Here is an 82,900-nt window from a genome sequence, read left to right on the forward strand (position 1 = left end):
ACAGGTCCCGGGTGACGTCCCCGAGCAGTTCACCCAGGGACGCGTTGTCCGCTTTCACGTGCGCCGCGCTGGGCGGCGGCTCCGGAATCTGGCTACTCATCACAGACCACCCGTCTGGCCGCCCCGGGTGCGTTCCTGGTTAAGGGGATCATCCGCCAGGGGGTCTTCGGCGAGGGCACGGTCGCGCAGCGGGTCATCGGGCAGCTGGTTGCCGGACCAGGGTTCCTCCACCAGTTGCGGGCTGTCCAGGCCGCTGGCCGGGCCGGCCGCTTCCGGATAGCTGCTGCCGGGTGCACCGCCGTCGTAACCGGCGGTAGTGGTTGCCGGACCCGGCAGCTGGACCGGCGGTGGCGGAACCGTTCCACCGGCAACGGGATAGGACTGGTTGTACTGGTCGCCGTACGCAGTGCCGAAATACTGGCCGGACAGGCCGGCAGCGCCCGTGCCTGCCCCGCGGTTGGCGGAGGAATCGGGGGCGCCTGCGGTGAGGCCGCGGGTCAGGCGTCCGGCCAGGACGCCGGCGCCGGCCGCGAGGAGCAGGAAGGTTCCGGGGTTGTTGCGGGCGTACCGCTGGACCTCGGTCAGGAGATCGCCCGGCTGCCGGTTCTCCAGCCAGGACGCTACCGAGGAGGTGCGTTCTGCTGCCTGGCGGATCAGGTCGCTGGCCACGCCCTGCTGGTCCGGGGCGCTGGCCATGCTGTGCAGCTGGCTGGAAATGTTCCGGATGCCTTCGGCCGCCTTCTGCTGCTGCGTGCCGGCCTGGCTGGTCAGGCCCGACTTGGCCTGGTGCAGCAGGTCCTGGGCATTGGCCTTGGCCTCCTGCGCCACGTTCGCAGCCTCGCTCTTGGCGGTCTCCGCCACTCCCTGCGCCGCGGATGCAGCGTGTCCGGCAACATTGGAGGCCTCCTCCTTGGCTGCATCCGTGCGGGACGTACCCGACGTGTCCCCGGTCTGGACTCCGGTCGTCTGGGTGTAGCCTGGCTGGCTCTCGCCGGTGAGGGGAGTAGCGGCTGATGGGAAGGTGGCGGGTTCCCGCTCACCTGGAATTCCTGTATTGGCCGGAGGAGCGGTGTAAGCGGGGTCCTCGGGCCATTGGTTCTCTGTCATCTTCGCTCTCTTTCCAAGAAGGCCGGTTGTTGATCAAGAACCAGCAATACTGGCCGTAAAATAGTAAGCATGATTACCAATAAAAGGTAAGTACCCTTGCTAAGCGAGTTATAACGGTTCCAAAATGTCAGCCGGGAATGGCGAGGGCCTGCCCGGTCACAACGAAGTGGAAAGTGGTGGGAAACGTGGACACAGCTCCATGGGTATGGGTGTTGGTTGCCGTCGTCGTGGTGGTGCTGATTGTGGTGCTGCTCCTGGTCGGTGGAAGGCGCCGGAAGGCGATGCAGGAGAAGCGGGACCAGGAGCACCGGGAAAAGGCTGCCGAAATCCGGCGCGAGGCCCAAAATATGGAAATCGATGCCCGCGAACGGGAAGCGAAAGCTATTCGGGCCCGGGCTGACGCAGAGCAGGCCCAGGTGGATGCCGCGAGGCTGCGGCAGGAAGCCGAGAAGCGCAGCCAGGAAGCCCAGTCACTCCGCGGTGACGTTGCCAGCCATGCCCGGAAGGCTGACGAGCTCGATCCTGACGTCGGAACCGACGGCAGCGGGCGGGACCGCCGCGTGGAGCATGACGGCCGGGTGGCTGGCCGTACAGAGCACGATGGGGGACCGGTCCGTGACCAGGCTGCCGGCCGGGACGGGCACGGCCCGGACCTTGCGGGTCGTGACCGCGATGCCTACCGTCATGATGCAGTTCCAGCCAGCGACCCGGCCGGGCGGGGCGATATGAACGTCGAAGGTGTCGGGGCCGGTCGTGGCAGCGACCTGCAGGATGACTCTTTGGCCGACGTGGACCGCGCAGGCGCTCCGGGGGCTGAGCCGGGCCGGAGGCGGGAAGCCCGCGCTGCGGACGCTTCCGTCCCGCAGGATGTTCGGGAAGAAGAGGATCGCCGCACCGGCATCTAGCCCATGTCTGGCGGCCGGGCCGGCGCTCGCCCACCCCGTTCAACGGATCGGCGGCAGGCCTGCCCGCCTGGCCGCTTCGTCAGGCGCGGCTGCCCGGGCCGCTGCGTGGCTTGAGGACGGGGGAAGGGCTTACCCCTTCCCCCGTTCCCATGCCCGCAAGGACTTCCTGGACGGCGGCAATCGATGACACCTGCGGTTCCCAGCCGAGGATCCGCCTGGCGCGGCCGGTGTCCATGATGGGCGCCCCGGCCGCCATCTCCACCCAGCCTGAATCAGTGGGCTGGATCCGCGCCCGCCACGTGAGATCGACGACTGCGTGCAGCAGCCGCATGGGGATGGGAAGGATCCTTTTGGCCCCTAGGATCCTGGCAAGTTCGTGCGGATCCAGGACCGGCTCGGCCGCAATGTTGAACGCGCCGCTGGCGCGTTGGTCCACCACCCGCCAGTAGGCCTCGGCCACGTCGTCCGCATGGACCGCCTGGAATACCAGGTTGTCCGGGACCGGAAGTATCGGAATCCAGGGTTTCCGTGGCACGAACCGCGAAAGGAGCCGGCCCAGGAAGTACCTGCCGATTTCACTTCCCGCTTTTCCCTGGAAGATCAGGCCCGGCCGGAGCCTGGCAACGGCAATGCCTGGTTGGGCGGCGGCGAAGTCGTCCAGGAGCCGCTCCTGCTCGGCCTTGTGGCGGCTGTAATGCGAACCTTCCATCCCAGTGGCGGGCCACGACTCGTCCCGGCGCTGGTCCTTGCCTGCCTTGGCGTACGCGCCCACGGAGGATGCGCATACCACCTGCTTCACACCCGCTGCGGCTGCGGCTTCCAGGACGTTCCTGGTGCCGGTGACATTCGTCCGGTGCAGGAGGTCCAGGTTGTGGTTCGGTTGGATCTGCCACGCCAGGTGGACTACCGCATCAACCCCGGAAATCGCCTTCGCCAGCAGTGGCCTGTCCTGTTCCAGGCCCACGTCCAGGGTGTGCCAGTCGACGCCCTTGTAGGGTTGCCGGGAAGTGTCGGGCAGTCTGCGGCTGATTCCCACGAGCTGCAGGGTTCCGGGTTTCCGGGCTTCCTGGCGCTGCAGGTTGCGGAGCAGTGCTGTTCCGGCGTTTCCGCTGGCCCCGGTGATGGCAATGCGCATGGCAAGGACTCCTTGGCGGTTGGTTTGGGTGTCCCCTACATTCCGAGCGTACAGCGGAGGAGTGTTGTTTTATAAGCAACCTTATGATTTCCTACTTCTAAGTCTTGCCGCAGGCTTTCGGAACCAGACCGAGGGAAACCAAAATCCATGCCCGAATCCTTTGCCGCCCTGGCCGTGCCCGCTGCCTCTGCCCACCCCGGGCAGCAAGAGGCAGCGCAACAACAACACCTGCCAGCCGCCTCAGGACGGCTGCGCGAGACGTTCGAAAACGACCTTGTCCTGAGATATCTCGACCTCGCCGAAGCCCTTGCTGCACGGTTCGAGGCCCGCGGCCGCGAGCGCGCGGACCTGAACCAGGTGGCCTATCTGGGCCTGGTGAAGGCGGCACGCGGTTTCGACCAGGCCAAGGGTGAAAGTTTTCCGGCCTATGCCGCCCCCACCATCACCGGCGAACTCAAGAGGTACCTCCGCGACCGGACGTGGGTTGTCCGTCCACCACGGCACATCCAGGACCTGAGGACCCGGCTGTTCCGGGCGGAGCCGGAACTGACCCAGTCGCTGGGCCGGAATCCCAGCGTTGCCGAACTCGCCGGTGAGCTTGGGACTGATCCGGCTGAGGTGCAGGAGGCCATTTCGGCGTCCAGCAGCATGCACCCGGATTCCCTGGACGCCGTGAACCCAAACTCAGAGGCACCATCGATCGGGGAGGTGCTTGCCTGCCCGGAAACACCGCTGGAGCGGCTTGAAGAGTTGGCCTGCCTGCGGGAGGCGATGCAGGACCTTAGCGAGTCTGACCGGGAGCTTCTGTACCGCCGCTACTTCTGCGAGGAAACGCAGGTCCAGCTTGGAAAGCGGCTGGGCATGTCCCAGATGCAGGTGTCCCGCCGACTGGCCAAGGTGTTGGTGGAATTGCAGCGGCGACTGGAGTCAGGCACCCAGCCCTGCAGCCCCGAAACCGGCAACGGAACCAGGCCCCGCACGGCGACCGGCGACGCAGTTTCCGCCCACGGCACACCCTTCCGGCAGGTCCGCAGCGGCGGACACGCTGGCGCTGCCGGCAGCGGTGCCGGGCGCCGCCTCGGCGGAACATCCACAAGGTAGCCCGTTCCGCTAAACGGGTCAGGAAGCCCCTCCCGCCGCCGTCCGGCACGTCGTATGACGACGGCGGACCACGGCTTAACGGGCAGTCGTGCCCGCCTGCTTCGGGAGGCCGCGGGAAGTCCACGGAAGAGTGCCTGCCCCGACGAAATTCCTATCTTGCCTGTTCAGGGGGCCAAAAGAAGCTGCCCCGGCAGCCGAAAAAGAATGTGCCCGTGTTTAGGAGCAGCAGCAGGAGGGAACAGGTTCGTTATGGAAAGCTCTGAAACCTCCAAGCTCCGGGCTGTCCTGTTCGACAGGGACGGGACCCTTGTGGTCGATGTGCCCTACAACGGCGATCCGGGCAAGGTACGGCCCATGGCCGGCGCGAAGGAAGTGCTGGACAGCCTGCGCGCGAACGGCATTGCCACCGGAGTCATCAGCAACCAATCCGGCATAGCCCGGGGCCTGATCACTGAGGCGGACGTGGCAGCCGTTAATGCCCGGGTGGAGGAACTGCTGGGGCCTTTTGACGTGTGGGAAGTGTGTCCCCATGCGGAGCAGGACGGCTGTTCCTGCCGCAAGCCGGCTCCCGGAATGGTCCACAGCGCCTGCCGGAAGCTGGGGATCGAAGAATCGGAGGCTGCCCTGATCGGGGATATCGGTGCCGACGTGGGGGCGGCGGAAGCTGCCGGTGCCACGGGGGTGCTGGTGCCGACACCGGTGACGCGTGCCGAGGAGGTGGCCGCGGCGCGGCTGGTCGCCCCGGATCTGGCGTCGGCCGTAGGCCTGCTGCAGGAGACGCCCTGATGGGCCGCGTCCTGGTGGCACGGCTGGACAGCATGGGTGACGTCCTGCTGGCGGGTCCTGCCGTGCGCGCCGTGGCGAATGGCCGGCACCAGTATGGCGGCAGCTCGAACCATGTAGTGATGCTGTGCGGGCGCCAGGGTGAGGCTGCCGCCGGCATGCTCCCCGGCGTTGCTGAGGTATACAGCTGGGACAGCCCCTGGATCATGAATCCTGCGCCCAAAATGACCGGGCCGCACGCTGACAGGCTGATCGACTACGTCCGCAATTCACGCATCACCGAGGCCGTCATCCTCACGTCCTTCCACCAGTCACCGCTGCCGCTGGCCCTGCTGCTGCGGCTTGCTGGGGTGGAACGGATCACTGGCGCCTCAACGGACTTCGCCGGCTCGCTGCTGGATGTGCGCCTCAAACCGGGCGAGGACTTTCCCGAGGACCAGCCGGAGGCGGAAAGGGCCCTGGGTATCGCCGAGGCCGCCGGTTTCCGGCTGCCGGCTGGTGACGACGGAAAGCTGCGCGTCGGCTCCATCCCGGACGTGACGGATCTGGTGGGCGAGGAACCCTACATTGTTGTCCACCCGGGAGCCGCTGTCCCCGCCAGGGCCTGGCCCCCACTGCACCACGCCGCCGCCGTCGAACTCCTCCAAGGTGCCGGACACCGGGTGGTGGTGACTGGAGGGCCAGGCGAAAAGTCCCTGACGGCCACGGTGGCCGGGCCCTCGGCCCTGGACCTCGGCGGACGCACTGACCTCCCCACCATGGCCGGCGTCATGGCAGGCGCCGATGCCGTGGTGAGCGGCAACACCGGACCCGCCCACCTGGCCGCCGCGGTAGGCACACCCGTGGCGTGCCTGTTTTCCCCCGTGGTTCCCGCCATCCGCTGGGCACCCTACGGGGTATCCCTGGAACTGCTCGGTGACCAGAACGCGCCATGCCGGATGTCCCGCGCCCGGGTGTGCCCCGTCCCCGGCCACCCCTGCCTGGACTCGGTTTCGCCGGAGGAAGTGGTGGCGGCGGTGGAACGCCTCATCAGCGGAGTGAGCTCCTTCAGCACCCACGTCAGCACCCGTAGAAAGGCCCGCAACAGATGAGAATCCTGCTCTGGCATGTCCACGGTTCCTGGACGGACGCCTTTGTCCGCGGCCGTCATGAATACCTGCTTCCCGTCCTGCCTGAAGGCGGGCCCTGGGGGCTGGGCCGTGCCGGCAGGGACTGGCCGGAATCAGTGCGGGAGGTGGACCTGGCGGCGCTCGACGCCGAAGCCGTGGACGCCGTCGTCCTTCAACGGCCCGAAGAGATCGACGAAGTGGTGCGCACCCTGGGCCGGCTGCCCGGCGTCGACCTGCCGGCCGTCTTCGTGGAGCACAACACGCCCAAGGGCAACTTTCCCAACACCAGCCACCCGCTCGCGGAGCAAAGCAACATCCCCGTTGTCCATGTCACCCACTTCAACCGGCTTGCCTGGGACAACGGCTTTGCACCCACCACCGTCATCGAGCATGGAATCCCGGACCCGGGCCGGCTCTACACGGGTGAACTTCCCGAATTGGGCGTGGTGGTCAATGAACCCGTCCGCAGGGGCCGCGTCACGGGAACGGACCTGTTGCCGGCGTTCGCCTCCGTGGCGCCCCTGCAGGTCTTCGGGATGAAGACGGACGGGCTGGCAGCAGCCACCGGAATCGACGCTGCACGGCTGACGTCCAGGGGCGATCTCAAAACCCGGGACCTGCACCGGGAACTCGCGCGCTGCCGCGTCTATGTACACCCCATGCGCTGGACGTCGTTGGGGCTGTCCCTCCTGGAAGCCATGCACCTTGGCATGCCGGTGGTGGTGCTTGCCACCACGGAGGCCCCCAGGGCCGTGCCCCAGGAAGCCGGCATCGTCTCGGCCGATGTCGACGAACTGCTCCGTTGCGCGGAGCGCCTGATTGCCAATCCGGATGAAGCCCGCCGGCGGGGTCTCGCCGCCCGCGAGGCGGCGCTGGAGCGTTACGGCCTGGGCAAATTCCAGGACCGCTGGGATGAGCTGCTGGCGGACCTGCACACCCGGCCCCGGCACTCCATCAACCAACGGCCGGACGAGCGGATCCTTGTTCCGGCGCGGGAGAGGAAGACTCCATGAAAATCGCCATGATTTCTGAACACGCCAGTCCTCTGGCGGCACTCGGCGGGGTGGACGCCGGCGGGCAGAACGTGCACGTTGCCGCGCTCTCCGAGGCCCTGGCCAAGCGTGGCCACCACGTCACCGTCTACACCCGCAGGGACGCAACGGAGCTTCCCGAACGGGTCAGGGTGGGACGCCGCTTCGAGGTGGTCCATGTGGACGCCGGCCCCGCGCGGCATGTGCCCAAGGACGAGTTGCTGCCCTATATGGGAGAACTCGCCGACGGCGTGGCCAGGGACTGGGGACAGCAGCCCCCGGACGTGGTGCACGGCCACTTCTGGATGTCCGGCCTCGCTGCCCTGGACGCCGCCCGCCGCACCGACACCGGCTACCGGGTGCCCATGCTCCAGACGTTCCACGCTCTCGGGACGGTCAAGCGGAGGCACCAGGGCGCCGAAGACACCAGCCCGGAGGCCCGGCGCTGGCTGGAACCGGGCGTGGGACGCGCCGCCGACCGGATCATCGCCACCTGTTCCGACGAGGTCTTCGAACTCAAGGCCATGGGCATCGCCACCGGCAAGATCTCCATCGCGCCCTGCGGCGTGGACCTGGGCTTTTTCTCAACTGAGGGGCCAGTGGCCGCACGGAAGCGCCGCTACCGCATCCTCTCCGTGGGGCGCCTGGTCCCGCGCAAGGGCGTGGACCTGGTGATCCGGGCCCTCCCGTACCTCAAAGCGGCCGGGATCGACGACGTCGAACTCCTGATCGTGGGCGGCGGTGCTGACTCCGTCGGGATGCACGCCGATCCGGAAATCCGCCGCCTGCTGGGCCTTGCCGCGGAACTGGGGGTGGAAAGCCACGTGACTCTGCAGGGGCAGGTGTCCCGGGCCGAGATGCCCGGCATCTTCCGCAGCGCCGACGTGGTGGTGTGCGCACCCTGGTACGAGCCCTTCGGCATTGTGCCCCTGGAGGCCATGGCCTGCGGAGTGCCGGTGGTGGCAGCCGCCGTTGGCGGGCTGCGGGACACGGTGGTGGACCACGCCACCGGCCTGCACGTGCCACCCCGTGATCCGGAGGCCATTGCGTCCGCCCTGTCGCTGCTGCTCGAGAACCCCGCCTTGAAGAAGAAACTTGGCCAGGCCGGCGAGCGCCGGGCCCGCACCCGCTACTCCTGGGACCGGGTGGCAGCGGAAACCGAGAAGGCCTACCAGCTCGCCATCGCCGGCGTCCCGGCAGGTGTTGTACCCATGGAAGGAGCAGCACTGTGACTGCCGAATGGTCCCTGCGCGAAGCAGACCTGCGCACCCTGACCACGCCGCCGGCGCTGCCGGCCGTGCTCCCGGGCGCCACCTTCGTTGACCCGGCCAGTGCCGACGCCGTCCGGACCCACCTGGACAACGTGCTGCCGGCACTGGACTCGCTGCGCAGCCAGTCCGGCAGGCTCGCCGCCTGGGGCGTAGAGCTTGCGCAGCGCCTGCTGCGCGGACAGCGGCTCCTCGCTGCCGGCAACGGCGGGTCGGCCGCTGAGGCGCAGCATCTGACCGCTGAGCTGGTGGGCCGGTTCGATTCCGAGCGGGTCCCGTTCTCCGCCATCTCGCTGCACGCCGAGTCGTCCGCCGTGACAGCCATCGCCAATGACTACGGCTACGACGACGTCTTCGCCCGGCAGGTGCGTGCGCACGGCCGCTCGGGTGATGTGCTGATGCTGCTGTCCACCAGCGGCAGGAGCCCCAACCTGCTGCGCGCGGCGGAAGCGGCTGCCCGGCTCAACGTCACCACCTGGGCGCTCACCGGCAGCGGTCCAAATCCGCTGTCGGACGCCTGCGACGAGGCCGTGATGATCGACGCCCTGAACGCCAACGCCCAGGAGGGGCACCTGATCGCCCTGCATGCGGTGTGCCGGGCCTTCGACCTCGAGGTTGCCCGGCACACCCCGTCCCTTGTGCCGGGGCTCGCGAACGGGGGCCGGCCATGAGGATCGTTGTGGTGGGCGACGTGATGCTCGACGTCGACCTTTCCGGTGAAGCCACCCGGCTCAGCCCGGACGCCCCGGTTCCCGTGGTGGATATTTCCGGCGTCCGGCGCCGTGCCGGCGGCGCGGGCCTGGTGGCACGGATGCTGGCGCAGGACGGCTGGCCGGTCACGCTGGTGACAGTCATTGGGGATGACGACGCCGGCAGCCAGTTGCGCACGCACCTCGCCGGAGTGCGGCTTGTTGCAGGTACCAGCGGCTACCCCTCGCCGGTGAAGACACGCGTCCGCGCAGGCTCGCATCCGGTGGTCCGTTTCGACCAGGGATGCGAAAAGACGCCGGTCCCCGACGTGAGTCCCGCCATGCTTCGCGCTGTGGAGCAGGCCGGCGTGGTCATCGTTGCCGATTACGGTCGGGGCCTTGCAGCCAACCCGCAACTGCGGGACCTGCTGGCGCGGCTGGCCCGCCAGGTGCCCGTCATCTGGGACCCGCACCCCTCCGGCCCGGAACCCGTGCCCGGGGTGGCGGTGGTGACACCGAATATTTCCGAGGCCACGAAGGCCGTCCAGGCCGCCGGAAATGTTTCCCCCGCGGACCCCGCTGCCATTGCCGGCGTCCTGCTGGAGCGGTGGCGCAGCCAGGCCGTCATGGTGACCAGGGGCGAGGAGGGAGCCGTCCTGCTGCAACAGGACGGAGCCTCCGCGAAGGCCGTACCGGCTCCGCGGGTGGAGGCGGGGGACCCCTGCGGAGCCGGCGACCGGCTGGCAGCCAGCCTGGCCATTCACCTCCTCGCAGGACGCGACCTGCCTGAAGCGGCCGCCCTGGCGGTTCATGACGCCGCCGATTTCCTGGCCGCCGGGGGAGTCGCGGCCCTGCCTGATACCAGTGTGGAGGATGGGCCCGAAGGCCAGAGGCCTGAACCGGCCTCACGCCGGCGCACCACCGAACCGCTGCTGCTGGCCCGCTCCATACGCGAAAGCGGCGGAAAGGTGGTGGCCACCGGCGGCTGCTTCGACCTGATCCACGCCGGACACATCCGGTCCCTCACCGCGGCCCGGGAACTGGGCGACTGCCTCATCGTCTGCCTGAACTCAGACGATTCCGTGCGGCGCCTCAAAGGACCCGAGCGGCCTATCATCGGCCAGCACGACAGGGCGGAACTGCTCCTGGCGATGGAATGCGTGGACGCGGTCATGGTCTTCGACGAAGACACCCCCGAAGCCGCCCTGGCCCGCCTCCGCCCCGATATCTGGGTCAAGGGCGGGGACTACAAGGGCGCCCGCCTGCCCGAAGCAGAGCTCGTGGAAAGTTGGGGCGGCCGCTGCCTCACCGTCCCGTTCCATCCCGCCCGCTCCACCACCGGCCTGGCGGCTGCGCTCGCCAAGGTGAGCTGACCCAGCCTGGCCCTGACTTGTTCTCCCCACTGAAAGGAACACCATGACTGCAGAATCAACTGCACCTGCCTCCACCACGCCCGGCCGCGTCCTGGTGACGGGAGGCGCCTCCGGACTGGGCGCCGCCGTCGTCGAGGCCGTCCTCCGTTCCGGCGGCACCCCGGTGGTGCTGGACCGCGACATCAGCAGCGTCTCCGGCGTGAAGGCGTTCGAGGTGGACGTGGCGGACCGCGCAGCCGTGGAGCATGCGGTCCGCGAAGCCGCTGACACCCTGGGCGGCCTGGATGCCGTGGTCACCGCCGCCGGCATCGACCGCTGCGGCAAGTTGGCCGACGTCGAAGCCGCGGAGTGGGAAAAGGTCATCGGGGTCAACCTGATGGGCACGGTTTCCGTAGTGCGCGCAGCCCTGCCCTACCTCAAGGAAACCCACGGCCGCGTCGTGACTGTGGCCTCCACCCTGGGCAAGCGCGCCGTTGCCGACGCCACCGCCTACTGCGCTTCCAAGTTCGGTGTTGTGGGATTCAGCCACGCGCTGGCTGCGGAAACGGGCGGCGAAATCGGTGTGACCACCATGATCCCCGGCGGCATGAAGACCCGGTTCTTCGACGACCGCACCGAGCAGTACAAGCCACAGGACGATTCCAGGCTCAACGACCCCGCCAACACGGCGCAGGCAATCCTGTTCGCCCTGAACCAGCCCACCGGCTGCGAGGTCCGCGAAATGCTGATCTGCCACGAGGAAGAGGGCTCCTGGCCCTAAACCGGAAGCGCCATCCACTCCTGGTGGCCACAGCAGGCCCACCAGCTCTGACACACCAGCCCTGAAAGGCGGGAGGAACACCATGCCAACCACAGTCACCGAAACGGCCGCGGGCAGCGGGACAACCAACGGTTCCGGCATCACCATCCAGGACCCGCGAACCGGTGAAGTGCTTTGGACCGTGCCCGAAGCGGAGCCGGACGCCGTGCGGGATGCCGTGAACGTAGCCCGCAGCGCGGCACCCGGCTGGGCGGCAACTCCTCCCGCCGGGCGGGGCGCCGCACTCCGGGCGGCAGCCAAGGCCCTCGACGCTGCCGCCAGGGAGCTCGCCGGGCTGAACGCCAGCGAAACCGGCCGCCCAGAGGACGAGGCACTGGCAGGAATTGGTGCCGCCGTGTCCACGCTCGAGCAGTATGCCGAACTGGGGCCGGTCCACCGCGGCCACAGCCTCCGCGGCAACCGGCTCGCCACCGATTACACCCTTGCCGAGCCGCGGGGCGTCGCCGTCCTGCTGACCCCGTGGAACGATCCCGTGGCCGTGGCCTGCGGCTTGATCGGTGCGGCGCTGGTCACCGGCAACACCGTCATCCATAAGCCGAGCGAGCGCTGTCCGCGGCTGGGGGAGGCGCTTGGCGAGGTTCTGGCGGCGGCGTTCCCTGCGGGCGTCTTCCTGACCCTCTCGGGCGGCGCCGGGGTGGGTGCGGCACTGGCGCAGGCGGAGGTGGACGTCATTGCCCACGTGGGGTCCAGTGCCTCCGGTGCCCGGATTGCCGGCGCCGGGGCCCTGACCGGCGCCCATGTGATCAGGGAAAACGGCGGCAACGACCCCCTCCTGGTGGACCGGGACGTGCATCCGTCATGGGCTGCCGAACAGGCCGCCATTGGGGCCTTCAGCAACAGCGGCCAGATCTGCACCGCGGTGGAGCGCATCTACGTCCATAAGGATATTGCCGCCGAATTCTGCAAGGCGCTCGAAGCCGAGGCCGCCCTTCGGAACAGCAACGGCACAGTGGCCCCGCTGGTAGACCGGCGGATGCGCGACGCCGTGCACGCGCAGGTGGCGGAAGCCCTGGAGCAGGGGGCGCGGGCCGTAGAAGGGGGCACCCTCCCGGACGGGCCCGGCTCGTTCTACCCGGCCACCGTCCTGCTCGGCTGCACCGACGGGATGCAGGTCATGACAGAGGAAACCTTCGGCCCCGTTGCCCCGGTGCAGGTGGTGGACTCGTTCGACGACGGCCTGCGCCTGGCATGCAGCGGCAGGTACGGGCTTGCCGCCACAGTCCTGAGCAGCAACATCGCGCACATCCAGCAGGCCGTGGCCGCGCTGCCGGTGGGAACCGTCAAGGTCAACGCGGTCTTCGGGGGCGCCCCTGGAGGCGCAGCCCAGCCCCGCGGCGAAAGCGGTGCAGGTTTCGGCTACGGCCCCGAGCTGCTGGACGAGTTCACCCAGGTCAAGGTGGTGCACATCAGCGCACCACCAGCGCCAGCGGACCCCGGCACGGGATCCGTCATCGATGAACAGGACCTGCCATGAGCACGTCCCCGGACTCCATTGACCTCTCCACCCAGCGGGCGCTGTCCGACTGGCTGCCGGGCCGGTTGGCAGCGGAACAGCTGTCCGTCCTGGTGATCGGGGACGTGATGCTGGATGGCTGGTGGAGCGGCAGCATTGAGCGGCTGTGCCGGGAAGCCCCCGCGCCCGTGGTGGATATCCAGTCCCGCGAATCGGTCCCCGGCGGTGCGGCCAACACCGCCATGAACCTCGCCGCCCTGGGGGCCAAAGTGGCGGTGGCAGGAATCATCGGCTCCGACGACGCCGGCGAGGACCTGCGCAACCAGCTTGCTACCGCGGGCATCGACGTCCGGGACCTGCAGACCCACCCGGACATGATCACCACCACCAAGATCCGGATCAGCAGCGGCGGCCAGGTGATGCTGCGCCTCGATGACGCGGCCAGAACTGTGCCGGCCGACGCCCTCGAAGCGCTCGCCGCCTCGGTGCGTGCCGCCGTCGACGGCCGGGACGCCGTCCTGGTGTGCGACTACGGCACCGGCGTGCTGGCGGATCCCGTCCGGACGGCACTCGCCGAGGCCCTTGCAGGCAGCCGTGACGGTGGGGGGCGCCCGCTGGTGGTGGTTGACGCGCACGATCCACGGCCGTGGGCCGCCCTGCAGCCTGACCTGGTGACCCCGAACGCGCAGGAAGCCGCGCGGCTGCTGGACCGCAAACTCCCCGACGGCCAGGAACGGGTGGAGGCTGTGGGGGCGGAGTCGGCGGCGTTGCTGGCAAGCACGGCAGCACGCGCCGTGGTGGTCACCCTGGACCGGGACGGCACCGTGCTGCTGACGTCCGACGGGGTGCGGCACCGGACGTGGGCACGGCCGGCGGCCGAGAAACAGGCGTCGGGGGCAGGCGACACATTCGTGGCGGCCTTGACCCTGGCCCGTGCTGCCGGGTTGCCGCTGACTGCCAGCCTGGACCTGGCACAGTCGGCGGCAGATGTGGTGGTGCACCAGCCGGGCACGTCTGTCTGCAGTACAGCCCAGCTCAGCCGGTACCTGGAGGCCTTCGCGGACACCGCCCTCTCTGAAGAGGAACTGGAGCGGCAGATGCAAGTGCACCGCGCCCAGGGGCAGCGGATTGTGCTGACCAACGGCTGTTTCGACGTCCTGCACAGCGGCCACACCCGGTACCTCAACCAGGCCAAGCAACTCGGGGACATCCTGGTGGTGGCGCTGAACAGTGATGATTCGGTGCGCCGGCTCAAAGGCGCCGGCAGGCCCATCAACACCATGGCCGACCGGGCGGCGGTGGTGGCCGCGCTGAGCTGCGTGGATTACGTCACCGTGTTCGATACCCCCACGGCCACGCCACTGATCCGGCGGCTTCGTCCCGAGGTGTACGCCAAGGGCGGGGACTACACCCCTGAAATGCTGGCGGAAACCCCCGCGGTGGAGGAGTACGGGGGCCGCGTGGCCATCCTGGACTACGTGGCGGAACGGTCCACCACCGCCGTGGTCAACCGCATCCGGGACGGCGAAGGGGCAGTGCCCACCAACTGAAGGGGCAGTGCCAACCAACTAAGGTTGAAACATGACTGAGGCGTGGCACGGGTAATGGCAAAACGCGGAAGGTCGGGGGCCCGGAACAGCATCCGGGCGGCTGCAGGCGTGGTGGAGGTGCCCAAGGGGGCAGCTGTCGACGGCCCGGTGGAGGGTGTCTACTACGTCGACACCGGCGACTGTGAGCTGATCGCGGACCAGGACAACTCCACCGGCTGGCTCCTCAAAATCAACGGCGTGATGAGCTCGCACATCGACCTTGCCGATCCGCTGTTCCTGGACTTCGAGTACATGCGCTGGATGGCGGCACTCATTGAGTCCCGCTGGCCGCGGCAGGACGAATCCTCCGCGAAGCGCGGGGGGCAGGAACATCGGCTGCGGGGGCTGCATTTGGGTGGCGGGGCCTGCTCCATGGCCCGCTACTTCGCCGCCGCCTACCCCGATGCCCGCCAGGTGGTGGTGGAGCTGGACGGGAAGCTCGCCGAGTACGTGCGCGGCTGGTTTGACCTTCCCAAGGCGCCGCTGCTGCGCATCCGGGTGGGGGAGGCCCGGGCCGTGACGGAGACCCTTACCGCCCAGACCCGGGACTTCATCATCCGCGACGTCTTCGCCGGCGCCCTCACCCCGCGGCCGCTCACCACGGCGGAATTCAACCAGCACGTCAAACGGGTCCTGGCCCCGGGAGGCCTCTACGTGGCGAACTCCGGTGACGCCCCGGACCTAAAGAATGCCCGGGAAGATGCGGCCACCATCGCCGCCAGCTTCAAGCACACGGTCATCATCGCCGATCCCGCCATGCTCAAGGGCCGGCGGTACGGGAACATGGTGATGGCCGGCAGCGACGTGCCCTTTGGCGACGATCCGCAGCTCCGCCGCAGGCTCCTCGGCGGGGCCGTCCCGGCACACCTCTGGGACGACGCGCAGGTCCGGGCCTTCGCGGCCGGGACCCCCGTCCGCCACGATTCACCCCCATCGATTGCTGGGTAATCGTCGTTTTCAGCGGTCAAAACGGCAGTCACGGAGCAGTCGATGAACCTTGGGCCTTGCCCAGGAGTGCTTCGCGGTGTTCGGCCATCCGGTCCCGCAGGGCCTGCACGACGGCGGCCACGGCCGGGCGGCGCAGCGAGTCCGGGCGCAGGACCATCCAGTAGGGAAGCAGCTCACCGATCCTGTCGGGCAGCAGGCGCACCAGGTCGTCGTGGAGGTCGGCCATAAAGCACGGCAGGAACCCGACGCCCGCGCCGGCCCGGGTGGCCTCCACATGGACGAACACGTTGGTGGAGGTCAGGCCGTCCCGCATGGCAGGAACCAGCCGCCGTGGTGCGTCCAGGTCGTCCACCTGCAGCATCGAATCCACGAAGTAGACCAGCGGGTGGGCGTTGAGTTCGGCCACGGTGGCCGGTGTCCCGTGCTCCGCCAGGTAGGCGCGGGAGGCGTACATCCCCAGCCTGTAGTCGCCGAGCCGGATGGCTTCCGCCCGGTGCACCTGCGGCTCGCCCACCACCACCTCGATGTCCAGCCCGGACCGCTGCTGCAGCGCCCGCCGGGTCATGGTCACCACCTCGACGCTGAGGCCGGGATGCCCCCGCCGGAGACGCGCCACGGCGGGGGCAACAATGTAGGCGCTGAAGCCGTCTGTTGCGGTCATGCGGACCACGCCTGTTACGGGGTCCGGTGCCTGGCCGGCCGGCCCCAGGGTGCCCATCACGGCCTCCACCTGTTCGGCCGCCCGCACGGCCCGTGCACCCAGCTCGGTCAGCTCCCAGCCACCCGCGGCGCGGGACAGCACCCGGCCGCCCAGCGACTTCTCAAGCGCGGCGATCCTGCGTGAGACCGTGGTGTGGTTCAAGCCCAGGGCCTGTGCCGCCGTCGTGAATTTCGCCGAGCGGGACACTGCCAGAAGGACCAGCAGGTCATCAGGATTCGCATTCATATCTGCAATTGTGCACACCTTGACTGCCTCTTTGGCCATTGAAGTGCATCCTTTGTGCAGCAATACTCATCTGAGTCACTTGTGCTGGAGATCACAGCGCGTGTCAATGTGGACACTAGGAGAAGCAATGAGCGTAGAGCAGCGCCCGGCCAACAACGCCGGGCATGCACCCGAAGGATCAGGACTGAAGAGGATTGTTGCCGCCTCCATGGTGGGCACCGTTGTGGAATGGTACGAGTTCTTCCTCTACGCCACCGCCGCCACCCTGGTCTTCGGCAAGTACTTCTTTCCGTCAACGGGCAATGACCTGGACGGAATCATCCAGGCGTTCCTCACTTACGCCGTGGGCTTCATCGCCCGTCCCCTGGGCGGCATCGTGTTCGGCCAGATCGGTGACAAACTGGGCCGCAAGCCCACCCTGCAGCTCACCATCGTCATCATCGGCATCTCCACGTTCCTGATGGGCTGCCTGCCCGGCTTCGCCGACATCGGATACCTGGCCCCCGCGCTGCTGGTGGCCCTGCGCTTCATCCAGGGCTTCGCGCTGGGCGGCGAATGGGGCGGCGCCGTGCTCCTCGTGGCCGAACACAGCCCCAACAAGACCCGCGCCTTCTGGTCCAGCTGGCCCCAGGCCGCCGTCCCGGTGGGCAACCTCCTGGCCACCCTGGTGCTGTACATCATGTCCACCACCCTCAGCAGTGAGGCGTTCCTCGGCTGGGGCTGGCGGGTGGCGTTCTGGCTCTCCGCCGTCATCGTCTTCGTGGGCTACTACATCCGCACCAACGTCAGCGAGTCGCCCATCTTCCTCGAAGCCAAGGAACTGGTGGAGAAGGAACAGGCCGTCAGCTACGGCGTCTTCGAGGTCCTGCGTAAGTACCCCAAAGGCATCTTCCAGGCCATGGGCCTGCGGTTCGCGGAAAACATCATGTACTACCTGGTGGTCAGCTTCGCCATTGTGTACCTCAAGAGCGTGCACAAGTACGACACTTCATCGCTCCTGCTGGCGCTGCTGATCGCCCACGTCATCCACTTCGCCATCATTCCGCAGTACGGCCGCCTGGCGGACCGGATCGGCCGCAAGCCCGTCTACCTCGCGGGCGCCATCCTCGGTGCCACCTGGCCGTTCTTCGCCTTCCCGATGTTCGATACCCGGAACGCAGTGGTCATCGTCCTGGCAGTAACCATCGGCCTGTGCCTGCACGGCCTGATGTACGCGGGACAGCCGGCGATCATGGCCGAGATGTTCCCCACCCGCATGCGGTACTCGGGCGCATCCCTCGGCTCGCAGGTCACGTCCATCTTCGCCGGGTCCCTGGCTCCGTTGCTGGCCACCCAGTGGCTGAAGGACACCGGGTCGTGGGTGCCCACCGCCATTTACCTGGTAGTGGCCTGTGCCATCACCACCGTGGCCGTGCTAAGCCTGAAGGAAACCAAGGGCGTCGCCCTGGAGGATGTGGACCGGGAGGACGCCGCCCGCGAAGGTCTGCTGGCCGGGCACCGGTGACCAGTCAGCGCTGCAACCCTTGGACCTAGTAGGCATAGAAGGAGAACTGCAATGGACAACACGTTGAACGGACGCAAGGCGCTGGTCACCGGCGGCGCAAGCGGAATCGGCGCCGCGACCGTACGCGCACTTGCCGCACATGGGGCGAAAGTGGTGGTGGCCGACGTCGACGCCTCCGCCGCGGAGAAACTCGCCGATGAGGTGGGCGGAAGCGTCTGGGAAGTGGACCTGCTGGACACTGAGGCGCTGGCCGGGCTGGGCCTTGACTGCGACATCCTGGTCAACAACGCCGGGATCCAGCGCATCAGCCCCATCCAGGATTTCGATCCCGCGGATTTCCGCAGGATCATCACCTTGATGCTGGAGGCGCCATTCCTGCTGATCCGTGCCGCCCTGCCGCACATGTACGCCAACAAGTTTGGCCGCATCATCAACGTCTCCTCCGTGCACGGCCTCCGCGCATCCCCGTTCAAGAGCGCCTATGTTTCCGCCAAGCACGGCCTGGAAGGGCTGAGCAAGGTGACCGCGCTGGAGGGCGGGGAACACGGTGTCACCTCCAACTGCATCAACCCCGGCTACGTCCGGACGCCCCTGGTGGAAAAGCAGCTGGCGGACCAGGCCAAGGTGCACGGCATCCCCGAGTCCGAGGTCCTGGCCAAGGTGATGCTGACCGAATCGGCCATCAAGCGCCTGGTGGAACCGGAGGAGGTTGCGTCACTGGTGGCATGGCTGGCGTCCCCGGACGCCGGCATGGTTACCGGTGCCAGCTACACCATGGACGGCGGCTGGTCCGCGCGCTGAAGCCCGCCTGCCGGCCAGCCTTAGCGCTAGTCCAGGGGTTTGACCAGGCGGTGGTCGAAGAAGAAGATGCCGTAAGCAGTCTTCACGCCTACTGACCGCCGGTCCTGCCATACGACGACCCCTTCGCGCCTGCCGCTGAAGGGGTCGTCGCCTATGACGGTGTCACCCAGGCGGTAAGGGCAGCGGGGCCCTAAAGCCCCTGCCACCCCGACCCAGGCCTTGGCCAGGAAAGCGCCGAAGCTGATGGGCCGGCCCATCCCGGAAAAATCCTGTGCGTAGCCCTTGGCCATATGACCAACTCCTCCACGCGGCAGCCTGCCGCCTGCTAACGGTCCTGGTCGGCCGAACGCTCCCAGCGGAGGATCGTCCTCCCATTCCGGCCGCCACCGTACGCACACGGTAGGCGCTATTCACACCAGTCACACCAGTAACAGGTACTCGTCTTCCGGGAAGGGGCTACTTGCCGTTAATGCATGGGCTACTTGCCGTTAATGATGTCGTCCGCGTTTTCGAACGCCCAGGCGACCAGCGGCACCAGAAGCGCGCTCAATTCGTAGCCCCGGTCCGTGAGGCTGTAGTCCACGCGCGGCGGAATGACAGACTGGGCCTTCCTGCTCACCAGGCCGTCCCGCTCCAGTGTCTTCAGTGTTTGGGCCAGCATCTTTTCGCTGATGCCCTCCGCCCGCCGCCGCAGGTCGCTCCACCGCTGTTCACCTTCCGATAGTGAAAGCAGGATCAGGACCCCCCATTTGCTGGTGATGTGGTCAAGCAGCGTCCGGCTGGGGCACCCCGACGGGAACACGCCGTCGGCAAAGGCCTGGGGGAGGGGAACGGCATGAGCTGTGGCGTCCATGCCAACCAGCTTACCTATAGGTCAGTACCTTACTTCAAAGTGCGTACTAACTTTCGGGAAGCTTTCTTCCGGGCCCCGGGTTGTGACCCGTGACAGAGTAAAACCCCTGAAAGGAATCATCGTGAGCATTGTTGTTACGGGCGCCACCGGCCAGCTGGGCCGTCACGTCCTGGAAGCCCTCCTGGAGCGGGGCGTGCCCGCCGCGGAGATCGTGGCAGCCGGCCGGTCCGTTGAAAAGCTGGATGACTTCGCTGCACGCGGGGTCCATGTACAGCCCATGGACTATGCCGACGCCGGTTCAGTTGCCGCTGCCCTGAAGGGTGCCAAGCGTGTGCTGCTGATCTCCGGCAGCGAAGTTGGACAGCGGGTGGACCAGCACCGCACCGTCATCGAAGCCGCCAGGGCCGAGGGCGTGGAGCTGCTTGCCTATACCAGCATCGCCAACGCTGACACCACCGCCATGTTGCTGGCCGACGAGCACAAGGCCACCGAGGCCCTGCTGCGGGAATCGGGTGTTCCCTTCGTCCTGCTGCGCAACGGCTGGTACCTGGAAAACTACACGGAACAGCTTCCCGGAACCCTCGCGCAGGGCGCGGTGGCAGGAAGCGCGGGTGACGGCAAGGTCAGTGGTGCCTCACGGGCCGACTATGCCCATGCAGCTGCCGCGGTCCTGGTGGCCGACGACCAGGCCGGCAAAGTCTACGAACTGGGCGGCGACGACGCGTTCAGCATGGCCGACCTCGCGGCAGAAATCAGTGCAGCGACCGGCAGGACCATCAGCTACAACGACCTGCCGGCGGAGGAGTACGCGGGGCTGCTGACCGGGGTGGGCGTGCCGGGTGCTTTCGCGGAGATCCTGGCGGATTCGGACCTCGGCATTGCGCGCGGTGACCTGCTGGTCAGCAGCGGTGACCTCCGCCGGCTGATTGGACGGCCGACGACGTCCCTCGGCCAGGCGGTACGGTCAGCCGCTGCTGCGGCCTGACAGGGCGAAATGCCCGTAAGGTGCCCGGTCCCTGTGGGGCCGGGCACCTTATTTTGTTCAGCCGGCGTTTCAGGATTTTGATCCCGCCAGGGCCAGGGTTCCGCCGAGGCCGATCATCATCGCCCCGCCCACCGCCTCCACCGCCGGGACGCGCCGGGGTGAACGGACGAACCACACACGCGCCCATCCTGCCGCGATGGCCCACAGGCTGTCCGAGACCAGCGCGATCAACAGGAAGACTGCGCCGAGCAGGGCCAGCTGGAACGGAATGTTGCCGGCGGGGTAGTCCACGAACTGGGGCAGGATTGCCACGAAGAACACCACCGACTTGGGGTTGGTGGCGCCTACCAGTGCCCCTTGGCGTACCAATGTCCAGGGGCTGGAAGGCGGGGGCGGCGCGGGTCGCCGGGCAGGATGCCCCCGATGGCGGATGGTCCGGATCCCCAGGAACACCAGGTAGGCGGCACCTGCAAACTTGACGATGCTGAAAAGGACCACGGATTCGGCCACCACCAGGCCCACGCCGAGGGCCACCGCGATGACCTGGACCAACTGGCCGGTCGCATTTCCGAGGACAGTAAGGACGCCGCCCCGCCACCCCAGCGCAAGGGAACGCCCGATGACGAACAGCACGCTTGGGCCGGGGATGGCGATCAGGACTACGGATGCCACGGCGAATGCCACGAGGCTGGACACGGGAACCATGGCTGATTCTAGCCCCGGGGCCGGGATTCCGGCGCCGGTTGTTTCGGCTTAGCTGCCCGGGCCGGAGGCGACCACGGGCAGCGGCGACGTCTCGTCCTCAAGGTGGGCCCGCCGTCGTCCATCACCCGTGACCCACAGGCGGTAGGCCAACACCAGCAGGCCAAGCCACACTGCCCCGACGTACAGGGCTATCCGCGTGTCCTCGAAGGCACCCAGGACCGCGATCACCAGCGCCATGAAGGCGATGGTGAGGACGGACGCTGCAGGCCACCACGGAGACGGGAATTCCGACGCCGCCAGGCCCTTGCGGGCAATTTCCCGCTTCATTGCCACGTGGGAGGCCAGGATCATGACCCACACCCAGACCGTGGCAAAGGTGGCGATCGAGGCAATCACCAGGAACACGTCCTCCGGAATCACCGCGTTGAGGACCACGCCCACCAGCAGGATTCCGGCCATCATCACCACCGTCATCCACGGAACCCCGTGCCGGGAAACCTTACCGAAGACGGCGGGGGCGTGCCCCTGGTTGGACAGCCCGAAGAGGATCCGGCCCGCACCGAAGATGTCGCTGTTGATGGCTGAGAGCGCGGCCGTGATCACCACGGCGTTCAGGATGTGCGGTGCAGCCGGGATGCCGAGGCTGCTGAAGATCTGAACGAACGGGCTGCCGTTGCTGCCCACCTCGTTCCAGGGGAAGAGGCTCATGAGTACGCCCAGGGTGAGGACATAGAACAGCAGGACGCGGACGGGGACGGTGTTGACGGCTTTGGGGATGACCTTCTTGGGATCTGCCGCTTCGCCGGCCGTGATGCCCAGGGTTTCGATCCCGCCGAAGGCAAACATCACCACGGCAAAGGAGGCCAGGAGGCCTTCGAATCCGTTGGGGAACAGGCCGCCGTGCTCCACCAGGTTGCCCGGCCCGGGCGCTACGCCCGAGTCGCCGGCCTGGAAGCCGAAGGCAATGATGGCTGCGCCGCCGGCGATCATGGCCATGATGGCCGCGACCTTGATCAGCGAGAACCAGAACTCGAGCTCGCCGAAGACCTTGACGCTCAGGAGGTTCAGCGCGGCCAGGAAACAGATCACCGCGAGGACCCAGATCCAGCGGTCCACCTGGGGGAACCAGAAGCCCATGTAGATACTGAAGGCCGTGACGTCGGCAATGGCTACGATGGCCATCTCGAATACGTACGTCCAGCCTGTCACGAAGCCGGCGAGGGGGCCGAGGTAGCGGCCCGCGTATTGGCTGAAGGAACCGGAGACAGGATGCCGCACGGCCATCTCGCCGAGGGCCCGCATAACCATGAACACCGCGGCGCCGCCGATGATGTAAGCCACCAGGACGGCGGGTCCCGCCTTCTGGATGGCGGAAGCGGAGCCATAGAAGAGGCCCGTGCCGATGGCTGAGCCCAGGGCCATGAAGCGGATGTGCCGTACGTTCAGGCCGCGGTTGAGGACGCGTCCGACGGCGTCGGCCGGCTTCTGCCGGTCGGCCGGACTGTCGGTCCGGGTGGGGGTTGGAGCTGGTTGCATGGAAATACCTTCTCGTCATTGGGAGGGGAGCCGCTAACCAGCAGACCATTTTCCGCGCCGCCGTGATGAGGCTCACGGCGGCTTGGTGTCTTTCATCTCAGACTGTGCGCTTCGCCTTTTCGCGGTGGACAGGGGTATGGGTTCCGGACTACCCGCCGCATGTCTGGTATTTCAGACATTGCTCCCAACAGCGGGCTGCCAGGAAGGCCGGAGAGGGCGCAAGCTTTAAGTACGGGATACCGGACAGAGCTACCAAGAAAGACCCCTCCAGCCCATGAGCACTGCACTAAGCACTGAGACGCAGGCGCCCCGCGCGGCGGCCAAGGCGTCATCAAAAGTTCCGGCCGCTGAGAACACCCTGAGGATCCTCAAGCTGCTGGCTTCCCGGAGGGGGCCGATGGCGGCTTCGCAGATTGCCTCGAGCCTGGACCTGCCCCGGTCCAGCGTCTACCACCTGCTGGGCGTCATGGAGGCCAACGGTTTCGTCCTCCATCTGCACGAGGAGCAGCGCTACGGGCTGGGCATCAGCGCTTTCGAACTCAGTTCCGCCTACTCCCGGCAGGAACCACTGTCCCGGCTGGGCCGCCCACTGCTTGCCTCGCTCGTGGACGCGATCGGGGAGAGTGCGCACCTTGCCGTCCTGCACGGCCGGGATGTCCTGTACATCGTTGAGGAACGGGCGAAGAACCGCCCCTCGCTGGTGACCGACGTCGGCGTCCGGCTTCCCAGCCACCTCACCGCCAGCGGCCGCGCGATCCTTGCAGCCCTGCCCAAGTCCCAGGTACGGGCGCTGTACCCGAACGCCGCCGCCTTTACCGCCAGGCATGAGGTGGAGGGCGCGATCATGAAGTATTCCGCGCTGTCCTCACACCTGGACCAGGTGCGGCAGCGCGGGTACGCCACCGAACACGGCGAGGTGACCCCGGGCTTTGGTTCCATTGCCGCCGCTGTGACCGACCACCTGGGGTGGCCCACCGCCGCCGTGGCAGTGACCTTCCTGGAGGACAAACTGCCCGCGGAGGAGTGGCCTGTCCTGGCTGCCCGGGTCCAGAAGGTGGCCAATGAACTCTCCGTCCGCATCCACGGGCGTCCGGTCAAGTAAGCCTCTGGGCCCGGCCGGCCACGCGGCTCGGCGCGGCAGTCGGCAGGGCCTTGGCGGGCGTCTGGAATACCGGACAGTACCCCGCCGAAACCCCTGTGAAGCCCGTCGGCCAAGGGCTTTAGTTGATACAGAACTTCTTTCCCCCAACCGACACCACACGAAGGAGCCCATCATGGCACCCGCCGATTTCACCACCGGTGCCCGCCCGGTCAAAGCAGCCCGCGGCACCGAGCTCACCGCAAAGTCCTGGCAGACCGAAGCGCCGCTGCGCATGCTGATGAACAACCTGGACCCCGAGGTCGCAGAACGCCCGGACGACCTGGTGGTCTACGGCGGCACCGGCCGCGCCGTCCGCTCCTGGGCCGCGTTCGACGCCATCACCCGCACCCTGGAAACCATGGAAAAGGACGAAACCCTGCTGGTCCAGTCCGGCAAGCCGGTCGGCATCTTCCGCACCAACGAATGGGCACCCCGGGTACTGCTGGCCAACTCCAACCTCGTCGGCGACTGGGCAAACTGGCCCGAGTTCCGCCGCCTCGAGGCAGAGGGCCTGATGATGTACGGCCAGATGACCGCCGGCTCCTGGATCTACATCGGCACCCAGGGCATCCTGCAGGGCACCTTCGAAACCTTCGCCGCCATCGCCCGCAAGCTCACTGGCGACGAGAACGGAACCCTCGCCGGCACGCTGACCCTGACCGGCGGCTGCGGCGGCATGGGCGGCGCCCAGCCGCTCGCCGTCACCCTGAATGAAGGCGCCTGCCTGATTGTCGACGTCGACGAGACCCGCCTGCGCCGCCGCGCCGGCAAGCGCTACCTGGACGAGGTGGAAACGGATCTCGACGCCGCCATCGCCAAGGTGCTCAAGGCCAAGGAAGAGCGCCGCGGCTGGTCCGTGGGCTACGTGGGCAACGCCGCAGAAGTCTTCCCCGAGATCCTCCGCCGCCACCGGGCCGGCGAACTCACCGTGGACATCGTCACCGACCAGACGTCCGCCCACGACCCCCTGTCCTACCTGCCCGAGGGCATCTCCGTGGACGAGTGGCACCGTGAAGCCGAGGCCGATCCGGAAGGCTTCACCAAGAAGTCGCAGGCCTCCATGGCCCGGCACGTCCAGGCCATGGTGGAATTCCAGGACGCCGGCGCCGAAGTATTCGACTACGGCAACTCCATCCGCGACGAGGCCCGCAAGGGCGGCTACGAACGCGCCTTCGCGTTCCCCGGTTTCGTCCCTGCCTACATCCGGCCGCTCTTCTGCGAAGGCCTGGGTCCCTTCCGCTGGGTGGCGCTGTCCGGCGACCCCGAGGACATCCGCGTCACCGATGAGGCCATCAAGGAGCTCTTCCCGGAGAACAAGCATCTGCACCGGTGGATCGACGCCGCGCAGGAGCGCGTCGAGTTCGAGGGCCTGCCCGCCCGCATCTGCTGGCTGGGCTACGGCGAACGCGCCAAGGCCGGGCTGCTCTTCAACCAGCTCGTCAAGGACGGCAAGGTCAAGGCTCCGATCGTGATCGGCCGTGACCACCTGGACTCCGGCTCCGTCGCCTCCCCGTACCGCGAAACCGAAGCCATGGCGGACGGTTCCGACGCCATTGCCGACTGGCCCCTCCTGAACGCCCTGCTCAACACCGCCTCCGGCGCCACCTGGGTGTCCCTGCACCACGGCGGCGGCGTCGGCATCGGCCGTTCCATCCACGCCGGCCAGGTCTCGGTCGCCGACGGCACCGACCTCGCCGCGCAGAAGCTCGAACGCCTCCTCACCAACGATCCCGGCATGGGCGTCATCCGCCACGCCGACGCCGGCTACGAGCGCGCCCTTGACGTCGCCAAGGAACGCGGCGTCCGCATCCCCATGCAGGAATCCCGCTAACCGAGCCCCAATTCCACATCGATTGCTCCGTAACTGCCGTTTTGAGCCTCCAAAAGGGCCCTTACGGAGCAGTCGATGAAACAACACAAGGAACTTAAATTGACCACGATTACCCACGAACCTCTGACCGTCACCCTCGGCTCCGTCGGCGTCACCCCCGAAGACGTGCTCGCCGTCGCTCGCCATGGCGCGAAGGTGACCATCGCTCCGGACGCCCTGGAGACCGTCGCCAAGGTCCGGGCCCATATCGATGACCTCGCTGCCAGCGATGTCCCCGCCTACGGCATCTCCACCGGCTTCGGCGCCCTGGCCAACCGCCACATCCCCAACCAACTGCGCACCCAGCTCCAGAAGTCCCTGATCCGCAGCCACGCCGCCGGCATGGGGCCGGCTGTGGAACGGGAAGTGGTCCGCGGCATCATGTTCCTGCGCGCCAAGACCCTGGCGTCGGGCCGCACGGGCGTCCGCCCCGTGGTCCTGCAGACCATGGTGTACGTCCTCAATGCCGGCATCACCCCGGTGGTCCGCGAGTTCGGTTCGCTGGGCTGCTCGGGCGACCTCGCACCCCTGTCACACTGTGCCCTCGTCCTGATGGGTGAGGGCGAGGCAGAAGGGCCCGACGGCGTGACGTACGGCGGGCGGGGCGAGCGGCCCGTCGCCGAGCTGCTGGCAGCGCACGGCATCGAGCCGGTCGTCCTGGCTGAAAAGGAAGGGCTGGCGCTGGTCAACGGCACGGAGGGCATGCTGGGCATGCTCCTCATGGCCATCGCCGACCTGCGCCAGCTGCTGGCGACGGCGGACATCACTGCCGCGCTCAGCGTCGAGGCCCTGCTGGGCACGGACCAGGTGTTCCTTCCCGAACTGCACGCCGCACTCCGTCCGCACCCCGGCCAGGCAGCCAGCGCGGACAACATGCTGCGGGTGCTCTCGGATTCGCCCATTGTGGCCTCCCACAAGGTGGGCGACTCAAGGGTCCAGGACGCCTACTCCCTGCGCTGCGCCCCGCAGGTTGCCGGCGCGGTCCGCGACACCGTTGACCACGCCGAACTGGTGGCCACCCGGGAACTGGCCGCCGCCATCGACAACCCGGTGGTCCTGCCCGACGGCCGCGTCAGCTCCAATGGCAACTTCCACGGCGCACCGGTGGCGTACGTCCTGGACTACCTGGCCATCGCCGTCGCCGACCTCAGCTCCATCGCCGAGCGCCGGACCGACCGGATGTTGGATCCCGCCCGTTCCCACGGCCTGCCCGCTTTCCTCGCGGCGGATCCCGGGGTGGATTCCGGTCTGATGATCGCCCAGTACACCCAGGCCGGCCTGGTGTCGGACAACAAGCGGCTCGCCGTTCCCGCATCCGTGGACTCGATTCCCAGCTCGGCCATGCAGGAGGACCACGTGTCCATGGGCTGGCACGCGGCGCGGAAGCTGCGCAAGGCGGTGGAGAACCTCCGCCGGGTCCTGGCCATCGAACTGGTGACCTCGGCACGGGCCCTGGACATCCGCACCCAGCTCTCGGGCGGCACGCTGACACCGGGACCCGCCGGCGCCGCCGTCGTAGCCGCCCTCCGTGGGGTGGTGGACGGGCCGGGTACGGACCGTTTCCTGTCCCCGGAACTGGAAGCGGCTGACAGGCTGGTGGCCTCCGGTGACGTGCGCCGGGCAGCGGAATCCGCCGTCGGGCCACTCGCCTGACACCGAAGAATCTTCAGCCTCCGCTGCTTTCGCGTCCAAGGGGCGGAATTTCCGGCGGCGCGGCGCACCGCGGCGCCGGGAGTGTAGTAGAACTGAAGATGTAGTGAAAGTCACATCAAAGAAGCTGTGGCGGCAGAACGATACAAAGGGGTAGAAGTTCACATGAAAGCACGTGGGGCAGTCCTGTCGAGGCGCAATGCCCATTCCGCTGCGGTGTCCAACTGGAAGTCCCTCCAGGCTGGAGACCGCGTCGAGATCATCAAGCATGCGCATGTAGTGGCAGCCGGGGAGGTTGAAGAGGTGTCGCAGAGCGGCAACGTCCTCTGGCTGGTTCCGGCCGGACCGTCAGGCCCGGCGGAGAAGGAACTTTTCCTCAAGTCCGACGGCGTCCAGGTCCGCCGCGCCTAGGATCCTTGCCTTGGCCTACACAAAACCCCGCACCGCCCTTAGGGCGTGCGGGGTTTTCTGTTGGCGGGGCCGGCACATACGGCGGACAGCCCGCCGGAAGCCGGCCGGCTGGCGCTCAGGCGGCGATGGACTCGTACGTCTCGCCGAACGGTACTGATTCGTCCAGGGCCACGGTGTAGCGTCCCGGGTGCAGCCTGGTGACCAGGATGCCGCAGGTGGCGTCCTTTGCTGCCACCTCAATCAGTTCGGCGACCGCCCCTTCCAGTCCGGCGTGGACCTCCCTGGCGCTGGCGAACTCCAGGTCGATGGACCGCGGGGCCGGCCCTTCGGTGGCCCCGGCAGCGGCGGGGACCCGCTCCATAGTGGCTGTAGTCATGTACTGAACTTTCTGTGTTTCGTGCCAGGATGGCTCCGTCATTCTACCGACTGCTCCTGCCATATGTCAGATGACTGCCCTATTTGGAGCCTTGGTTGCCAGTCACAAAGCGTCCGTTCGCGGCTCCGGGTGGAATCGACGACCATGGAAAGGGGCCCCTCAGGTCCACGTGGGCGCCCCCTTGATCGGGCGGCCCCCTTAGTACAGCTGGAGGAGTGTTCGGTATGAAAATCATGCGCCTGGGCGAACATGGCAGGGAGCAGCCGGTTGTGCTGGTTGATGCGGTTGACGGTTCACCGCGCTGCTTCAGCCTTCTGCCCCTTACCAATGACATCGACGGCGGGTTCCTTGCTGCCGGCGGCGTAGACAGGGTCCGGGAGGCTTTGGCGGCGGGGGAGTTGCCGCTGCTCGAGGAGGCCGGGGCATTGCGTGTGGGTTCACCCGTGGCCAGGCCCGGCACCGTGGTGGGCATCGGCATGAACTACGCAGCCCACGCCGCGGAATCCGGCGCAGAGCCGCCCTCAGTGCCCGTTGTCTTCCTCAAACCAAGCAACACGGTCACCGGCCCGTATGACCCGGCTCCGCTCCCGCCCCGGTCCACCCAGTACGACTGGGAAGTGGAACTGGGCATCGTCATCGGCCGGGAGGCCGGCTACCTCGGTTCCACGGAAGAGGCGGCGGCCTGCATCGCCGGCTACGTCACGGCGAATGATTTCTCGGAGCGGGAATACCAGTTGCCCGGTGCTGCGGGGCAGTGGACCAAGGGAAAGTCGCTCCCGGGGTCAACGCCCCTGGGCCCGTGGCTGGTTCCGGCGCAGGATATCGACGGCGGGAACCTTCGGCTGCGCAGCTGGGTCAATGGGGAGCCGCGCCAGGATTCGTCGTCGTCGGAACTCATTTTCGATGCGCCCACGCTGGTCCACCACTGCAGCCAGTACATGCGCCTGGAACCGGGAGACGTGATCCTTACCGGGACCCCGCAGGGCGTGGCGCTCAGTGGCCGTTTCCCCTACCTCCAGCCAGGCGACCTGGTGGAGGTCGAGGTGGAGGGCCTGGGCCGCCAGCGCCAGGAACTGTTCCGGACGCCGGCGGCCGTTACCGCCTAAGCAGACTCCGCGGCTAGCTTGCCTTTACTGCCAGGACCGGGCAGTCCGCTTCCAGCAGGATGCGCTGGGATGTGCTGCCCATGATGAGCTTGCCCACCGGGGTGCGGCGGCGCAGGCCGATCACGATCAGGTCGGCGTTGTGTTCCTCGGCAGCATCCAGGACCTCGGCGGCGGCGTCGTGGCCCCGGACCGGCCGCTTGATCATGTATTGGATGCCCTCGCCCGCCAGGCGCTGCTCGATGTCCTGGATCCCGCCCTCCGGCGCGAACCGGCTGTCCACGGCGGCCTCGCCCTTGGAGGAGTTGATCAGGACCAGGGTGCTGTTGCCCTTCCGGGCTTCGGCGATGGCCTGCGTCAGGGCAGCTTCGCCCTCGGGGGTCGGGACGTATCCCACAACGACGGTCATGTTGTTTCCTGTTCTGCTGGAAATGGATGGGGCGGCTGTTCAGTCACTGTAGTCCGCCGCGCCGGAATTGGCCGGAACCAGCGGCTTGCGCTCCGGACGGTTCCGGCGGAACAGCTTGTAGGCAAAGGGCCAGAGCAGGATGACGGCAATGATGACGTAAATGCCGACGGCGATCGGCTCACCCAGGAGCCCTGCCGGATCGCCTGCGCTCAACTGCAGGGTCTTGCGGAGCTGGCCTTCGATCCGTGGGCCAAGGATCACGCCGAGGATCAGCGGCAGCACGGGGAGCCCGAAGCGCCGCATCATGAACCCGAGCGCGCCGAGGATCAGCAGGATCACCAGGTCGAACGCCTGCAGGTTGACCGAGTAGGCACCCAGCGTCGCGAAGAACAGGATGCCCGCGTACAGGTAGGGCCGGGGCAGCTGCAGCAGCTTGGCCCACAGTGGCGCCAGCGGCAGGTTGATGATCAGGAGCAGGAAGTTGCCGATGAACAGGCTCGCGATCAGCGCCCACACCAGGGGCCCCTGGCTTTCAAAGAGCTGCGGACCCGGCTGGATGCCGTACGAGGTGAAGGCGGCCAGCATCACGGCCGCGGTGGCATTGGTGGGCAGTCCCAGCGCCAGCATCGGGGTCAGGGTACCGGCAGCCGCGGCGTTGTTGGCGGCTTCCGGGCCGGCCACGCCTTCGATGGCACCCTTGCCGAACTCTTCGGGATGCTTACTGAGGCGTTTTTCCGTCACATAGGACAGGAACGTGGGGATCTCGGCGCCACCGGCGGGCAGTGCGCCAAACGGGAAGCCGAAGGCGGTGCCGCGCAGCCACGGCTTCCAGGAGCGCTTCCAGTCGGACTTGCCCATCCAGGGCTGGCCCACGGGAATGGCATGCAGGGGGGTGCGGCGCAGGTGTGCTGCAACCCAGAGCGCCTCGCCCACCGCGAAGATGGCCACGGCCACCACCACGATATCCAGGCCGTCCGCCAGGAGCGGCTGGCCGAAGGTCAGGCGGCGCTGGCCGGTGACCGAGTCCATGCCCACCAGTCCGATGGCCAGCCCGAGGCCCAGGGACGCGAAGCCGCGCAGCCGGGAAGAACCCAGCACAGCGGTCACCGCCAGCAGGGCCAGGACCATGATGGCGAAGTAGCTGGGCGCGCCAAGGCTCACGGCGAACTTCACCACGATCGGCGCGCAGACGGCAAGCAGCGCCGTGCCAATGGTGCCGGCGACGAACGAGCCGATGGCCGCCGTCGCAAGCGCCTGCGCCGCCCGGCCCGCCTTTGCCATCTTGTTGCCCTCGATGGCGGTGACCACCGAGGACGATTCGCCGGGCGTGTTGAGGAGGATGGAGGTGGTGGAACCGCCGTACATGCCGCCGTAGTAGATGCCGGCGAACATGATGAAGGCGCTGGTGGGTTCCAGGGCATAGGTGACGGGAAGCAGCAGGGCGACGGTCATGGCCGGGCCCAGGCCGGGCAGGACGCCGACGGCGGTGCCCAGGATGACGCCGATCACGGCGTAGAGGAAATTCATGGGGGTGAGGGCGGTGGCGAAGCCGTCCATCAGGGAGGACCAGACGTCCATTTAGAGGATTCCTTCCAGGAGGCCGGCCGGCAGCGCAATGCCCAGGCCGAGGTAGAAGCCGTAGAAGGTCAGCAGGGAAAGTGCGACGGAGATCAGGCCGTCCCGGACGTAGCGGCGGCTGCCGAGGGCCAGGACGCTGCCCCAGAACAGGACGGTTCCGGCGATCACCCAGCCGGCCCAGTCGATCAGCAGGATGTTCAGGATGAAGGCCCCTGCCAGTGGCAGGACGGTCTTCCAGTCGGCGGGGTGCGTCAGGTCTACGTCCTCGCCGCCTTCAGCCTCGCCCTTGCCGCCGCGCAGCACGTTGATGGCCAGCAGCACGGCGCAGACCACCAGCATTCCGGCCACGATGAACGGAACGGTTTTGGGCCCGACCGGATCGGACTTTGAATACGGGGTTGCCAGGCCGTTGGCGTCCAGGAAGACCATGACGCCGGCCGCCCCGAGCAGGAGTGCGACTCCCAGCTCGGAGCGGCCTTTGAGACCTGTGGTCAGGGAGGTCACGCCAGCCCAAGCTTGGTGAGGACGTCCGCCACGCGCTTGTCCTGCTCGGTCAGGAAGGACTTGAACTGGTCACCGGTGATGAAGGCATCGGTCCAGCTGTGCGTCTTCAGCGCTTCCTTCCAGCCGTCCGTGCCATGCATCTTTTCCAGGGCCGCGATCAGGGAAGCCTTGTCCTTGTCGCTGATGCCCGGAGGGGCCACGACGCCACGCCAGTTGGTGAACACCAGGTCGATGTTGGATTCCTTCAGCGTGGGTGCATCCACGCCGTCCAGGCGCTTCTCGCCACTGGTGGCCAGCACGCGGACCTCGCCGGACTCGATCTGCTTCAGGTACTCGCCGGCGCCGGAGGCGGCAAACCCGAGCTTGTTGCCGAGGATTGCGGGCAGGAGGTCACCGCCGCCGTCGTAGGCAACGTAGTTGACCTTGGTGGCGTCGATGCCCACCGCACCTGCCAGCTGCATGGGCAGCAGGTGGTCCGGGCCGCCGGGGGAGGAGCCGCCGCCCACGGCAATGGAGCCGGGATCGGCCTTCCAGGCCTTCACCAGGTCATCGATGGTCTTGTAGGGGGAATTTTTGCCGACCATGATGGCGCCGGGCTCTTCGATGAGGCGGGCCAGCGGCGTGGTCTCGGTCAGCTTGGATTCGGACTTGTTGGTGTAGCTGGCACCCACGACGCCCAGCCCCATCAGCATGGCCAGGTCACCGTTGCCCTTTTCATTGACAATGCGGGCCAGGCCCACCGTTCCTCCTGCGCCTGCCAGGTTGAAGACTTCGGTGTTGGTGGAGATTTTCGCGTCGTCCAGGACCTTCGCGGCAGCGCGGGCGGTGGTGTCATATCCGCCGCCCGGGGAGTTGGGGACCATGATCTGCAGGCCGGTGATGGGTCCGGCAGCAGCGCCGGAGCTTTCTGAACCGGTGGAGCTCTTTCCAGTGGCACCGCAGCCGGTGGCCATCAGGGCGATGCCGGCGGCGACGGCGGCAACGCGCAATGCGCGGATCTGGCGCATGTGTTCCTCTTCTCTCAAAAACAAATCAGACCAGCACCGGCTGACTAGGGGTTCCGGCGCCTTGTGGTTCCGATGCTAGGGGCGGCCGTGACGCCGATCACTCTTGTGTACGCAGAGAAAGTTGTGTTCATTGCGTTCACGTTTCCAAAACCCCACGGCCGCCGCGCTGGAGGCTTTGGGATATAGTTCCCGGTACCACCCCGGCCCTGCGTCCCATCTTTGTGCGCGCAGTGGCAGCCGGCCAAAACCGCCGCAGCCCGGCCTGAATCCCAACACCAGGAAGACCATCGTGACTCGACGACGAGGAATGTCCCTTGCGGGGCAGTACCTTCTGCTGCAGTTGCTCATCGTCCTGGCCGTCCTGGTGGGCGTGGTGGCCATCTCGCTTGCCCAGTCCGCCGCGGCCTTCGAACGGACGGAGGGCCGCCGTGCCCTCTCCGCCGCGGAGGCCCTGGGCGGCAATCCCGTGGTGCGCGAACTGCTGCCGGACGCCGAACCGCGGGGCGGGGCGGTGCTGCCCTCCGTGGCGGAGTCCGTGCGGATCGTCTCCGGCTCATCACGGGTGGCGCTGGCAAGGGTGGACCGGACCGTGGTGGCGTCCTCGGACCCCAGCATGGTGGGCGAGCCGCTGGAGCTCGGACCCAGCAGGGTGATGGAAGGCCGGGCCTGGACGGGGGTGGTGGGCGGTACTCCTGCCCCGCTCCTGTCCGCCCACGTTCCCGTCCTTGACGACACCGGGCGCATGATCGGGATCGCCTCCATCAGCCGGAACTACCCCACGGTGCTGGAGCGGCTCGGCGACGCCGTCCCCAACCTCCTCACCTACCTGGGCGTCGCCAGCGTGCTGGGCATCGCCGGCTCGCTGCTGCTCTCGCGCCGCGTCAAACGGCAGACCCTGGGCATGGAACCCAGCGAGATCACCAGCCTGGTGGAGAACCGCGAAGCCATGCTCCACGGACTCAAGGAGGGCGTGGTGGCGCTGGACCTGCACGACCGGATCACGGTGGCCAACCACAGTGCCCGCGCCCTGCTGGGCCTCCCCCCGGACTGTGTGGGCAAACGCGTGGCAGGCCTCGCCGTCGAACCCGCCCTGAAGCAGGTCCTCACGCGCGAACAGCCCGGACCGGACCAGCTGGTGCTGGTGGGGGACCGGCTGGTGGTGATGAACCGGGTGCCCATCCAGTCCCGCGGCAAGGTCATCGGCTCCGTGACCACACTTCGCGACCGCACCGAACTTTCAGAGCTCGAGCAGGAACTTGGCACCACCCGCACCGCCACGGACACGCTCCGCGCCCAGGCGCATGAGTTCGCCAACCAGCTGCACGTCATTTCCGGCCTGATCCAGATCGGCGAATACGATTCCGTGGTCCAGTTCGTCAATGGCGCCACGGTGGACCGGACGCGGCTCAACGATGAGGTGACCGGCCGGATCAAGGACCCTGCGCTCGCCGCCCTGCTGATCGCCAAGTCGAGCCTTGCCGCCGAACGCGGCGCAGCCCTGCAATTGGACCCGGCATCCATGCTGGACAAGGTTGACGACGCCCTGTCCCGGGACCTCACCACGGTGGTGGGGAACCTGGTGGACAACGCGTTCGACGCCGTCACCGGGCTTCCGCACGCAGCCGTCAGCGTGCTGGTGGAGGGCAGGGCGGGGGACGACGTTGTGGTGACGGTGCGGGACAACGGTCCAGGCGTCCCCGGTGGCTCAAACGACCACATCTTCCGCCAGGGATTCACCACCAAGGAACCTGGACCGGCGGGCAGCCGCGGGTTCGGGCTGGCGCTGTCCCGGGTGGTGTGCCGCCGCAGTGGCGGGGACCTGGCCGTTGCCAACGATAATGGGGCTGTCTTTACCGCCGTGCTGAAACGAGCGGTGCTGAAACGAGGGAGTGTCCAGCCATGATCAAGGTGCTGATCGTCGACGACGACTTCATGGTGGCCAAAGTGCATGCCGGCTTCATCCAGCGCACACCCGGCTTTTCCGTGGTGGGTGCTGCCCATACCGGCGCCCAGGCGGTGGCCGAGACGGAACGGCTTCAGCCGGACCTGGTCCTGCTGGACATCCACCTGCCGGACATCAACGGCCTGGACCTGATGCAGCGGCTTCGGGCGGTGGCGCCGGAACTGGACGTGCTGGTGATCAGTGCCGCCCGCGAGGTGGAAACCGTGCGGAAGGCGCTCCGGGGCGGCATCGTCCACTACCTCATAAAGCCCTTTTCGCAGACGGACCTGCAGGAGCGGCTGGAGCACTACCGCAGCGCCTACCAGGGCCTTGATGCCGCCAAGGACGTGGCAGAGCAGTCGGACGTGAACCGGGTCTTCGGCCTGGACCGTTCCGAGCGGCCACTGCCCAAAGGCTGCAGCATCGAAACCTTGAGGCTGGTGGAGGCTGCCCTCAACGCTGCCCCGGGCGATGTTTCCGCGGCCGAAGTCGCCGAGGCGCTGGGCACCTCCCGGGTCAGCGCCCGCCGCTACCTCGAGTACCTGCACGACGAAGGAACGCTGGACGTGCGGCTCAAGTACGGCGTGGGGCGGCCTGAACGGCGGTATGTGCTGAAGGTCTGATGGGGCCGGGGCCGTCAGCGCAGCAGGGTGTCCACCAGCCGGGCAGCGGTCTTGGCGGTCCGGCTGTCCACGTCGAACGCCGGATTCAGCTCGGCCACGTCAACGTGCAGCAGCTTTCCGCTTCGGGCCACCTGCCGGCATACGGCCGAGATGACGGGCAGCGGCACGCCGTATGCTGCGGGCGCGCTGACCCCTGGAGCCACCGCGGCGGGCAGCACATCGAGGTCTATGGTCAGGTACAGGACATCAATGTCCGCCAGGAAGCCGGCCACGAAATCCCGGACCCGGTCCGCGTCGCACTCCTCGTCCAGCAGGTACCGCACGCCCAGCTTGTCGGCGGTGTCGAACAGGACCCGGGTGTTGTTCGGCTGGGAGATGCCGAGGACGGCGTAGTGGAATTCCCGCCCTGCGTCGGCTTCCGCGCGTGCCATCTGCAGGAACGGGGTGCCCGAGCTGGGTATCGGCTCGTCCCGGAGGTCGAAGTGGGCGTCAAGGTTCAAAATGCCCAGGCGCTGCCCGCTGAGGACGGCCGGGGATGCCCTGACGCCAAGGTAGCTGGCGTAGGCCGTTTCGTGGCCGCCGCCCAGCACCACAGTCCGGTGGCCGGCGTCGAGGAGGGATGCCAGTGCCAGGCCCAGCCGTTCCTGCGCGCTTTCCAGGTCTTCTCCGGACACGGCGACGTCGCCAAAGTCAGCCACGGTGCGGTCCAGGTGGAAGGCGAGCGGGCCCAGGGCTTTGCGGATGGCTGCCGGGGCCGCGGACGCACCCGTGCGGCCTTTGTTCCGGCGCACGCCCTCATCACTGGCGAATCCCAACAGGGCGGCCGGCTGCCGGACACCCGCGGATGATCCCCCTTCCGGTGCGGCTGCCGCCGGAGCCGACCCGGGCCCGCTGACGCCAACGGCCTGCCACCAGCGCCTATGTTCGGGGCGGTCGCCGTCGAACCTCCCGGTCCAGGGCTGGGGCGGGACGTCGACGGCGGGGAGCTGGAGGGACATGCCTCAAGCTCACCGTATGCCGGGCACGAAAACCAGCACCGCGGCCGTCGTCCTGTCCGGGATCCAAGAACCCCGGGAAGCCGGGAAGCATGCGGAGAAGGCCGTCCCCTGTGGGTAGGGGATAGGGTGAGACCAGTCCGCCCCGCGGCAGCGTGACGTGCCGCGGCGGATCCACGCACCACCTCCAGGCTGGAGAGCCGTCCCATGTTCGAAGCCCCTGACATCCTCTTTGCCGCCGCCGGCTTGGCTGTCTTCACCGCCGCGGTCCTGCCCAAGCTGCTGCGCGACATGCCCCTGTCCATGCCGATGGTCTTCGTGGGGGCAGGGATGGCCGCGTTCGCGCTGATTCCTTCACTGCCGGATCCCAACCCCGTGGAGCACGGCGACTTCGTCATGCACCTCGCGGAGGTCTGCGTGATCATCTCGCTGATGGGCGCGGGGCTGGCCCTGGACCGGCCGGTGGGGCGCAAACGGTGGTCCACCACATGGCGGCTCCTGGGCATCGCCATGCCTTTATGCATCCTGGGGCTGACCCTGCTGGGCATGTGGTTCCTGGGTCTGGGGCTCGGCGCGGCGCTTCTGGTCGCCTCCAGCCTTGCCCCAACGGACCCCGTCCTGGCCTCCGAAGTGCAGGTGGGCGAGCCCGCGGACCAGGACGACAATGCGGACAAGGAGGACGAGGTCCGGTTTGGCCTCACCTCGGAGGCAGGCCTCAATGACGGCCTGGCTTTCCCGTTCGTATACCTGGCCATCGCCATCAGCATCGCCGGAGCAAACCCGTCCGCCTGGTTCGGCGAATGGTTTGGCTTCGACGTGCTGTGGCGGCTGGCCATCGGGCTTTTGGTGGGCTTTCTGACTGGGAAGGTGCTCGCCCGGCTGTTCTTCTCCGCCCGTGCTGACAGCCTGCGGCTTTCCAACCATTCCGAAGGTTTCGTGGCCCTGGCGGCGACGTTCCTGGCCTACGGGCTGACGGAGATGGTGGAGGGCTACGGGTTCATCGCGGTGTTCGTTTGTGCTGTCACCATCCGGGCCGCGGAGCGCACCCACGGCTACCACCGGGTGCTGCACTCCTATGTGGAGCAGCTGGAACGGCTCCTGACAGTTGTGATCCTGGTCCTGCTGGGCGGTGCCATCGCCCGCGGGCTGCTCGCCGGCATCGGACCGGCGGAACTGCTGGTGGCCCTGGCCTTCCTGCTGGTGGTGCGGCCGCTCGCCGGCTGGCTGGGCCTGCTGGGCGGGAAGACCGGGCCGCGGGAACGTATAGCCCTGTCCTTCTTTGGCATCCGCGGCATCGGATCCCTGTACTATCTGGCCTTTGCCCTGGGCGAGGGCCGCTTTTCGGACCAGGCGCACTGGCTCTGGTCCTTCGTCGGGCTGGTGGTTGCGCTGTCCATCGTGATCCACGGCGCCACCACTTCACCGCTGATGAACCGGCTGGACCGGCTGCGCCAACGCAAAGCCCTGGCGGTCTCCGGCGACGAAGGACTCGCGCCGAACACTCCGGTGTAGGCGCCGGTGACAGAAACCTGGGCATAAACGAAAGGGCTGGTACGGCATACGCCGCACCAGCCCTTCCTGCATACAGGGGTTACTTCATGCCCAGTGCGGCCTCGATGGTACCGATGGAGAAGAACAACAGGAATGCGGCGGCCACGGCCCACATGAGGGGGTGGATGTCTTTGGTGCGGCCCTGGACGGTCCGGATAAGGACGAAGCTGATGAAGCCGGCGCCGAGGCCGTTGGCGATCGAGTACGTGAACGGCATCAGGGCGAAGGTGAGGAATGCCGGGATGGCGATGCCCCAGTCCTGCCAGTCGATCTTGCCCACCTGGGACACCATCATGAACCCCACCACCACCAGTGCGGGGGCCACGGCCTCGAACGGGACCAGGTTGATCAGCGGGGTAAAGAACATGGCCACCAGGAACAGCAGGCCGGTGACGATCGACGCTACGCCGGTTCGGGCGCCTTCGCCGATGCCGGCGCCGGCCTCGACGTAGATCTGGTTGGAGGAAACGGAGGCGCCGCCGCCGATGATGGCGCCGAGGGCATCCACCTGGAGGACGCGGTCGACGTCGGGGATGTTGCCGTGTTCGTCCACCGTTCCGGCCTCGTTGGCCAGGCCCACCATGGTGCCCATGGCGTCGAAGAAGATGCTGAGCAGGATCACGAAGGCCAGCAGCGTGGCTGCCACGAACCCGAGGTGTGCGAACGCGCCGAACGGGTTGGCCTTGCCGATCAGGGAGAGGTCCGGGGCGGCCCAGCCCGAGAACGCGGGGGCCACCAGGGACCAGCCCTGGGGGTTGAAGTTCTTGCCGTCGAAGCTGGGGCCGATGTGCAGGGTCATCTCCAGGATGACGGCCAGCACGGTTGAGGTGATGATGCCGATCAGGATGGCGCCCTTGACCTTGCGCACCACCAGGGCGATGGTCAGGACCAGGCCGAACACGAACACGGCGGTGGGCCAGCCCAGGAGCTTGCCTTCGAAGCCCAGGCCAACGGGCACGGTGGTTCCTGCGACGTCCGGGATGCGGCGCACGAACCCGGCGTTGACCAGGCCGATCAGGGCAATGAACAGGCCGATGCCCACCACGATGGCCGTCTTGAGTCCCTCCGGCACGGCCTTGAACACGGCCGTGCGGAAACCGGTGAGGACCAGGATCAGCATGGTGACGCCGGAGAGGACTACCAGGCCCATCATGTCCGGCCAGGTGAGCCCGGGATTGGTGGCCACGGTGACGGCCACGAAGGCGTTGACGCCCAGGCCGGTGGCCAGGGCGAAGGGGTGCCGGCCCCACGCCCCCATGAGGATGGTGAGGATACCTGCCACCAGCGCGGTCACGGCGGCCACGGCGGGGAAACCCAGCGTTGTGCCGTTGGAGTCGGGCCCGGACAGGATCAGCGGGTTCAGAACCACGATGTAGCTCATGGCGAAGAACGTGGCGAAGCCGCCGCGGATCTCGCGGGACAGGTTTGAACCGCGCTCGGTGACCCTGAAATACCGGTCCAGGGCAGAGCCTTGCTTAAGCATTAGTCCTCCGGGGAAGTGTGTGGGAATACCTGCATCCTAAGGGGAGAGCAGGTAAGGGGCGGGCAAATTCGCCTAGTCTGTAAGGAATCCAACACGAGGAGCAGCCCAGATATGCGCCAAGTCCGCCGCCAGCTGCCGGGCCTTGTGCTCGGTTTCTTCGTCCTCGCAGCCGTGGTCCTGGGCCTTGCCGGTCCGGCGTCAGCCCATGATGCTGCGGAGTCCACACGTCCCGCCCAGGGTGCCACAGTGCCGGCCCCGCCGGCCGAGGTCTCGGTGACGTTCAGCAACACGCCGTTGGGCATCGGCTCCTCGTTCTCCGTCAAGGATGCGGCCGGCACCGAGTGGGCCGATGGCGCCGTGCAGATCGTGGACACCGTTGCCACCCAGAAGCTGCGTCCGGGCGGACCTGCCGGGGGATACACGGTGGCCTGGCGGGTGGTCGGCTCCGACTCGCACCCCATTGAGGGGACGTTCACTTTCACCGTTGCCTCCGGCTCAGGAACCTCCAATCCTGGTACTTCGACGACGGGAAGTCCGACGGCGGCCGCCGCAGTCCCGGGCATCGGCACACCCAAGCCCGGGGTGACAGAGGAGCCGGGCGAGCCGGCCAACGCTGGCCAGCCCTTCCAATGGAGCATCGTGATTTTTGCCGCCGTCGCCGTCGGCCTCCTTGTAGCCCTTGGTGTGCTGGCACGCCGCCGGCTGACGGGCGACGAAGAGACGGCAGGCAACGGCGAGGAATAGAAGCCAAAGCCGGAACCGGGGTGGTCCACGCGGGCGACGGGCAGCGGGACGTCCGTCAGAAGCCCAGGGCCGCCAGGCTTCCCGTCGGCGGGAAGGCGCTGATGGACGGGTAAGGCCTGTCCGGGTTGACCTTGGCGGAAATCGCCTGGCCCACCGTCTTCGCCTGGCGCAGCACTTCCTTGGGCGAGGGCGTGATCAGCTCGCCCACTCCCACCAGGTAGATGCCGATGGCCCGCATGGCGGCGGCCACGTTCCGTCCCACGCCGATGCCGAAGTCGTTCAGCATCCGGCGCAGCTGGCTGTGGGCGCACCGTGTGAGGACGATGTGGTCGGCCACCAGGATGCCTGTGGGGGTGTGCACCTGCCACTGGGGTGCGGCGTCATGCCCGGGGCCTTCCAGCATGGTCAGCTGGACCGCCCGCGTGGTGTTGCGGACGTCGACGCTGTGGCTTGCCGCGTAATTGCGCAGGTGGCGCAGGATTTCGTTCCGTTCCCGGAGGCTGCCGCTGTCCGCCGCATCGCAGCGCTGCAAGGAAGAGGTATTCGCAGGCTGGCCGGCACCAAGAACATCCAGCCCGTCCACCACGATGGAATCCACCCCGTAGCGGCGAAGCTCCGCAGCCACGGCAAGCCCGGACAGACCGGTGCCAATGATGACAGTGGTGGTCTGTTCGGTTCCGGCATTCCCAGGCATGCGTGACACTACAGTTTCCCTCCTTCGAAGCTTTTGGCAGGTGCCGGCGTCCTCGCCGGGCCCGCGTTCCGTTACCCCAGGAACAGACGCAGAGCATGGCCCGGGGACGTCCTTGCATGAAGATGCAGTCGGCGTCCCGGACCAACAATGTCCTGAAGACTACAGAACAAATACGGCCGTGGATAGCCCAATGAAGAAAACTTTCCGGTGCGCCTGAATGCGGTTTCCGGGACCCCTTCAAGTGCCTGTGGATAACCGCGGCGGGAGGCCGCTGAGCAGGCTTGCTAAGCCCTGGTGGACGGAGAATAGTTGAAAACGAAAGACGGTGCATTCCTGTCCGTGACGCCGGTGGCCGGGGTGCACGGGGATGGGCCCGTTTTCTGGCAGAATAGCCGCAACATCAGGCGTATCGCGAGGAGGCGGCCCCAATGGGCTCACGAGAGTTGCACCCGGACCCGGCATGGGACGGTGGTGGTGCGCCTGCCGCTCCGCAGGGCATCGTGGTTGGCGTCGACGGCTCGGAGCACGGCCAGTGCGCCCTGGTGTGGGCCGCGCGGGAAGCCCAGCGCCGCCGTCGTCCGCTCCATATCGTCAGCGCCTACTCGGTGCCGATTTTTGCCGCGTCCGGCCTCGACGGAGGCTATGCAACCGTTGACGATTCCGTCATCCGTGAAGGGGCCGAAGCTATCGTCAGGCAGGCCCTGGAGAAGGTTTCCGCATACGACGTCGACGTCACCTCCTCTGTGGAGAACGGCGACGCGGCCGGAGTCCTGCTGGAGATCTCCGAAACCGCCGAACTCCTGGTCGTCGGCACCCGCGGCCGAGGCGGTTTCGTCGGCCGGCTACTAGGATCCGTGAGCAGCGCCCTGCCCGCCCACGCAAAATGCCCTACAGTGACCGTGCCCCTGTTCTGCTCGGACCGGCTGGGCGAGACCACCGAGGACCGGCGGATCAAGGCGGAGCAGGCCAAATCCGGTCACCGTTCGGTGGAGAACGTGGTGGTGGTAGGCGTGGACGGCTCTGAACAGGCGCGGGTGGCGGTCCTGGAAGCAGCCGACCAGGCCGAACGGCTTGGCGCCGCGCTCCGCGTGGTCTGCGCCGTGCCCCAGTACAGCGGTTCCCTGGCCTGGGTCCCGGCGCCCATGGACCGCAAAGCCCTGTTCGAGGACATCCGTGTCACGTTGGACGCCGGCATGGCCTGGCTCCGCAGCCACTATCCCCACCTCCGGGCCGACTACGAGCTCAAGGACGGATCCCCCGTGGACGTGCTCGTCGAGGAAAGCCGGCACGTGGAACTCGTAGTTTTGGGCACCCGGGGCCGGGGCGGTTTCACCGGTATGCTCCTGGGTTCAACCTCAGACGGCGTTCTCCACCACGCCAAGGGCCCAGTCATGGTGGTCCCCGACCGGGAGGATCCCCGCCTGGCCGACCGGGCGCGGTTCGGCCCGATCCTCGGCGACGCCGCCTGACCCGCCGGCCCGCAAAGGCATACAGGACATAGGGCGGCCGGCACATGGAGCGGCAAGGATCTGCATCAGAGGAAGCCGGCACGGAAACGGGCCTGGTACTGGATCTGCGCCGGCTCGACGCCGGGATGCTCCCCCTGGTGGGCGGCAAGGCAGCCAACCTCGGTGAACTGCTGTCCGCCGGGCTGCCAGTCCCCGACGGTTTCTGCCTCTCCACGGCCGCGTACCGGCAGGCCGTGGGTGTCCCGGATTCCCTCCTGCCCGGACTGGCCGGGACTTACGCTGCCCTTGCAGCCGGCGGTCCCGCTCTGGAACCCGGCCGGCTCAACGAACTTGCTGCAGCGGCGCGTGCCGCGATCCTGGCAGCCCCGATACCCGGGCCAGTGGCGAAAGCGGTGGAACAGGCGTACACGGCCCTGGGCCCTGGCGTCCCCGTGGCGGTCCGCTCGTCGGCCACCGCGGAGGACCTGCCATTCGCCAGCTTCGCCGGCCAGCAGGACACCTACCTGAACGTGGTCGGGGTCCCCGCGGTGCTTGACGCTGTCCGGCGCTGCTGGGCATCGCTCTGGACAGACCGGGCCACCGCCTACCGGGCAACCCTGGGCATCGAACCGGCAGGCGTGGCGCTTGCGGTGGTGGTCCAGCGGCTGGTTGAGGCGGAGGCCGCGGGCGTGATGTTCACGGCGAATCCCCTCACCGGCAGCCGACGGCAGGTGGTCATCGATGCCGCCAGGGGCCTCGGGGAATCAGTGGTCTCCGGGACGGTCAATCCGGACCACTTCGTGCTGGATGGGCCCACCGGCAGGATCTTGGAACGGAAAGCCGGCGGCAAGGGCATGGAGGTCCGGGCCCTGCCCGGCGGCGGAACGGAAAGCCGGGAGGCGCCGGCACCCCTTCACGGGGGCCAAGGGGGCGGGGCCGCGAGCATCACAGACGCACAGGTGGCGGGCCTGGCCCGGCTGGGCCTGCAGGCGGAAGGGCATTTCGGCGCTCCGCAGGACATCGAATGGGCCATCGACGGGGCGGGCACCCTGTGGCTCGCCCAATCCAGGCCGATCACCACGCTGTACCCCGTGCCGCAAAGCAACGGCGCCGCGGGCACGGTCCCGCCGGGCAGGCAGCCTGTGGCCGGAACGAGGGCCTACCTCTGTTTCAGCCTCGCCCAGGGACTCACGCGGCCGCTCACACCCATGGGCCTCGCGGCGGTTCGCCTCATCGCCTCATCGGTAGCCACCGCCGCCGGCTTCCCCGTCCCCGATCCACGGCACGGACCATCACCGTATGCAGAGGCGGGTCAACGGATCTACATCGACTTCACCACGCCCATCCGCAGTACCGTGGGCCGCCGGTTGGTTCCCAGGGTGTTTGACGTCATGGAAGCGCGGACGGCCGCCGTTATGCGCCAACTCTTCGAGGATCCCGCGTTTTCCGTCACCACGAAGACGCCCTTCGGGCTGCTGCGCCACGTCGTTCCGGTGGCAGTCCGGGCCAAGGTCCCTGCTGCCCTGTTGCTGGGACTGGTCCGACCCGCCGCAGCCCTCCGCCGGCTGGACCGTTTCACCCGGAGGTTCGAGGCGTCACTGGCACCCGCTGCCACAGCCGCCCCCCTGGCCCGTCTTGACCACGCCGAGTCCCTGCTGGGGTCGCGGCTGTTCCAGATTGTCCCGGCCATCCTGCCCCTTCCGGCGCTGGGTTTCGCCATGCTGGGAGCAGCCGGCAAACTGCTGGGCGGTGACCCGTGGAACGATCTGCAGCCGGTGATCCGCGGACTGCCCAACAACATCACCACCGAAATGGACCTGGAGCTGTGGCAGCTGGCAACATCGATCCGCGACGACGTCCAGTCACGGACCACGCTGCTGGCCGGCGACCCTTCCGGCCTGGCAGAAGCCTTCCAGGCCGGGCAGTTGCCGGCACGGCTGGATGCCGGGTTGACCCGGTTCCTGGACCGGTACGGCCACCGGGCTGTGGCGGAGATCGATGTTGGCCAGCCCCGCTGGTCCGAGGAGCCGGCGCATATCCTGGGCATCCTTGCCAACTACCTGCTGCTGGACAACCCTGCCCTCGCCCCGGACATCCAGTTCAGCAGGGCCGCCCAGGACGCGGAAGCGCAGGTTGACCGTCTGGTGGCCCGTGCTTCCGCACGGGGCAGGCTCCGCGGACCCCTGGTGCGGGCTGCCCTCCGCCGTGCCCGGCTGTACGCGGGCCTGCGGGAGCTGCCTAAATACCAACTGGTTAACGGGCTCGCGGAAGTCCGCCGGCAGCTGCTGATGGTGGGCGGGGAACTTGCCCGCGCGGGCACCATTGAACGGCGGGATGACGTGTTCTTCCTCGACTTCGCCGAGACCCGCCAGGCCTTGACCGCGAACGGCGCCGGTGAAGGCTTTCCTGGCCCGGACCTGCGGGCGTGCGTGGCGGACCGCCGGCAGGAATATGAGCGTGAGCTCGGACGCCGCCACATCCCCCGGGTGCTGCTCTCGGACGGCACGGAACCCGAGGCGGTGCGCACCGCCGTCGGGAATGTCCCGGAAGGAACCCTTGCCGGGAGCCCTGCGTCGGCGGGAACGGTCACGGCGGCAGCGCGGGTCATCCGGGATCCTGTCGGCGCCCGCCTTGAGCCGGGGGAGATCCTGGTAGCCCCGTCAACGGACCCCGGCTGGACACCGTTGTTCCTGACTGCCGGCGGCCTGGTCATGGAAATGGGCGGGGCCAACTCGCACGGCGCCGTCGTGGCCAGGGAATATGGCATTCCGGCCGTTGTCGGAGTCCCGGACGCCACCGCCGCGATAGAGACCGGGCAAACAATAACGGTCGACGGCGGTGCGGGAACCGTGGTGCCCCACCGTCCGGGCAGCTCCGGGGATGGAAAGGTTCCCGCGGACGCAGACCCGGCTGCGCGGGCGTAGTCTGTACCTATGGGCTCCAACACGCTGGATTCCAGCGGACGCTTCCACCAAATAAGGGTGCAACGAACCAGCACACCAGGCCGCCGGCCGTGGCTGAGATGGCTGCCCGCCGTCGCCGCTCCAGTGGTCATCGCCGCCGGCGCGCTGGTTGGGTCCCTGCCGGCAGGGGCCAGCAACCCACTGCCCGCCAAGACCCCGGCCCAGGTCCTGGAACTCGTGGCCAGCCACCAGGTGAGCAGGCTGTCCGGGACCATTGAACAGTCCGCAGACCTTGGGCTGCCGGAGCTGCCGGCCACCGGGAAGCCCTCCGCGCCTGCCTCCGCGGGCAGCGTGGCGTCCGCCATTGAACTGCTGACAGGCAAGCACACAGCGCGGATCTACCTCGACGGCAAGGACAACGCCCGGGTGCAGTTGATGGACCAGCTGGCCGAACGGGACGTAATCCGCCACGGCAGCGACGTCTGGTTCTATTCATCAAAGGACAACACCGCCGCGCACCTGACGCTGCCGGAACACGCCCAGGACACCTCCCATCCCGGGGACCGGCAGGGTGAACCCGCCATGCACACCCCGGACGAACTGGCCCGGCAACTGCTGTCCAAGGTGGACCCCACCACGGCCGTTTCCGTTGGCGCAGACGTTTCCGTGGCCGGACGGGCCGCCTACAACCTGCTGATTGAGCCGCGTACTGACGCAACCCTGCTGGGCAAGGTGGCCATCGCCGTCGACGGTGAAAACGGCCTGCCCCTGTCCGTCCAGGTCACGGCACGCGGTGCGGGCAGCCCTGCTTTCGTCTCCAGGTTCACCAGCCTCTCGCTGGACGCCCCGGACGCGTCGGTCTTCACTTTCACCCCACCGCCCGGCAGCACCGTCAAGGAACTCGCGGCCCCTGACAAACCGCACCACGCCGCCCCAGGCAACGCCCCGGCGGCCATGGACCACCCGGATGTTTCCGTGACCGGCACCGGCTGGGAGACCGTGGTGGGGACGCCGCGTGGATCTGCATCGGCGGCCGGGCAGCTGCTGCAGGACCCGCTGCTGGCCCAGGCTGCCGTCGCCGTGCCAGGCGGACGGCTGCTTTCGACCACCCTGCTCAATGTCCTGATCACCGACGACGGCCGGGTCTTCGCGGGGATGGTGCCGCCGGAGAGGCTGCAGTCCGCAGCAGCAGCGGCCCAGTAGCGGCTGAAGTCAGTGGCTGAACGGGGGATTGCGGGGGAAACGGGGGCCGGCCCGGGCACCGCGGCCCTGGCGATCGAAACCCGGGGGCTCAGCAAGCACTTTGGCCATCAGGCCGCCGTCGACGGCGTGGACCTGGCCGTGCCCCACGGATCCGTCTTCGGCTTCCTGGGGCCCAATGGCTCCGGCAAGACCACCACCATCCGCATGCTGCTGGGCCTGGCGGCCGCGTCCGCCGGAACGGTCCGGCTGCTGGGACAGGAGATGCCGGAGAAGCTCCATGACGTGCTGCCCCGCGTGGGCGCCCTGGTGGAGGGGCCGGCCTTCTACCCTTTCCTTTCGGGCACGGCGAATCTTCACCGGCTTGACGCCGCCGGCCCGCACACAATCCCTTCCACCCGCAAGGCCAGGGTGAACCGGGCGCTGGAACGCGTTGGACTTGAGCATGCCGCCGGCAAGCGGGTGCATGCGTATTCCCTGGGCATGAAGCAGAGGTTGGGCATTGCCAACGCCCTGCTGTCGCCACGGGACCTGCTGGTGCTGGATGAACCGACCAACGGGCTGGACCCGCAGGGCACACGGGAGGTCCGGAACCTGGTCCGGTCCCTCGCCCGCGAGGGCACCACCATCTTTGTCTCGAGCCACTTGCTGGCCGAGGTGGACCAGATGTGCAGCCACGCGGCAGTCATGAGCGCGGGGAGACTCGTGGCGCAGGGGCCGTTGGCTGAGCTGCGGCAGGCCGGCAGCGCCCGGCTTCGGCTGCTCACGCCCGACGGCGGCCTGGCCCGGCAGGTGCTGGCCGGGCTCGGGCTGGCACTGGAACCGGGCCAAACCGGGGTTGCGCGACCACAGCAGGATGGCGAAACGCTGGTGGCCGCGCTGGCGGCCGATGCCCGGCAAACAGGCGTGCTTCCCGAGGATGTTGTGGCGCACCTGGTCCAGGCCGGTGTCCGGGTCCGGGGCTTCGCTGTCGAGCGTGAAAGCCTTGAAGACCGCTTTGTTGCCCTTACCGGGGAAGGATTCGACGTTGCCCAGTAGTGTCCCTGCCGAGCTGCCCGAAGCGGCCGGAACCGCCCAGCGGGCCGCCGCGCCGCGAACGTCCGGGCTGTCCCTGCTGGGTTCGGAGCTCAAGGTCCTCTTTGGGCGCCGCCGGACGTGGGCGCTGCTGCTGGCGCTGGCCGCCATCCCGGTACTTATCGCTATCGCCGTGAGGGTTTCCTCCGCCGTGCCGCCGGGCCGGGGGCCGGCGTTCCTGGACCGGATCACCCAGAACGGCCTGTTCGTGGCCTTTACCGCCATGCTGGTCTCCGTTCCGCTGTTCATGCCGCTCGCGGTGGGCGTGGTCGCGGGGGACACCATTGCCGGGGAGGCGGGCCTGGGCACCCTCCGCTACCTCCTGGTGGCCCCGGCCGGCCGGGTTCGCCTGCTCCTGGTCAAGTATGCCGGTGCCCTGGCGTTCTGCATTGTGGCCCCGTTGACCGTGGGTGCCGCCGGGGCAGCCATCGGCGCCGCGCTGTTCCCGGTTGGTCCGGTCACACTGCTTTCGGGCGGGGTGGTCCAGCCGTGGGAGGCGGCCCTGCGCATTGTGCTGATCGCCGCCTACCTGGCCGTGTCCTTGGCGGGCCTGTCGGCAATCGGGCTGTTCCTGTCGACGCTGACCGTGGTTCCGGTGGGGGCAATGGCTGCCACCGTGGTGGTTTCCGTGGTTTCGCAGGTCCTGGACCAGCTGCCGCAGCTGGCGTGGCTGCATCCCTGGCTCTTCAGCCACTACTGGCTTGGTTTCGGGGACATGCTGCGCCAGCCCCTGGTATGGGATTCCTTCGCCAGCAACACCCTGCTCCAGGCAGGCTACGTGGCAGTATTCGGGGCGCTCGCCTACGGCAGGTTCGTCACCAAGGACATCCTGAGTTGACGACGGCGGTCCCTGGCCGTGCGCCGGAAACGGGCCGTGTTGTCAGCACGGGGCTGGTTGGTCGCCCTGCTCAGTACCGGGCCGCGTAGGGCCACAGGTCCATGCCCACCATGGAGCTGATGGTGGAGACCGTGATCCCTTCCTGCGGATTCAGTGCCTGGACCACCTGGCCGTTCCCGAGGTAGATGGCCACGTGGTAGAAGTTCGGCGCCGAGCCCCAGACCAGCAGGTCGCCGCGGCGGGCCTGCGAAATGGGGACGTGGACCGGTGCGGCTGCATACTGCTGCGATGCGGTGCGTGGCAGGTACTTTCCGGCGGCGGCGAACGCGTTCTGGACCAATCCGGAGCAGTCAAAACCGTAAGGCCCCGTGCCGCCCCACTGGTAGAAGTAGGGCGCTCCTACCTTGCCCATGGCGACGGAGATGGCGGCTTCATATGTGCCTGACCCGGTGGCGGGTGGAGGTGTGGGTGCCGGGGCGGGCGCAACCGGAGCGGGCGCAGGGGCAGGAACAACAGGGGCCGGGGCCGGAACAACAGGGGCCGGGGCGGCCGGGGCGGGTGCAGCAGGTGCGGGTGCAGGTGCCGCCGGGGCGACGGGGGCGGGGGCGGGAGCGGGAGCCGGGGGAGCGGCGGGCTGCTGGTTTTGGGGTGCCTGCTCCTGGCTGGCATTGCCACGGACAGCGCTGTCCTGTGCCGCTTTGTCCTGGGCTGCTTTGTCCTGTGCCGCCTTGTCCTGGGCTGCTTTGTCGGCGGCGGCGGACAGTGCCGCCAGGCGGGCCTCTTCGCGCTGCCGGTCCAACGCATCCACGCGGGCCGACTCGAGCGCCACGGTGGTGTTGCGCAGCTGTGCCAGCTGGTCCACCAGCACGGTTCGCTGCACCTTGGCATCGGCCACGGCCTTCACCTGGGCGGCGTTCGCTTGTTCTGCCTCGGACTTCCGTTGTTCCGCCGTCTTTGCTGCGTCGTCCGCGGCCTTCGTGGCGTCGTCGGCAGCTGCGGTCAGGGAACGGTAGGCGGTGGCCGCGGCGTCCGCAGCTTCAAACGCCCGGCTTCGGCTCGCGGAGAGGGCCTCGAGGGTGGCTGCCTGCTGCAGGCTGTCGCCCCCGCTGGCCAGGGTTCCAAGGGTGGGGTTCAGGCCGCCGTTGCGGTAGAGATCCCCGGCAAGCTGTCCCACCTGCTTCCGGGTCTTGTCCTGCTGCCCGCGGGCCGCCGAAGCCCTCGCGGCGGCGACCGAAGCCGCTTCGGTGCGCTGCTGAAGCTCCACCAGGGCCTCACTGTAGGAGTTGTTGGCCTGCATGGCCACCGCGAATGCCGCCTGCTGGGCTGCGGAGGCATCCGCAAGGATGCGCTCGATGGCAGTCACTTGGTCCGCCGTTGCGGACTCGCTGGCCTTCGCCGCCGCGATGTCCTCAGGCGAAGGGATTTCAGGTGACGCCGGAACGGCCAGCGGCGACGATGGCATGGGGACAGCGGCGGCAGGAGTTGCAACGGAAGCAAAAAGGACGACGGCGGCGCACAGCACGGCCGTCCTGCGGCCGGATCCGGATAAAGCCATCTGCAGAGACCTCGCAACATTGAGGCTGGGAGTGAGGTTCTGGATGCGGCACGACGGTGCCCCTCAGCTGCTCGCCAGCAGTCCGAGGTTACGTGACCCTTTGCACATAAGCAACAGCAGTCACAGCAATAACATAAACCACAATGGTGTCATTTTCGTTGGAACCGGCGGCCGCGTGTCGGGTCAGGCATGCTGGTGGGCTTCATGCTCAGAGTGGCTTGCCGGTTCCAGCTGGAAGGTGCAGTGGTCGGTGTCAAAGTGGGAGCCCAGGCAGGTGATGAGCTTGTCCAGCAGCTGGTCCGCGCCCCGGGCGTTGAGGACGCCGTCCTCCACTACAACGTGGGCGGAGAAGACCGGAACGCCGGAGGTGATGGTCCAGAAATGGATGTCGTGTACGTCCGTCACGCCGGCCACTGAGAGGATGTGTTCGCGGATCATCTGCACCTCCACGCCCTTGGGCGTGGCTTCCAGGAGGACGTCGACCACGTCACGCAGCAGGCTCCAGGCCCGGGGCAGGATCATCAGGGCGATCAGGACTGAAGCAATGGTGTCCGCCGCCTCGAAACCGGTGAGCTTGATGACTGCCGCTGCCGCGATCACGGCAAGGGAGCCCAGGAGGTCGCCAAGGACTTCCAGGTAGGCGCCCCGGATGTTCAAGCTTTCCTCCCGTGCCGTGCGCAGGACCAGGAGCGAGGCAAGATTCGCCGCCGCACCAAGGACGGCGGCAAACAGCATGATGTCTGTTTGCACCTGTGGCGGTGCGCTGAAGCGGCGGACGGCCTCGGTAAAGATCACCACTGAGATCACAATCAGGATCAGGGCATTGGCAAGCGCCGCCAGCACCTCGGCGCGCTGGAAGCCGTACGTCCGCTGCTCGCTCGCCGGGCGGCCCGCGATCCAGGCCGCCATCAGGGCGATGGTGACGCCGGCGGCATCGGACAGCATATGGCCGGCATCTGCGAAAAGCGACAGCGATCCGGAAAGTACCGCTCCCACGATCTGGATGACCACCACCCCAAGCGTGATGCCCAGGACGACCAGGAGGCGTTTCCGGTGCCGTCTGGTACCGGTCATTCCGTGGCTGTGGTCGTGTCCCATGGCTACAAGGCTAGTCCCAGCCCAGCTCGTGCAGCCGGTCATCCGAGATGCCAAAGTGATGCGCGATTTCGTGCACCACGGTGACGGCAACCTCATGGATGACGTCGTCCCGCGAGGCGCAGATTTCCAGGATGGGTTCGCGGAATATCGTGATCCGGTCCGGAAGGGAGCCGGCGTCCCACCATGAATCGCGTTCGGTCAGGGGAACCCCCTCATACAACCCCAAAAGCACGGTGTCCGGGTCTTCCTCCGGTCCCGGTGTGTAGTCGTCGTCGATGAAGACCGCCACGTTGTCCATGGCCTGGGCCAGCCTGTCCGGAATGCTGTCCAGCGCATCCTGAACGGCTGCCTCGAAGTCGTCCGGGGACATGGTGAAGCGCGATGTTCCTTTGGAAGGCGCAGGATTCTCCGCGGCAGGCCCTTCCGGTCCGGAGGGGATAATCGGCAGGCCCGGCGGCAGGCTGGCTGGCATACTCCGACTCTAGTGCCCACACGGCGGTCTCAGCCCCGGATCCTCCGCCGGGTCAGTCCGACTCCCACCAGGCACACCAAACCACCCACGAGTCCCCAGGCTGTGGGGATTTCACCGAGCAGCAACCAGGAGATCAGGACGGTGGTTCCGGGCACCAGGTAGGTGGTGGCGGCCAGCTTGCCTGCGTCCACCAGGGAAAGCGCATAGGCCCAGGTGGTAAAGGCGATGGCCGTGGGGAAGATACCCAGGTACACCAGCCCCCAGGTCGCCCCGGGAGGCGCTGACTGCACCTCTGACGCCAACTGCCCGGCGAAGGGCAGGCAGCACAACGCCCCCACCACGATGCCAAACCAGGTTGCCTGCGCAGCCGGAAACTTCCGCACCACGGGCTTCTGGATGATGACGCTGACGGCGGCGAGCACCGCCGCCAGGAGGCACAGCGCCACGCCGGCAAGGTCCGCCGTCGGACTTTCCCCCGGAACCCGCGGCTGTCCGGACCCGAGCGCGATCAACGCCACGCCGGCGAACGCCACCGTGCTGCCGATGAGCAGCCAACGCGGGAAGCCCTCCTTGAGGAAGAGGCCCGCCATGATGGCCACCAGGATGGGGTTGACGTTGATCAGGAGGGCGCTGGTTCCGGCATCGAGGATGTGTTCGGCGGCGTTCAGGGCTACGTTGTAGCCGCCGAACCACATCACCCCGTACGCGATGATGGGCAGCCATTCCCGTCCCTTGGGCAGGAGCCGGCTCCGGAGCATTTGCGGCACCACCAGGAACGCCAGCACGACGGCGGCCACCGCCAGCCTGCCCAGGGTCAGCGGTCCGGGGGAGAAGTGCGGGCCAATGGCCCTGATGCCGACGAAGGCAGAAGCCCACAACACCACAGTCACCGCCATCGCTGCCACGCCGAGGGCTTTGACGGGGGCGGCGGTTGTGGCCGGCGGTCTCAGTGGGTTCTGGGCAGGTCGGGCTGAAGGCATAGGACCAATCTACGGCCGGCCACGGCGTGGGACTGGCGGGAATCGGCCACGGCGGTCCCGCGCCTAGGTTTGGCTGGCCCAGGCCAGCAGCTTGTCCACCGGCCAGGTGGTGATGATCCGCTCGGCGGGTACGTGGTTGCGGGCTGCCCGCTCGGCGCCGTACTGCAGGAAATCCAGTTGCCCGGGCGCGTGCGCGTCGCTGTCGATCGAAAACAGGCACCCGGCCTCCAGCGCAAGCTGGATCAAGGCATCGGGTGGATCCTGCCGCTCGGGACGGGAATTGATCTCCACTGCCACGTTGTTCTCGGCGCAGGCTGCAAAGACTTCCTTGGCATCAAACTCCGAAGCCGGGCGGGTTCCGCGGGAGCCCTCCACCAGCCGTCCCGTGCAGTGGCCCAGCACATTGGTCTGCGGGTCCTGGATGCCACCGAGCATGCGTTTGGTCATGGTCGCCCGGTCAGCACGGAGCTTTGAGTGGACGCTGGCCACGACGATGTCCAGGCGCTCCAGCAGTTCCGGCTCCTGGTCCAGGGCGCCGGACTCCAGGATGTCCACTTCGATCCCGGTCAGGAGCCGGGTTGTCCCGCCGTTGCTGTTGATGCCTGCCACCACATCCAGTTGGTCCCGCAGCCGCTCCGGCGAGAGCCCGTTCGCAATGGTGAGGTTGGGGGAATGGTCGGTCAGGGCCAGGTACTCCCTCCCCAGCACCTCCGCGGCGGCAACCATCAGCTCAATGGGGGATCCGCCGTCGGACCATTCGCTGTGGCTGTGCAGATCGCCACGGAGCGCGTCCTGGATGCCCTCCCCGCCGGACGCAAGAGGCTGCGCGCCCTTCTCGCGAAGGTCGGCAAGGTAGTCCGGCACCTCGCCGTCCACTGCCTGCCGGATCACTGCGAAGGTCCGGTCGCCGATGCCCTTCATGGACTTAAGCCGTCCGGTCCGGGCGCGGGCGGCCACCTCCCCGGGTGGCAGCGCGCTGATGGCTGCCGCCGCCTTGCGGAAGGCCTGGACCTTGAAGGTGGCAGCGCGTCCGCGCTCCAGCCAGAAAGCAATCTCGTTGAGTGCTGCGACGGCATCCATCCGTCCATCTTTACGCGTCGGTGTGGGAAATGGCGCGGATTTCCGCCGATTTTGGATAATTCCGGCAGAGGCCCTATAGTTTTAGAGTCCAGTTCGGAGAAACGCAAAGGACAAAGACGGAAAGCCTCGCTTCTCGCCTTTTATTTTGTTCCGAACGGGTTCTGGCCCCCATCGTCTAGCGGCCTAGGACACCGCCCTTTCACGGCGGCGGCACGGGTTCGAATCCCGTTGGGGGTACGCAAGGAACTGGTCAAGCAGGCTAAAAAAGTCTGGTAGGCTGGAAGCCTTGAAAAAAGCGGTAGAGATACTGCGAAAGCAAGAAACGCAAGGCCCTGTAGCGCAGTTGGTTAGCGCGCCGCCCTGTCACGGCGGAGGTCGCGGGTTCAAGTCCCGTCAGGGTCGCTCTGATTGTTGGAAGCAATTCCGGCTCTCATGGTGACTAGTCACCTAGGCTCTGTAGCTCAGTTGGTAGAGCGTTCGACTGAAAATCGAAAGGTCACCGGATCGACGCCGGTCGGAGCCACCACTGGGAAGCATCAGTTCTTCGGAACTGGTGCTTTTCTCATTTTAACCCGCCATGCGACTGCGCCCTGCCTACTCCAGGTGGCGCGCCGCCGCACGCTCCTGCCGTCCGCTCCAGGCCTTGTTCGCGCATCCGAACCTTGAACGTCCCGATGCGCGAACCAGGTTCTGACGCCCGACGCACGGCAGGGCATGCTCACCAGCCCCATCCCGCCAGCCCCGCCGCTGTGCCGGGCACCACAGCAGGAGCGTGACGCCGGCGACAATGAACGCTCCCCGCAATCAAGACTTTGACCCGGCGCTGAAACATTTGACCTCGGCCAAACCGTTGTGGCACGCGCGCGCGTTGGGTTGCGTAAGCGCTTGCACTTACCCGTGAGTAGGCCGGTTTTCGCACGTGAAACAGGGTTTGGAGAACCCCGCGGCCTCTGTCTAGCGTGGAGGCGGTCAAGGGAAAGCATGCTTTCCTTTTGGCCCCGGGGCCCCACCCAGGCCCTGTTCCTCCCCGACACACAACGGCGTCCCCGATGGCGCCTGCGCTGTTGCCGGGCCGCGGTTGGTTTAGGGGTTGTGGGCATCCGCCCGTCTTCCACGAACAGTTACAACTCCGCGAGAAGAGCACCAATGCACAAGCACCCCCAATCACTCCGGACGCTGCGGTGGCGTTCTGCCGCCGCAGCCCTGGCGGCCGCCGTGGCGGCCTCGGCCTTCCTTGCCGTCCCGGCCCAGGCCAACGAGCCGTCGGACCCGCCCACGGTCGGGCAGCTGCCGGCCCCCACCCCCGGTTTCGCCCTCCCCACCGAGCACACCCAGCAGGCGTTCGACCCGGCGTCGGACTTCACCTCAAAGTGGACCCGTGCAGACGCCAAGCAGATCATGGCGCAGAGCGACCCCACAGTGGCTCCCGGCCAGAACTCGATGAGTCCCGACGTGACCATGCCGGAGATCCCCGAAGATTTCCCCGCCATGAATGACGACGTCTGGGTCTGGGACACGTGGTCCCTGACGGACGAAAACGCCAACCAGGTCAGCTACAAGGGCTGGGACGTCATCTTCTCCCTGGTTGCCGACCGCCACGCCGGCTACGGCTTCGACCAACGCCACTGGAACGCCCGCATCGGCTACTTCTTCCGCAAGACCAACGCTGATCCGGCCAAGGACAAGTGGAACTACGGCGGCCACCTCTTCCTGGACAACACCTCGATCGGCAACACCGAATGGTCCGGCTCCACCCGCCTCATGCAGGGCGACCACGTGAACGTGTTCTACACGGCAACCACGTTCCACGACGTGGCCGAGCGTAACGCCGGCGGCGGCGGGATCGCCCCCGACGCCGCCATCGCCAAGGCACTGGGCAACATCCACGCTGACAAGAACGGCGTCAGCTTCGACGGTTTCCAGCACACCAAGCTGCTGGAGCCGGACGGAAAGATGTACCAGACCAAGGCCCAGAACCCGGGCTTTGCGTTCCGCGACCCGTACACGTTCGCCGATCCGGCGCACCCGGGCAAGACCTTCATGGTCTTCGAAGGCAACACCGCGGGCACCCGTGGCGATTATCAGTGCAAGGGCGAGGACCTCGGCTACCAGCCGGGCGATCCGCATGCCGAGAGCCTGACCGACGTCCAGAACACAGGTGCCAAGTACCAGACCGCCAACGTGGGCCTCGCCGTGGCCGACAACAAGGACCTCACCAAGTGGTCCTTCCTGCCGCCGATCCTGTCCGCCAACTGCGTCAACGACCAGACTGAGCGCCCCCAGATCTTCATCCAGAATGAGAACGGCAAGAACAAGTACTACCTGTACACAATCAGCCATCAGTTCACCTACGCGGACGGCATGCGCGGTCCCGACGGTGTCTACGGTTTCGTGGGCGACGGTGTCCGCTCCGACTACCAGCCGGTGAACAACAGCGGCCTGGCGCTCGGTTCGCCGACCGACCTCAACCTGCCGGCGAACAACCCGAGCGGTACCATCTCCGGCCAGCAGAACGGACGCCAGTTCCAGGCCTACTCGCACTATGTGCAGCCCGGTGGCCTCGTGCAGTCCTTCATCGACAACGTCAACGGTGTGCGCGGCGGATCGCTCTCGCCCACCGTCAAGATCAACTTCAGGAATGGTGTGACCCAGGTGGACCGCAGCTTCGGCCAGAACGGTCTCGGCCCGTTCGGCTACCTGCCCACCAACGTCAGGGTCGGCGGCGAAGGCCTCTACAAGTAGGCTCGCCTGCAAACCTGAATAGACGCGGCCCGCGCCGCCCCGCCTGTCACATGCGGCACCGCTCAGGCGGGAATGTCCTTGGGGGCGTTCCCGCCTGGGCCTTTAAGCCCGGCCTGTGGGCGGGCCGCTGGGATTCCGGCGCAAGGGCCCCAGGCTGGGGATAGGGTGGAAACAACAGAAGGGGGAGTGCCTGATGGAATACCAGAACCCACAGCCTGTAGTGCCGAGCCGCCCTGCCGCAAGCCCGGCTCCGGGTCCGGGCCGGACCGTGATCTCGGAAACTGCCGTGGCGAAGGTGGCGGGAATCGCAGCCCGGTCAGTTCCCGGCGTCTACTCGTTGGGTTCGGGGCCGTCCCGTGCCCTGGGTGCCATCCGGGACGCCGTCGGAAGTTCCGACCACGCAGCCGGCGTCCACGCCGAGGTGGGCGAAACCCAGGTAGCTGTCGATATCACCCTGGTGGCAAGCTACGGAACGCCGCTCCATGCATTGGCCAACGATGTCCGCGCCGCCGTCTACCGTGCGGTTGAGGAACTGGTGGGGCTGCAGGTTATCGAAGTCAACGTGGAGATCACCGACGTCTACGTGCCGCCGCCGGTCAAGACAACCGCACCGTCCGGTCCCGAGCGGGAGGCGCTGCTGTGAGCCTCACCGTGGCGGGCACCGCGTTGGGCGCTTTCGTGGCATTCATGTCCCTGCAGTTTGGCCTCTGGGGCTTCCTTGTCTCCCTGCTCTTCATGGCCATCGGGGCCCTGCTGGGCCGCGCCGCGGAAGGAAAGCTGGACCTGCGCGGCGTCTTCGATGCCATCACCGGCCGGCGCTCATCCTCATGACATCGCCCGCGCCCGTTGTGCGTGGGCAGGCGCTCAGCGGCCATAACCGGATCAGTACCCAGGCCTTGACGAGCCTTGCCAGGGTTGCGGCCGCTGAGGCGCTTGGCGTCGACGCCGAGGATGTGCGGGCTGACTGGACGGACGACGACGGCCTGCTGGCTTTGTCGCTGGTCGCACCCATCAGGATCCCGCCTTTGCAGTCGGTGGTGCTGGACCCCGGACGCGTCGAGGCAACCGGCGGGTCGATCCGGGACCGGGCCGTAAGGGCCAAGGAAAGCATCCTGGCAACAGTTTCGGAGCTGAGCGGTTCCCGGTTGAGCCGGGTGGACATCCGCATCAGCGGAGCAAGGATCAGCACGGGAGGGCGGGTGCGGTGAGCAGCAGCGTGGAAGACCGCAGGACGGGCAACGGTTCGCGAAGAAGCAGCGGCCCTGACATGCGCAGGATCCTCTACCGCGAGACGCATTCCTCCCGCGCCGCCGTATCGGTCGCCGCCGCCGTCCTGGTCCTTGTGCTGGCCGCCTACGGCGTCCTCGAATCCGGGGTCCATGCCCTGGGGCAGCCCGCGTGGCTGATCGAACCACAGGTTGCAGCCCAGCGCATCGTGGACCTCCCGGCCGGCATTCCGCCGCTGCTGCTGGCTGCCACCGGAGCCGTGCTCGCCATGGTGGGACTGATTTTCCTGCTCAACGGGATCCTGCCCGGCAAGCGCGCCCGCCACCTTCTGGCTCCTGGACGTGGACCGGGTTCGCCGGCCGTGGTGGTGGATGACGAGGTCATCGCCTCCTCGCTCGCGCGCCGGGCACGGCTGGCCGCCAACGTCACACCGGAGCAAGTGATGGTGGTCGTCTCCCAGCGGCAGGTGCTGGTGAACGTCCGGCCCACCTCCGGAGTCCCGGTTGACCAGGACCGCATCCTGGAAGCCGTCCGCGACGAACTGGACCAGATGCATCTGGAGCCGGCCCCGGTTCCCCGCGTTAACGTGGCGCCGTCAGGGGTGATCGGAGCATGAACAGCACTCCGGCGCTGCTCAACCGCATTCTGCTCACCGTACTGGGCCTGGTCCTGGTGGGAGCCGGCCTCCTGCTGGTAGTGCTGGCAACCGTACCTCCGGCAGCACCCTGGTGGCATTCCTGGTCCGGCGGTGCCTGGAACGGCATCAACCAAATGTTCGACGCAACACGGTTCCCGGGCCGGCCCGAAAGCTGGTTGTGGATTGTGGTGGCGCTGGTACTGCTGGCATTGATGGGGTTCATGGTTGCCTGGATTGCCCAGCAGGGCAAGGGCCGGTCAAATCTCCTCGCCGAGGAATACGATCCGGGCAACACCCCGGGCGACATCCGGATCGGAGGAGGGGTGTCCGAACAGGCACTCAAGCATGCGCTGGAGGGCCGGCCGGATCTGGCAGGCGCCACGATAGCCACCTATGACGTCAAAGGTTCGCCTGCGCTGAAGGTCCGGCTCCTGCCGCGCCAAGGCGTGGCACCCCACCTGCTTGCAGCCGAGGTCACCGAACTCCTGACAGCACTGGAGTCCGTAGTGGGCAGGGAGATACCCGTCCTGGTGCACATTGGAGCGGGCGCACGGACGCGCTTCGGTCGGGCTGAGCGCGTCCGTTGAACGCCCTCTGCACCGGCAGTCCGGGCAGCCTGCTGCTACCGGCCGCCCCTGAGGTACACCGTGCAGTCCACCGGAACCTCACGCATTCCGGCCCATTCAGCGGCCGGTTCGGGACCGCTGGACAGTACCACTGCATACCCGTCGGGAACGGGCGCGGAGGCGAAACCCATATTGGACAGGACCACCACATTCCCGTTCCGGAACACGAGCAACCCGCTGTCCGGGGCATGTTCATCCGTCCATTCCAGGGTGCCGCTGCCTAGGCGCTGCGCCGACCTGAACGCCAACGCGGCCTGGTAGAGCTCCAGGGTTGACCCCTCTTCGCCTTCCTGCTGGTCGGCGGCCAAAGGGCCAAAACTTTCCGGCTGGGGCAGCCACGGCGCGGCTGCCTCCGCGGAGCGTGCGCCGGAGAAACCAAAACCGGGCCGGTCCGACACCCAGGGCAGCGGAACCCGGCAGCCATCCCGGCCGATCTCCGATCCATGCGTCCGGAAGAACGTAGGGTCCTGCCTGGCGTCGTCCGAAAGGGTGGTGTGCTCCGGAAGCCCCAGCTCTTCGCCCTGGTAGAGGTAGGCCGATCCCGGCAGCGCCAGCGCCACCAAGGTAGCGNCCAGGCCAAGGGCTGCATCCGGTTGTTCATCATCGGGACCGATGCCCTTGGGGAAAGTGGTGGGGTCCTTGAGTCCGAACCGGGTGCTGTGCCGCACGGTGTCGTGGTTGCTAAGGACCCAGGTCGAGGGCGCGCCCACGGATTCTGCCGCCGCCAGGGAGGCATCGATGGCATCGGCCATCCGTTCGGCGTCCCAGCCCGCCAGCAGGAAATCGAAATTGAAGGCCTGTTGCATCTCATCCTTCCGGACGTAACGGGCCAGGCGTTCGGCCGGTTCCACCCAGGCTTCGGCCACCATCATCCGGTCGCCACCGTATTCGGCCAGGACCCGGTTCCAGTCCCGGTAGATGGCGTGGACACCGTCCTGGTCGAAGAAGGGCGACGGCGGATACATGGGGGAGACGGCCCTGTGCGGTTCCTCGGCATCGGTGTGGGCGTGGGGAGCATCTCCCGGCTTCAGGCTCTCCAGGGCCCGGTGGGATGTTCCCTCCACCATGGCGGCCGCCCCATCCCAGTCAGGCAGTCCCTGCTCCTTGACCAGGCCGTGCGCAACATCCACCCGGAAGCCGTCCGCGCCGCGGTCCAGCCAGAAGCGCAGCACGGCGCGCATCTCCTCCTGCACTTCCGGGTTCTCCCAGTTCAGGTCCGGCTGCTTGGTGTCGAAAAGGTGCAGGTACCACTGGCCGGGAGACCCGTCGGCCTCCGTTATCCGGCTCCACGCCGGGCCACCGAAAATTGATTTCCAGTTATTGGGTGGCACCCCGCCGTCACCGGACCCGGGTACCTCGTCCTTGCCGTCCCGGAAGATGTAGCGGTCCCGTTCCGGGCTGCCCGGCGCTGCCGCCAAAGCCTCCCGGAACCAGGCGTGTTCGTCCGAGGTGTGGTTGGGAACCAGGTCCACAATGACCTTCAGACCCCGGCGGTGAGCGTCCTGCAACATCGCGTCGAAGTCCGCAAGGGACCCGAACAGGGGGTCCACCTGCCGGTAGTCTGCAACGTCGTACCCGCCGTCGGCCTGCGGCGACTTGTAGAACGGGGACAGCCAAACGGCGTCCACTCCGAGCTGTTCGAGGTAGGGGAGCCGGTCCGTCACCCCGCGCAGGTCCCCCATCCCGTCGGCATTGCCGTCTGCAAAGGATCGGGGATAGATCTGGTAGACGACGGCGTCAACCCACCAGGCCGCATCCGCTGGACGGGGTGCCGGAACGGACGAGTCAGGCATTTGGTTCCCCTCTGATAACTTTTTGATGTAAACGCTTGCATTCCCGACAGCAACCTTACTAGTGTGATGGTCACCACATCAACCTCACCTAGCAAGCGCACTGTCGACTTACTTGTCACTCAGCGAGGAGCTTCAAGCTAATGAAAACCCCGAGATTCCTGCTTCCGGCTGCAACCGCCGGCATTCTGGCCCTTACGTTGTCCGCCTGCGGCGGAGGTGGAGGCGGCACCACGGGTGGAGGCGGAGGCAGCGATGCCGATGCCAATATGGATGCCCGCGGCCCGATCACTTTCGTCCAGGGCAAGGACAACAACAATGTGATCCGTCCCCTCATCGAGAAGTGGAATGCGGCCCACAAGGATGAGCAGGTCACCTTCAAGGAACAGACCGACCAGGCCGACCAGCAGCACGATGACCTGGTCCAGCACTTCCAGGCGAAGCAGTCCGACTACGACGTTGCCGATGTGGACGTTGTCTGGACCGCGGAATTCGCAGCCAAGGGCTGGCTTCAGCCGCTGAAGGACAAGATGGCAATCGACACGAGTGCCATGCTCCCGGCCACGGTCCAGAGCGCTACCTACAAGGGCACCTTGTACGCAGCCCCGCGCACCTCTGACGGCGGCATCCTGTTCTACCGCAAGGATCTGGTCCCCAACCCGCCCAAGACCTGGGACGAGATGATGGGCATGTGTTCCATCGCCAAGCAGAACAACATTGGCTGCTACGCCGGCCAGTTCAGCAAGTATGAGGGCCTCACGGTGAACGCTTCCGAGGCCATCAACTCAGCGGGGGGCTCCGTCCTCAACAAGGACGGCAAGCCGAACCTGAACACCGCCGAGGCCAAGGCCGGGCTCGAGAACCTGGCGAAGGCCTACGCCGACGGCAACATTCCGAAGGAAGCCATCACCTACAAGGAAGAGGACAGCCGGCAGGCCTTCCAGAGCGGCAAGCTCCTCTTCCTGCGCAACTGGCCTTACGTCTACAGCCTGATGAGCACTGAAGGCTCCTCGGCCGTCAAGGACAAGTTCGGCATGGCTGCCCTTCCCGGTAAGAGTGGCCCCGGCGCTTCCTCGCTGGGTGGCCACAACACGGCCGTCAGCGTCTACTCGAAGCACAAGGCCACCGCGCTGGACTTCGTGAAGTTCCTGACCTCGGAAGAGTCCGAGAAGTTCTACGCAACCCAGGGTTCCCTGGCTCCAGTGCTCGGTGCCCTCTACACGGACCAGGAACTGGTCGCCAAGCTGCCGTACCTGCCGGTCCTGAAGACGTCCATCGAGAATGCCGTGCCGCGCCCGGTCACGCCTTTCTACCCGGCTGTCACCAAGGCCATCCAAGACAACGCATACTCCGCTATCAAGGGAGAAAAGACAGTGGAAACCGCACTTTCTGACATGCAGAAGTCCATCGAATCCGCCGGTGCGGGATCGTAGTTCTGCCATGGCAACCGAACTAGGCCCGACGCCGGTTAAGTCACCGGCGTCGGGCGGTACCCCCGTCCATCACGCGCCCAAGGGTGTTGGGGAGGACAACAGGATTGCAAGCCAGGGGCGCTGGGCATCCTGGCTGCTCGCTCCCACCATCATTGCCCTTGCCACAGTGATCGTTTACCCGATCATCAGCGCCATCGTCATGTCCTTCCAGAAGGATGCCGGCCTGGACCCTGCCACGGGCCTGTTCACCGCAGGCGGCCCGGCAGGTATCCAGAACTACGTGAACTGGCTCGCGCAGCAGTGTTCATCGCCGGATGGCGGAACCGTCGCCTGCCCGCCCGGCACCCTGGGCGGCCAGTTCTGGTCCGCCACCGCTACAACCTTCTTCTTCACCATCGTCACGGTGGCGTTCGAAACTGTGCTTGGCTTCTGGATGGCCATGATCATGGCCCGTGAGTTCCGCGGCCGCAGCCTGGTCCGCGCAGCTGTCCTGGTGCCGTGGGCCATCCCCACAGCCGTAACCGCCAAGCTCTGGTTCTTCATCTTCGCCTTCGAGGGAATCGCCAACAAGCTGTTCAACACCACCATCCTGTGGACGGGCAGTGAGTGGCCGGCCAAGTGGGCCGTGGTCATCGCGGACGTATGGAAGACCACGCCGTTCATGGCTTTGCTGATCCTGGCAGGCCTGCAGATGATCCCGGCTGAAGTCTATGAGGCTGCAAAGGTGGACGGAACCACCGCGTGGCAGCGGTTCCGGCTGATCACCCTGCCGCTGGTCAAGCCGGCGCTGATGGTGGCAATCCTCTTCCGTACCCTGGACGCACTGCGCATGTTTGACCTGCCGTACATCCTCACCGGCGGTGCGAACAACACCACCACCTTGTCCATCCTGGTGATCAACCAGATCAGGCAAGGCTTCAACTCGGCGGCCGCACTGTCCACCATCACCTTCATCATCATCTTCCTCGTCGCCTTCATCTTCGTCCGCTTCCTCGGCGCAAACGTGGTTGAACAAAGCGGCGCCACCGGAAAGGGGAAGAAATGACCACGGCAACGGCAGACGCCTCCGCCCTGCGGGCCCGGCAGGACAAGGGCCGCAAGGCTGCTCAGAACCGGGAAAAGTGGGCGCAGGGCAGAACTTACATCAGTGCACTCATCGTGCTGCTCTGGTGCCTGGCGCCCGCGTACTGGATGGTTGTTACGGCGTTCCGGGAGGTCGGCTTCACGTATGACACGTCGATCCTGCCCACCCACGTAACCCTGGACAACTTCAAGACCGCCTTTGACACGTCGTTCGGCAACCGGTTTGGACAGGCACTGCTGAACAGCGTGTTCATCGGCGGGGTGGTGACCGTGGTGTCCCTGCTCATCGGTGTGTTCGCGGCCTACGCACTGGCCCGCCTGAACTTCCGGGGCAAGTTCCTGGTGCTCGGCTTCATCCTGGGCGCTTCCATGTTCCCGGGCGTCGCCCTGATCACCCCGCTCTTCCAGCTGTTCACCAACATCGGCTGGATGGGCACCTACCAGGCGCTGATCATCCCGAACATCTCCTTCGTGCTCCCGTTGACCGTTTACACCATGACCTCGTTCTTCCGGGAAATGCCATGGGAGCTGGAGGAATCAGCGCGTGTTGACGGCTGCACCCAGGGACAGGCCTTCCGCAAGGTCATCATGCCGCTGGCCGCACCGGCCATCTTCACCACCGCAATCCTGGCGTTCATTTCCTCCTGGAATGAGTTCCTGATTGCCAGCCAGCTGTCCAGCGACGCAACGCAGCCGGTCACGGTGGCCATTGCCAACTTCGCCGGCGCCCAGCCCAACCAGATCCCGTACACGGCCATCATGGCCGCAGGCACCATCGTCACCATTCCGCTGGTGATCCTGGTGCTGGTCTTCCAGCGCAAGATTGTCGCCGGCCTCACGGCAGGTGCAGTCAAGTGACGGACCACGGTTCCCGCCCCCGGACTCCGGGGGCGGGAAACCGCAGCCGGCTGGTCCGTTCGGGTGAGGACTTTGACATCGTCATTGGCTTCCTTGCCTTTTGGGCACTGGTCCTGCTGGTTGTCACCGTATGGATGGAAGTCACTGCCCAGCCCGCACTTGGCTGGGCGCTGGGCCTGCTGGCCACCTTGGTGGCGCTGTACGGCATGGTGAGGCTGCGCGGGAAACTTCCGGCCCGCAGGTAGCAGGGCAGCCCCGAAGGCAGCAGCGCCGCACTTCCCCGTTACCCGCACGCGCTGGGTTATCACTGACAGGCCGCTAAATGGGAAGATGCATCGTTTGGGGGTGAACGCAGGGCCGGCCGGCCCTACGTCGAAAAGGAGTTGAAGAGGGGACACGGTGGCACGCACAACTGAAAGGTCTCAAAGAGGCGGCCATAACGGCGTCAGCATTGAGGATGTGGCCGCAGCCGCCGGAGTTTCAACCGCAACTGTTTCCCGGGCCGTGCGTGGGTTGCCCCGGGTTTCGCCCGCCACAAGGGAAAAGATCCTCGAGGTCGCCGGAAACCTGGGTTATGTCGCCTCTTCCTCGGCCTCCGGGCTGGCAACGGGGCGGACCAAAACGATCGGGGTCCTTGCACCGTTCGTCAGCCGCTGGTTCTTCTCCAAGGCCATCGAGGGCGCGGACCGTGAGCTGCACGCCCGGCATTACAACCTTTCACTGTTCAATCTTGGCGGCCACGGCAGCAACCGTGAGCGGCTCTTCAGCAAGACCATGGTCTACAAGCAAATCGATGCCCTGCTGGTTTTGTGTATGGCCCTGAGCCACGATGAGATCGAACACCTGCAGAAGATCGACATCCCCCTGGTCGTGGTGGGCGGCCACGTGGAGGAATGCCCCTATATCGGCATCGACGACTACGCGGCGGCCTCCACCGCTGTCCGGCACCTGATCGATCTTGGCCACAAAGACATCGCCCTGCTGCATGGCGACGACGAAACCGACCTCAACTTCGACGTTCCGCGGGTGCGTATCCTGGCCTTCAAGGACGTGATGGCGGCAGCAGGCCTGCCCACCCGCCCGGAATGGGACGAGTGGGGCGACTTCACCGTCCGCAGCGGCCAGGAAGCCTTCCGCCGCCTCTGGGGCCGGCCCGGCGGGAAGCCAACGGCAATCTTCTGCGCCTCCGATGAGATGGCCATGGGCGTCATCTTCGAGGCCCACCGCATGGGCGTGGACGTTCCCGGTGAATTGTCCGTCGTGGGGATTGACAACCACGACTTCGCCGAAGCCATGGGCCTGACCACGGTGGGGCAACGCCCGGATGAGCAGGCCGAACTGGCCACCAAGATGCTTCTGGACGAACTCGACGGCGACATTGGGTCTGTGCACTCCGCCGTGGCGGCGCACGAACTGATTGTCCGGCGCACCACCGCGCCCCCACGGAGCTGAACGCCATTACCTGAACTCGGGTAAACCTTTGGGACCCGACCAGCGTCAGGACGCCCGGGCCAGCTGCCGGATGGGAATCCAGCGCGAGGCAAGCCGGCGGTAGGCAGCCGCGGCGCCGGTCATGTCACCCTCCGCCAGACACTCGATGCCCAGCCGGATATCCATGGGCGATTCGTCCGGGTAGACCTTGTCCGCCACCGCCCCGTAGTCCAGTTCCACCATGGAATTCACGTGGAACAGCTCAAGCCATTCCGTCAGCTGCGCCAGGTCATCAAGCATGTCCAGGTCCGGCGCGGCAAGCGCCAGGTTGGCCACCGCGTAGCGGGCCCTTTCCAGTGCATCGGTGATGGGCGCCCAAACACGGACCGTGAGGATCCGTCCCCCGGCTTCCACCACGTCCTTGCGGTCAGATTCCATGAACAGGGAGAACCAGCTGAACGGTATGCCCCACGTGGACGCGCGGGTGTGCACCCGGATCGAGCCGTCCCGCGCCTTTACCAGGTCGATCCGCTCCTGGTGCCGGTCCCGCTGTTCCTCCGGAATCAGCAGCTCGGCAAGGGGTCCGTGGATACCCTCCATCAGGGCATTGGCAGCCAGCCCGGCCCGCAGGACAAGCTGGCTGGGGCAATACAGCAGCTCCGGCTCGTCGGCGGCGTCAGCGCCGTCGTCGGCCGCACCACCTTCAGGCTCCGGGGCGGTGGTGACGCGCACCAGGTCGGTTCGTCCCGTGGGGAACGGATCGCCGCCGGAGCGTGTGATGCGTCCCAGTGAGGCCAGTAGTTCGGCGTTTTCGACGGCGGCACGGGACACGGCCCGCGCTCCCGCCGCCTTGATCGCCGGGCGCTGTTCCTCCGGGAAGGCTTCCAGGGGTTCGTAGACCCGGAGGGTGGAGGAGAAGGGCAGGCCGGCCTGGCCCCGGTAGAGGTTTCCCGTCATCACGGTCTCCTTGCGTGGGTCCAGGGTGCAGTCATCAGTCCGCCAGGTCCACCAGCACGGGAGCGTGGTCCGAGGCGCCCTTGCCCTTGCGTTCCTCGCGGTCGATCGCGGCGCCGGTGACCCGCGCGGCCAGGGCTGGGGAGGCCAGGACGAAGTCGATCCGCATGCCTTCCTTCTTGGGGAACCGCAGCTGCGTGTAGTCCCAGTAGGTGTAAACGCCGGGGCCCGGTGTGTACGGGCGGACGACGTCCGTGTAGCCCGCGGTTTCGAAGGCGTGGAACGCCTCCCGCTCCGGCGGGCTGACATGGGTGGCCCGGTTCCTGATGAACAGGTCGATATCCCAGACATCGTCGTCGAACGGTGCGATGTTCCAGTCGCCCATCAGGGCCACCTGTGCCTGGGGATTGTCCGTGACCAGGGACTGGGCATGCGTCTTGAGGCTTTCCAGCCACTTGAGCTTGTACGGCATGTGTTCATCGTCCAGGGAGCGCCCGTTGGGGACGTAAAGGCTCCAGACGCGGATGCCGGCGCACGTGGCGGCCATGGCCCGTGCCTCCTGGACGGGATCCTTGCCGGCCTTGCCGAACGAGGGCTGGTCCAGGAACGTCCGCTCCACATCCTCCAGCCCCACCCGCGATGCGATGGCGACGCCGTTCCACTGGTTCACGCCGAAATGCGCTACCTCGTAGCCCATCCGTTCGAACAGCTCCCACGGAAAGTTGTCGTCCTTGCACTTGGTCTCCTGGATGGCAAGGACGTCGCAGTCGCTGCGCTGGAGCCAGGCTTCAACACGGTCGGCACGGGCGCGGAGCGAATTCACATTCCAGGTAGCTATCTTCACGGTTCCTAACTTACCTTGGCAGCCGCTTGCGGGGTAAAGCTCCGAAAGGCGCGCCAGTGCCGCCGGTGTGGGTGGTTGGCGGCGGGAAGGGGCGGGTATATTCGCAGGCAGAATGACCTGGCTCACTCATCCGGCCACCATGCGAAGGAGCACCAGCCGATGACCGCACCCACTGGCACCACCGACCACAGCGATGCAGGGAGCGGAGGCGCCGACGTGCTCTTTGAGCAGCGCGGCCGGCTGGGCGTGATCACCCTTAACCGGCCCCGGTCCGTGAACGCGCTCACGTCAGGGATGGTGGACCTGCTCCTGCGGCAGCTCCGTGCCTGGGCAGGAGACGACCGCATAGCCGCCGTCCTGGTGCAGGGCGCGGGCGGTCGGGGGCTGTGCGCCGGCGGGGACATCGTGGCCATCTACAAGGACATGCTGCACGGCGGGGCCGGGACGGGGGTTGCGGCGGGGACAGGGACCGCCGGGTTCTGGCAGATCGAGTACCGCCTGAACTCGCTGATTGCACGGTACCCGAAGCCCTACGTTGCCCTGATGGACGGGCTGGTCCTGGGCGGCGGGGTTGGAATCTCCGCGCACGGGAGCCTGCGTGTGGTCACCGAGCGGACCCGGATGGGGATGCCGGAAACCACCATCGGATTCGCTCCCGACGTCGGCGGGACCTATCTGCTGTCCCGCGCGCCTGGCGAAACGGGAACCCATGCGGCCCTGACGGGGACGCACCTGGGCGCCGGGGACGCCTTGTTCCTTGGCCTTGCCGACCACTTTGTCCAGTCCCAGGACCTGCCCCGCCTGGCGGTGGCGCTGGAAGACGAAAGCCCGGAAGACGCCGTCGCCCGGTTCGCTTCCGAGGCCACTGCCTCGGTCCTGGCCGGGCAGGGGCCGTGGATCGACGCCTGCTACGCCAGCGACGAAGCGGAGGACATCGTGGCCCGGCTCCGGGGCTGGTCCGGTCCCGGCCGGGAAGAAGCCGCGGAAGCGGCCGATACGATCGAGGCCAAGTCACCCACGTCGGTAAAGGTCACCCTCGCGGCCCTCCGGCGTGCCGCCCACCTGACTTTGGACGAAGTCCTGGCCCAGGAGTACCGGGCGGGGATCCGTTTCCTGGCCGGGCCTGATTTTCGTGAAGGAATCCGCGCCCAGGTGGTGGACAAGGACAGGAACCCGCAGTGGAAACCCGCCACCTTGGCCGAGGTTACCCCTGTCCAGGTGGAAAGGTTCTTCCAACCGCTGGAAGGCGGGGAACTGGACCTGCAGCCACAGGAGGACCTGCAGGCAGAGGAGCGGGACCATGCCTGAGAAAATGAGCGTGGCCTTCCTTGGCCTGGGACACATGGGCGGCCCCATGGCCCTGAACCTTGTCCGGGCGGGGTACCTGGTCACCGGATTCGATGTGGTGCCGGCAGCCCGCCGGGCCGCGCAGGCGCAAGGGGTGCCGGTGTCGGCAACCGCCGTTGACGCCGTGGCCGGCGCCGACGTTGTCCTGACCATGTTCCCCAGTGGCCGGCACGTCCTGGACGCCTACCGGGGCGCTGAACGTCCCGGACTGCTGGCGGAAGCCGGGCTCCTGGCAGCGGCACCGCAGGGAACCATGTTCCTTGACTGCTCCACCATCAACGTCGACGAAGCCAGGGAAGCCGCCCGGGTGGCCACCGAAGCAGGCCACCGGGCCGTCGATGCCCCCGTCTCCGGCGGCGTGGTGGGAGCCGAAGCAGGCACCCTGACCTTCATGGCAGGCGGCGACGACGCAGGCTTTGAAACCGTACGCCCGATTCTGGAGGCCATGGGCAAACGGGTGGTGCACTGCGGCGGCCATGGCGCCGGGCAGGCGGCCAAAATCTGCAACAACCTCATCCTTGGCGTTTCAATGATTGCCGTCAGCGAGGCCTTTGTCCTGGGTGAAGAACTGGGACTGACCCACCAGGCCCTGTTCGACGTCGCATCCGCCGCGTCCGGCCAGTGCTGGGCCCTGACCACCAATTGCCCGGTCCCCGGACCCGTCCCGGCGAGCCCCGCCAACAAGGACTACAAGCCGGGGTTTACCTCCGCGCTCATGGCCAAGGACCTTGGCCTGGCCGTCAACGCCCTCAACAGCACCGGGGTAGCCGGACAGATGGGGCCGCTCGCCGCCCGCATCTACGATAGGTTCGTCGCGGAGGGCGGTGCCGGCCGCGACTTCTCTGCCATCATCACAGACATCCGCGACGCCTCCCGGCACCATCCGGCGGGCGGGGCAGCGGATGCGCCGGCGGGCGGGGAGCTGCCGGGTGCCGGGGGCAGGAACATGACAGCACACGACGACGGGAGTCCCGAATGACGGAGTACGCCAACATCCTGGTGGAGCAGCAGGGCAGGGTCGGGCTGCTGACGCTCAACCGGCCCTCGGCACTGAATGCCCTGAACAAAGCCACCATGGATGAGGTGGTGGCCGCCGTGACAGCCATGGATTCCGATCCCGGAGTGGGTGCCGTGGTGATTACCGGTTCCGGCAAGGCGTTCGCGGCAGGAGCTGACATCAAGGAGATGGCGGACCAGGGGTACATGGAGATGTACACGACGGACTGGTTCCGCGGCTGGGAGGACCTTACCCGCCTGCGCATCCCCACCATCGCGGCCGTGTCCGGGTTTGCCCTTGGCGGTGGCTGCGAACTGGCCATGATGTGCGACATCATCATCGCCGGCGACAATGCAAAATTCGGCCAGCCGGAAATCAACCTTGCCGTGATCCCGGGCATGGGCGGCTCGCAGCGGCTCACCCGTGCCGTGGGCAAAGCGAAGGCCATGGACATGATCCTCACCGGCAGATTCATCGATGCGGAGGAAGCGGACCGGTGCGGCCTGGTGTCGCGCGTCGTCCCCGCTTCTGAGGTGGTGTCCGAAGCACTCAAGGTGGCAGAGGTAATCGCCGGCAAATCGAAGCCTGCGGCGATGGCAGCGAAAGAGGCCGTTAATGCAGCTTTCGAGACGGGCCTTGCCCAGGGAGTGGTATTCGAACGCCGGCTGTTCCATTCCCTGTTTGCCACCGATGACCAGAAGGAAGGCATGGCTGCGTTCACTGAAAAGCGCCCGCCGGCATTCAAACACCGGTAGCTGGCGGCCTTCGCCTGGTGGCGGGCCCGGAAAGCTGCCGGGTGCGGCGTCCCCGTAAGGTAGACGTGACGGGCCATCAGGCGGATACGGCAGGCAGCGGAAACGGGACATGCGTATGTGGACAATCATGGCCGGTGCAGCCAGCCCCACCGAGGGGCTCACCGGCATCGTGGGTTTCGCGGCGCGGGCCATCGATACTTTGGGTGAATGGGGCGTTGGCGGTTTCACCCTTGCGGAGACCGTTGTTCCTCCCATCCCCAGCGAGGTGATCCTCCCGCTGGCCGGCTACCTCGCCAAGCAGGGCTCGCTGAACCTCTTCCTTGTCTTTGCCACCAGCACCCTGGGCGCCTATCTGGGAGCGCTGCTGCTCTACTGGCTTGGGGCCAGCCTCGGCCTCGAACGGTCCATCCGGTGGCTCTCCAAACTGCCGCTGGTGGACAGGGAAGACTTTGAGCAGGCGGCAGGCTGGTTCCGCCGGCACGGCAGGTCCTCCATCTTTTTCGGCCGCCTCCTGCCAGGAGTGCGCAGCCTGATTTCCCTCCCGGCAGGGGCGGCAGCCATGCCCCTGGCAACGTTCACTCTTTTCACCGTTGCCGGCAGCGGTCTGTGGAACGGGGCCCTGGTGGGTCTGGGCTACCTCCTGGGCACCCAGTACGAGCTGATCGAGCAGTACTCCCGGTTCCTGAACTATGCCGTCTACGCCGCGCTCGCCGTTGCCCTTGTCCTGCTGATCATCCGGCGGACCAGGAGGGCCAAGGCCAGGAAGACGGAAATCGAAGGGAAAGAGTCCAACCAGGCACGGTCACAGCTGGCAGAGTCCAACCAGGCACGGTCCAACCAGGCCGACACCCGGGGCTGAACCAGATATAACGAACCGCGTACGCTGACGGCTCCTAGCTTCCGTCCCGCAGGTGCTTCTCCGCGAAACTGCGTAGTGCGGCGCGAACGAAGGATGCCCCCAATGCGCCGCCGTAGTTTGCGGCGAACCGCTGGTCGTCCACGTACATGTCCGCCAGCCCCAGGACGTATCCCTTGATGTCCCCACCCGTTGTGGCGGCCGGGGTTCCCGGGACGGACTTCAGCCAGTCGACGTGCCTTCGGGCCAGGTCCTGGGCCTCGGACCCGTCCGGAGCAACTCCGGCGGTGGCTGCCGCAATCCAGTCCCTGGCCAGGTTCTCCGCCCTGGACTTCCATTCCCGCTTTTCGGCGTCGTCCTTGCTGCGCCACCACGCGTCGGACGCTGCGTAGGCGTCCTTGCCCCAGCGTTCTTCAACCTCATCCTTGTACTGCGTGTGGTCGAAGCCGTCAAACATCTCCTCTGCCATCAGCTGGCCTCCTTTCCTTACTGTTTCGAGGGTTTTCTGCACCGACTGCGCCTGCAGCGCCAGCCGCTGCTGTTCCTGGCCAAGCCATGCAAGATGGCGCGTCAGCGCCTCCACCGGATCGGCTTGGCGCTGGAAGACCTCCGCGATGGCGTCCAAACCCAGGCCCAGCCCGCGCAGCAGAAGGATGCGCTGCAGCTGGAGGAGGGCGGAGCTGTCGTAGTAGCGGTATCCGTTATTGCCCACCCGGCTTGGTTTCAGCAGGCCGACGTCGTCATAGTGCCGCAGGGTGCGGCTGGTGGTGCCGGCGATCCGGGCCACGTCCTGGATGGACCAGTCCCTGCCGGCCCCGCGGGTGTCTTCCATGCTCCGAGACTAAGGGTTGACGCAGCGTCAAGGTCAAGGGGTCGCTGCAGGACTTTCAGCGGGACTGCCGGCCACGCTTGCCCCGGTACCGGGCCTGGGCCACCAGTCGGGTGAACGCGTAGACAAAGACTGCCTCGAACAACAGCATGAGGCCCATCAGCAGCCACTGCTGCCGGCTGACGAAGACTATGCACCCGGTCAGAGCCAGGACGGTTCCCAGCGCCAGCGCGTAAACGGCAAAACCGACGGCCACCTTGGCGCTGCGTACCCCGGTGCGGAAGCCAAAACCGTGCGGCTCCCCGCCGGGTTGGCCCGGCACGCGGTCCGGCGCCGCGGGTCCGAGGGCGTCAAACTCATCCCAAGGATCCCTGTCCTGGTCCTGTCCGGTCATGGATCAATTATCCCAAAAGGAGAACCGGGGTGCGCTGACCCATAAAATCAGCGGCCCCAAGTGGCGGCGCACAAAACAGCGGCCCCTCCANGAGGGGCCGCTGGATGGGGTCCCGGCAGTTGCCGGAGGCCGCCGAAGACTTAGAGCGGGCGGATGTTCTCTGCCTGCGGACCCTTGGGGCCCTGGGTCACATCGAATTCGACCTTCTGGTTCTCGTCCAGGGAGCGGTATCCGCTGGAGGCGATTGCCGAGTAGTGGGCGAAAACGTCAGCGGACCCGTCATCGGGGGCAATGAAGCCAAAACCCTTTTCGGCGTTGAACCATTTAACTGTGCCTGTTGCCATGGCTGCATTCCTTCATGTGACTCTGATTCTCTCTCCGGGGATCATCCCGGAGTGTGCGGAGAACGTCCCCCGCAGTCCCCAACGTACGGGGCGCGGGGCCATGGTGCAAGGGTATTGGCCATAAAGCGCTGTTACCGCATCCCCTCGCGTCGGATTGCAGTGGCAATCGCGGCCGCCCGGGTGTCCACTCCGAGCTTGGCGTAGATGTGTGCCAGGTGGGTTTTGACGGTGGCCTCTGAGATAAAGAGCCGCCGTCCGAGTTCGCGGTTACTCAGGCCCTCGGTGAGCAGGCTGAGCAGTTCGGCCTCCCGCGGCGTGAGCACCTCGTCCGGGTTGCGCAGCTGCTGGAACAACCGTGACGCCACTGGCGGGCTCATCACGCTTCGGCCCTGCACCGCGCCCCGGATGGCGGCAAAAATTTCCTCCGGCGCGGCGTCCTTCAGCAGGTATCCCATTGCCCCGGAATCCACGGCACGGACAATGTCCGCATCCGAATCGTAGGTGGTGAACACCAGGATGGCCTGCCCGGGGTTGAGGTCCCGGATCTGCCAGATGGCTTCGATCCCGTCCATGCCCGGGCCCATAGCGAGGTCCATCACCACCACCGCCGGGGAGTGTGCGCGCACCAGCTCCAACGCCTCCCCGCCCGATGCTGCCTCGGCTATGACTTCCATGTCGGGCTGGGTTCCCAGCAACGCGCGCAGTCCGCTCCGCACCACCAGGTGGTCATCCACCAGCAGGACCGTGATACTGCTCATTTACCGACCTCCAACGGCAGTTGCGCTGCCACGATGGTCCCTTCACCGGGAGCGCTTTGTGCACCGAGAATATGCCGCCCAGCTGCTCCACCCGCTGCCGCATGGCCCGCAGTCCGTAGCCGCCGGCGGTCGACGGCGGGGCTGCCGCCGCCGGTTCGAAGCCCGCGCCGTCGTCGTAGATGTCAAGGGTGACGGCGTCCGGAAGGTAGCCCAGAGTCAGTGCTGCCACCGACGCCGAAGCGTGCAGCGCGACGTTGGAGGCCGCACTCTGCACCACCCTCAGCAAGGTGTGCCGCACCTCCGGGGAAACGGGGTGAGCCGCGCCCGTCACCACCAGGGTGGCTGCCGGCACGTACTGCCGGGCGGCCAGCAGCAGGGCGTCCGGCAACGGCGTTGATTCCAGCCCGGGGGAGGCCAGTTCGTGCACCAGGCTCCTGGTTTCCGCCAGGTTCCCGCGGAGCAGGGTGGTGGCATGGCGAAGACCGTCCCGCGCTGCCGTGCCCGGCCATTCACGGTTCGCGGCCTCGAGCAGGAGCAGGCTGCTGGCCAGCCCCTGGGTGACGGTGTCGTGGATTTCGCGCGACACCCGTTCCCGTTCGGCAATGGTGCCTGCACGGCGTTCACTGGCCGCCAGCTGTCCCTGGGCGAGGGAAACTTCCGCGTGCAGCCGGCGCTGCTCCTCGGCGTCGTGCTGTATCCGGTCATAGATGAGCGTCAGCATGACGCCCACCGCCAGCGGGCCCAGCAGCATGGCCACGTCGGTCCCGTTGCCCAGCCGGAACAGGCCAAGGGCGGTAGCCAAGGTGATGGCGCCCGCCAGGATGTAGGAGGCAGCACCGCGCAGCGCGCTCCTGGACAGGAAGAAGAGGGCAAAGGAGCACCAGGCGAAGCTTGGCGCCGCTACCACCAGGACCGCCCACACGCCTACCAAGGCGACCACCCAGGTGACGCTGTGGCGGTTACGCGCCGACAGCAGGGCCACGACCGCGTACAGCAGGCTGGCGGCCGCGGCGAGTCCCAGCACCAGGACGTTGTCGGACGGGGAGTGCCGCATGACGTACCGCACCACGGAAGCCACCAGGAGCACAGCGAAGCCCAGATGGACTGCGGCCTCGATACTGCCCGCGCGGCCTTGGAATGTGGACGCTGCCGGAAGGGGCCGGCTGCTATTGCCGCCCCCGGCACGGGCAGCCGTTGGAGAGGGTGGCGTGGCGTCTGTGGCAGGCATGCGGAATCCGGATCTGGTGGCGGGAATGAGTGCATTCCATGCTAGGGCTCCCGCGCCGGGTATGCCTCAGCCTTTTGGCTGATACGGCTGGCTTTTCGGGCCAGCCAATGCCGTCCGGACGCCCGATGCCCGCAGCCCAGCAGCACTGAAGGATGGAAAGCGGCACCAATCCACTCCAATCGAAGGAAGCACTATGAAGAAGTCGCATAAAGCACTTACCGCCGCAGCAGCCGCAGCGATCCTCGCAACCGCGGGAGCCACCGCAGCCGCCAACGCTGGTACTGACCGCGCAAACGGCGCGGAAGCACCCGCCGCCGTACCGGCCGTTGATGTCCAGCCGGCACCGGAAACGGTGGTGCAGCAGAGCCGCATCACTGCCGGAGCATCGGCCCAGGCCGTTATGGCAGCGCTCGCCAAATGCCAGGCGGACAAACTGCCGTTCGTCACCGTTGCACTCGTGGACCGCTTTGGCACCGTCCAGGCACTGCTGCGGGGAGACAACGCCGCTGCACACACCATTGAGGCCGCCAAGCAAAAGGCCTACACCGCCGCAGCCTTCGGCGCACCCACCAGCGAGCTGGCCAAGCGTGTCAACGGCAATGGCCCGTCGATTGCCGACCTGCCGGGCACCCTGTTCCTGGCAGGTGGTGTGCCGCTGAAAGTCAACGGCGTTTCGGTGGCAGGCATCGGCGTCGGCGGTGCCCCCGACGGCGCCCTGGACGAAGCCTGCGCAACAGCAGGGGCCGAGGCCATCACGGGCGCTGCGAAGTAAGGCTACAGGAATGAGGCGAGGCGGCACCGCAACACTGCTCACCGCCGTTGGGCTGCTCCTTGCCGCATGCCAGGCCAGTCCCGGCAGGCCGCAGGAAGCGGATAGCCCACCGCCGGTTGCACTGCCAGTCCTGTCGGGTTGCCGAACCGCCGAATTCCCCCGCCTTTGCCAAATGACGACGGCGGCGNACGCGCCGCCGTCGGACTTCAAAGCCGGGGAAATTCAGCGGCCTTTCAGCTCAGACGGCTTCGAGGATACTGACGTAGTTGGCGATGCCTACGCCGCCCATGTTCTGCACCGCTGCGCGGCGTGGGGCGGCCAGCTGCATGTCGCCGGCGGTGCCCGTGAGCTGCATGGCGGCCAGGACGTGCTGCGAGACGCCGGTGGCGCCAACTGGGTGGCCCTTGGACTTGAGGCCGCCGGAGACGTTCACGGGCAGCTTTCCGTCCTTGTACACCCAGCCTTCCGTGAGGGCGCGGGCGCCCTGGCCGGGTTCGGTCAGGCCCATGGCCTCGTACATGACCAGTTCGGCGATGGTGAAGCAGTCGTGGACTTCGGCGAGGTCGAGGTCTTCAAGGCCGACGCCGGCCATCGCCAGGGCGCGCTGCCACGAGACACGGGTGGCTTCGAAGGCGGTGGGATCGCGGCGTGCGGCGGGGAAGAAGTCATTGGCCTGGCCAAAGCCGGTGAGCCTCACGGGGGAGGCGGTCCCGCCGGTGGGGGAGGTGGACAGTACGACGGCGGCAGCACCGTCGGAGACAGGGGAGCAGTCGGTGCGGCGCAGGGGGTCGGCCACCATCGGGTTCTTGTCCGAGACGGTGCGGCAGAACTCCTCGCCGAGGTCCTTGCGGAGCTGCGCGTAAGGGTTGTCCACGCCGTTGCGGTGGTTCTTCGCTGCGATGCTGCCGAGGACGTCGCCCAGGGTGCCCGCGGCGTCGTAGCGCTTGGCGTAGTGCTTGGCCACCTCGGCGAAGAGTCCAGTGAAGCCGGTGGTGGAGTGCTTGCCGGCCATGTCGTAATCGGCCCCCAGCAGCCCGGCGCCCACTACGTCCGCTCCGGCGTGGGTCATCTTCTCGGCGCCGATGACCAGGACAGTCTTGGCGGTGCCGGCCAGCAGGGATTTGGTGCCCTGCTGGAAAGCGGCCGAGCCGGAGGCGCACGCGTTCTCCACCCGTGTTGACGGGACGTTGGCCAGGCCGGGGGAGACCTGGAGCGCCAGGGAGGAGGGGAAGGCCAGGGGCATCATGCCGGAGTTGAACTGGCCCACGTAGATTTCGTCGACCTGGCCGGGCTCGATGCCGGCGGTGCGGATCGCGTCCGTGGCCACCTGTACAATCAGGGATTCCAGGGTGTCGTCTGTGAGCTTGCCAAACCTGCTGTGCCCCCAGCCCGTGATCAGGACATCCTTGCCAAACTGTTCCTTCAGGCTCATGCCGCCACTTCCTTGTTCTCGAGCCGGACCTCGAAGCCGGCGTCGGTCTTTTCACGGATCTCTTCCTCGGTGACCCCCGGAGCCAGACGGGTCAGCGTGAGCTGCCGCCCGCCGTCGTCCGTCTTGTAGAGGTCGAAGACGGCGAGGTCGCTGATGATCCTGTCCACGCAGCTGAGCCCGGTCAGCGGGAGGGTGCATTCGTGGACGATCTTGGCCGTGCCGTCCTTGGCGTTGTGCTCGGTGAGGACGACCACGCGCGGGGTTCCGGCCACCAGGTCCATGGCCCCGCCCATTCCCTTGACCATCTTGCCCGGGATGGTCCAGTTGGCCAGGTCGCCGTTGCCGGAGACCTGCATGGCGCCCAGGATGGCGACCTTCACATGGCCGCCCCGGATCATGCCGAACGAGGTGGCGGAGTCGAAGATGCTGCCGCCGGGCAGGACCGTGACGGTCTGCTTGCCGGCATTGATGAGGTCCGCGTCCTCCTCGCCCTCGTACGGGAACGGTCCCATGCCCAGCAGGCCGTTCTCGCTCTGCAGGACCACCCGCACGCCTTCGGGCAGGTTGTTGGCCACGAGTGTGGGGATGCCGATCCCCAGGTTCACGTAGTCGCCGTCGTTCAGTTCCCCGGCCGCGATCGCAGCCATTTCATCCCTGGTCCATCCCATGGGGTTCCTCCTTTAAAAGTGGTTGCGGTCAGGCGGAGACGAGTCCGGCGCGCTGGCGCACGGTCCGCTGCTCAATGTCCTTCGCCCGGTCCGTGGCCCGGACCAGCCGCTGGACGAAGACGCCCGGGGTGACGATGTGGTTTGGGTCCAGGTGGCCGGGCTCGACGATGACTTCCGCCTCCGCGATAGTCAGGATGCCGGCCGTGGCCACGACAGGGTTGAAGTTCCGGGCTGTGTAGCGGTAGATGAGGTTTCCATCCGTGTCCGCGGTGTGCGCGTGGACAAGTGCGACGTCGGCCCGGATGGCGCGCTCCTGGACGTACGTTTCGCCGTCGAACACCTCGTGCGGCTTGCCTTCGGCAACCAGGGTCCCCACGCCGGTCTTGGTGTAGAAGGCGGGAATGCCGGCACCGCCGGCGCGGAGCCGCTCAGCCAGGGTACCCTGCGGCGTAAACTCGACCTCCAGTCGGCCGGCGAGGTATTGCTCGGCGAACAGCTTGTTCTCGCCCACGTAGGAGGCGATGACCTTGCGGACCTGGCCGGCCTCGATCAGGATGCCAAGACCCTTGCCGTCAATGCCCATGTTGTTGGAGACCACTGTCAGGTCCTTCACCCCGGAATCACGGACGGCCTCAATCAGGTCGGCCGGTATGCCGCTCAAACCGAACCCGCCCACCGCCAGGGTGATGCCATCGTGCAGGGCCGCGTCCAGGGCGGCGGCGGCAGAAGCCTGGAGTTTCGTCATGTCGTCTCCTCATTGAGCGCGGAGTCGTCCACTTTGTGGACGCTTGGATCTAAGTTTGGAGACTACGGTCGCCTTGCAAGGGGTGTCAAGGAAGGGCGAGTAGTAACTTATAGTATGGACACTGAGGTAAGAAGCATCCATATTATGGACATTCGGAGGGTTTATGGCGACGACGCCGGTTCAGGGCGCCCAGGTGGTCACACGTATTGCGGGGCTGCTCCGTTTGGTGGGCAGGAGTGCCGAGGGCATGCCGCTCCAGCTGCTGGTCCGCGAATCCGGCCTCACCCGTCCCACCGTCCACCGGCTCCTGGCCTCCCTGGCCGCCGAAGGGTTGTTGGACCAGGATCCTGTGACAGGCAATTGGGTGCTGGGTCCTGAAGTCCTGCTGATGGGGTCGGTCGCGTCGGCCCGGTTCCCCATGGAGGACATCGCGCGGCCCAGCCTCCGCCGGCTGGCCCAGGCCACCGGTGAGAGTGCCTTCTTCTCTATTCGGAGGGGCGCCGAAACGGTGTGCCTGCTGCGTGAGGAGGGCAGCTTCCCCGTCCGGTCCTTCGTGCTCCATGAGGGCGTCCGGTTTCCGCTGGGGGTGGCCTCCGCCGGGACAGCCATCCTTGCCTTCCTGCCGAAAAACGAGCAGGAGGAGTTGCTGGCCTGCTGGAGTGAACACGCGGGTTCCTTTGCCACAAACCACACTCCCGAACTGGTGCGGGCCAACCTTGGCCGGACCCGCCTGGCGGGCTATTCCGTGAATCCCGGGCTGGTCCTTGAGGGAAGCTGGGGGATGGGGGCAGCCGTGTTCGACCGCACCGGGAAGCCCGCCTGGGCCCTGTCATTGACGGGCATCGAACCGCGCTTCAAGCCGGAACGGCAGGAGGAGCTGGGCGGCCTGCTCATGGCGGAGGCCCACCGGATCACGCAGCAGCTGGGCGGAGGCGGCGACGGCCGGCGGCGGACGCGCTGATGGTGGTGAACCCCAGCGGCCGGAGGTTCCCTAGAGTCCGGCGCGCGGCTCTTCGGGTCCCTGGGTCTTCCACCAGGTGTCGAAGATGGTCACCGGCACTGTGCGCTTGTGGCGGGTCCGGAGGTACTTTTGTTCGATCGACTCGGCAACGGCGTCCGGAACATTCCGGCCTTCGAGGTAATCGTCGATCTGGTCGTAGCTGACGCCCAGTTCGTCCTCATCGGTGCGGCCCGGGCGGTCGTCCAGCAGGTCCGCCGTGGGAACCTTCTCCCAGACGCGCGCCGGGGCGCCGAGCTCGGCCAGCAGGGCGCGGTTCTGCCGCTTGTTGAGGCCGAACAGGGGGAGGATGTCGGCTCCGCCGTCGCCGTACTTGGTGAAGAAGCCGGTCACTGATTCGGCGCCGTGGTCAGTGCCGACGACGAGATAGTTGTGCTCACCGGCGAGGGCGTACTGGGCGATCATGCGGGTGCGGGCCTTGGTGTTGCCCTTGTGGAAGTCGGAGATCTCCGTGCCCACTGTCTTTTCGAACTCGTCCTCAAAGCCGTCCACGGCGGCCGAAATGTTGAACGTCCACTCCGTCTTGGCCTTGATGAAATCCAGTGCGGCCTGGGCGTCCTCCTCGTCGTGCTGGACGCCGTAGGGCAACCGGACGGCCACGAAGTTGGCCTCCACGCCTTCGGCCTCAAGCTCCTCCACCGCCAGTTGGGCAAGCTTGCCGGCCAGGGATGAATCCAAGCCGCCGGAGATGCCCAGGACAAAGCCCTTGGTCTGGGTTGCCTTCAGGTATTCCTTGAGGAACGTGACGCGTTTGCGCACCTCCCCTGCGGGGTCGATCCGGGGCTGCACGCCCATTTCTTCAATGATCTTGGCCTGGAGTTCGCGCATGTCAACCAGCCTAGCCAGCAGTGTCAACAGCACTCAACTGTTCCGGCCGGGACATGCCGGGCGTAGCGTAATGGCATGGAACGGACGGGGTGTGCCGTAGTAGGCGGCGGACCGGCGGGGATGATGCTGGGCCTGCTGCTGGCGCGTGGCGGGGTTCGCGTGACGGTCCTGGAAAAGCACCGCGACTTCTTGCGGGATTTCCGCGGCGACACGGTGCACGCGTCCACGGTGCGGCTGATCGATGAACTTGGCCTGGGTCCCGGTTTCCGCAGCCTGCCGCAGAGCCGGCTCACGAACGTCGCCGTCCCGGTCCCCGGCGCCGGCATGGTCACCCTGGCGGCCTTCGATACCCTGAGGCCGCCTTATAACTACGTGGCCATGATGCCGCAGTGGGACTTCCTGGATTTCCTCGCCTCGGCTGCTGCAGCAGAACCGGCCTTTACGCTGCTGAAGGAGGCTGAAGCCACCGGCCTGGAGTCCGACGGCGGACGGGTCACCGGGGTGCGCTTCCGGGGCGCGGGCGCGGAAGGTGAACAAGTGCTCCACGCCGACGTCGTGGTGGCCGCGGACGGCAGGCATTCGGTGCTGCGCCAGGCGGCCGGGATGCGCGCAACAGAGTACCCGGTTCCCTTCGACACCTGGTGGTTCAAACTCCCGCGCCGGCCGTGCGAGCAGGCCGAGGTGGCCGGCGTCGTGCCGTCGCTGGGTGACCGGGACGCCATGATTGCCCTCAACCGCAGTGACTACTACCAGATGGGCTACCTCGCCGCTAAAGGTTCGGACGCCGCGATCCGGCGCAACGGCGTTGAGTGGTTCCGGCAGCGCGTGGCGGCGCTGCGCCCCGACCTGGCCGACCGTGTTGATGCCATCCGCAGCCTTGACGACCTGCATTGGCTGGACGTCAAACTCAACCGCCTGCGGCGCTGGTACGTCGACGGGTTCCTGTGCATCGGAGATGCCGCGCACGCGATGTCACCGGCCGGCGGGGTGGGGATCAATCTCGCCATCCAGGACGCCGTGGCAGCCGCGGAACGGCTGGTCCCTGACCTGCGCCGGGGATACGTGCGGACCAGGACCCTGGCGGCGATCCAGCGCCGCCGACACCTGCCAACGGTGCTGGTCCAGACCGTGCAGCGGATCCTGCACCGGGCGGTCTTCGTCCCGCTCTTCGCCGGGAAACTGTCCGGTGGGATACTCGCGGGCACTGACCGCCGCCGGTTTCCCCTCCCGCGGGTGGCGTTCTTCATCCTGCGCCACAATCCTGTGGTCAAGCGTCTCCTGCCGCGGATCATTGCCATCGGACCCCGTCCTGAGCATGCACCAGGGTTTGCCCGCCCGTTGACCGTCCACCCACCCACTAAACTTGAGCCCATGACTTCGCCCACCCAGACTGCCGCCGACACCGCAGCTGCCCGCGCCCGACTGCTCGAACTGATCAAGGAACTCGCCGTGGTCCGCGGCAAGGTAATCCTCTCCAGCGGGGCCGAGGCCGATTACTACATCGACCTTCGCCGCATTACGCTGCACCACGAGGCGTCCAAGCTGGTGGGCCAGGTCATGCTGGCGCTGGCGGACGACGCCGGGATCGACTTTGAGTGCGCCGGCGGCCTCACCATGGGAGCCGACCCCGTAGGCACAGCCGTGATGCACGCCGCCGCAGATGCAGGCCGGACCGTCGACGCGTTCGTGGTAAGGAAAGCCCAAAAGTCCTACGGCATGGGCCGCCAAGTGGAAGGACCCTCGGTCGAAGGCCGCAAGGTGCTGGTCCTGGAGGACACGTCCACCACGGGCGGTTCGGCGTTGACGGCTGTGGAAGGCGTTCGCAAGGCCGGCGGCAATGTGGTGGCCGTGGCCGTGATTGTTGACCGCGACACCGGCGCAAAGGAAAAAATCGAAGCCGAGACAGGCGTCCCCTACCTCTTCGCATTCGGCAAGAACGAACTGGGACTCTCCTGATCCAGGCCGCTTCCTGGTCCGGCGCCGGCGGCTAGGGCGTGTCTCCTAAAGCTGTCAGCCAGATGCTGATTGCCCGGAGAACGGCTCCGCCGCGGTAGGTCAGGGCGAGTTTGTCGTAGCGGGTCGCCAGGGCACGCCATTGCTTGAAGATGTTGAAGTTCCGTTCGACGACGTTCCGGCCTTTGTAGTCCTCTTTGTCGAAGGCCGGAGGCCTGCCTCCGGTGGATCCTCGTCGCTTGCGGTGGCCGATCTGGTCGGATGGTTGCGGGATGACAGCGACGATGCCTCGATCCCGGAGCTGGGTTCGGATGGCCCTCGATGAGTAGGCCTTGTCTCCACGAACCCGGTCCGGGCGGGTACGTGGCCTGCCCGGACCGGCCCGGTTGACCTTCAACTGGTTCATCAGGTGGGCGAACATCGGCGCATCGCCGCCCTGTCCCGGCGCGACCAGCAGAACTAGGGGCCTGCCTTTGCCATCAACCAGGGCGTGGATCTTGGTACTCAGCCCGCCGCGCGACCGGCCAATGGCATGGTCGTCCGGTTCAGCACACAGATTCATGTAATTCGAGCCGGCCCCCTGTGGTGCGGGGAAGGTTCGTGCCGTGCTGGTGGGCACGGTTCACCGTCGAATCGACCGAGACCGACCAGTCCACTTCACCCTGAGAGTCCGCAACCGTCAGCAAAGCCGCCAGAATGCTGTCCCAAGTTCCGTCACCGCTATAGCGGCGGTGACGCTTCCAAATCGTCTGCCACGGACCGAACTCGCCAGGCACATCCCGCCACGCGATTCCGCACCGATACCGGTAAATGATGCCCTCGACCACCCGGCGGTCGTCCCGAAAAGGACGGCCCCGACGACCATCAGAGGACGGTAGCAACGGCTGGATGCGGGCCCACTGCCCATCAGTCAAAACAGAAGTACGAGACACTCATCAAGCATCCCGGCTTAACCAACCCGGGTTTAGGAGACACGCCCTA

At 67.0% G+C, this 82,900-nt stretch carries 79 protein-coding genes, 3 tRNA genes and 2 pseudogenes; 51 read left to right on the forward strand and 33 right to left on the reverse strand.

Annotated elements, in window-relative coordinates:
• Window positions 1–99: 99 nt before the first annotated feature.
• Window positions 100–1,107 (reverse strand): hypothetical protein, encoded by a 1,008-nt coding sequence (locus tag ACTJK0_RS16910; protein WP_440745982.1) that lies wholly within the window; start codon window positions 1,105–1,107, stop codon window positions 100–102.
• A gap of 185 nt (window positions 1,108–1,292) precedes the next feature.
• Here ACTJK0_RS16910 and ACTJK0_RS16915 point away from each other — a divergent pair, with 185 nt between their 5' ends.
• Window positions 1,293–2,012, forward strand: a complete 720-nt coding sequence (locus tag ACTJK0_RS16915; RefSeq protein WP_440745983.1) for a hypothetical protein — start codon at window positions 1,293–1,295, stop codon at window positions 2,010–2,012.
• A gap of 79 nt (window positions 2,013–2,091) precedes the next feature.
• Here the strand turns inward: ACTJK0_RS16915 and ACTJK0_RS16920 are convergent, their stop codons facing one another.
• Window positions 2,092–3,147 carry an NAD-dependent epimerase/dehydratase family protein gene (locus ACTJK0_RS16920; protein ID WP_440745984.1) on the reverse strand — a complete coding sequence of 352 codons (1,056 nt, stop codon included), beginning with the start codon at window positions 3,145–3,147 and terminating at the stop codon, window positions 2,092–2,094.
• Window positions 3,148–3,294: 147 nt separating this feature from the next.
• Between ACTJK0_RS16920 and ACTJK0_RS16925 the strand changes: the two genes are divergently transcribed.
• The 11 genes from ACTJK0_RS16925 to ACTJK0_RS16975 all read left to right on the forward strand — a co-directional run bounded on the left by ACTJK0_RS16925 (window position 3,295) and on the right by ACTJK0_RS16975 (window position 15,311).
• A complete protein-coding gene (locus tag ACTJK0_RS16925) occupies window positions 3,295–4,248 on the forward strand; it encodes a sigma-70 family RNA polymerase sigma factor (protein ID WP_110544068.1) in 954 nt (317 codons plus the stop codon).
• A 249-nt stretch (window positions 4,249–4,497) separates the two neighbouring features.
• On the forward strand, window positions 4,498–5,034 hold the full coding sequence (locus ACTJK0_RS16930; protein WP_110544069.1) for an HAD family hydrolase: 537 nt from the start codon (window positions 4,498–4,500) through the stop codon (window positions 5,032–5,034).
• Window positions 5,034–6,122 carry a glycosyltransferase family 9 protein gene (locus tag ACTJK0_RS16935; protein WP_110544071.1) on the forward strand — a complete coding sequence of 363 codons (1,089 nt, stop codon included), beginning with the start codon at window positions 5,034–5,036 and terminating at the stop codon, window positions 6,120–6,122. Before ACTJK0_RS16930 ends, ACTJK0_RS16935 begins: the two co-directional genes overlap by 1 nt.
• On the forward strand, window positions 6,119–7,153 hold the full coding sequence (locus ACTJK0_RS16940) for a glycosyltransferase (protein WP_440745985.1): 1,035 nt from the start codon (window positions 6,119–6,121) through the stop codon (window positions 7,151–7,153). The genes ACTJK0_RS16935 and ACTJK0_RS16940 overlap by 4 nt, the downstream gene beginning before the upstream one ends.
• Window positions 7,150–8,403, forward strand: a complete 1,254-nt coding sequence (locus ACTJK0_RS16945) for a glycosyltransferase (protein ID WP_110544074.1) — start codon at window positions 7,150–7,152, stop codon at window positions 8,401–8,403. Before ACTJK0_RS16940 ends, ACTJK0_RS16945 begins: the two co-directional genes overlap by 4 nt.
• Entirely contained in the window at window positions 8,400–9,110 is a 711-nt protein-coding gene (locus ACTJK0_RS16950) for an SIS domain-containing protein (protein ID WP_110544075.1), read from the forward strand. The genes ACTJK0_RS16945 and ACTJK0_RS16950 overlap by 4 nt, the downstream gene beginning before the upstream one ends.
• Entirely contained in the window at window positions 9,107–10,501 is a 1,395-nt protein-coding gene (locus ACTJK0_RS16955) for a PfkB family carbohydrate kinase (protein WP_440745986.1), read from the forward strand. Before ACTJK0_RS16950 ends, ACTJK0_RS16955 begins: the two co-directional genes overlap by 4 nt.
• Window positions 10,502–10,544: 43 nt before the next feature.
• Complete coding sequence (locus ACTJK0_RS16960; RefSeq protein WP_110544079.1) at window positions 10,545–11,261, forward strand: SDR family oxidoreductase; 717 nt, start codon at window positions 10,545–10,547, stop codon at window positions 11,259–11,261.
• 82 nt (window positions 11,262–11,343) lie between these two features.
• Window positions 11,344–12,795 carry an aldehyde dehydrogenase family protein gene (locus ACTJK0_RS16965; protein WP_440745987.1) on the forward strand — a complete coding sequence of 484 codons (1,452 nt, stop codon included), beginning with the start codon at window positions 11,344–11,346 and terminating at the stop codon, window positions 12,793–12,795.
• Complete coding sequence (rfaE2, locus tag ACTJK0_RS16970) at window positions 12,792–14,324, forward strand: D-glycero-beta-D-manno-heptose 1-phosphate adenylyltransferase (RefSeq protein WP_440745988.1); 1,533 nt, start codon at window positions 12,792–12,794, stop codon at window positions 14,322–14,324. Before ACTJK0_RS16965 ends, rfaE2 begins: the two co-directional genes overlap by 4 nt.
• Window positions 14,325–14,378: 54 nt before the next feature.
• Window positions 14,379–15,311: a spermidine synthase gene (locus ACTJK0_RS16975; RefSeq protein ID WP_440745989.1), complete on the forward strand. Its 933-nt coding sequence runs from the start codon at window positions 14,379–14,381 to the stop codon at window positions 15,309–15,311.
• Window positions 15,312–15,339: 28 nt separating this feature from the next.
• On the opposite strand, the gene ACTJK0_RS16980 is transcribed toward ACTJK0_RS16975, so the two are convergent.
• On the reverse strand, window positions 15,340–16,257 hold the full coding sequence (locus ACTJK0_RS16980) for a LysR family transcriptional regulator (protein ID WP_440745990.1): 918 nt from the start codon (window positions 16,255–16,257) through the stop codon (window positions 15,340–15,342).
• A gap of 127 nt (window positions 16,258–16,384) precedes the next feature.
• Between ACTJK0_RS16980 and ACTJK0_RS16985 the strand changes: the two genes are divergently transcribed.
• Both ACTJK0_RS16985 and ACTJK0_RS16990 read left to right on the forward strand, forming a co-directional pair.
• Window positions 16,385–17,761: an MFS transporter gene (locus ACTJK0_RS16985; RefSeq protein ID WP_440745991.1), complete on the forward strand. Its 1,377-nt coding sequence runs from the start codon at window positions 16,385–16,387 to the stop codon at window positions 17,759–17,761.
• 51 nt (window positions 17,762–17,812) lie between these two features.
• Window positions 17,813–18,562, forward strand: a complete 750-nt coding sequence (locus ACTJK0_RS16990; protein ID WP_440745992.1) for a 3-hydroxybutyrate dehydrogenase — start codon at window positions 17,813–17,815, stop codon at window positions 18,560–18,562.
• Window positions 18,563–18,588: 26 nt separating this feature from the next.
• Here ACTJK0_RS16990 and ACTJK0_RS16995 read toward each other — a convergent pair whose 3' ends face one another.
• On the reverse strand, window positions 18,589–18,852 hold the full coding sequence (locus tag ACTJK0_RS16995; RefSeq protein WP_440745993.1) for a hypothetical protein: 264 nt from the start codon (window positions 18,850–18,852) through the stop codon (window positions 18,589–18,591).
• A gap of 188 nt (window positions 18,853–19,040) precedes the next feature.
• Complete coding sequence (locus ACTJK0_RS17000; RefSeq protein ID WP_440745994.1) at window positions 19,041–19,415, reverse strand: winged helix-turn-helix transcriptional regulator; 375 nt, start codon at window positions 19,413–19,415, stop codon at window positions 19,041–19,043.
• A 121-nt stretch (window positions 19,416–19,536) separates the two neighbouring features.
• Between ACTJK0_RS17000 and ACTJK0_RS17005 the strand changes: the two genes are divergently transcribed.
• Window positions 19,537–20,400, forward strand: coding sequence for an SDR family oxidoreductase (locus tag ACTJK0_RS17005; protein ID WP_440745995.1), 864 nt, complete (start codon window positions 19,537–19,539; stop codon window positions 20,398–20,400).
• A gap of 69 nt (window positions 20,401–20,469) precedes the next feature.
• Here ACTJK0_RS17005 and ACTJK0_RS17010 read toward each other — a convergent pair whose 3' ends face one another.
• Entirely contained in the window at window positions 20,470–21,105 is a 636-nt protein-coding gene (locus ACTJK0_RS17010) for a LysE family translocator (protein ID WP_440745996.1), read from the reverse strand.
• Between the two features lie 48 nt (window positions 21,106–21,153).
• A complete protein-coding gene (locus ACTJK0_RS17015) occupies window positions 21,154–22,641 on the reverse strand; it encodes an amino acid permease (RefSeq protein ID WP_440745997.1) in 1,488 nt (495 codons plus the stop codon).
• 274 nt (window positions 22,642–22,915) lie between these two features.
• On the opposite strand from ACTJK0_RS17015, the gene ACTJK0_RS17020 reads away from it, so the two are divergent.
• From ACTJK0_RS17020 to ACTJK0_RS17035, 4 genes are all read left to right on the forward strand, one after another.
• Entirely contained in the window at window positions 22,916–23,743 is an 828-nt protein-coding gene (locus ACTJK0_RS17020) for an IclR family transcriptional regulator (protein ID WP_440745998.1), read from the forward strand.
• A 172-nt stretch (window positions 23,744–23,915) separates the two neighbouring features.
• The gene (hutU, locus tag ACTJK0_RS17025) at window positions 23,916–25,613 is read left to right on the forward strand and encodes a urocanate hydratase (protein WP_440745999.1); all 1,698 of its coding nucleotides are present in this window, start codon (window positions 23,916–23,918) and stop codon (window positions 25,611–25,613) included.
• A 99-nt stretch (window positions 25,614–25,712) separates the two neighbouring features.
• Window positions 25,713–27,305: a histidine ammonia-lyase gene (gene hutH, locus ACTJK0_RS17030; RefSeq protein ID WP_440746000.1), complete on the forward strand. Its 1,593-nt coding sequence runs from the start codon at window positions 25,713–25,715 to the stop codon at window positions 27,303–27,305.
• Window positions 27,306–27,467: 162 nt separating this feature from the next.
• Window positions 27,468–27,713, forward strand: a complete 246-nt coding sequence (locus ACTJK0_RS17035; protein ID WP_110544103.1) for a hypothetical protein — start codon at window positions 27,468–27,470, stop codon at window positions 27,711–27,713.
• Window positions 27,714–27,828: 115 nt separating this feature from the next.
• Here ACTJK0_RS17035 and ACTJK0_RS17040 read toward each other — a convergent pair whose 3' ends face one another.
• Window positions 27,829–28,089 carry a hypothetical protein gene (locus ACTJK0_RS17040; RefSeq protein WP_440746001.1) on the reverse strand — a complete coding sequence of 87 codons (261 nt, stop codon included), beginning with the start codon at window positions 28,087–28,089 and terminating at the stop codon, window positions 27,829–27,831.
• Window positions 28,090–28,313: 224 nt separating this feature from the next.
• Between ACTJK0_RS17040 and ACTJK0_RS17045 the strand changes: the two genes are divergently transcribed.
• On the forward strand, window positions 28,314–29,195 hold the full coding sequence (locus ACTJK0_RS17045; RefSeq protein ID WP_440746002.1) for a fumarylacetoacetate hydrolase family protein: 882 nt from the start codon (window positions 28,314–28,316) through the stop codon (window positions 29,193–29,195).
• A gap of 13 nt (window positions 29,196–29,208) precedes the next feature.
• Here the strand turns inward: ACTJK0_RS17045 and ACTJK0_RS17050 are convergent, their stop codons facing one another.
• Genes ACTJK0_RS17050 through ACTJK0_RS17065 form a run of 4 tightly spaced genes read right to left on the reverse strand, consistent with a single transcriptional unit; the run spans window position 29,209 to window position 32,690 of the window.
• The gene (locus tag ACTJK0_RS17050) at window positions 29,209–29,601 is read right to left on the reverse strand and encodes a universal stress protein (RefSeq protein WP_110544108.1); all 393 of its coding nucleotides are present in this window, start codon (window positions 29,599–29,601) and stop codon (window positions 29,209–29,211) included.
• A gap of 39 nt (window positions 29,602–29,640) precedes the next feature.
• The gene (locus ACTJK0_RS17055; RefSeq protein WP_440746003.1) at window positions 29,641–31,179 is read right to left on the reverse strand and encodes a tripartite tricarboxylate transporter permease; all 1,539 of its coding nucleotides are present in this window, start codon (window positions 31,177–31,179) and stop codon (window positions 29,641–29,643) included.
• The gene (locus ACTJK0_RS17060) at window positions 31,180–31,683 is read right to left on the reverse strand and encodes a tripartite tricarboxylate transporter TctB family protein (RefSeq protein WP_110544112.1); all 504 of its coding nucleotides are present in this window, start codon (window positions 31,681–31,683) and stop codon (window positions 31,180–31,182) included. It abuts the gene before it with no gap.
• The gene (locus ACTJK0_RS17065; RefSeq protein WP_110544114.1) at window positions 31,680–32,690 is read right to left on the reverse strand and encodes a tripartite tricarboxylate transporter substrate-binding protein; all 1,011 of its coding nucleotides are present in this window, start codon (window positions 32,688–32,690) and stop codon (window positions 31,680–31,682) included. Before ACTJK0_RS17065 ends, ACTJK0_RS17060 begins: the two co-directional genes overlap by 4 nt.
• A 307-nt stretch (window positions 32,691–32,997) precedes the next feature.
• Here ACTJK0_RS17065 and ACTJK0_RS17070 point away from each other — a divergent pair, with 307 nt between their 5' ends.
• Window positions 32,998–34,593 (forward strand): sensor histidine kinase, encoded by a 1,596-nt coding sequence (locus ACTJK0_RS17070; RefSeq protein WP_440746031.1) that lies wholly within the window; start codon window positions 32,998–33,000, stop codon window positions 34,591–34,593.
• The gene (locus tag ACTJK0_RS17075) at window positions 34,590–35,255 is read left to right on the forward strand and encodes a response regulator (protein ID WP_440746004.1); all 666 of its coding nucleotides are present in this window, start codon (window positions 34,590–34,592) and stop codon (window positions 35,253–35,255) included. Before ACTJK0_RS17070 ends, ACTJK0_RS17075 begins: the two co-directional genes overlap by 4 nt.
• Before the next feature lie 14 nt (window positions 35,256–35,269).
• Here ACTJK0_RS17075 and hutG read toward each other — a convergent pair whose 3' ends face one another.
• The gene (gene hutG, locus ACTJK0_RS17080; RefSeq protein ID WP_440746005.1) at window positions 35,270–36,253 is read right to left on the reverse strand and encodes a formimidoylglutamase; all 984 of its coding nucleotides are present in this window, start codon (window positions 36,251–36,253) and stop codon (window positions 35,270–35,272) included.
• A 204-nt stretch (window positions 36,254–36,457) separates the two neighbouring features.
• Here hutG and ACTJK0_RS17085 point away from each other — a divergent pair, with 204 nt between their 5' ends.
• Window positions 36,458–37,762, forward strand: coding sequence for a cation:proton antiporter (locus ACTJK0_RS17085; RefSeq protein ID WP_440746006.1), 1,305 nt, complete (start codon window positions 36,458–36,460; stop codon window positions 37,760–37,762).
• Between the two features lie 79 nt (window positions 37,763–37,841).
• Here ACTJK0_RS17085 and ACTJK0_RS17090 read toward each other — a convergent pair whose 3' ends face one another.
• Window positions 37,842–39,284: an NCS2 family permease gene (locus tag ACTJK0_RS17090; protein WP_440746007.1), complete on the reverse strand. Its 1,443-nt coding sequence runs from the start codon at window positions 39,282–39,284 to the stop codon at window positions 37,842–37,844.
• 111 nt (window positions 39,285–39,395) lie between these two features.
• Between ACTJK0_RS17090 and ACTJK0_RS17095 the strand changes: the two genes are divergently transcribed.
• Window positions 39,396–40,028: a copper resistance CopC family protein gene (locus ACTJK0_RS17095; protein ID WP_110544125.1), complete on the forward strand. Its 633-nt coding sequence runs from the start codon at window positions 39,396–39,398 to the stop codon at window positions 40,026–40,028.
• 55 nt (window positions 40,029–40,083) lie between these two features.
• Here ACTJK0_RS17095 and ACTJK0_RS17100 read toward each other — a convergent pair whose 3' ends face one another.
• Complete coding sequence (locus ACTJK0_RS17100) at window positions 40,084–40,722, reverse strand: FAD-dependent monooxygenase (RefSeq protein WP_110544126.1); 639 nt, start codon at window positions 40,720–40,722, stop codon at window positions 40,084–40,086.
• Window positions 40,723–41,150: 428 nt separating this feature from the next.
• Here ACTJK0_RS17100 and ACTJK0_RS17105 point away from each other — a divergent pair, with 428 nt between their 5' ends.
• Genes ACTJK0_RS17105 through ACTJK0_RS17125 form a run of 5 tightly spaced genes read left to right on the forward strand, consistent with a single transcriptional unit; the run spans window position 41,151 to window position 48,185 of the window.
• On the forward strand, window positions 41,151–42,191 hold the full coding sequence (locus ACTJK0_RS17105; RefSeq protein WP_110544128.1) for a universal stress protein: 1,041 nt from the start codon (window positions 41,151–41,153) through the stop codon (window positions 42,189–42,191).
• A 44-nt stretch (window positions 42,192–42,235) separates the two neighbouring features.
• A complete protein-coding gene (locus ACTJK0_RS17110) occupies window positions 42,236–45,094 on the forward strand; it encodes a PEP/pyruvate-binding domain-containing protein (protein ID WP_440746008.1) in 2,859 nt (952 codons plus the stop codon).
• 57 nt (window positions 45,095–45,151) lie between these two features.
• Window positions 45,152–46,276, forward strand: a complete 1,125-nt coding sequence (locus ACTJK0_RS17115) for a LolA family protein (RefSeq protein ID WP_440746009.1) — start codon at window positions 45,152–45,154, stop codon at window positions 46,274–46,276.
• Between the two features lie 12 nt (window positions 46,277–46,288).
• The gene (locus ACTJK0_RS17120) at window positions 46,289–47,311 is read left to right on the forward strand and encodes an ABC transporter ATP-binding protein (protein ID WP_440746010.1); all 1,023 of its coding nucleotides are present in this window, start codon (window positions 46,289–46,291) and stop codon (window positions 47,309–47,311) included.
• Complete coding sequence (locus ACTJK0_RS17125) at window positions 47,301–48,185, forward strand: ABC transporter permease (RefSeq protein ID WP_110544132.1); 885 nt, start codon at window positions 47,301–47,303, stop codon at window positions 48,183–48,185. Before ACTJK0_RS17120 ends, ACTJK0_RS17125 begins: the two co-directional genes overlap by 11 nt.
• Window positions 48,186–48,255: 70 nt before the next feature.
• Here ACTJK0_RS17125 and ACTJK0_RS17130 read toward each other — a convergent pair whose 3' ends face one another.
• From ACTJK0_RS17130 to ACTJK0_RS17150, 5 genes are all read right to left on the reverse strand, one after another.
• A complete protein-coding gene (locus ACTJK0_RS17130) occupies window positions 48,256–49,740 on the reverse strand; it encodes a C40 family peptidase (protein WP_440746011.1) in 1,485 nt (494 codons plus the stop codon).
• 183 nt (window positions 49,741–49,923) lie between these two features.
• Window positions 49,924–50,838 (reverse strand): cation diffusion facilitator family transporter, encoded by a 915-nt coding sequence (locus tag ACTJK0_RS17135; protein ID WP_440746012.1) that lies wholly within the window; start codon window positions 50,836–50,838, stop codon window positions 49,924–49,926.
• A 10-nt stretch (window positions 50,839–50,848) separates the two neighbouring features.
• Window positions 50,849–51,310, reverse strand: a complete 462-nt coding sequence (locus ACTJK0_RS17140; RefSeq protein ID WP_110544137.1) for a metallopeptidase family protein — start codon at window positions 51,308–51,310, stop codon at window positions 50,849–50,851.
• Window positions 51,311–51,339: 29 nt separating this feature from the next.
• Window positions 51,340–52,290 (reverse strand): DMT family transporter, encoded by a 951-nt coding sequence (locus tag ACTJK0_RS17145; RefSeq protein WP_440746013.1) that lies wholly within the window; start codon window positions 52,288–52,290, stop codon window positions 51,340–51,342.
• 63 nt (window positions 52,291–52,353) lie between these two features.
• Window positions 52,354–53,370 carry a PHP domain-containing protein gene (locus ACTJK0_RS17150; protein WP_110544140.1) on the reverse strand — a complete coding sequence of 339 codons (1,017 nt, stop codon included), beginning with the start codon at window positions 53,368–53,370 and terminating at the stop codon, window positions 52,354–52,356.
• Window positions 53,371–53,534: 164 nt separating this feature from the next.
• Here ACTJK0_RS17150 and ACTJK0_RS17155 point away from each other — a divergent pair.
• The 9 genes from ACTJK0_RS17155 to ACTJK0_RS17195 all read left to right on the forward strand — a co-directional run bounded on the left by ACTJK0_RS17155 (window position 53,535) and on the right by ACTJK0_RS17195 (window position 58,563).
• Window positions 53,535–53,607: transfer RNA gene (locus ACTJK0_RS17155), tRNA-Glu, on the forward strand.
• Between the two features lie 91 nt (window positions 53,608–53,698).
• Window positions 53,699–53,772, forward strand: a tRNA-Asp gene (locus ACTJK0_RS17160).
• Window positions 53,773–53,820: 48 nt separating this feature from the next.
• A tRNA-Phe gene (locus ACTJK0_RS17165) sits at window positions 53,821–53,896 on the forward strand.
• 620 nt (window positions 53,897–54,516) lie between these two features.
• Window positions 54,517–56,112 (forward strand): glycoside hydrolase family 68 protein, encoded by a 1,596-nt coding sequence (locus ACTJK0_RS17170; RefSeq protein WP_440746014.1) that lies wholly within the window; start codon window positions 54,517–54,519, stop codon window positions 56,110–56,112.
• A gap of 193 nt (window positions 56,113–56,305) precedes the next feature.
• Window positions 56,306–56,755 carry an Asp23/Gls24 family envelope stress response protein gene (locus ACTJK0_RS17175; RefSeq protein WP_110544143.1) on the forward strand — a complete coding sequence of 150 codons (450 nt, stop codon included), beginning with the start codon at window positions 56,306–56,308 and terminating at the stop codon, window positions 56,753–56,755.
• Window positions 56,752–56,943, forward strand: a complete 192-nt coding sequence (locus ACTJK0_RS17180; protein WP_043451259.1) for a hypothetical protein — start codon at window positions 56,752–56,754, stop codon at window positions 56,941–56,943. Before ACTJK0_RS17175 ends, ACTJK0_RS17180 begins: the two co-directional genes overlap by 4 nt.
• Window positions 56,940–57,320, forward strand: coding sequence for a hypothetical protein (locus tag ACTJK0_RS17185; protein WP_110544144.1), 381 nt, complete (start codon window positions 56,940–56,942; stop codon window positions 57,318–57,320). Before ACTJK0_RS17180 ends, ACTJK0_RS17185 begins: the two co-directional genes overlap by 4 nt.
• Window positions 57,317–57,955 (forward strand): hypothetical protein, encoded by a 639-nt coding sequence (locus tag ACTJK0_RS17190; RefSeq protein ID WP_440746015.1) that lies wholly within the window; start codon window positions 57,317–57,319, stop codon window positions 57,953–57,955. Before ACTJK0_RS17185 ends, ACTJK0_RS17190 begins: the two co-directional genes overlap by 4 nt.
• Complete coding sequence (locus ACTJK0_RS17195; RefSeq protein WP_110544147.1) at window positions 57,952–58,563, forward strand: hypothetical protein; 612 nt, start codon at window positions 57,952–57,954, stop codon at window positions 58,561–58,563. The genes ACTJK0_RS17190 and ACTJK0_RS17195 overlap by 4 nt, the downstream gene beginning before the upstream one ends.
• Before the next feature lie 35 nt (window positions 58,564–58,598).
• On the opposite strand, the gene ACTJK0_RS17200 is transcribed toward ACTJK0_RS17195, so the two are convergent.
• Window positions 58,599–60,395: a glycoside hydrolase family 13 protein gene (locus tag ACTJK0_RS17200; protein WP_440746016.1), complete on the reverse strand. Its 1,797-nt coding sequence runs from the start codon at window positions 60,393–60,395 to the stop codon at window positions 58,599–58,601.
• 140 nt (window positions 60,396–60,535) lie between these two features.
• Between ACTJK0_RS17200 and ACTJK0_RS17205 the strand changes: the two genes are divergently transcribed.
• From ACTJK0_RS17205 to ACTJK0_RS17225, 5 genes are all read left to right on the forward strand, one after another.
• Window positions 60,536–61,825, forward strand: a complete 1,290-nt coding sequence (locus ACTJK0_RS17205; protein WP_110544151.1) for an ABC transporter substrate-binding protein — start codon at window positions 60,536–60,538, stop codon at window positions 61,823–61,825.
• 7 nt (window positions 61,826–61,832) lie between these two features.
• The gene (locus ACTJK0_RS17210) at window positions 61,833–62,870 is read left to right on the forward strand and encodes a carbohydrate ABC transporter permease (protein ID WP_110544153.1); all 1,038 of its coding nucleotides are present in this window, start codon (window positions 61,833–61,835) and stop codon (window positions 62,868–62,870) included.
• Window positions 62,867–63,766, forward strand: coding sequence for a carbohydrate ABC transporter permease (locus tag ACTJK0_RS17215; RefSeq protein ID WP_110544155.1), 900 nt, complete (start codon window positions 62,867–62,869; stop codon window positions 63,764–63,766). Before ACTJK0_RS17210 ends, ACTJK0_RS17215 begins: the two co-directional genes overlap by 4 nt.
• Window positions 63,763–64,011 (forward strand): hypothetical protein, encoded by a 249-nt coding sequence (locus ACTJK0_RS17220; RefSeq protein WP_440746017.1) that lies wholly within the window; start codon window positions 63,763–63,765, stop codon window positions 64,009–64,011. Before ACTJK0_RS17215 ends, ACTJK0_RS17220 begins: the two co-directional genes overlap by 4 nt.
• A gap of 154 nt (window positions 64,012–64,165) precedes the next feature.
• A complete protein-coding gene (locus tag ACTJK0_RS17225) occupies window positions 64,166–65,218 on the forward strand; it encodes a LacI family DNA-binding transcriptional regulator (protein WP_440746018.1) in 1,053 nt (350 codons plus the stop codon).
• Between the two features lie 45 nt (window positions 65,219–65,263).
• Here the strand turns inward: ACTJK0_RS17225 and ACTJK0_RS17230 are convergent, their stop codons facing one another.
• Both ACTJK0_RS17230 and ACTJK0_RS17235 read right to left on the reverse strand, forming a co-directional pair.
• Window positions 65,264–66,154, reverse strand: coding sequence for a hypothetical protein (locus tag ACTJK0_RS17230; protein ID WP_110544160.1), 891 nt, complete (start codon window positions 66,152–66,154; stop codon window positions 65,264–65,266).
• 34 nt (window positions 66,155–66,188) lie between these two features.
• Window positions 66,189–66,995 carry an exodeoxyribonuclease III gene (locus ACTJK0_RS17235; RefSeq protein WP_440746019.1) on the reverse strand — a complete coding sequence of 269 codons (807 nt, stop codon included), beginning with the start codon at window positions 66,993–66,995 and terminating at the stop codon, window positions 66,189–66,191.
• 159 nt (window positions 66,996–67,154) lie between these two features.
• Between ACTJK0_RS17235 and ACTJK0_RS17240 the strand changes: the two genes are divergently transcribed.
• The 4 genes from ACTJK0_RS17240 (at window position 67,155) to ACTJK0_RS17255 (ending at window position 70,953) form a co-directional block, all read left to right on the forward strand.
• Complete coding sequence (locus ACTJK0_RS17240; RefSeq protein WP_440746020.1) at window positions 67,155–68,303, forward strand: enoyl-CoA hydratase/isomerase family protein; 1,149 nt, start codon at window positions 67,155–67,157, stop codon at window positions 68,301–68,303.
• Window positions 68,296–69,321 carry a 3-hydroxyisobutyrate dehydrogenase gene (gene mmsB / locus ACTJK0_RS17245; RefSeq protein ID WP_440746021.1) on the forward strand — a complete coding sequence of 342 codons (1,026 nt, stop codon included), beginning with the start codon at window positions 68,296–68,298 and terminating at the stop codon, window positions 69,319–69,321. Before ACTJK0_RS17240 ends, mmsB begins: the two co-directional genes overlap by 8 nt.
• Complete coding sequence (locus ACTJK0_RS17250; RefSeq protein ID WP_110544169.1) at window positions 69,318–70,094, forward strand: enoyl-CoA hydratase; 777 nt, start codon at window positions 69,318–69,320, stop codon at window positions 70,092–70,094. The genes mmsB and ACTJK0_RS17250 overlap by 4 nt, the downstream gene beginning before the upstream one ends.
• A 115-nt stretch (window positions 70,095–70,209) precedes the next feature.
• Window positions 70,210–70,953, forward strand: coding sequence for a DedA family protein (locus ACTJK0_RS17255; RefSeq protein ID WP_440746032.1), 744 nt, complete (start codon window positions 70,210–70,212; stop codon window positions 70,951–70,953).
• Window positions 70,954–70,987: 34 nt separating this feature from the next.
• Here the strand turns inward: ACTJK0_RS17255 and ACTJK0_RS17260 are convergent, their stop codons facing one another.
• The 5 genes and pseudogenes from ACTJK0_RS17260 to ACTJK0_RS17280 form a co-directional block, all read right to left on the reverse strand.
• Window positions 70,988–71,782: a MerR family transcriptional regulator gene (locus tag ACTJK0_RS17260; RefSeq protein WP_440746022.1), complete on the reverse strand. Its 795-nt coding sequence runs from the start codon at window positions 71,780–71,782 to the stop codon at window positions 70,988–70,990.
• 55 nt (window positions 71,783–71,837) lie between these two features.
• Window positions 71,838–72,173, reverse strand: coding sequence for a hypothetical protein (locus ACTJK0_RS17265; RefSeq protein ID WP_440746023.1), 336 nt, complete (start codon window positions 72,171–72,173; stop codon window positions 71,838–71,840).
• Between the two features lie 140 nt (window positions 72,174–72,313).
• Window positions 72,314–72,517, reverse strand: a complete 204-nt coding sequence (locus tag ACTJK0_RS17270; RefSeq protein WP_013599688.1) for a cold-shock protein — start codon at window positions 72,515–72,517, stop codon at window positions 72,314–72,316.
• 131 nt (window positions 72,518–72,648) lie between these two features.
• Window positions 72,649–73,275: a response regulator gene (locus ACTJK0_RS17275; RefSeq protein ID WP_440746024.1), complete on the reverse strand. Its 627-nt coding sequence runs from the start codon at window positions 73,273–73,275 to the stop codon at window positions 72,649–72,651.
• Window positions 73,272–74,503 (reverse strand): annotated as a pseudogene (locus ACTJK0_RS17280) (sensor histidine kinase). Before ACTJK0_RS17280 ends, ACTJK0_RS17275 begins: the two are co-directional and overlap by 4 nt.
• A gap of 193 nt (window positions 74,504–74,696) precedes the next feature.
• On the opposite strand from ACTJK0_RS17280, the gene ACTJK0_RS17285 reads away from it, so the two are divergent.
• Window positions 74,697–75,275: a GlcG/HbpS family heme-binding protein gene (locus ACTJK0_RS17285; protein WP_440746025.1), complete on the forward strand. Its 579-nt coding sequence runs from the start codon at window positions 74,697–74,699 to the stop codon at window positions 75,273–75,275.
• A 238-nt stretch (window positions 75,276–75,513) separates the two neighbouring features.
• Here the strand turns inward: ACTJK0_RS17285 and ACTJK0_RS17290 are convergent, their stop codons facing one another.
• From ACTJK0_RS17290 to ACTJK0_RS17300, 3 genes are read right to left on the reverse strand one after another with little or no spacing between them, the layout of a single operon-like run.
• Complete coding sequence (locus ACTJK0_RS17290) at window positions 75,514–76,707, reverse strand: acetyl-CoA acetyltransferase (protein WP_440746026.1); 1,194 nt, start codon at window positions 76,705–76,707, stop codon at window positions 75,514–75,516.
• Window positions 76,704–77,375 (reverse strand): CoA transferase subunit B, encoded by a 672-nt coding sequence (locus ACTJK0_RS17295; RefSeq protein WP_440746027.1) that lies wholly within the window; start codon window positions 77,373–77,375, stop codon window positions 76,704–76,706. The genes ACTJK0_RS17290 and ACTJK0_RS17295 overlap by 4 nt, the downstream gene beginning before the upstream one ends.
• A 28-nt stretch (window positions 77,376–77,403) precedes the next feature.
• Window positions 77,404–78,120: a CoA transferase subunit A gene (locus tag ACTJK0_RS17300; protein WP_440746028.1), complete on the reverse strand. Its 717-nt coding sequence runs from the start codon at window positions 78,118–78,120 to the stop codon at window positions 77,404–77,406.
• 163 nt (window positions 78,121–78,283) lie between these two features.
• Between ACTJK0_RS17300 and ACTJK0_RS17305 the strand changes: the two genes are divergently transcribed.
• Complete coding sequence (locus tag ACTJK0_RS17305) at window positions 78,284–79,081, forward strand: IclR family transcriptional regulator (protein ID WP_440746029.1); 798 nt, start codon at window positions 78,284–78,286, stop codon at window positions 79,079–79,081.
• A 30-nt stretch (window positions 79,082–79,111) separates the two neighbouring features.
• Here ACTJK0_RS17305 and nadE read toward each other — a convergent pair whose 3' ends face one another.
• Window positions 79,112–79,966: an ammonia-dependent NAD(+) synthetase gene (gene nadE, locus ACTJK0_RS17310; RefSeq protein ID WP_440746030.1), complete on the reverse strand. Its 855-nt coding sequence runs from the start codon at window positions 79,964–79,966 to the stop codon at window positions 79,112–79,114.
• Window positions 79,967–80,041: 75 nt separating this feature from the next.
• Here nadE and ACTJK0_RS17315 point away from each other — a divergent pair.
• Window positions 80,042–81,289: pseudogene (locus ACTJK0_RS17315) on the forward strand (FAD-dependent oxidoreductase); the annotation flags it as partial.
• 48 nt (window positions 81,290–81,337) lie between these two features.
• The gene (gene pyrE / locus ACTJK0_RS17320; protein ID WP_440746033.1) at window positions 81,338–81,922 is read left to right on the forward strand and encodes an orotate phosphoribosyltransferase; all 585 of its coding nucleotides are present in this window, start codon (window positions 81,338–81,340) and stop codon (window positions 81,920–81,922) included.
• 31 nt (window positions 81,923–81,953) lie between these two features.
• Here pyrE and ACTJK0_RS17325 read toward each other — a convergent pair.
• Window positions 81,954–82,851, reverse strand: a protein-coding gene (locus ACTJK0_RS17325) for an IS5 family transposase (protein WP_440744999.1) whose coding sequence is annotated in 2 segments (ribosomal slippage) — window positions 81,954–82,499 and window positions 82,501–82,851 — 897 coding nt in all. Because the reading frame shifts where the segments join, the coding sequence is not laid out codon by codon here.
• Between the last annotated feature and the right edge of the window lie 49 nt (window positions 82,852–82,900).

It is taken from the genome of Paenarthrobacter sp. 22069 (assembly GCF_052046035.1).
Classification (GTDB): Bacteria; Actinomycetota; Actinomycetes; order Actinomycetales; family Micrococcaceae; genus Arthrobacter.

Bases quoted from the DNA above. Each gene is read 5' to 3' on its own strand.
- ACTJK0_RS16910 (WP_440745982.1), bottom strand. From the start codon at position 1,107: ATGACAGAGAACCAATGGCCCGAGGACCCCGCTTACACCGCTCCTCCG.
- ACTJK0_RS16920 (WP_440745984.1), bottom strand. From the start codon at position 3,147: ATGCGCATTGCCATCACCGGGGCCAGCGGAAACGCCGGAACAGCACTG.
- ACTJK0_RS16925 (WP_110544068.1), top strand. From the start codon at position 3,295: ATGCCCGAATCCTTTGCCGCCCTGGCCGTGCCCGCTGCCTCTGCCCAC.
- ACTJK0_RS16930 (WP_110544069.1), top strand. From the start codon at position 4,498: ATGGAAAGCTCTGAAACCTCCAAGCTCCGGGCTGTCCTGTTCGACAGG.
- ACTJK0_RS16935 (WP_110544071.1), top strand. From the start codon at position 5,034: ATGGGCCGCGTCCTGGTGGCACGGCTGGACAGCATGGGTGACGTCCTG.
- ACTJK0_RS16940 (WP_440745985.1), top strand. From the start codon at position 6,119: ATGAGAATCCTGCTCTGGCATGTCCACGGTTCCTGGACGGACGCCTTT.
- ACTJK0_RS16945 (WP_110544074.1), top strand. From the start codon at position 7,150: ATGAAAATCGCCATGATTTCTGAACACGCCAGTCCTCTGGCGGCACTC.
- ACTJK0_RS16955 (WP_440745986.1), top strand. From the start codon at position 9,107: ATGAGGATCGTTGTGGTGGGCGACGTGATGCTCGACGTCGACCTTTCC.
- ACTJK0_RS16960 (WP_110544079.1), top strand. From the start codon at position 10,545: ATGACTGCAGAATCAACTGCACCTGCCTCCACCACGCCCGGCCGCGTC.
- ACTJK0_RS16965 (WP_440745987.1), top strand. From the start codon at position 11,344: ATGCCAACCACAGTCACCGAAACGGCCGCGGGCAGCGGGACAACCAAC.
- rfaE2 (WP_440745988.1), top strand. From the start codon at position 12,792: ATGAGCACGTCCCCGGACTCCATTGACCTCTCCACCCAGCGGGCGCTG.
- ACTJK0_RS16975 (WP_440745989.1), top strand. From the start codon at position 14,379: ATGGCAAAACGCGGAAGGTCGGGGGCCCGGAACAGCATCCGGGCGGCT.
- ACTJK0_RS16980 (WP_440745990.1), bottom strand. From the start codon at position 16,257: ATGAATGCGAATCCTGATGACCTGCTGGTCCTTCTGGCAGTGTCCCGC.
- ACTJK0_RS16985 (WP_440745991.1), top strand. From the start codon at position 16,385: ATGAGCGTAGAGCAGCGCCCGGCCAACAACGCCGGGCATGCACCCGAA.
- ACTJK0_RS16990 (WP_440745992.1), top strand. From the start codon at position 17,813: ATGGACAACACGTTGAACGGACGCAAGGCGCTGGTCACCGGCGGCGCA.
- ACTJK0_RS16995 (WP_440745993.1), bottom strand. From the start codon at position 18,852: ATGGCCAAGGGCTACGCACAGGATTTTTCCGGGATGGGCCGGCCCATC.
- ACTJK0_RS17000 (WP_440745994.1), bottom strand. From the start codon at position 19,415: ATGGACGCCACAGCTCATGCCGTTCCCCTCCCCCAGGCCTTTGCCGAC.
- ACTJK0_RS17010 (WP_440745996.1), bottom strand. From the start codon at position 21,105: ATGGTTCCCGTGTCCAGCCTCGTGGCATTCGCCGTGGCATCCGTAGTC.
- ACTJK0_RS17015 (WP_440745997.1), bottom strand. From the start codon at position 22,641: ATGCAACCAGCTCCAACCCCCACCCGGACCGACAGTCCGGCCGACCGG.
- ACTJK0_RS17020 (WP_440745998.1), top strand. From the start codon at position 22,916: ATGAGCACTGCACTAAGCACTGAGACGCAGGCGCCCCGCGCGGCGGCC.
- hutU (WP_440745999.1), top strand. From the start codon at position 23,916: ATGGCACCCGCCGATTTCACCACCGGTGCCCGCCCGGTCAAAGCAGCC.
- ACTJK0_RS17035 (WP_110544103.1), top strand. From the start codon at position 27,468: ATGAAAGCACGTGGGGCAGTCCTGTCGAGGCGCAATGCCCATTCCGCT.
- ACTJK0_RS17040 (WP_440746001.1), bottom strand. From the start codon at position 28,089: ATGACTACAGCCACTATGGAGCGGGTCCCCGCCGCTGCCGGGGCCACC.
- ACTJK0_RS17045 (WP_440746002.1), top strand. From the start codon at position 28,314: ATGAAAATCATGCGCCTGGGCGAACATGGCAGGGAGCAGCCGGTTGTG.
- ACTJK0_RS17050 (WP_110544108.1), bottom strand. From the start codon at position 29,601: ATGACCGTCGTTGTGGGATACGTCCCGACCCCCGAGGGCGAAGCTGCC.
- ACTJK0_RS17055 (WP_440746003.1), bottom strand. From the start codon at position 31,179: ATGGACGTCTGGTCCTCCCTGATGGACGGCTTCGCCACCGCCCTCACC.
- ACTJK0_RS17065 (WP_110544114.1), bottom strand. From the start codon at position 32,690: ATGCGCCAGATCCGCGCATTGCGCGTTGCCGCCGTCGCCGCCGGCATC.
- ACTJK0_RS17070 (WP_440746031.1), top strand. From the start codon at position 32,998: ATGTCCCTTGCGGGGCAGTACCTTCTGCTGCAGTTGCTCATCGTCCTG.
- ACTJK0_RS17075 (WP_440746004.1), top strand. From the start codon at position 34,590: ATGATCAAGGTGCTGATCGTCGACGACGACTTCATGGTGGCCAAAGTG.
- hutG (WP_440746005.1), bottom strand. From the start codon at position 36,253: ATGTCCCTCCAGCTCCCCGCCGTCGACGTCCCGCCCCAGCCCTGGACC.
- ACTJK0_RS17085 (WP_440746006.1), top strand. From the start codon at position 36,458: ATGTTCGAAGCCCCTGACATCCTCTTTGCCGCCGCCGGCTTGGCTGTC.
- ACTJK0_RS17090 (WP_440746007.1), bottom strand. From the start codon at position 39,284: ATGCTTAAGCAAGGCTCTGCCCTGGACCGGTATTTCAGGGTCACCGAG.
- ACTJK0_RS17095 (WP_110544125.1), top strand. From the start codon at position 39,396: ATGCGCCAAGTCCGCCGCCAGCTGCCGGGCCTTGTGCTCGGTTTCTTC.
- ACTJK0_RS17100 (WP_110544126.1), bottom strand. From the start codon at position 40,722: ATGCCTGGGAATGCCGGAACCGAACAGACCACCACTGTCATCATTGGC.
- ACTJK0_RS17105 (WP_110544128.1), top strand. From the start codon at position 41,151: ATGGGCTCACGAGAGTTGCACCCGGACCCGGCATGGGACGGTGGTGGT.
- ACTJK0_RS17110 (WP_440746008.1), top strand. From the start codon at position 42,236: ATGGAGCGGCAAGGATCTGCATCAGAGGAAGCCGGCACGGAAACGGGC.
- ACTJK0_RS17130 (WP_440746011.1), bottom strand. From the start codon at position 49,740: ATGGCTTTATCCGGATCCGGCCGCAGGACGGCCGTGCTGTGCGCCGCC.
- ACTJK0_RS17135 (WP_440746012.1), bottom strand. From the start codon at position 50,838: ATGGGACACGACCACAGCCACGGAATGACCGGTACCAGACGGCACCGG.
- ACTJK0_RS17140 (WP_110544137.1), bottom strand. From the start codon at position 51,310: ATGCCAGCCAGCCTGCCGCCGGGCCTGCCGATTATCCCCTCCGGACCG.
- ACTJK0_RS17145 (WP_440746013.1), bottom strand. From the start codon at position 52,290: ATGCCTTCAGCCCGACCTGCCCAGAACCCACTGAGACCGCCGGCCACA.
- ACTJK0_RS17150 (WP_110544140.1), bottom strand. From the start codon at position 53,370: ATGGATGCCGTCGCAGCACTCAACGAGATTGCTTTCTGGCTGGAGCGC.
- ACTJK0_RS17170 (WP_440746014.1), top strand. From the start codon at position 54,517: ATGCACAAGCACCCCCAATCACTCCGGACGCTGCGGTGGCGTTCTGCC.
- ACTJK0_RS17175 (WP_110544143.1), top strand. From the start codon at position 56,306: ATGGAATACCAGAACCCACAGCCTGTAGTGCCGAGCCGCCCTGCCGCA.
- ACTJK0_RS17185 (WP_110544144.1), top strand. From the start codon at position 56,940: ATGACATCGCCCGCGCCCGTTGTGCGTGGGCAGGCGCTCAGCGGCCAT.
- ACTJK0_RS17195 (WP_110544147.1), top strand. From the start codon at position 57,952: ATGAACAGCACTCCGGCGCTGCTCAACCGCATTCTGCTCACCGTACTG.
- ACTJK0_RS17205 (WP_110544151.1), top strand. From the start codon at position 60,536: ATGAAAACCCCGAGATTCCTGCTTCCGGCTGCAACCGCCGGCATTCTG.
- ACTJK0_RS17210 (WP_110544153.1), top strand. From the start codon at position 61,833: ATGGCAACCGAACTAGGCCCGACGCCGGTTAAGTCACCGGCGTCGGGC.
- ACTJK0_RS17215 (WP_110544155.1), top strand. From the start codon at position 62,867: ATGACCACGGCAACGGCAGACGCCTCCGCCCTGCGGGCCCGGCAGGAC.
- ACTJK0_RS17230 (WP_110544160.1), bottom strand. From the start codon at position 66,154: ATGACGGGAAACCTCTACCGGGGCCAGGCCGGCCTGCCCTTCTCCTCC.
- ACTJK0_RS17240 (WP_440746020.1), top strand. From the start codon at position 67,155: ATGACCGCACCCACTGGCACCACCGACCACAGCGATGCAGGGAGCGGA.
- mmsB (WP_440746021.1), top strand. From the start codon at position 68,296: ATGCCTGAGAAAATGAGCGTGGCCTTCCTTGGCCTGGGACACATGGGC.
- ACTJK0_RS17250 (WP_110544169.1), top strand. From the start codon at position 69,318: ATGACGGAGTACGCCAACATCCTGGTGGAGCAGCAGGGCAGGGTCGGG.
- ACTJK0_RS17255 (WP_440746032.1), top strand. From the start codon at position 70,210: ATGTGGACAATCATGGCCGGTGCAGCCAGCCCCACCGAGGGGCTCACC.
- ACTJK0_RS17260 (WP_440746022.1), bottom strand. From the start codon at position 71,782: ATGGAAGACACCCGCGGGGCCGGCAGGGACTGGTCCATCCAGGACGTG.
- ACTJK0_RS17265 (WP_440746023.1), bottom strand. From the start codon at position 72,173: ATGACCGGACAGGACCAGGACAGGGATCCTTGGGATGAGTTTGACGCC.
- ACTJK0_RS17270 (WP_013599688.1), bottom strand. From the start codon at position 72,517: ATGGCAACAGGCACAGTTAAATGGTTCAACGCCGAAAAGGGTTTTGGC.
- ACTJK0_RS17275 (WP_440746024.1), bottom strand. From the start codon at position 73,275: ATGAGCAGTATCACGGTCCTGCTGGTGGATGACCACCTGGTGGTGCGG.
- ACTJK0_RS17285 (WP_440746025.1), top strand. From the start codon at position 74,697: ATGAAGAAGTCGCATAAAGCACTTACCGCCGCAGCAGCCGCAGCGATC.
- ACTJK0_RS17290 (WP_440746026.1), bottom strand. From the start codon at position 76,707: ATGAGCCTGAAGGAACAGTTTGGCAAGGATGTCCTGATCACGGGCTGG.
- ACTJK0_RS17295 (WP_440746027.1), bottom strand. From the start codon at position 77,375: ATGGGATGGACCAGGGATGAAATGGCTGCGATCGCGGCCGGGGAACTG.
- ACTJK0_RS17300 (WP_440746028.1), bottom strand. From the start codon at position 78,120: ATGACGAAACTCCAGGCTTCTGCCGCCGCCGCCCTGGACGCGGCCCTG.
- ACTJK0_RS17305 (WP_440746029.1), top strand. From the start codon at position 78,284: ATGGCGACGACGCCGGTTCAGGGCGCCCAGGTGGTCACACGTATTGCG.
- nadE (WP_440746030.1), bottom strand. From the start codon at position 79,966: ATGCGCGAACTCCAGGCCAAGATCATTGAAGAAATGGGCGTGCAGCCC.
- pyrE (WP_440746033.1), top strand. From the start codon at position 81,338: ATGACTTCGCCCACCCAGACTGCCGCCGACACCGCAGCTGCCCGCGCC.